This window comes from Nocardioides sp. (assembly GCF_036493135.1).
Lineage (GTDB): Bacteria > Actinomycetota > Actinomycetes > Propionibacteriales > Nocardioidaceae > Nocardioides.
Map to the genome: position 1 here is coordinate 1 of NZ_DASXQG010000011.1, position 114,277 is coordinate 114,277.

At 70.7% G+C, this 114,277-nt stretch carries 107 protein-coding genes and 1 pseudogene (1 of these 108 cut by a window edge); 59 read left to right on the top strand and 49 right to left on the bottom strand.

Annotated features, from left to right (window positions below; translation table 11 throughout):
- Positions 1-14: 14 nt before the first annotated feature.
- Together VGJ24_RS01420 and VGJ24_RS01425 are read left to right on the top strand one after the other, a co-directional pair.
- A complete protein-coding gene (locus VGJ24_RS01420) occupies positions 15-104 on the top strand; it encodes a hypothetical protein (RefSeq protein WP_331498798.1) in 90 nt (29 codons plus the stop codon).
- An 8-nt stretch (positions 105-112) separates the two neighbouring features.
- Positions 113-1,240, top strand: coding sequence for a nucleotide pyrophosphatase/phosphodiesterase family protein (locus VGJ24_RS01425; protein WP_331498669.1), 1,128 nt, complete (start codon positions 113-115; stop codon positions 1,238-1,240).
- 663 nt (positions 1,241-1,903) lie between these two features.
- Here the strand turns inward: VGJ24_RS01425 and VGJ24_RS01430 are convergent.
- Both VGJ24_RS01430 and VGJ24_RS01435 read right to left on the bottom strand, forming a co-directional pair.
- Positions 1,904-3,280 carry an HNH endonuclease signature motif containing protein gene (locus VGJ24_RS01430; protein ID WP_331498670.1) on the bottom strand — a complete coding sequence of 459 codons (1,377 nt, stop codon included), beginning with the start codon at positions 3,278-3,280 and terminating at the stop codon, positions 1,904-1,906.
- Positions 3,281-3,453: 173 nt separating this feature from the next.
- The gene (locus tag VGJ24_RS01435) at positions 3,454-3,954 is read right to left on the bottom strand and encodes a winged helix-turn-helix domain-containing protein (protein WP_331498671.1); all 501 of its coding nucleotides are present in this window, start codon (positions 3,952-3,954) and stop codon (positions 3,454-3,456) included.
- 395 nt (positions 3,955-4,349) lie between these two features.
- On the opposite strand from VGJ24_RS01435, the gene VGJ24_RS01440 reads away from it, so the two are divergent.
- On the top strand, positions 4,350-8,591 hold the full coding sequence (locus tag VGJ24_RS01440; protein ID WP_331498673.1) for a carboxypeptidase regulatory-like domain-containing protein: 4,242 nt from the start codon (positions 4,350-4,352) through the stop codon (positions 8,589-8,591).
- A gap of 68 nt (positions 8,592-8,659) precedes the next feature.
- Here the strand turns inward: VGJ24_RS01440 and VGJ24_RS01445 are convergent, their stop codons facing one another.
- The 7 genes from VGJ24_RS01445 to VGJ24_RS01475 all read right to left on the bottom strand — a co-directional run bounded on the left by VGJ24_RS01445 (position 8,660) and on the right by VGJ24_RS01475 (position 17,472).
- Positions 8,660-9,484 (bottom strand): sulfurtransferase, encoded by an 825-nt coding sequence (locus VGJ24_RS01445; protein WP_331498675.1) that lies wholly within the window; start codon positions 9,482-9,484, stop codon positions 8,660-8,662.
- Between the two features lie 13 nt (positions 9,485-9,497).
- Positions 9,498-10,154 carry a thymidine kinase gene (locus VGJ24_RS01450; protein ID WP_331498676.1) on the bottom strand — a complete coding sequence of 219 codons (657 nt, stop codon included), beginning with the start codon at positions 10,152-10,154 and terminating at the stop codon, positions 9,498-9,500.
- Between the two features lie 308 nt (positions 10,155-10,462).
- Positions 10,463-12,466 carry an SDR family oxidoreductase gene (locus VGJ24_RS01455; RefSeq protein WP_331498677.1) on the bottom strand — a complete coding sequence of 668 codons (2,004 nt, stop codon included), beginning with the start codon at positions 12,464-12,466 and terminating at the stop codon, positions 10,463-10,465.
- 32 nt (positions 12,467-12,498) lie between these two features.
- Positions 12,499-13,581: a septation protein SepH gene (gene sepH / locus VGJ24_RS01460; RefSeq protein ID WP_331498678.1), complete on the bottom strand. Its 1,083-nt coding sequence runs from the start codon at positions 13,579-13,581 to the stop codon at positions 12,499-12,501.
- Between the two features lie 145 nt (positions 13,582-13,726).
- The gene (locus VGJ24_RS01465) at positions 13,727-15,037 is read right to left on the bottom strand and encodes a D-arabinono-1,4-lactone oxidase (protein ID WP_331498680.1); all 1,311 of its coding nucleotides are present in this window, start codon (positions 15,035-15,037) and stop codon (positions 13,727-13,729) included.
- A 9-nt stretch (positions 15,038-15,046) separates the two neighbouring features.
- Entirely contained in the window at positions 15,047-16,231 is a 1,185-nt protein-coding gene (locus tag VGJ24_RS01470; protein ID WP_331498681.1) for an MFS transporter, read from the bottom strand.
- Positions 16,232-16,233: 2 nt separating this feature from the next.
- Positions 16,234-17,472 carry an MFS transporter gene (locus VGJ24_RS01475; RefSeq protein ID WP_331498682.1) on the bottom strand — a complete coding sequence of 413 codons (1,239 nt, stop codon included), beginning with the start codon at positions 17,470-17,472 and terminating at the stop codon, positions 16,234-16,236.
- Positions 17,473-17,502: 30 nt separating this feature from the next.
- On the opposite strand from VGJ24_RS01475, the gene VGJ24_RS01480 reads away from it, so the two are divergent.
- From VGJ24_RS01480 to VGJ24_RS01490, 3 genes are all read left to right on the top strand, one after another.
- On the top strand, positions 17,503-18,570 hold the full coding sequence (locus VGJ24_RS01480) for a ferrochelatase (protein ID WP_331498683.1): 1,068 nt from the start codon (positions 17,503-17,505) through the stop codon (positions 18,568-18,570).
- Positions 18,571-18,580: 10 nt separating this feature from the next.
- Positions 18,581-19,411 (top strand): inositol monophosphatase family protein, encoded by an 831-nt coding sequence (locus tag VGJ24_RS01485; protein WP_331498684.1) that lies wholly within the window; start codon positions 18,581-18,583, stop codon positions 19,409-19,411.
- 131 nt (positions 19,412-19,542) lie between these two features.
- A complete protein-coding gene (locus VGJ24_RS01490; protein WP_331498685.1) occupies positions 19,543-19,836 on the top strand; it encodes a DUF4193 domain-containing protein in 294 nt (97 codons plus the stop codon).
- A 146-nt stretch (positions 19,837-19,982) separates the two neighbouring features.
- Here the strand turns inward: VGJ24_RS01490 and VGJ24_RS01495 are convergent, their stop codons facing one another.
- Both VGJ24_RS01495 and VGJ24_RS01500 read right to left on the bottom strand, forming a co-directional pair.
- Positions 19,983-20,273: a DUF4235 domain-containing protein gene (locus tag VGJ24_RS01495; RefSeq protein WP_331498686.1), complete on the bottom strand. Its 291-nt coding sequence runs from the start codon at positions 20,271-20,273 to the stop codon at positions 19,983-19,985.
- Between the two features lie 9 nt (positions 20,274-20,282).
- Complete coding sequence (locus tag VGJ24_RS01500; protein ID WP_331498687.1) at positions 20,283-20,774, bottom strand: DUF3093 domain-containing protein; 492 nt, start codon at positions 20,772-20,774, stop codon at positions 20,283-20,285.
- A gap of 43 nt (positions 20,775-20,817) precedes the next feature.
- Here VGJ24_RS01500 and dut point away from each other — a divergent pair.
- The 4 genes and pseudogenes from dut to VGJ24_RS01520 all read left to right on the top strand — a co-directional run.
- Positions 20,818-21,132: pseudogene (gene dut, locus VGJ24_RS01505) on the top strand (dUTP diphosphatase); the annotation flags it as partial.
- Positions 21,133-21,154: 22 nt separating this feature from the next.
- Entirely contained in the window at positions 21,155-21,769 is a 615-nt protein-coding gene (locus VGJ24_RS01510; protein ID WP_331498689.1) for a DUF3710 domain-containing protein, read from the top strand.
- Positions 21,770-21,809: 40 nt separating this feature from the next.
- Positions 21,810-22,172, top strand: a complete 363-nt coding sequence (locus VGJ24_RS01515; protein ID WP_331498690.1) for an OB-fold nucleic acid binding domain-containing protein — start codon at positions 21,810-21,812, stop codon at positions 22,170-22,172.
- A gap of 43 nt (positions 22,173-22,215) precedes the next feature.
- A complete protein-coding gene (locus VGJ24_RS01520) occupies positions 22,216-22,938 on the top strand; it encodes a DUF3159 domain-containing protein (RefSeq protein WP_331498691.1) in 723 nt (240 codons plus the stop codon).
- On the opposite strand, the gene VGJ24_RS01525 is transcribed toward VGJ24_RS01520, so the two are convergent.
- Both VGJ24_RS01525 and VGJ24_RS01530 read right to left on the bottom strand, forming a co-directional pair.
- On the bottom strand, positions 22,913-23,584 hold the full coding sequence (locus VGJ24_RS01525) for a TrkA family potassium uptake protein (RefSeq protein WP_331498692.1): 672 nt from the start codon (positions 23,582-23,584) through the stop codon (positions 22,913-22,915). The genes VGJ24_RS01520 and VGJ24_RS01525 overlap by 26 nt on opposite strands.
- 15 nt (positions 23,585-23,599) lie before the next feature.
- Positions 23,600-24,244 carry a potassium channel family protein gene (locus VGJ24_RS01530; RefSeq protein WP_414691030.1) on the bottom strand — a complete coding sequence of 215 codons (645 nt, stop codon included), beginning with the start codon at positions 24,242-24,244 and terminating at the stop codon, positions 23,600-23,602.
- Positions 24,245-24,283: 39 nt separating this feature from the next.
- Between VGJ24_RS01530 and VGJ24_RS01535 the strand changes: the two genes are divergently transcribed.
- The gene (locus VGJ24_RS01535) at positions 24,284-26,338 is read left to right on the top strand and encodes an APC family permease (protein ID WP_331498694.1); all 2,055 of its coding nucleotides are present in this window, start codon (positions 24,284-24,286) and stop codon (positions 26,336-26,338) included.
- Between the two features lie 10 nt (positions 26,339-26,348).
- The gene (locus VGJ24_RS01540; RefSeq protein WP_331498695.1) at positions 26,349-27,458 is read left to right on the top strand and encodes a class I SAM-dependent RNA methyltransferase; all 1,110 of its coding nucleotides are present in this window, start codon (positions 26,349-26,351) and stop codon (positions 27,456-27,458) included.
- Positions 27,459-27,639: 181 nt separating this feature from the next.
- On the opposite strand, the gene VGJ24_RS01545 is transcribed toward VGJ24_RS01540, so the two are convergent.
- The 9 genes from VGJ24_RS01545 to VGJ24_RS01585 form a co-directional block, all read right to left on the bottom strand.
- Positions 27,640-28,425 (bottom strand): hypothetical protein, encoded by a 786-nt coding sequence (locus tag VGJ24_RS01545; RefSeq protein ID WP_331498697.1) that lies wholly within the window; start codon positions 28,423-28,425, stop codon positions 27,640-27,642.
- The gene (locus tag VGJ24_RS01550; protein WP_331498698.1) at positions 28,422-29,312 is read right to left on the bottom strand and encodes an alpha/beta hydrolase; all 891 of its coding nucleotides are present in this window, start codon (positions 29,310-29,312) and stop codon (positions 28,422-28,424) included. Before VGJ24_RS01550 ends, VGJ24_RS01545 begins: the two co-directional genes overlap by 4 nt.
- Before the next feature lie 65 nt (positions 29,313-29,377).
- Positions 29,378-30,115, bottom strand: a complete 738-nt coding sequence (locus VGJ24_RS01555) for an NADP-dependent oxidoreductase (protein ID WP_331498699.1) — start codon at positions 30,113-30,115, stop codon at positions 29,378-29,380.
- Between the two features lie 275 nt (positions 30,116-30,390).
- Positions 30,391-30,828, bottom strand: coding sequence for a lamin tail domain-containing protein (locus VGJ24_RS01560; protein WP_331498701.1), 438 nt, complete (start codon positions 30,826-30,828; stop codon positions 30,391-30,393).
- Positions 30,829-30,837: 9 nt separating this feature from the next.
- Positions 30,838-31,659, bottom strand: coding sequence for a polyphosphate polymerase domain-containing protein (locus tag VGJ24_RS01565; RefSeq protein ID WP_331498702.1), 822 nt, complete (start codon positions 31,657-31,659; stop codon positions 30,838-30,840).
- Positions 31,656-32,291: a DUF4956 domain-containing protein gene (locus VGJ24_RS01570; protein WP_331498703.1), complete on the bottom strand. Its 636-nt coding sequence runs from the start codon at positions 32,289-32,291 to the stop codon at positions 31,656-31,658. Before VGJ24_RS01570 ends, VGJ24_RS01565 begins: the two co-directional genes overlap by 4 nt.
- A gap of 591 nt (positions 32,292-32,882) precedes the next feature.
- A complete protein-coding gene (locus VGJ24_RS01575) occupies positions 32,883-35,057 on the bottom strand; it encodes an MMPL family transporter (protein ID WP_331498704.1) in 2,175 nt (724 codons plus the stop codon).
- A 101-nt stretch (positions 35,058-35,158) separates the two neighbouring features.
- Complete coding sequence (locus VGJ24_RS01580; RefSeq protein WP_331498705.1) at positions 35,159-35,380, bottom strand: hypothetical protein; 222 nt, start codon at positions 35,378-35,380, stop codon at positions 35,159-35,161.
- A gap of 55 nt (positions 35,381-35,435) precedes the next feature.
- A complete protein-coding gene (locus tag VGJ24_RS01585; protein ID WP_331498706.1) occupies positions 35,436-36,371 on the bottom strand; it encodes an NAD(P)/FAD-dependent oxidoreductase in 936 nt (311 codons plus the stop codon).
- Positions 36,372-36,448: 77 nt separating this feature from the next.
- Between VGJ24_RS01585 and VGJ24_RS01590 the strand changes: the two genes are divergently transcribed.
- The 3 genes from VGJ24_RS01590 (at position 36,449) to VGJ24_RS01600 (ending at position 40,048) form a co-directional block, all read left to right on the top strand.
- Positions 36,449-37,042, top strand: coding sequence for an XRE family transcriptional regulator (locus VGJ24_RS01590; protein ID WP_331498707.1), 594 nt, complete (start codon positions 36,449-36,451; stop codon positions 37,040-37,042).
- Positions 37,039-39,747, top strand: a complete 2,709-nt coding sequence (locus VGJ24_RS01595) for a LuxR C-terminal-related transcriptional regulator (protein WP_331498708.1) — start codon at positions 37,039-37,041, stop codon at positions 39,745-39,747. The genes VGJ24_RS01590 and VGJ24_RS01595 overlap by 4 nt, the downstream gene beginning before the upstream one ends.
- 79 nt (positions 39,748-39,826) lie before the next feature.
- Positions 39,827-40,048, top strand: a complete 222-nt coding sequence (locus VGJ24_RS01600; RefSeq protein ID WP_331498709.1) for a hypothetical protein — start codon at positions 39,827-39,829, stop codon at positions 40,046-40,048.
- A 9-nt stretch (positions 40,049-40,057) separates the two neighbouring features.
- On the opposite strand, the gene VGJ24_RS01605 is transcribed toward VGJ24_RS01600, so the two are convergent.
- Complete coding sequence (locus VGJ24_RS01605) at positions 40,058-41,356, bottom strand: MFS transporter (protein WP_331498710.1); 1,299 nt, start codon at positions 41,354-41,356, stop codon at positions 40,058-40,060.
- A gap of 322 nt (positions 41,357-41,678) precedes the next feature.
- A complete protein-coding gene (locus tag VGJ24_RS01610; RefSeq protein ID WP_331498711.1) occupies positions 41,679-42,437 on the bottom strand; it encodes a DUF4118 domain-containing protein in 759 nt (252 codons plus the stop codon).
- Positions 42,438-42,550: 113 nt separating this feature from the next.
- On the opposite strand from VGJ24_RS01610, the gene VGJ24_RS01615 reads away from it, so the two are divergent.
- The 5 genes from VGJ24_RS01615 to acnA all read left to right on the top strand — a co-directional run bounded on the left by VGJ24_RS01615 (position 42,551) and on the right by acnA (position 48,286).
- Positions 42,551-43,306: an aminoglycoside adenylyltransferase domain-containing protein gene (locus tag VGJ24_RS01615; RefSeq protein ID WP_331498713.1), complete on the top strand. Its 756-nt coding sequence runs from the start codon at positions 42,551-42,553 to the stop codon at positions 43,304-43,306.
- Between the two features lie 116 nt (positions 43,307-43,422).
- Positions 43,423-44,106, top strand: coding sequence for a phosphatase PAP2 family protein (locus tag VGJ24_RS01620; protein ID WP_331498714.1), 684 nt, complete (start codon positions 43,423-43,425; stop codon positions 44,104-44,106).
- A gap of 313 nt (positions 44,107-44,419) precedes the next feature.
- Positions 44,420-45,085, top strand: a complete 666-nt coding sequence (locus VGJ24_RS01625) for an SDR family oxidoreductase (RefSeq protein WP_331498715.1) — start codon at positions 44,420-44,422, stop codon at positions 45,083-45,085.
- Between the two features lie 42 nt (positions 45,086-45,127).
- Positions 45,128-45,478, top strand: coding sequence for an MmcQ/YjbR family DNA-binding protein (locus tag VGJ24_RS01630; RefSeq protein WP_331498717.1), 351 nt, complete (start codon positions 45,128-45,130; stop codon positions 45,476-45,478).
- A 114-nt stretch (positions 45,479-45,592) separates the two neighbouring features.
- The gene (gene acnA, locus VGJ24_RS01635; protein WP_331498718.1) at positions 45,593-48,286 is read left to right on the top strand and encodes an aconitate hydratase AcnA; all 2,694 of its coding nucleotides are present in this window, start codon (positions 45,593-45,595) and stop codon (positions 48,284-48,286) included.
- 61 nt (positions 48,287-48,347) lie between these two features.
- Here acnA and VGJ24_RS01640 read toward each other — a convergent pair whose 3' ends face one another.
- The 3 genes from VGJ24_RS01640 to VGJ24_RS01650 all read right to left on the bottom strand — a co-directional run bounded on the left by VGJ24_RS01640 (position 48,348) and on the right by VGJ24_RS01650 (position 50,771).
- On the bottom strand, positions 48,348-48,911 hold the full coding sequence (locus tag VGJ24_RS01640) for a DUF6529 family protein (RefSeq protein ID WP_331498719.1): 564 nt from the start codon (positions 48,909-48,911) through the stop codon (positions 48,348-48,350).
- 151 nt (positions 48,912-49,062) lie between these two features.
- Positions 49,063-49,878 carry an ABC transporter permease subunit gene (locus VGJ24_RS01645; RefSeq protein WP_331498720.1) on the bottom strand — a complete coding sequence of 272 codons (816 nt, stop codon included), beginning with the start codon at positions 49,876-49,878 and terminating at the stop codon, positions 49,063-49,065.
- The gene (locus tag VGJ24_RS01650; protein WP_331498722.1) at positions 49,875-50,771 is read right to left on the bottom strand and encodes an ABC transporter ATP-binding protein; all 897 of its coding nucleotides are present in this window, start codon (positions 50,769-50,771) and stop codon (positions 49,875-49,877) included. The genes VGJ24_RS01645 and VGJ24_RS01650 overlap by 4 nt, the downstream gene beginning before the upstream one ends.
- Before the next feature lie 127 nt (positions 50,772-50,898).
- On the opposite strand from VGJ24_RS01650, the gene VGJ24_RS01655 reads away from it, so the two are divergent.
- The 7 genes from VGJ24_RS01655 (at position 50,899) to VGJ24_RS01685 (ending at position 55,589) form a co-directional block, all read left to right on the top strand.
- A complete protein-coding gene (locus VGJ24_RS01655) occupies positions 50,899-51,219 on the top strand; it encodes a thiamine-binding protein (protein WP_331498723.1) in 321 nt (106 codons plus the stop codon).
- Positions 51,209-51,613 (top strand): secondary thiamine-phosphate synthase enzyme YjbQ, encoded by a 405-nt coding sequence (locus VGJ24_RS01660; protein WP_331498724.1) that lies wholly within the window; start codon positions 51,209-51,211, stop codon positions 51,611-51,613. The genes VGJ24_RS01655 and VGJ24_RS01660 overlap by 11 nt, the downstream gene beginning before the upstream one ends.
- 196 nt (positions 51,614-51,809) lie before the next feature.
- Positions 51,810-52,286 (top strand): XdhC family protein, encoded by a 477-nt coding sequence (locus VGJ24_RS01665; RefSeq protein WP_331498726.1) that lies wholly within the window; start codon positions 51,810-51,812, stop codon positions 52,284-52,286.
- Complete coding sequence (locus tag VGJ24_RS01670; protein WP_331498727.1) at positions 52,283-53,008, top strand: sulfite exporter TauE/SafE family protein; 726 nt, start codon at positions 52,283-52,285, stop codon at positions 53,006-53,008. Before VGJ24_RS01665 ends, VGJ24_RS01670 begins: the two co-directional genes overlap by 4 nt.
- A 68-nt stretch (positions 53,009-53,076) precedes the next feature.
- Positions 53,077-54,462, top strand: a complete 1,386-nt coding sequence (locus VGJ24_RS01675) for a hypothetical protein (RefSeq protein ID WP_331498729.1) — start codon at positions 53,077-53,079, stop codon at positions 54,460-54,462.
- Positions 54,446-54,940: a SigE family RNA polymerase sigma factor gene (locus VGJ24_RS01680; protein ID WP_331498730.1), complete on the top strand. Its 495-nt coding sequence runs from the start codon at positions 54,446-54,448 to the stop codon at positions 54,938-54,940. Before VGJ24_RS01675 ends, VGJ24_RS01680 begins: the two co-directional genes overlap by 17 nt.
- Before the next feature lie 31 nt (positions 54,941-54,971).
- Positions 54,972-55,589: a DUF3105 domain-containing protein gene (locus tag VGJ24_RS01685; protein WP_331498731.1), complete on the top strand. Its 618-nt coding sequence runs from the start codon at positions 54,972-54,974 to the stop codon at positions 55,587-55,589.
- 5 nt (positions 55,590-55,594) lie between these two features.
- Here the strand turns inward: VGJ24_RS01685 and VGJ24_RS01690 are convergent, their stop codons facing one another.
- On the bottom strand, positions 55,595-56,386 hold the full coding sequence (locus tag VGJ24_RS01690) for a GNAT family N-acetyltransferase (RefSeq protein ID WP_331498732.1): 792 nt from the start codon (positions 56,384-56,386) through the stop codon (positions 55,595-55,597).
- A 37-nt stretch (positions 56,387-56,423) separates the two neighbouring features.
- On the opposite strand from VGJ24_RS01690, the gene VGJ24_RS01695 reads away from it, so the two are divergent.
- From VGJ24_RS01695 to VGJ24_RS01705, 3 genes are all read left to right on the top strand, one after another.
- Complete coding sequence (locus VGJ24_RS01695; RefSeq protein WP_331498733.1) at positions 56,424-57,014, top strand: N-acetyltransferase; 591 nt, start codon at positions 56,424-56,426, stop codon at positions 57,012-57,014.
- 43 nt (positions 57,015-57,057) lie between these two features.
- Positions 57,058-57,423: a hypothetical protein gene (locus VGJ24_RS01700; protein ID WP_331498734.1), complete on the top strand. Its 366-nt coding sequence runs from the start codon at positions 57,058-57,060 to the stop codon at positions 57,421-57,423.
- A 90-nt stretch (positions 57,424-57,513) separates the two neighbouring features.
- A complete protein-coding gene (locus VGJ24_RS01705; protein ID WP_331498735.1) occupies positions 57,514-58,410 on the top strand; it encodes an SGNH/GDSL hydrolase family protein in 897 nt (298 codons plus the stop codon).
- A gap of 3 nt (positions 58,411-58,413) precedes the next feature.
- On the opposite strand, the gene VGJ24_RS01710 is transcribed toward VGJ24_RS01705, so the two are convergent.
- From VGJ24_RS01710 to VGJ24_RS01720, 3 genes are read right to left on the bottom strand one after another with little or no spacing between them, the layout of a single operon-like run.
- Positions 58,414-58,938, bottom strand: coding sequence for a DinB family protein (locus tag VGJ24_RS01710; RefSeq protein WP_331498736.1), 525 nt, complete (start codon positions 58,936-58,938; stop codon positions 58,414-58,416).
- Positions 58,935-60,284, bottom strand: a complete 1,350-nt coding sequence (locus VGJ24_RS01715) for a M20/M25/M40 family metallo-hydrolase (RefSeq protein ID WP_331498737.1) — start codon at positions 60,282-60,284, stop codon at positions 58,935-58,937. The genes VGJ24_RS01710 and VGJ24_RS01715 overlap by 4 nt, the downstream gene beginning before the upstream one ends.
- Positions 60,281-62,365, bottom strand: coding sequence for a prolyl oligopeptidase family serine peptidase (locus VGJ24_RS01720; RefSeq protein ID WP_331498738.1), 2,085 nt, complete (start codon positions 62,363-62,365; stop codon positions 60,281-60,283). The genes VGJ24_RS01715 and VGJ24_RS01720 overlap by 4 nt, the downstream gene beginning before the upstream one ends.
- Between VGJ24_RS01720 and VGJ24_RS01725 the strand changes: the two genes are divergently transcribed.
- Genes VGJ24_RS01725 through VGJ24_RS01760 form a run of 8 tightly spaced genes read left to right on the top strand, consistent with a single transcriptional unit; the run spans position 62,318 to position 71,983 of the window.
- Positions 62,318-64,228 (top strand): ABC transporter substrate-binding protein, encoded by a 1,911-nt coding sequence (locus VGJ24_RS01725; RefSeq protein ID WP_331498739.1) that lies wholly within the window; start codon positions 62,318-62,320, stop codon positions 64,226-64,228. The two genes, VGJ24_RS01720 and VGJ24_RS01725, sit on opposite strands and share 48 nt — an antisense overlap.
- Positions 64,225-65,274, top strand: coding sequence for an ABC transporter permease (locus tag VGJ24_RS01730; protein WP_331498740.1), 1,050 nt, complete (start codon positions 64,225-64,227; stop codon positions 65,272-65,274). The genes VGJ24_RS01725 and VGJ24_RS01730 overlap by 4 nt, the downstream gene beginning before the upstream one ends.
- A complete protein-coding gene (locus tag VGJ24_RS01735) occupies positions 65,271-66,188 on the top strand; it encodes an ABC transporter permease (protein ID WP_331498741.1) in 918 nt (305 codons plus the stop codon). The genes VGJ24_RS01730 and VGJ24_RS01735 overlap by 4 nt, the downstream gene beginning before the upstream one ends.
- Entirely contained in the window at positions 66,185-67,180 is a 996-nt protein-coding gene (locus tag VGJ24_RS01740) for an ABC transporter ATP-binding protein (RefSeq protein ID WP_331498742.1), read from the top strand. Before VGJ24_RS01735 ends, VGJ24_RS01740 begins: the two co-directional genes overlap by 4 nt.
- Complete coding sequence (locus VGJ24_RS01745; protein WP_331498743.1) at positions 67,177-68,250, top strand: ABC transporter ATP-binding protein; 1,074 nt, start codon at positions 67,177-67,179, stop codon at positions 68,248-68,250. Before VGJ24_RS01740 ends, VGJ24_RS01745 begins: the two co-directional genes overlap by 4 nt.
- Entirely contained in the window at positions 68,247-69,353 is a 1,107-nt protein-coding gene (locus VGJ24_RS01750) for an aromatic ring-hydroxylating dioxygenase subunit alpha (RefSeq protein WP_331498744.1), read from the top strand. The genes VGJ24_RS01745 and VGJ24_RS01750 overlap by 4 nt, the downstream gene beginning before the upstream one ends.
- Positions 69,346-70,497: an N-methyl-L-tryptophan oxidase gene (gene solA, locus VGJ24_RS01755; protein WP_331498745.1), complete on the top strand. Its 1,152-nt coding sequence runs from the start codon at positions 69,346-69,348 to the stop codon at positions 70,495-70,497. Before VGJ24_RS01750 ends, solA begins: the two co-directional genes overlap by 8 nt.
- Positions 70,498-70,552: 55 nt before the next feature.
- Complete coding sequence (locus VGJ24_RS01760) at positions 70,553-71,983, top strand: threonine/serine exporter family protein (RefSeq protein ID WP_331498746.1); 1,431 nt, start codon at positions 70,553-70,555, stop codon at positions 71,981-71,983.
- Here the strand turns inward: VGJ24_RS01760 and helR are convergent, their stop codons facing one another.
- From helR to VGJ24_RS01780, 4 genes are all read right to left on the bottom strand, one after another.
- The gene (gene helR, locus VGJ24_RS01765) at positions 71,984-74,155 is read right to left on the bottom strand and encodes an RNA polymerase recycling motor ATPase HelR (protein WP_331498747.1); all 2,172 of its coding nucleotides are present in this window, start codon (positions 74,153-74,155) and stop codon (positions 71,984-71,986) included.
- Positions 74,156-74,364: 209 nt separating this feature from the next.
- Positions 74,365-74,514: a hypothetical protein gene (locus VGJ24_RS01770; RefSeq protein WP_331498748.1), complete on the bottom strand. Its 150-nt coding sequence runs from the start codon at positions 74,512-74,514 to the stop codon at positions 74,365-74,367.
- Positions 74,515-74,712: 198 nt separating this feature from the next.
- Positions 74,713-76,632 carry a CocE/NonD family hydrolase gene (locus VGJ24_RS01775; protein WP_331498749.1) on the bottom strand — a complete coding sequence of 640 codons (1,920 nt, stop codon included), beginning with the start codon at positions 76,630-76,632 and terminating at the stop codon, positions 74,713-74,715.
- Positions 76,629-77,693 (bottom strand): P1 family peptidase, encoded by a 1,065-nt coding sequence (locus VGJ24_RS01780; RefSeq protein WP_331498750.1) that lies wholly within the window; start codon positions 77,691-77,693, stop codon positions 76,629-76,631. The genes VGJ24_RS01775 and VGJ24_RS01780 overlap by 4 nt, the downstream gene beginning before the upstream one ends.
- A gap of 56 nt (positions 77,694-77,749) precedes the next feature.
- On the opposite strand from VGJ24_RS01780, the gene VGJ24_RS01785 reads away from it, so the two are divergent.
- The 7 genes from VGJ24_RS01785 to VGJ24_RS01815 all read left to right on the top strand — a co-directional run bounded on the left by VGJ24_RS01785 (position 77,750) and on the right by VGJ24_RS01815 (position 86,720).
- Positions 77,750-78,793: a histone deacetylase family protein gene (locus VGJ24_RS01785; RefSeq protein ID WP_331498751.1), complete on the top strand. Its 1,044-nt coding sequence runs from the start codon at positions 77,750-77,752 to the stop codon at positions 78,791-78,793.
- Between the two features lie 160 nt (positions 78,794-78,953).
- On the top strand, positions 78,954-80,939 hold the full coding sequence (locus VGJ24_RS01790) for an alpha/beta hydrolase (protein WP_331498752.1): 1,986 nt from the start codon (positions 78,954-78,956) through the stop codon (positions 80,937-80,939).
- Positions 80,940-80,949: 10 nt separating this feature from the next.
- A complete protein-coding gene (locus VGJ24_RS01795) occupies positions 80,950-81,810 on the top strand; it encodes an NUDIX hydrolase (protein ID WP_331498753.1) in 861 nt (286 codons plus the stop codon).
- 65 nt (positions 81,811-81,875) lie between these two features.
- Positions 81,876-83,783, top strand: coding sequence for a 1-deoxy-D-xylulose-5-phosphate synthase (dxs, locus tag VGJ24_RS01800; protein ID WP_331498754.1), 1,908 nt, complete (start codon positions 81,876-81,878; stop codon positions 83,781-83,783).
- A gap of 52 nt (positions 83,784-83,835) precedes the next feature.
- On the top strand, positions 83,836-84,867 hold the full coding sequence (locus VGJ24_RS01805; RefSeq protein WP_331498755.1) for a methyltransferase: 1,032 nt from the start codon (positions 83,836-83,838) through the stop codon (positions 84,865-84,867).
- 48 nt (positions 84,868-84,915) lie between these two features.
- Positions 84,916-85,842, top strand: a complete 927-nt coding sequence (locus VGJ24_RS01810) for a PAC2 family protein (protein ID WP_331498756.1) — start codon at positions 84,916-84,918, stop codon at positions 85,840-85,842.
- Positions 85,842-86,720, top strand: coding sequence for an acyl-CoA thioesterase II (locus VGJ24_RS01815; RefSeq protein WP_331498757.1), 879 nt, complete (start codon positions 85,842-85,844; stop codon positions 86,718-86,720). The genes VGJ24_RS01810 and VGJ24_RS01815 overlap by 1 nt, the downstream gene beginning before the upstream one ends.
- A gap of 63 nt (positions 86,721-86,783) precedes the next feature.
- Here the strand turns inward: VGJ24_RS01815 and VGJ24_RS01820 are convergent, their stop codons facing one another.
- From VGJ24_RS01820 to VGJ24_RS01830, 3 genes are read right to left on the bottom strand one after another with little or no spacing between them, the layout of a single operon-like run.
- On the bottom strand, positions 86,784-87,287 hold the full coding sequence (locus VGJ24_RS01820) for a GNAT family N-acetyltransferase (protein ID WP_331498758.1): 504 nt from the start codon (positions 87,285-87,287) through the stop codon (positions 86,784-86,786).
- A 47-nt stretch (positions 87,288-87,334) separates the two neighbouring features.
- Complete coding sequence (locus VGJ24_RS01825) at positions 87,335-88,177, bottom strand: MaoC/PaaZ C-terminal domain-containing protein (RefSeq protein ID WP_331498759.1); 843 nt, start codon at positions 88,175-88,177, stop codon at positions 87,335-87,337.
- Between the two features lies 1 nt (position 88,178).
- Positions 88,179-89,510 (bottom strand): 3-oxoacyl-ACP reductase, encoded by a 1,332-nt coding sequence (locus tag VGJ24_RS01830; protein WP_331498760.1) that lies wholly within the window; start codon positions 89,508-89,510, stop codon positions 88,179-88,181.
- Positions 89,511-89,636: 126 nt separating this feature from the next.
- On the opposite strand from VGJ24_RS01830, the gene VGJ24_RS01835 reads away from it, so the two are divergent.
- Positions 89,637-90,917 (top strand): acetyl-CoA C-acetyltransferase, encoded by a 1,281-nt coding sequence (locus VGJ24_RS01835; protein ID WP_331498762.1) that lies wholly within the window; start codon positions 89,637-89,639, stop codon positions 90,915-90,917.
- 88 nt (positions 90,918-91,005) lie between these two features.
- Here the strand turns inward: VGJ24_RS01835 and VGJ24_RS01840 are convergent, their stop codons facing one another.
- Positions 91,006-91,695 (bottom strand): TetR/AcrR family transcriptional regulator, encoded by a 690-nt coding sequence (locus VGJ24_RS01840; protein WP_331498763.1) that lies wholly within the window; start codon positions 91,693-91,695, stop codon positions 91,006-91,008.
- 74 nt (positions 91,696-91,769) lie between these two features.
- Between VGJ24_RS01840 and VGJ24_RS01845 the strand changes: the two genes are divergently transcribed.
- Positions 91,770-92,183, top strand: a complete 414-nt coding sequence (locus VGJ24_RS01845; protein ID WP_331498764.1) for a hypothetical protein — start codon at positions 91,770-91,772, stop codon at positions 92,181-92,183.
- Positions 92,184-92,185: 2 nt separating this feature from the next.
- Here VGJ24_RS01845 and VGJ24_RS01850 read toward each other — a convergent pair whose 3' ends face one another.
- The 3 genes from VGJ24_RS01850 to kynA are packed head-to-tail and all read right to left on the bottom strand — an operon-like array spanning position 92,186 to position 95,190.
- Positions 92,186-92,755 carry a TerD family protein gene (locus VGJ24_RS01850; RefSeq protein WP_331498765.1) on the bottom strand — a complete coding sequence of 190 codons (570 nt, stop codon included), beginning with the start codon at positions 92,753-92,755 and terminating at the stop codon, positions 92,186-92,188.
- A gap of 10 nt (positions 92,756-92,765) precedes the next feature.
- Positions 92,766-94,304 carry an ATP-dependent DNA ligase gene (locus tag VGJ24_RS01855; RefSeq protein ID WP_331498766.1) on the bottom strand — a complete coding sequence of 513 codons (1,539 nt, stop codon included), beginning with the start codon at positions 94,302-94,304 and terminating at the stop codon, positions 92,766-92,768.
- A gap of 31 nt (positions 94,305-94,335) precedes the next feature.
- Positions 94,336-95,190: a tryptophan 2,3-dioxygenase gene (kynA, locus tag VGJ24_RS01860; protein WP_331498767.1), complete on the bottom strand. Its 855-nt coding sequence runs from the start codon at positions 95,188-95,190 to the stop codon at positions 94,336-94,338.
- A 43-nt stretch (positions 95,191-95,233) separates the two neighbouring features.
- Between kynA and VGJ24_RS01865 the strand changes: the two genes are divergently transcribed.
- Complete coding sequence (locus VGJ24_RS01865) at positions 95,234-96,913, top strand: FAD-binding dehydrogenase (RefSeq protein WP_331498768.1); 1,680 nt, start codon at positions 95,234-95,236, stop codon at positions 96,911-96,913.
- Positions 96,914-96,949: 36 nt separating this feature from the next.
- Positions 96,950-97,924 (top strand): DNA-3-methyladenine glycosylase 2 family protein, encoded by a 975-nt coding sequence (locus VGJ24_RS01870; RefSeq protein WP_331498769.1) that lies wholly within the window; start codon positions 96,950-96,952, stop codon positions 97,922-97,924.
- On the opposite strand, the gene VGJ24_RS01875 is transcribed toward VGJ24_RS01870, so the two are convergent.
- Positions 97,884-99,062, bottom strand: a complete 1,179-nt coding sequence (locus VGJ24_RS01875; RefSeq protein WP_414691031.1) for a phospholipase D-like domain-containing protein — start codon at positions 99,060-99,062, stop codon at positions 97,884-97,886. The genes VGJ24_RS01870 and VGJ24_RS01875 overlap by 41 nt on opposite strands.
- Positions 99,063-99,221: 159 nt before the next feature.
- Here VGJ24_RS01875 and VGJ24_RS01880 point away from each other — a divergent pair, with 159 nt between their 5' ends.
- Positions 99,222-100,163: an ATP-grasp fold amidoligase family protein gene (locus tag VGJ24_RS01880; protein WP_331498771.1), complete on the top strand. Its 942-nt coding sequence runs from the start codon at positions 99,222-99,224 to the stop codon at positions 100,161-100,163.
- Between the two features lie 18 nt (positions 100,164-100,181).
- The gene (locus tag VGJ24_RS01885) at positions 100,182-100,961 is read left to right on the top strand and encodes an MBL fold metallo-hydrolase (protein WP_331498772.1); all 780 of its coding nucleotides are present in this window, start codon (positions 100,182-100,184) and stop codon (positions 100,959-100,961) included.
- Here the strand turns inward: VGJ24_RS01885 and VGJ24_RS01890 are convergent.
- Together VGJ24_RS01890 and VGJ24_RS01895 are read right to left on the bottom strand one after the other, a co-directional pair.
- Complete coding sequence (locus VGJ24_RS01890) at positions 100,939-102,093, bottom strand: NAD(P)/FAD-dependent oxidoreductase (RefSeq protein WP_331498773.1); 1,155 nt, start codon at positions 102,091-102,093, stop codon at positions 100,939-100,941. The genes VGJ24_RS01885 and VGJ24_RS01890 overlap by 23 nt on opposite strands.
- A gap of 112 nt (positions 102,094-102,205) precedes the next feature.
- On the bottom strand, positions 102,206-103,807 hold the full coding sequence (locus VGJ24_RS01895; protein ID WP_331498774.1) for a helix-turn-helix transcriptional regulator: 1,602 nt from the start codon (positions 103,805-103,807) through the stop codon (positions 102,206-102,208).
- A 227-nt stretch (positions 103,808-104,034) separates the two neighbouring features.
- Here VGJ24_RS01895 and uvrB point away from each other — a divergent pair, with 227 nt between their 5' ends.
- Both uvrB and VGJ24_RS01905 read left to right on the top strand, forming a co-directional pair.
- Positions 104,035-106,161 (top strand): excinuclease ABC subunit UvrB, encoded by a 2,127-nt coding sequence (gene uvrB / locus VGJ24_RS01900; protein ID WP_331498775.1) that lies wholly within the window; start codon positions 104,035-104,037, stop codon positions 106,159-106,161.
- A 4-nt stretch (positions 106,162-106,165) separates the two neighbouring features.
- On the top strand, positions 106,166-106,531 hold the full coding sequence (locus tag VGJ24_RS01905) for an MmcQ/YjbR family DNA-binding protein (protein ID WP_331498776.1): 366 nt from the start codon (positions 106,166-106,168) through the stop codon (positions 106,529-106,531).
- A 40-nt stretch (positions 106,532-106,571) separates the two neighbouring features.
- Here the strand turns inward: VGJ24_RS01905 and VGJ24_RS01910 are convergent, their stop codons facing one another.
- From VGJ24_RS01910 to VGJ24_RS01920, 3 genes are read right to left on the bottom strand one after another with little or no spacing between them, the layout of a single operon-like run.
- Positions 106,572-107,177, bottom strand: coding sequence for a DUF1707 domain-containing protein (locus VGJ24_RS01910; protein WP_331498777.1), 606 nt, complete (start codon positions 107,175-107,177; stop codon positions 106,572-106,574).
- Positions 107,174-107,830 (bottom strand): C40 family peptidase, encoded by a 657-nt coding sequence (locus tag VGJ24_RS01915; protein WP_331498778.1) that lies wholly within the window; start codon positions 107,828-107,830, stop codon positions 107,174-107,176. Before VGJ24_RS01915 ends, VGJ24_RS01910 begins: the two co-directional genes overlap by 4 nt.
- A complete protein-coding gene (locus VGJ24_RS01920; RefSeq protein WP_331498779.1) occupies positions 107,827-108,666 on the bottom strand; it encodes a serine hydrolase in 840 nt (279 codons plus the stop codon). The genes VGJ24_RS01915 and VGJ24_RS01920 overlap by 4 nt, the downstream gene beginning before the upstream one ends.
- A 105-nt stretch (positions 108,667-108,771) precedes the next feature.
- On the opposite strand from VGJ24_RS01920, the gene VGJ24_RS01925 reads away from it, so the two are divergent.
- The 6 genes from VGJ24_RS01925 (at position 108,772) to VGJ24_RS01950 (ending at position 113,939) form a co-directional block, all read left to right on the top strand.
- Positions 108,772-109,278 carry a hypothetical protein gene (locus VGJ24_RS01925; RefSeq protein WP_331498780.1) on the top strand — a complete coding sequence of 169 codons (507 nt, stop codon included), beginning with the start codon at positions 108,772-108,774 and terminating at the stop codon, positions 109,276-109,278.
- Positions 109,275-109,778 (top strand): hypothetical protein, encoded by a 504-nt coding sequence (locus tag VGJ24_RS01930; RefSeq protein ID WP_331498781.1) that lies wholly within the window; start codon positions 109,275-109,277, stop codon positions 109,776-109,778. The genes VGJ24_RS01925 and VGJ24_RS01930 overlap by 4 nt, the downstream gene beginning before the upstream one ends.
- A gap of 71 nt (positions 109,779-109,849) precedes the next feature.
- Positions 109,850-110,824, top strand: a complete 975-nt coding sequence (locus VGJ24_RS01935) for an NAD(P)/FAD-dependent oxidoreductase (RefSeq protein ID WP_331498782.1) — start codon at positions 109,850-109,852, stop codon at positions 110,822-110,824.
- A 62-nt stretch (positions 110,825-110,886) separates the two neighbouring features.
- The gene (locus VGJ24_RS01940; RefSeq protein WP_331498783.1) at positions 110,887-112,140 is read left to right on the top strand and encodes a glycosyltransferase family 4 protein; all 1,254 of its coding nucleotides are present in this window, start codon (positions 110,887-110,889) and stop codon (positions 112,138-112,140) included.
- Positions 112,127-112,867: a class I SAM-dependent methyltransferase gene (locus VGJ24_RS01945; protein ID WP_331498784.1), complete on the top strand. Its 741-nt coding sequence runs from the start codon at positions 112,127-112,129 to the stop codon at positions 112,865-112,867. The genes VGJ24_RS01940 and VGJ24_RS01945 overlap by 14 nt, the downstream gene beginning before the upstream one ends.
- Positions 112,857-113,939 carry a prenyltransferase gene (locus VGJ24_RS01950; RefSeq protein WP_331498785.1) on the top strand — a complete coding sequence of 361 codons (1,083 nt, stop codon included), beginning with the start codon at positions 112,857-112,859 and terminating at the stop codon, positions 113,937-113,939. The genes VGJ24_RS01945 and VGJ24_RS01950 overlap by 11 nt, the downstream gene beginning before the upstream one ends.
- On the opposite strand, the gene VGJ24_RS01955 is transcribed toward VGJ24_RS01950, so the two are convergent.
- A protein-coding gene (locus VGJ24_RS01955; RefSeq protein WP_331498786.1) for a class I SAM-dependent methyltransferase crosses the window boundary here: on the bottom strand, positions 113,910-114,277 show its 3' portion. The gene runs 289 nt beyond the window's last position; 368 of the gene's 657 nt are visible here — the last part of the coding sequence; the start codon falls outside the window, past its right edge; the stop codon is at positions 113,910-113,912. The genes VGJ24_RS01950 and VGJ24_RS01955 overlap by 30 nt on opposite strands.

Consider the following 114,277-nt stretch of genomic DNA (forward strand, 5'->3'; position numbering starts at 1 on the left):
CCGACGACTTCTCGATCCGTGTCTCGGCCGCGGCCGACGGCCCCGACGCGGTGCCCTCCCTGCTCGCGTTCGCAGAGTCGCTCTCGGCCCGGACCCACCTCTGAGAGCCGGGGTGGAGACGGGGTTCCTCGAGCCGGCGTATGGCGCCAGGTCATTGGCCGACGTCCTGCCGTCGGTGAGCCATGCGCTCGGAGCAGGGGTCCAGGGGTGGTGCGACGTGCCGGCGCTCGCCCTGCCCGAGGCGCCGTCGTACGTCGTGTTCCTCGTCGACGGGCTCGGCGCCGACCTGCTCGCGGCCCACGCGCACGCCGCGCCGTACCTGTCCTCGCTGCTGACTCCGGAGGCGATCGGGACGTCCGGAGTGCCGTCGACCACGGCGACCAGCCTGACCTCCCTCGGCACCGGGCTGGTGCCGGGAGCTCACGGCGTCGTCGGCTTCACCTCGCGGGTGCCGGGTTCCGACCGGTTGCTGAACGCGCTGTTCTGGGACAAGGACATCGACCCGCTCCAGTGGCAGCCGCACGCCACCGGCTTCCAGCGGCTCGCGGAGGCCGGGGTGCACGTGACGACCGTGAACAAGCGGGAGTTCCGCGCCTCGGGGCTCACCCTCGCTGCCCAGCGTGGCGGCGAGTGGGTGGACGCCGATCGGGTCGGTGAGCGGGTCGCCGGAGCCGTGACGGCCGCGGCCGCGCGCCCGTCACTCACCTACCTCTACGACGGCGACCTGGACTGGACCGGTCATCGGTACGGCGTCGCCTCGTCGCAGTGGCTCCAACAGCTGGCGATCATCGACGCCGAGGCCGAACAGCTCCGTGACGCGCTCCCGTCACACGCCCGGCTCATGGTCGTGGCCGACCACGGGATGGTCGACGCCGCGCCCGAGCGCCGGCTCGACCTCGACGACAACCCGGCGTACCGCGACGGCGTGGTGCTGCTGGGTGGGGAGGCGAGGTTCCGGCACGTCTACTGCGCGGCGGGTGCGGTGCACGACGTCCGGGCGCGGTGGCGCGAGCTGCTCGGAGAGGCCGCCCTCGTGGTCAGCCGCGACGAGGCGCTCGCCTGCGGCTGGTTCGGCGGGGTGACCGCACCCGTGCTGCCGCGGATCGGCGACGTGGTGGCGGCCGCACGCGGCGACTGGGGACTCTTCTCCTCGGTCGACTTCCCCTATGAGACGCGGCTCGTCGGGCTCCACGGATCGCTGACCCCGGCGGAGATGCGCATCCCCCTGCTCGTCGACTGACTCTGGGGTCGGGCCCTGGCTCTATGGACGCACGCGATCTCCTGGGAGGATGCTCGACGGCGGAGGGAACGTGCGATGGCCATGCACTGGCGCTGCCTGATCGGGGTGCACCAGTGGCGCCTGGTCCAGACGGGCCGTCGGGACGCGTACTCAGAGTGCGTCCGCTGTGGGAAGCACGACTGGGTCCGCCACCTCAACCGTCACGTGGGTGGTCGCAGCTCCGGGAATCTGCCACCGGGTGGCTGACCACGACCCGGTGGACACGCGGTGCCCTCTCCACCAGGGACCCTGACACCTGCTGACCGCTCCGGGACCAGCGTGCCACGCGACGGAGTAGGATCGCGGCAGCGAGAAGGCCTCGCGGCACATCCCAGGAGGCACCATGTCGCGCCTTGTCCGGGCCTCTTCCGCAAGTCTTTCCGCGAAGGCTCGCAGGGTGTTGCTGGCTCTGCGCAGCGCCCGCTGCACCAAGGCGTGCGCGGTCGACCGTGAACTGATGACGCTACGCACCGACCTCACCCGGCACTCAGGTTGGAGCGCTGCCGGGATTCAGTAGAGGCCGTCCTGGCAGTCGACGGCTTGGTGAGGTCGGCTGGACTGACTCGGGTCGGTGGTCGTCTTGGGTGGAAGGTTGCTCATCGAGGAGCTGCGATCACCGGCAGGTCAGCCGGGGCCGGACAGCGCTGAGGTGTCGGCGCGTCCCGGGAGTGCCTGGCTGCCGAGGGGCGTGACGAGGTAGCAGGCTCGGTGGGGGCCCTGCCAGGTGTAGGTGCCGTCGGGATGTCGTTGGTATTGCCATCGTCCGGTGGTCTTGGCGTTGTGATGCCGTCGACACCGCGGCGCCAGCTTGGTGGCGGCGGTCTGGCCGGGTGGACCGCCGTCGTCGATGGGGACGTAGGGCGTGATGTGGTCCAGGTCGCAGCCGCGGGCGTCGACCCGGCACCACGGGAAGACGCAGTGCCGGTCCCGCAGGATCACCGTCTCCCGCATCCACTCAGGTGGGTCGTGCTCGTCGACGGAGTAGGCACGGTCCAGGTTCAGCACCGGGACGACGGTCGCTCGTGAGGATCCGAGCCACTCCTTGATCCGCCTCGAGGTGGCGGGCCCGAGCTTCTCCACCTCGCCCACGCCGATCGGGACCATCGGGTCGATCAGGTCCGACGGCGTGAGGTGGAGGTAGAGGCGGGTCCTGCTCAGCGACGGTCGTCGCACCGGGGGCGACTCACCGGGTGCCTGGCCGAACAGGTCGAGCTGGGACTGGGCGTCGGCGATCACACCCAGCGCCTTGGCCTTCCTCGCGCCGAGGGGATCCAGGTCGCCGAGCTCGGCAAGGTGGTGGGCGTGGTCGCAGACCAGGTCGTAGAGCTTGGTGAAGGCCAGCGTGTCGCCGGTGGCCTCCAGATGGGAGGTGCCGGCAAACGATCCGTCGGCCCGGTGGGTCAGGTGCACGTTCCACGACAGCTTGGCCTCTTGTTCGTCCAGCTCGACCGGGTCGGGGTCGAACCGGGCGGCGGCCTGGGTCACGATGCGGTCGATCAGCGCGCTCCCACACGTGTCGATCCGGTCTGCGAGCTGCTCGTCGACATAGGTGGCGGCCTGCTGGGAGAGGTGGTGGGTGGCCTGCGCCAGCCGCCGGGCCTTCCACGGCGCCACTGTCAGGTTGCGGACCTTCGCCCAGGTGTTCGGCAATCGGTGGGTCAGGTCGAGGGCGTCGGCCAGGGTCTGCATCCCGGTGAACGTGCTCACTCCGAGCGCGGCCGCGAACGGCTCCGGCGCGAACGCCGCGACCTGCGGACACCCCTCCCCACCCAGGTGCTCGTCCGAGCCGTCCAGGCCAGGGAGTCCGGCGTCGCCCCAGACCGCGGTCCCGGTGTCCGGGCTGGCCGGATGCAGCACACACCACTGCAACGCCAGCTCGAGCTTGGCCAACCCCGCCCTCCGCTCGGCGGTCTCGGCCTCGCTCACCCGCGCCAGCACCCCGGACGGGTCGAGGTCGTCGACCACGGTCCGGTCGTGCTGCTCGGCGGCGGTGATACCCATACCAGTATTGGACCAGAGGGCGCCGACACTCAGACCCCCGAAGCCGGGGTCCTCCACAGAAGCTCGCAAGGTTCTTTGTCGAGTCTTCTCGGCGCCGTTCGCGGCCATCCACGAGCGGGGCACCCGAGGCACCGCCGCGTGGTCTCGACAAGCTCGACCGACGCGGGCATGACTCAGCCGGCTTCGGGCCTGGCGGTTTCGAACTCCGTCGTGTCGAGCGTCCGGGCCACAGGTTGCGGCACGAGCTGGAAGCCGACGCCGCGTACCGCCATCAGGTCGAGCTCGACACCCGCCTCGGCGAGCTTGCGCCGGAGTCTCTTCACCAGTGAGTAGACGCTGTCGCGGTCGCCGATGTACCGCGTGCCCCACGCGGCTTCGTGGAGCCGCTCGTAGGACCAGACGGCACCGGGCGAGGCCGCCAGGCAACCGAGCACCTCGCGCTCGAGGTGCGACACGTCGAGGGACGTACCGTCCCAGCGCACGGTCGCCCGGCGGTGGTCGACCTCGAGCCGGCCGAGTCGGACCACCTCGTCGAGGTCGTCGGGGAACCGGGCCTGAGCGGCCGCCTTGGCCAGCAGGTCGACGGCCATCTGGGCGTCCGGCACCAGGACCAGCAGGCCCTCGCCGTCCAGCGCGGCGGCCACCCGGCCGCGCTCCTCCGGGTTGGCGCTCACGCACACGGTGAACGACTGTGGCAGCGATGTTCCGTCTCTGGAACTCGGCGCGGTGATGGTCATGCAATTCCTCCCGAGAACGCATGCTCCGAGCCCACCCGGAAGGGTGTCCCGGCACGCAGTACGAACCTAGTGACACACGTGACCCGAGTAAAGGATGTTGTACCAGTCAACGACCGGGGCGACCGGCGGCTGCCCGTCACGCGCCCGGTACGTCGTCCGGGTCGCGACCGGGTGCCGTCCCGGAGGCGCCCGGCAATGACCACCGCCCGACCTTGAGCCCCGGGTCGCGCGCTTCCTAGCGTCAGGCAGGCGGACCTGTGTCCGCTACGGCCGCCCCCCGGCGGCACCACTCGGGAAATCCAAGGGAGCCACACATGCCACGAAGAGGGCATTTGCGCACCATCGTCACCGTCCTCGCCGCGATGCTCGCGGTCCTGGGCCTCACCCTGTCCATGGCGGGGCCGGCCCAGGCCACCGGCAACGGACCAGCCGCCCGATCGGCGTCCGGCCACGCGGCCCACCAGAAGGCCGCCGAGCCCGACGGCAAGGTCGACCAGACCCAGAAGTCGGAGCAGGCGCACTACACCAACGCCGCGTGCAACCGGGCGCAGAAGGACTATCTGGCCAAGCACCTGGCCCGCTGCTTCAGCGTGGTCCGCACGGCGCTGGACCACCAGATCACGCCGGCCGCCGACCCGCCGCCCACGGCTCTGGGTCCGGCCGACATCCAGGACGCCTACAACCTGCCCGACTCCGGTGCGGGCGAGACCGTCGGGATAGTGGACGCGTTCGGCGACTCGCATGCCGAGGCCGACCTCGCGCAGTTCCGCTCCTACTACGGCCTCCCCGCATGCACGGTCGCGAGCGGATGCCTGACCATCGTCAACCAGGACGGCGACACGACCCCGTTGCCTCCGGACGACCCGGGCTGGGGCCTGGAGACATCGCTCGACCTCGACGCGGTCTCCTCCGCGTGCCCGAACTGCAAGATCCTCCTGGTGCAGGGCACCGACAACAGCCTCGACAACCTCGGCATCGCGGTCGACACCGCGGTGTCGCTGGGCGCCAAGTTCGTCTCGAACTCCTACGGCGTCCCGGGTGAGGCCCCCGACGAGCTCGGCTTCGATCACTACTACGACCACCAGGGCGTGGCCGTGACCGCCAGCACCGGCGACCAGGGCAACGTCACCAACTGGCCGGCGACCAACCCCAACGTCGTGGCGGTCGGCGGCACCTCGCTGACGTCCGACAGCTCTCCGCGCGGATGGAGCGAGTCCGCCTGGGCCGATGGCGGCAGCGGCTGCTCGCCGTACGAGCCGAAGCCCGACTTCCAGCAGGGCCTGTCGACCAGCTGTGACACCCGCGCCATCGCCGACATCTCGGCCGACGCCGACCCGAACACGGGTCTCGCGGTCTTCGACACGCTCGGCGAGGGTGGCTGGCTCCAGGTCGGAGGCACCAGCCTCAGCTCGCCCCTGGTGGCCGCCATGTACGCCCTGGCAGGCGACCCGGTCTCCGGCACCTACCCGAACTCCTACCCCTACGCCGACTCCGGTGACCTCTACGACGTCACCACCGGCTCCGACGGCGGCTGCGGCAACGTCTTGTGCAACGCCGGTCCCGGGTGGGACGGGCCGACCGGTCTGGGCACCCCGAACGGCGTCTCCGCGCTGACCACCGGTCCGCACGGGGTCGTCGCCGGTGCCGTGACCGACGCGTCGACCGGCGATCCGATCGCCGGCGCGACGGTCTCGACCCCCGACGGACACTCCGCGACCACGGACGCCTCCGGCCAGTACAGCCTCTCGCTGCCGGTCGGGACGTACGACCTGACCGCGTCGGCGTTCGGCTACGGCTCGAAGACCGTGACCGGGGTCGTGGTGGACCAGGGGCAGACGGTGAGCGAGCCGTTCGCGCTCAGCGCCGTCCCGAGTCACACCATCCACGGCACCATCACCGACGGCTCCGGTGCGGACTGGCCGATCTACGCCAAGATCACCGTCCAGGGCACCTCGGCCGCGACGTACAGCGACCCCTACACCGGTCACTACAGCCTCTCCTTGCCGGAGGGCGCGACGTACACGGTGCATGCTGAGAGCAGGTACCCGGGCTACCTGCCCATCGACCAGGACGTCACGGTCGGGAGCTCCGACCAGACGGTGAACCTGCAGGCGATGGTCGACCCGAGCACGTGCTCGGCCAAGGGCTACGTCTACAGCTACGACGGGACCTCGGAAGACTTCACCGGCTGGACGGGGTCCTCTCCTCAGGACGGCTGGACCGTCTCCGACGGGGCGGGCAACGGGCAGACGTGGAGCTTCGACAACCCCGGCAACCGGACGGCGCCCCCGGGCTCGGACGGTGACTTCGCGGTCGTCGACTCCGACCACTACGGGCCGGGCAACTCGCAGGACACCACGCTGACCTCGCCGGTGGCCGACCTGTCGGCCCAGACCGACCCGGAGATCGGGTTCGACACCGACTACAACGGGATCAGCAACCAGGTCGGCGACGTCGACCTCAGCACCGACGGCGGCGCGACCTGGACCAACGTCTGGGAGCAGACGACCAGCGATGCCAACGGTCACGTGGACCTGCCGATCCCGGCAGCCGCGGGTCAGTCGCAGGTGCAGGTGCGGTTCCACTTCACGGCGACATGGGGCTGGTGGTGGATCGTCGACAACGTCTTCGTCGGCACCCGCTCCTGCGTCGCACAGGGTGGCGGACTCGTGGCGGGCACCGTCCGCGACGACAACACCAACCAGCCGGTCAACGGCGCCAAGGTGGCCAGCGACCCCCACCCGGACGAGTTCGGGGTCTCGGCGGCGACGCCGGACGACCCGGCAGTACCGGACGGGTTCTACTGGCTGTACTCGTCGCAGACCGGCACGACCACGTTCCACGCCACCGACGGGAAGTACACCGCGGCGACGGCGAACGTGAACGTGGCGGCCAGCTTCACGACCCGGAAGAACTGGACGCTCAAGGCGGGGCACCTCACGGTCTCCCCGACCAGCCTGAGCGCCACGCTTCGGCTGGGCAGGTCCGCCACCCGGACGGTGACCTTCGGCAACGACGGCACCAGCCCGGTCCACGTGGACCTCGGCGAGCAGAACGGCGCGTTCACGCCGATGGTGAAGGGCCAGAAGGGCGCCCCCGTGGTGCACCTGCAGGGCACGTTCTCCACGAAGGCGATGGTGACCCAGAACAAGTCCGCGAAGCCGGGCTCGAAGGGCTACCAGACACCGTCCCGGTCGACGACGCCCGCGGCCCCGCCGTGGACGGGCATCGCCAACTTCCCGACCAAGACGATGGACAACGCGGTCGCCTACGGTGACGGCAAGGTCTACTCGATCGCCGGGTACAACGGCCTCGCGAACGTCGCCGACGGCTACGTCTACGACCCGTCCACGCAGGCGTGGACGGCCATCGCAGACGCCCCGGCTCCGCTCGAGTCGCCCGCGGGTGCCTACGTGGACGGTCACGTCTACCTGATCGGCGGTTGGGACGAGCTCGGCAACGCCTCCAGCGGTGTCTACGCCTACGATCCGTCATCGGATTCGTGGTCGCAGAAGGCCGACCTGCCGGAGACCGTCAGTGCCACCAGCACCGCCGTGCTCAACGGTCAGCTCTACGTCATCGGTGGGTGTACGACGGGCAACTGTGCACCGACCAGCGCCAAGGTGTTCAGCTACGACCCGGGCAGTGACAGCTGGACCCAGCACGCCGACTACCCGCACCCGAGCGCCTTCACCGCCTGTGGTGGCGTCGGGAACGAGATCGTGTGTGCCGGTGGCGACAACGCCGACACCGACACGACCACCAAGTCGGCGTACGCCTACGACCCAGGTGCTGACGCCTGGACGCAGGTGGCCGACATGCCGGCCGACGACTGGGCCGGGATCACCAGCACGGCCGACGGCAAGCTCCAGGTCTCCAGTGGCGTCATCAACAACAGCGTCGCGGTGACCAACGAGGGCTGGGAGTACGACCCGGCCGGCGACAGCTGGAGCGACCTGCCGGCGGCGAACAATGCCGAGTACCGCGGCGGTGGCAGCTGTGGGATGTACAAGATCGGCGGTTCGACCGGCGGGTTCAGCCCGACGCAGTTCGCCGAGGTCCTGCCCGGTTACGACCAGTGCGGTGGGGGCGCGGACGTCCCCTGGCTGTCCGAGGACCCGGCGTCACTCGACGTCGCGCCCGGGCAGACCGTGACGGTCACCGTCGGGATGGACTCCTCGCAGGTCGACCAGCCCGGCACGTACGACGCCAAGCTGGCCGTCGGGACCGACTCGCCGTACTCGATCACTCCGGTCGGGGTGGAGATGACGGTCACGCCTCCGAGGTCGTGGGGCAAGGTCCGGGGCACGGTGACGAACGCGGCCACCGGTGCACCGATCCCGGGTGCCACCGTCGACCTCTGCACGATGTACGACGGGCAGACGGGTAACTGCGGTCCGGTCGAGTTCACGTTGAAGACCGACGCGAACGGCTACTACCAGCTGTGGTTGGCGAAGGGCTACAACCCGCTGCAGGTCATCGCGGCCAAGGACGGCTACACGCCGAAGACGAAGGTCGTCCGGATCACCGCAGGCGGCACCGTGACCGCCGACTTCGCACTGAAGAAGAGCTAGGAGGTCCCTCCCAGGAGGGTGCCGGGGAACACGGGGTCCCCGGCACCCGCACGTCTGCCCGTCCGCGGTCACCGACCCGTCGCGACCGGACGCGTGGGGTCGGCGATCCAGCCGCTCCAGCTGCCGGGGTAGAGCGCCGCGTCGTAGAAGCCGGCGAGCCGGAGCGCCAAGAGGGTCTGGGTCGCGGTGACGCCCGAGCCGCAGTACGCCGCGGTGGCCACGCCGTCGGCGACCCGCAACACCTCGAAGCGTCGCCGCAGCTCGTCGTCGGGCAGGAAGCGGCCCAGCTGGTCGGTGTTCCCACTGAGCGGGGCGTTGATCGCGCCCGGGATGTGTCCCGCGACCGGGTCGATCGGCTCGTGCTCGCCGCGGAACCGCTCGGCGGCGCGGACGTCCAGCAGGACACCGTCGCGCGCCACGGCCCGCGCCTGCCCGGCGTCGACGACCGGCAGCCGACCGGGCGTGCCGTCCCAGTCACCCGGCTCGGGGACGACGGGCTCGGTCGAGACGGGCCGGCCGGCGGCGGTCCAGGCGGCGAGCCCGCCGTCCAGGACCAGGACGTCGTCGTGACCGGAGTCCCGGAGCAACCACCAGAGCCGGGCCGCCGCGGTCCCCGGACCGTCGTCGTACACGACCACGCGCGAACCCCGCCAGATGCCCGCACGGCGTACGGCGGCCACGAACGCTGCCGTGTCGGGGAGCGGGTGTCGCCCGCCGAGACCCGGGGGAGCGGCCAGATCGTCGTCGACGTCGAGGTACGCCGCGCCGGGCACATGGCCGGCGTCGTACCGCTCGCGTCCCGTCGCCCCGGTCAGCGCCAGCCGGGTGTCCACGACAACGGCCTCGAGGCCGTCCAGGTCGTCGACTCCGAGCAGCAGGCCGGGCCGGATCACGTCGAACGTCCGATCAGGACCCGAACGGCAGCGGCTCGGGCGACAGGGCTACGGCGCGCGCCCGGGCGGCGGTGAGCCGGCGCCGGTGGTGTTGCCGGCAGAGCACCTCGTAGGCGACCTCGGCAGGTGGTCCGTCCGTCGAGTCGACGTCGCCGACGACGATGACCTCTCCCTCGATGACCATGACGCCGTCCTCGGTGCGGGCGTTGTGGGTGGCGCGCTTGCCGCACCAGCAGAGCGCCTCGACCTGGAGGACGTTCATCCGGTCGGCGAGCTCGACCAGGCGTGCGCTGCCGGGGAAGAGCCGGGTACGGAAGTCGCTGAGGATGCCGAACGCGAAGACGTCGATCTGGAGCTCGTCGACGACCTTGGCCAGCTGGTCGATCTGGACGGTGGTGTAGAACTGCGCCTCGTCGCAGATCAGGTAGTCGACCCGGGCTCCCGCCGTGAGCGAGTCGACGACGTACCGCCAGAAGTCGAAGGCGTCGGAGACCTCGATCGCGTCGTGGGTCAGCCCGAGCCGGCTGGAGAGGATCGACTCACCCGCCCTGTCGTGGGTGGTGAAGATCCGCCCGACGCGGCCGCGCTGCGCGTGGTTGTGGTTGGTCTGCAGGGCCAGCGTGCTCTTGCCCGAGTCCATGGTGCCGGTGAAGAAGTGGAGTTCAGCCATCGCGCGGCGATTCTGTCACGACGAGCGGCGACCTCGGCCAGGACGCGACGAAGCCCGGCAGCTCCCTGGCTGCCGGGCTTCATCCACCGCTCGAGGGAGGGCCGAGTCGGTTTGAGTCCGAGGAGCTCGGCCTCCCCGTGTCGGTCGAGCCCCTCGGCGTTCGCGCGTGTCTCCGGGCACCCCTCGGCCCAGAGCCAGGTCTCGAAGGTAGGACGATCCGCACCCGCCGCAGGGCGGTTCGCGGCAGAAGCGACCGTTCGGTCGAAGCCGACTAGTCGGTGTGGGTCAGGTAAATGAACCGCCGGGTTTTACCAGTGCACGCCCTTGAAGACCTTGGCGAGCATGATCTGCTCCGATTCTCGGGCCCCTTGCGAGCCCTCGCCCTTGGCGGCCGCCGAGTCGGGGAACACGTGGTAGGCGAGGTTGAGCACCCGGAACGCGAGCTTGGGTGCGACCGTGTGGGCGACCGCGCCGGCGTTGCCCAGCAGGGTGTTGATCTCGTGCGGCCGCTGGACCATCGCCTTGATCACGAGGTCGGCCGCCTGCGCAGGGGAGATCGTGGGGAACTTGTCGTAGATCCTGGTCGGGGCGATCATCGGCGTCCGCACCAGGGGCATGTGGATGCTGGTGAACGTGATCCCGTCGCCGACCAGTTCCGAGGCGACGACGTTGCTCCAGGCATCGAGCGCGGCCTTGGACGCGACGTACGCCGAGAAGCGTGGCGGGTTGGTCTGGACGCCGATCGAGGAGACGTTCACGACGTGGCCGTGGTGTCCCTCGCGCATCGTCGGGATCAGACCCATCATCAGCCGGATCGCTCCGAAGTAGTTCAGCTGCATGGTGCGCTCGAAGTCGTGGAAGCGGTCCTGTGAGAGCCGCAGCGAGCGGCGGATGGAGCGGCCCGCGTTGTTGACGACGAAGTCGATGGACGGCAGGTCGGTGCTCAGCTGCGCGCAGAGCGCATCGATCGCCTCGAGGTCGGAGAGGTCGCACGGATACACGTGGGCGGTGCCGCCGCGGTTCTCGATGGTGGCGCGCGTGGCCTCGAGCTTGTCCTTGCCCCGCGCGACCAGGACCGGGATGCCGCCGGCCTGGGCGACCTTGAGCGCCGTCACCTGGCCGATGCCCGAGGAGGCGCCGGTGATCACGACGTACTTGCCGGTGAGAGCCTCGCGCGCCCCGGCGTCGTTCGCGGTGGAACGGTCGAGGTGGTCCTCCCAGTAGCTCCACAGGGTGCCGGCGTACGACTCGAGATCGGGCACCCCGATGCCCGAGCCGGCCAGCGCCTTCTCGGTACGCCGCGAGTCGAAGACCGGGCGGAACGACGAGTGCGCGAGCACCTCGGGCGGGATGCCGACCCGGCCGACGGTCTGGTCGAGGACCGCCCGGACCGGTGCCGTGCGGATCAGGGTGCCGGCCAGGCGGAACGGCCTGAGCGGGCCGGGGAGGATGCCGAGCAGTCCGCCCGCCGTGCTCCGGTCGACGGGTGTGGCGAATCGAGGCGCGCCGGCCGCCGCGCAGAACGCGTTGACCAGGTCGGCGACCGGCTGAGGCTCGGGGTTGACCAGGTGGAACGCCTCGCCGTCGTGACCGTCGAGGTGCGCGAGGTGGTCGATCGCCGTGGCGACGTAGTCGACCGGGACGACGTTGGTGTCACCCAGATCGGCACCGACCAGCGGTAACCACGCCGGCAGCCGATCGCGCAGCATCTTGATGGCGGGGAAGAAGTAGTAGGGGCCGTCGACCTTGTCCATGGCGCCGGTCTCGCTGTGACCGACCACGATCGCCGGGCGGTAGACGCGCCACGGCCCGGTGGACTCCTCGCGGACGATCCGCTCCGACTCGAACTTGGTGCGGTGGTAGGGCGAGGTCAGGGCCTGGCTCTCGTCGAACATCGACTCGTCGAACGGACCGTCGTACTCACCGGCAATGGCGACGGAGCTGACCTGGTGGAAGCGGCCGACCTCGAGCGCCTCGGCCAGCTCGATCGCGTGGCGGGTGCCGTCCACGTTCATGGCCTGGTTGGCCTCGTCGTCGGCCGTCATGTCGTAGATCGCCCCGAGATGGAAGAGGTGGTCGATCTGGCCGCGATGCTCCTCGACCCACACCTCGTCCACGCCGAGCCGGTCGGCGCCGAGGTCACCCACGACCGGGACCACCCGGTCGGTACCCCAGACCTCGATCATCTTCTCGAGCCGCGCCCGCGACCCCTCGCGGACCAGCGCGAACACCGTGCCCTCGCGGTGGTCGAGCAGCGCCTCGACCAGATGTCGCCCGATGAACCCGGTCGCGCCGGTGACGAAGTACGACATGCCGGGAGACTACTCGGAGGTAACCGCTGGGATCAGGCGCGGCTTTCGTCGTTCGGACCGCCGAACATGATCTCGTCCCAGCTGGGGACCGAGGCGCGGCCGCGGGTCTTCTTGACCGGTTTGCGTGACGGCGGCTCGTGGCGGCGGGAGTCGTCCGAGTCGTCGCCCGAGTCGTCGCCCGAGTCGTCGCCCGTCTCGTCGCCCGCCCCGTCGTCCACCCCGTCGTCCGCCGTGTCCTCCGCCTCCGGCTGAACCTCGGCCGGGGACTCGGGCGAGTCGAGATAGGCCTCGACCGGAGCCTCCGCCCCGAGGGCGGCGGTCTCGTCGGGCCGGTCATGGGCGACCTCGGGCTCGGGATCCTCGCTGACCAGCTCGATGGCGTCCTCACCGAGCGGCAGCTCGTCGGGAGGTACGGCGGAGAGCCGGCGCCGGCGGGCGTCGGACAGGTCGTCGCGGGTGGTCTCCGACTGCTCCGCGGGCGGGTCGGACACCTCGCCGATCAGCCAGTGCGCGTCGTCGTCGTCCGCGACGACGTAGTTCCCCGGCGCGTCGAAGGAGAAGTGCGCGGCGCCGACGTGGCCGGTGGTCGTGTACGAGCCGGTCAAAGTCCAGCGGCCGTCCTCCCGTCGCCAGGCGTCCCAGGCCACGGTGTCGGGGTCCACGTTGCGTGAGCGCAGGTGACTGCCGACGGCTTCGCCGAGGGTTCGCGCGGACGCCGCCGCGCCGCCCTCGACGGGGCGGCGGCGGATCGAGGCCCGCTGGGCGCGTTGGGCGACGTGGGCGCGCTCGGCCAGGACCGGTGCGGCGTACGGCATCACCTTGTCGACGGACGTGCCGGCGACCTGGGCGACGGACTCGGGCGTCTCCCCGGCCCGGATCCGCGCCTGGATGTCGCGTGGGCGGAGGGTGGATTCCATCTGTCTCTCCAACTGGCCGGTCCGTGCCTGCTCGCCGCCCGGTCCCGAGCCGTGGTCGGATGCCTGCTCCGACGTCTGGCCCGACAGTGCGGCCCGTAGCCGGTCGTCGACGTCGACGGTGAACTCCACCCTCGCGTCGCTCACGAGCAGCAGCGTCTGGCCGTCCTCACTCACCCCGGTGAATCTGAGGTGCACCATGGCCGTTGTCGCTCCCGCCTCGCTCCCGCTCGTACCTGCTCCGGTGCGGCCGAGCCTACGCCAGCGCACGCCGCCCGCCCGGTTGGTCGTACGGCGCGCCACCCGGGTCTCCGGACCGGCGTGACCTGCCGCTTCGATGGACCGGTCAGTGGCCGAGCACCCGCTTCAGGTAGTCGTTGGCGAACAGCCGGTCGGGGTCGAGCCGCTCGCGGAGGGCCAGGAAGTCGTCGAACCGCGGGTACGCCGGCGCCAGGTCGCTCGCCGTACGGGTGTGGAGCTTGCCCCAGTGCGGTCGTCCCTCGTGGTCGCGCAGGATCGCCTCCATCGCCTCGAGGTACGCCGCGTGCGTGCGCCAGTCGGAGCGGTGGTGGGTGTGGAAGGCCAGGTAGAAGGAGTCGCGGTCGTAGGCCGTGGACAGCGCCACATCGTCCGCCGGCGCGACGCGGATCTCCACCGGGAAGCTGATCCGCCAGTCCGACCTCTCGATGGTCCTCCGCGCCTCGCGCAGCGCGTCCAGCCCGGCGGCGCGCGGTACGGCGTACTCCATCTCGCGGAAGACGACCCGCCGCGGCGAGGTGAAGACCCGGTGGGCGACGTCGCTGTAGGTGCGTGCCGAGAGGGCACGCGCCGAGACCTGGTTCATCCGCGGGATCGCGCCGGGAGCCCGGTTGGCCGCCGCGGTCAGGGCGCCGAACACCGAGTTGGAGAGCAGCTCGTAGTCGACCCAGCCACGGAGTCGCCCGACGGGCGACGCCTCGGAAACGTCGGCGTCGAGCCGGGTGTTGCGCTTGGTCAGCATCCGGTCGGTGTGGGGGAACCAGTACATGTCGCAGTGGTGGCTCTCCTCGACCATCGTGTCGAACGTGCCGAGCGCCTCGTCCCACGACATCGGCTGCTCGTGCGCCTCGAGCAGGAAGAGCGGCTCCACGGCGAAGGTCACCGTGGTCAGGATGCCCAGGGCGCCGAGCCCGACCCGGCCGAGCTCGAACACCTCGGGGTTGGCGGACGCCGAGACGTCGAGCAGCTCGCCCGTCCCGGTCACCAGCTGGAAGCCCGCGAGCTGCGCGGCCAGCCCGGCCGCGACGCCGCCGGTGCCGTGCGTCCCGGTGGACACCGCGCCGGCCAGGGTCTGCTCGGCGATGTCACCCATGTTGTGGAGCGAGAGGCCGAGCCGCTCGAGCTCGTCGTTGAGCACCTTCAGTTGGGTGCCGGCGTACGCCGTGACCGTCATCGCGTCGCGGTCCACGGCGATGATCCCGGCCAGCCGGTCGGGCCGCAGCATCATGTCGCCGGGCGTGGCGATGCCGGTGAAGGAGTGGCCCGTGCCGACCATCTTGACCGTCGACCGCGCCTCGCGGGCCGCGACCACGGCCTCCACCACGGCGGCGGGCGAGGCCGGCGAGCTCACGCTCCGGGGCTCGGCCGACTCCAGGCCGGACCAGTTCTGCCACTGCACGGAGCGAGCCTAAATCCTCGTCGTCGCGCTCTCGCGTGAGGTGAGCGCCGCGCAGGCGGCGCCCAGCCCCGCGACCAGGGAGACGAGGTACGCCGCCGAGGCGCCGTGGCTGTCGATGACCTGGCCCGCGATGGCGGCGCCGGGAGCGACCCCAGCGACCGCCGCGGTCTCCACGAGCGTCATGCCCTCGGTCAGCCGCGACCGCGGGATGTTCTTCTCGACCAGGGAGAGGCCGGCAATCCCGGTGGGGGCGATGGCGAACCCGGCGACGAACAGCCAGACCGCCATCACCGGCAACGACCCGATCACGCTCAGCGGGATCATCGCGACGAACATCCCGACTGCACCCCACCGCAGTCGCGTGGACGGGCTGACCCGCCACTGCACCATGCCGGTGATCACGCCCGCGATCAGGCTCCCGGCCGCCCAGATGGCCAGCAGGAACCCGGCGTACCCCCGGTGTCCATGTTCCGTGGCGAACGCGACGGTGGTCACCTCCGCCGCTCCGAACAGCGTGCCCAGAGCCAGCCAGACCAGGCACACGGGGCCGACCACCGCCAGGCGGAGCCGCTGCACACCGGCCCCCCGGACGCGAGGCGCCGCCACCGGAGCGGTCGACCGCTGGGCGGCGAAGAACAAGGTGCCGGACGTGCCCGCGACGATCGCGATGCCCAGCGCGGCGACGGGGCTCCAAGCCGTGGCGATGACCGTGATCAGGATCGGGCCGGTGATGAAGACGACCTCGTCGACCGAGGACTCGAGCGCGAACGCCGTGTCGATCTCGGGGCGCTCGTCGAGCACGTGCGACCAGCGTGCCCGGACACACGCGCCGATCTGAGGAAACGCGCCTCCCGCGACCAGGACACCGGCGAACGCCGCCCACTCCGGGCCGCCCGACTGCACCACGACCACGAACGACGACATCGCCACCGCGAACACCACGGCAGCCACCGTCAGCACCCGACCCTGGCCGAGGCGATCCACCAGGCGTGCCTGCGGGATCGCCAGAGCCGCGGCCGCGAGGAGGTACGCCGCCGACATGGCACCCGCCAGTCCGTAGGACCGGCCGACGCCGGTCACCAGCAGCACGATCCCGATCGTGTCCATGGCGATCGGCAGGCGGGCGACCAGCGCGGAGCCGCTGAACCGCAGGGCTCCCGGCACGCTCAGGATGCGGCGGTACTTGTCGAACATTCCTAGAAGACCGACAGCTCGCCGGCCCCGCCGGGCTCGTCGGCGGCCTGGCGGTCCTCCGGGTCGAAGGACCGCGGCAGGGCCAACGAGGCCAGCGCGGCGACGACTCCACTGCCGAGCGCCACGAGGTACGACGGAGAGGCGCCATGGGCGTCGATCACCAGGCCGGCCAGCGCCGCGCCGGGGGCCAGGCCGGCGGCCAGGCCGGTGTGGCTGATCGCGATGCCCTCGGTCAGCCGGGCCGCAGGCACCCCGTGCTCGATCGCCGAGAACAACGCGATCAGGGTCGGCGCGATCGCGAAACCGGCAACGAAGAGCGCCACGCCCATGGCGAGCATGGAGCCCACGAACGACATCGGCACCATCACCAACGCCAACAGCGCGGTGCCGACGCGTACGCGCGGGATGGGGGCGAGACGCCAGGCGAGCGTGCCGGTGATCAGGCCGGCCACCATGCTCCCGGCCGACCAGGAGGCGAGCAGGACACCGGCGTACGGCTTCGCGTGCTGCTCGGCGGAGAAGGCGACGGTGCTGACCTCGGCGGCGGCGAACATGGAGCCGAGTGCGCAGGAGACAGCCGCCAGGATCACGACCGGCGTCCAGGGCATCGCCGGGCGGGCCGACGACAGCCGCGAGACGCGCTGGGGGACCGGTTGCGAGCCGCGCTGCGCGGCCAGCGCGAGCGTGCCCGGCACGCCCGTGACAAGTGCCAGGCCGAGCCCCGCCCACGGATGCCACTGCGTGGCCAGGACGGTGGCGACGGTGGGCCCGATGACGAAGATGACCTCGTCGATCACCGACTCCAGGGCGTACGCCGTCTGCACCTCCGCCGGGCGGCCGGCGAGCACGTGGGACCACCGGGCCCGGACGGCCGAGCCGATCGGCGGGTACGCCGCCCCGGCCACGAAGGCTGCGGCGAACGCGAGGGGCTCGGGCCACCCCGCCTCGAGGGCGGTGACGAGCCCGACCACCCCGACGGCGTACACCGCGGCCACGACGGGGAGCACGACCGACTGGCCGAGCCGGTCGAGCAGGCGCCCCTGGACCACCGACGACAACCCGTTCGCGATCGTGTACGACGCCGAGAGCGCGCCGGCCAGGCCGTAGGACCGACCCAGCCCGGTGACCAGCAGGACGATGCCGAGCGTCGAGATGGAGATGGGCAGCCGGGCGACCAGCGCGGTCAGGCTGAATCGCCACGCTCCGGAGCGCGCGAGCACGGTGCGGTAGCGGGTGAACATGCTGTTCGGAGCGTAGGGCACGATGACGACATGCCGCCGCTCGACGTCTCGCCGTACGACGCACTGCTGCTGGTGTCGTTCGGCGGCCCGGACCGGCCGGAAGACGTCGTTCCGTTCCTCGACAACGTCACCCGTGGCCGCGGGGTCCCGCGCGATCGGCTCGAGGAGGTCGCTGAGCACTACTTCCTCCTCGGCGGGAAGAGCCCCATCAACGACCTCAACCGCACGCTGCTCGAGGCGATCCGCGCCGACCTCGCCGCCCACGACCTCGACCTCCCGGTGTACTGGGGCAACCGCAACTGGGACCCCTACCTGACCGACACCGTGTGCCGGATGAGGAAGGACGGCGTCGCCCGGGCCGCGTGCTTCGTCACCAGTGCCTACTCGTCGTACTCCTCGTGCCGGCAGTACCGCGAGGACCTCGCCGCGGCGGCGGGCCACGGCGCACCTCGGCTCGACCGGCTGCGCTCCTACTACAACCACCCCGGCTTCCTCGAGCCGACCGTCGACGCGGTGACCGCCGCGGTCGCGGACCGGCCGGCTGCTCGACCGGTCTTCGTGACCCACTCGATCCCGACCTCGATGAACGACGGCAGCGGCCCCCGGGGCAGCGCCTATCTGGCCCAGCACAAGAACGCCGCCGCGTACGTCGCCGAGCGGGTCGCGACGGTCACCGGACGCGACCCGGGCCACGACCTGGTCTTCTGCTCGCGGTCGGGGCCACCGCAGATGCCCTGGCTCGAGCCGGACGTCAACGACCACCTCGAGCGGCTGGCCGGCGACGGGGTCGAGTCGGTCGTGCTGGTCCCGATCGGTTTCGTGTCCGATCACATGGAGGTCGTCTACGACCTGGACACCGAGGCCCTGGCCACGGCCGCCCGGCTCGGGCTCGACGCCGTACGGGTCCCCACGTCGGGTACCGACGCGCGTTTCGTGGCCATGGTCCGCGAGCTGGTCGTCGAACGCGCTGCCGTCGAACGGGGCGACCGGGTCGACCGAGTCTCAGTCGGCGGTGAGCCGCCGTGCTGGGACCTCTGCGCCGCGGGCTGCTGCCCCAATCCGCGTGGTGAGAAGCCGGCCCTGGGCGGAGCGGCATGAGCAGCCTCTCGTGACCGAGCACGACAGCCACGCCCTGCGCGATCTGGCCCTGAGGACCGCACGCGAGGCCGGCGACCTGATCCTACGGCTCCGCGACGAGGGGGTCGTGGTGGCCGGCACCAAGTCCAGCGAGATCGACATCGTCACCCGCGCCGACCAGGCCGCCGAGGCCCTGGTCAGGGAGCGGCTGCTCGACGCCCGACCGGACGACGGGATGGTCGGCGAGGAGGGAGACCACCTCGGTGGCACCTCGGGCGTCGTGTGGATCGTGGACCCGATCGACGGCACCGTGAACTATCTCTACGGTCTTCCTCACTTCGCCGTCAGCATCGCCGCCGAGGTGGACGGGGAGGTCGTCGCTGGGGTGGTGGTGGCACCCGCTCTCGCCCTTGAGTACGTCGCGACCCTCGGCGGCGGCGCGACCTGCAACGGCCGTCCGATCCAGCCACGACCGACCGTGCCGCTGGGCGAGCGCCTGGTCGGTACCGGCTTCAGCTACGAGCAGCCGGCGCGGGCCCGCGAGGCGACGTACATCTCCCGGCTCCTGCCGCGCGTCCGCGACCTGAGGAGGCTCGGCTCCTGTGCCCTCGACCTGTGCGCCGTCGCCTCCGGAACGCTCGATGCGTACGTCGAGGAGGGCCCGCACATCTGGGACCACGCTGCCGCCGGGTTGGTCGTCTTGGAGGCCGGTGGCATCCTTCAGGTCGCCCGCTCACCGGGTGACAAGCGGCTGTTGATCTGCGCCCCCGAGGACGGGTTCGCGGAGTTCCGAGCGGCCGTCGTCGACGCCGGTTTCGTGGGTGGCGAAGGGCCCGACGGTCCCCGCGAGTCCCGGGAATAGCCGCCGCTCACCTTCTGTTCATGAGACACGACGCGATCCGAAGGTGCGGTCCGGACAGTCTTCGGGCACAATCGGCGCGCCGACGAGGGCGCCGGGGCACCGGCGCAAGATGGGGAGAAAGACACACACGCATGGCCACCGACTACGACGCACCTCGCAAGAACGAGGAAGACCAGTCCGAAGAGAGCATTGAAGAGCTCAAAGCGCGTCGGCACGACAAGAACTCCGGCAAGGTCGACGAGGACGAGGCCGAGGCCGCCGAGTCGTTCGAGCTTCCGGGCGCCGACCTCTCGCACGAAGAGCTGGCGGTCGAGGTGATGCCGCGCCAGGAGGACGAGTTCACGTGCCGGAGCTGCTTCCTGGTCCATCACCGCAGCCAGCTGGCGGACGAGAAGCGGTTGATCTGTCGCGACTGCGCTGCTTGAGCGCACCCACGACCGGGACCGACCCGGCCCGACACAGCAGGTATCGACGAGCCCGCCCGGGATGACCGGGCGGGCTTTGTCGTCCCTCGAGGCGGCGCAAAAGGGCAGCGATCACGCCGAGTCGTCATCTGACGACTCGGCGTTCTTCAGTCCTTCTGCAGCTGCGGCGGCAGGTGTCCGGCTGATCGCCGGTAGTAGTTCGCGGCTCGACGTTGCGCGAACATCCGGACGAGCGCGACGAAGGTGCCGCTGACCACAGCCCAGGCCACCGCCTCGCCCATCCGTACGTCGGGATCCGCCGGGTTCTCCGGCGGGTGCTTCCCGGTCGCGGCCCTCCAGCCGGTGTTGATGGCCTTCTTGGCCAGCGCCGCCGCGCCGAGGGTGGCCACGAGGGAGAAGGCGGTCCACAACTTGCTGCCGCCGGCGGAATCAGCCATGCACGCAGGCTATCGCGCCGTCCCGGAGCCGCTGATCACCCGGATGGCCGCCACGAGGTGCTCGGGGTCGCGGGTGCTGAGCAGCCAGTACGGCGCCGGGTCGCGTTCGTCGCGCACGACCACCTTGACGCTGCGCTTGAGGTAGGGCCGCAGGAGCAGGTAGGCGCGGGCGTCCGCACCCGGGCCGGCGACCCGCCGCGTCTCGGCCGCGTCCAGCGGCTCCGCGTCACCGAGGAACTCGCCGCCGATACGCGCGCGCCCCGCCCGCAGCCAACCGTCCTCGACGTCGACGCGCGGCGCGCCGTAGCCCGCGAGCAGCCCGACCATGACCAGCAGGAGGAAGGCCGTCGCCGACCAGGCGACGATGCCCGGGGTGGAGACCACGAACGCCAGCCAGAACGTCGCCACCAGCATGGTCCCCTGCACCCACCAGCGCAGGGGCACGCTCAGCCGCTCGTGGTGCCCGGCCGCAGCCGGGTCGGGGGTGTCGGGCACAGGCACAGCCAACCATCCTGGCCGGGGCGCACGGAGACAAGGTCCCGCCCGTGACCGACCGCGAGCCCGAGTCGTGCCCGAGTCCGGCCCGGCCGCCCGCCACGGGATCTCCATCGTGAACACGCCCGGCACCATCGACGCCGGCTACCGAGGCGAGATCAAGGTGCTCCTGGTCAACCACGACCCGCGCGAGCCGGTGGAGCTGCACCGCGGCGACCGGGTCGCCCAGCTGGTCATCCAGAGGTTCGAGCAGGCGGTGCTCACCGAGGTCGACGCCCTGCCGGAGTCGGTGAGGGGGAGCGGGGGATACGGTTCAACCGGAGGTTCGGGCGCACTCGGTGAGCCCACCCCCGACCACCCGTGACACTTCGCTGGGAGACGCACTGATGTTCCGCCGCAAGGCAAGCTCGGAGCCGGACGAGGCCGTCGAGGTCGAGGGTGGGGTCCCGGACGACGTCGACGGTCCCTGGGACTCCGACGAGACCCCCGACGACGGGCTCGAGCGGGTCGACCTCGGCTCGTTGCGGGTGCCGCCGCGGGACGGCACCGAGCTCCGGCTCCAGGTCGACGAGAACACCGGCGAGGTGCAGTCGGCGATGCTCGCCGCCGAGGAGGGTGCCCTCGAGCTGCGCGCGTTCGCGGCGCCGCGCAACGGCGATCTGTGGACCGAGGTGCGGCCCCAGATCGCCGCCGACATCTCACGGCACGGTGGCACCGCGACGGAGCGCCAGGGACGCTGGGGCACCGAGCTGGTGTGCCAGATGCAGGTGGTGCTGCCCGACGGCAACCAGGCCATGCAGCCGTCCCGGATCATCGGCGTGAACGGCGCTCGCTGGCTGCTGCGCGCGACGTTCCTGGGCCAGCCGGCGACCGAGCCCGACGGCGCCCAGGACTGGGAGAACGCCCTGGCCGCCGTCGTCGTCCATCGGGGGACGCACGCGATGCCGGTCGGCGACGCACTGCCGCTCACTCTCCCCGACGACGCCCAGCGACTCAGCTGACCGGGCCCCGGTTCCTGGTCCGAGCGCCTAGGCTGGAGGCATGGGCGAGAAGAGCAAGCTGCGGCGTTCGATCAGCAGCTGGGCCAACGCCGACGACCAGCACGCCCGTGAGCTGCGGGAGACGACCAAGGCCGGGCGTTGCGACCTGATCGCGGACTGCTCCGACCGGACGCCGGTCCGGCTCCGCGGCACCCTGAAGACGGTGACTCTGCGCCCCCGCGGCGGCGTACCGGCGCTGGAAGCGGAGCTGTTCGACGGATCCGACTCGCTGGTCCTGGTCTGGCTCGGCCGGCGCGAGATCGCGGCCATCTCACCCGGTCGGTCGCTGGAGGTGGAGGGCCGGATCGGCCGGCACGGAGGCGACCGGATCATCTACAACCCCCGCTACACGCTGCTGCCCTGACCGCCCGAGCGGCGCCGACCGCCACCCGACGTACGGACACCCGATGACTCCAGCACCTCCGACGACCGACACCGTCGAGGCCCTGGTCCGGCGACAGCTCAGCCAGGCGCTCGGCGGCCGCCGCGGGATGATCGAGGCGGCCGTGCCGACCCTGACCTTCACCGTGGTCTGGCTGATCACCCGACACCTCGAGCTCGCCCTCGGTGCCAGTGTCACGGTCGCCGTGCTCGAGCTGATCGCGCGGATCGTCCAGCGCCAGACCGTGAAGTTCTGCGTCAACGCGCTGGTCGGCATCGCGATCGGCTGGTTCTTCGTGCACCTGGCCGCCAGCCGTGGTGGCAGCGCGGACGACCAGGCGCTGGCGTACTTCGTCCCCGGCCTGCTCTACAACGCCGGGTACGCCGTGCTGATGGGCCTGACCTGCATCACCGGCTGGCCGCTGGTCGGCTTCATGATCGGCAGCGTGACCGGCGACCCGACAGCGTGGCACGCCGACCGGCAGGTCGTCCGGCTGTGCACGCGGCTCACCTGGCTGCTCCTCCTGCCGTGCGCCATCCGGGCCCTGGTCCAGGGTCCGGTGTGGTTGGCCGGCCACTCGGGGAGCCTTTCCCCCGACACCGCCGTGGCGGCGCTCGGCGTGCTCAAGATCGCGATGGGCTGGCCGTTGCAGCTCGCCGCGCTGGGCGCCATGTCCTGGCTGCTGGGGCGCAACCACACGCCCCTCCAGGCGGTGGAGCGGGTCACACCTGCGAGTGGCCAGGGTTGAGCAACGTCTCCAGCTCGTTCTCGACGTCGGCCGACACCACGAAGAGCAGCTCGTCGCCGGCCTCGACCGGCTGGTCGCCGTCGGGCGGATAGACCTGGCCGTCGCGCAGGATGGTGACCAGTGCGACGTTCTCCGGGAAGGGGATCAGGCCGGACGGCTTCCCGACGTACGGCGAGTCCTCCGGCAGCGTGAGCTCGACGAGGTTCGCGTTGCTCTGGCGGAAGGTGAACAGCCGCACGAGGTCGCCAACGGTGACCGCCTCCTCGACGAGCGCGGACATGATGCGCGGGGTGGAGACGTTGACGTCGACGCCCCAGGCCTCGTTGAACAGCCACTCGTTGTTGGGGTGGTTGACCCGGCCGACCGTGCGTGGGACCGCGAACTCGGTCTTGGCCAGGAGCGACGTCACCAGGTTGGCCTTGTCGTCACCGGTCGCCGCGATCACGACATCGCACTGGTCGAGGTGGGCCTCCTCCAACGACGAGAGCTCGCACGAGTCGGCCAAGAGCCACTCGGCATCGGGGACGCGCTCGGGCTTGATCGCTCGCGGGTCCTTGTCGATGAGGAGCACCTGGTGGCCGTTGGTGATCAGCTCGCGGGCGATCGAGCGGCCGACGGCCCCGGCTCCGGCGATGGCGACTCTCATGTCAGACCTTCACGTTCACTCGTCTGGGCCTTCGTGGATGACCTGATAGGCGCCGGCCGCGTTCTCCTCGCGCATCACCAGGTGGAGGAGGTCGTGCTCCTGGATCACGCTGTCGATCGTGGGCAGCATGCCCTCGCCGAGCCGGTCGATCCAGGCGATCCGTGACTTCGAGGCCGCCTGGAACTCGACGGTGCGGTGGCCGACCCACGCCGTCGGCGCGGGGACCTGGTCGACCCGGATCGTGCCGGACGGGTCGCGGAAGTCGGGCTCCGCACCGACCGGCAGCAGTCGGCGCAGCACCTGATCGGCGGTCCACTTCACGGTGGCGACGGTGGTGATGCCGAGCCGCTGGTAAACCTCGGCCCGGCCCGGGTCGTAGATGCGGGCCACGACCTGGTCGATCCCGAAGGTCTCGCGAGCGACACGCGCGGCGATGATGTTGGAGTTGTCGCCGCTGGAGACGGCCGCGAACGCGTCGGCGCGTCGGATACCGGCCTTCTCCAGGACCTCCTGGTCGAAGCCGTAACCGGTGATCTTGTCGCCGTTGAACCCCGGGCCCAGGCGACGGAAGCTGTCGGGCTCGCTGTCGATCACGGCGACGGTGTGGTTGCGCTCCTCCAGATCGCGCGCGAGGGTCGACCCGACCCGGCCACATCCCATGATCACCACGTGCACGGAGAAACCGTATCCTGTCCCCTCGTGGGTGTCGGAGACGTCTCCAAGCGAATCCTCCTGGGTCGCAAGCTGCGGAGCAGTCAGCTCGGCGAGACGCTTCTCCCGAAGCGGATCGCCCTTCCGGTGTTCGCCAGCGACGCCCTCTCCTCGGTCGCCTACGCGCCCGACGAGGTCTTCATCATGCTCGGGCTCGCCGGGGCGTCGACCTACATCTGGTCGTGGAAGATCGGCCTCGCCGTCGCCGTGGTGATGCTGACCGTGGTGGCGTCGTACCGCCAGAACGTGCACGCCTATCCGAGCGGTGGTGGCGACTACGAGGTGGCGACGGTCAACCTCGGGCAGACCGCAGGCGTGACGGTCGCGTCCGCGCTGCTCGTCGACTACGTCCTGACCGTGGCGGTGTCGGTCTCGTCGGGTGTCCAGAACGCGGCGGCAGCCGTCCCGTGGATCTCACATCACGAAGTGGTGGTGGCGGTCGTGCTGGTCCTGGCACTGGCGGCGACGAATCTGAGGGGCGTTCGCGAGTCGGGCGCCTTCTTCGCGGTCCCGACGTACTGCTTCATGGCGGGCGTGCTCGGCATGGCGCTCGTCGGTGCCCTCCGGGCCTCCGACGGGCACCTCCCCGACGTCGAGAGTGCGAACTTCCAGATCATCCCGGCGCCCGGGTACGACGGCGGAAACCTGACCGGACTCGCTCTGATCTTCCTGCTCGCGCGCGCGTTCTCGTCGGGCTGCGCCGCGCTGACCGGGGTCGAGGCGATCTCGAACGGCGTACCGGCCTTCCGCAAGCCGAAGAGCCGCAACGCCGCGACCACGCTGCTGCTGCTGGGCACCATCGCGGTCACGATGCTGATGAGCATCATCGTGTTGGCGCACCACATGCAGATCAAGTACGTCGACGACGTCTCGCGCCTGCGCGACGAGCAGGGCAACCCCATGCCGTCGGGCTACGACCAGCCGACGGTGATGGCGCAGATCTCCAAGGCGGTGTTCGACAACTTCACGCCGGGCTTCTACTTCGTGCTGGCAGCGACCGGGATCATCCTCATCCTCGCGGCCAACACCGCGTTCAACGGCTTCCCGGTGCTCGGCTCGATCCTGGCCCGCGACGGGTTCATGCCCCGCGCTTTGGGTTCGCGCGGTGACCGGCTGGCGTACAGCAACGGGATCCTGGTGCTGGCCTTCTTCGCGTGCATCCTGATCGTCGCGTTCGACGCGCAGACGACTCGCTTGATCCAGCTCTACATCGTCGGCGTCTTCGTGTCGTTCAACCTCAGCCAGCTCGGCATGATCCGGCACTGGACGCGTCACCTGAAGGCCGAGACCGACCCGGCCGCACGTCGCCGGATGCATCGCTCGCGGATGATCAACACCTTCGGCCTCGGCATGACACTCACCGTGTTCATCATCATCCTGCTCACCAAGTTCCTGGCCGGCGCCTGGATCAGCATCCTGGCGATGTGCGCGTTCTACGCGCTCATGCGCGGCATCCGGCGCCACTACGACAAGGTCAATCTGGAGCTGGCTGCCGACGAGGAAGACCGCTTCATGCCCACCAAGGTGCACGCGGTCGTGCTGGTCTCCAAGCTGCACAAGCCGACCCTGCGGGCACTGGCCTACGCCAAGGCGACCCGGCCGAACGTGCTCGAGGCGGTCTACGTCTCCGCCGACGACGCCACCACGAAGGCGCTGGTGCAGGAGTGGGACGACCGCAACCTCGGCGTACCCCTCAAGGTCCTCTACTCGCCGTACCGCGAGATCGTGCGGCCGATCGTCGAGTACGCGATCCAGATCCGGAAGGCGAGCCCGCGCGGCGTCGTGGCGGTCTACATCCCGGAGTACGTCGTCGGCAGGTGGTGGGAGCAGCTGCTGCACAACCAGACCGCGCTGCGTCTGAAGGGGAAGCTGTTGTTCACCCCGGGCGTCATGGTGACCTCGGTGCCGTACCAGCTGGAGTCCTCGCAGATCGCCCGAGACCGGGCCCGCCGTGACAGCGAGCGGGTCAAGGCCGGCGACCTGCGTCGCGGGACGGTCCGCAGCGGTGGGCGGGTGCCGCCGGGCAAGCAGGTCCATCGATGATCGGCGGCCGGTGAGCCGTCGCCGGACACGCGAGCGGCTGTCGCGGGGCGTCTCGCACGTCGGCGAGCGGTTCGAGGCGGAGGTCGGGCCGATCGCGCACGGCGGCCACTGCGTCGTACGCCACGACGAGCGGGTGGTCTTCGTCCGCCATGCGTTGCCCGGTGAGCGGGTCGTGGTGTCGGTGACCGAGGGCTCCGACGGCGACCGGTTCTGGCGTGGTGACGCCGTGTCCGTGGTGTCGGCCTCCGCCGACCGGGTCCCTCCGCCCTGTCCGTACGCCGGGCCGGAGCTCTGCGGCGGCTGCGACTTCCAGCACGTCTCCGCCGCCGCGCAGCGGACCCTCAAGTCGGACGTGGTCCGCGAGCAGCTCTCCCGACTGGCCGGTCTCGACCTGGACATCACCGTGGAGGAGGTGCCGCCCTTGCTGCGCTGGCGCACGCGGATGCGGTACGTCGCGCTGCCCGGCGGCGCCCGCGGGCTGCACGTCCACCGCTCCGACGAGGTGGTGGCGATCGACGACTGCCTGATCGACGCCGCGGGCGCGTCGCGCGAGGTCGAGACCGTGGCGACGTCGTACGGCACCCATGACTTCCGGGTCGACCCCGACGGCTTCTGGCAGTCACACGTGGACGCACCGCGGGTACTGGTCGAGACGGTACTGGGAATGGTCGCGCCGCGGCCGGGGGAGAAGGCGCTCGATCTGTACGCCGGTGTCGGCCTCTTCGCCGCCTTCCTGGCCGACGCGGTCGGGCCGTCCGGCCGGGTGGTGGCCGTCGAGGGGTCGCGGGTGGCGTGCCGTGACGCGCGGAACAACCTCCCCGCCACGGTGCAGATCGAGCAGGGATCGGTCGACCGGGTGCTGGCCGCGGCGTACGACGAGCCGTTCGACGTCGTGGTGCTCGACCCGCCCCGCGAGGGCGCTCGCCGGAAGGTGGTGGGCCAGATCGTCGATCGTGCCCCGCGTGCGGTCGCCTACGTCGCCTGCGACCCCGCCGCCCTCGCCCGGGACCTGGCGACGTTCGCCGAGCGGGGCTACCCGCTGCGAGAACTCCGCGCCTTCGACCTGTTCCCGATGACCGCGCACGTAGAATGCGTCGCGCTGTTGGAAAGTAGCCGCTGACCTGCGGAAACACGCCGTCTGAGCGATCCTCATCAGTCATCGAGTGCGAACTAATAGCGCACTTTGCAGTACTCAGCCGGTGGGCATCGCCCACCAGCCGCAGCAAGGATGCGCTCGAGCTTGGCCTGCTTACTCCGTTCGCGCCGTCCCATAGCTGTTGATTCAGTCATGCATCGTTCCTCTATCTCTCATGCGGCGGCGCGAGCACCTCACCGTGCTTGACGAAGGTCAGCGTCGTCTCCACGTCGTAGGCGTGGACGGCAGAGACCTTCGGCCTCAGGATCTCGTTCAGCTCCGCCGACTTCGTGAAGAACGCCGATCGCGCTGCCTCGTCGGCGAACGCCAGCATGATCGAGGCGTGGAAGTGCTGGTCGTGCGGGTTGTCGTGCGCCACGTCAGGCGTGTCCCACATCTTTTCACTCCACGGCAAGAAGGTCTGAATGCGGAGTCCGACGAGGCCGTCGCTGTCTGCGAGCGCCGGAACCAGCGTCCGGTTCACGAACTTGCGGAAGCCCTTGGCGCCCTCTCGGCGGCGGAGGTAAAGCACGACAGCGCTTTCGGTGGCGTGGGTGTCGTCGCCGACGTCATACCAGCGTGAGGTCCCGGGCGCGCCCGCGTAGAGCAAGGTGCGGCGGAAGACGTTCACCTCGTCCTTGTAGGCCAGCTGTGTCTGCGCCCGCCCCATCAACGGCGCAAGCGCTGACTGGAAGGTGACCTCGGCGATGCCGTCGATCTTGCGGTCGACCGGGATCTCAGTCTCGATGTCCGGTGACGGCGCCCATCGGCCCGGGTTGTCGGCAGCCAGGTGCACCTGCCGGTACTCGTACAGGCCAGGAGTCGCGGCGATGATGCCGGAGTGTGGTGCCCGCCAGTAGGCCATGCCAGTTACGCGCGGCTGGTCCTGGCGCACCCACAGCAGGATCGACGAGGTGAAGTGCTTGGCGAAGCCGGGAGCGGACGTACTCATGCCTGTACCTCGTCCTGGCTGGTCGAACCGCTGCCCAGGAAGTCGACGGCGACCGGCGCGAACTCGTCGTGGTACTGGAAGATGCCGCCGTGCCCGGAGTTGGGGTAGATGATCAGCTCTGAGCCCTTGATGCGTCGGTGGAGGTCCTCGGACAGCACCGAGGGCACCATGCGGTCGTGGTCACCGTTCGCGATCAGCGTCGGCTGAGTCACGATCGAGAGATCCGAGGGCGCTGAGCGGCCGTACTTCTTGATGGCGGAGAGTTGGGTCTGGAAGCCGCGCAGGCTCATGTTCTTGTCGCGGTCGACGGTGCGCTCCTGCAGACGCTTCACGAAGGCCTTACCGGCGCTCTTGCCGACCGCGTCGCGGTTGAAGAAGAGGAACTCCTTGGGGTCAGAGCGGGTCAGCGTGGCGCGCAGGATGTCGTAGTAGGTGACGCGGTCGACCTTGTCCATGTCTTTGCCGCCACGGGGACCGGTGCCTGTGAGAACGAGCTTGCGCACCAGCTGGGGATGCTTGACCACGAGGTCCTGGGCGATCATGCCGCCCATGGAGAACGAGAAGACGTCGACCTCGGAGTAGCCCAGGGTGGTAAGGAAGTCGTAGGCATCCTCGGCTGCCTGCTCGATGGTGGGGCGGACCTTGCCACCCGAGGCGCCAACGCCCTGCTGGTCGAAGGTGATGACGTGCCGGTTCGCAGCGATGGGGTCGATGATGCGCGGGTCCCAGTTGTCGAGGGTCGCGGCGAGGTGGACGAAGAAGACGACGGGGATGCCGCCGCGGGGGCCTAGCTCGCGGTAGGCGATCGAGGTGCCCTTGACGTTGAGCGTCTTGGCTGGTGCCTGTGCGTAGGACGTGATGACTGGGCCAGTCGAGTCGTCGTTCATGATGATTCTCCCTTTCATGTGTAGTTCGTTGATGGGCGGTCACTGGGACCCGGGCTAGGGGACGGTCATGACCGTCTTGCCGCGCACGCCGTCGGAGCCGACTCGACCCAGTGCCTGCGGCAGGTCGGTGGACGCGATGGTCTTACCGAGCACGGCACGGATGACGCCGTCGTCGACCAGCGTCGCATCTGCTGGAGCTGGTCTCCACTGGCGTGCATGAAGAGGAACTCGTAGGTCACCCCGAGGGTCTTCGCTTTGCGCCGCACCTTGCTGCTGAGCGCGGTGATCGCGGTCCGGACAAGCGGGTTGGCGCCTGCCGCGCTGGCGTAGCTGGGGGTGGGAGGTCCGGCGAGCCCGATCACGGCGCCGCCGGGCTTGAGCACGGTCAGTGACCGCAGCACGCTCTCTTGGCCGAGGTTGTCGATGACCAGGTCGTAGCCGCGTACCTTGTCCTCGAACCGCTCGGCGGCGTAGTCGATGACGAGGTCCGCCCCGAGCAAGGTCAGGAAGTCCGCGTTGCGAGCGCTCGCGGTGGTGGCGACATAGGCGCCGAGGTGCCTGGCCAGCTGAATGGCGATCGTCCCGACCCCGCCGCTACCGGCGTGGATGAGCACCTTGTGCCCCGGGCGGACCTGGCCGCGTTCGACGAGTGCCTGCCAGGCGGTGAGCGCGACGAGAGGCAGGGATGCGGCTTCGGTCACGGTGATGTTCGCGGGCCGCAACGCGACGTCTGACTGATCGACCGAGATCTGCTCGGCGAAGGTCCCGATGCGTCCGTCGCGCGGACGGCGTGCGCCGAACACCTCATTCGTCTCCGTGCTCGTGCCCGCTGGTGTAGAAGGGCGGCTATCCCGCGAGGCAGCGTCCTCTGACGGTGATGCCGTGGGTCTCGCCGATGCGGAGGAATCTCACCCGAACCGCTTCCGGGCCACCGGCCAGGATCGGTAGCGATATCTGGTGCTGGGGTAGGCCGACACCAGCCGAGAGTCGGTGGCGCGGCACTCGGCTTCCAAGTGTTCCGCAGCGCCAGATGCGCCAGAGGTAGAGCATGCGCGAGCGATACTCAGAATTCGAGCGTTCAGCAGAATGCCGTGGTGCCGCCGCCGGCGTATCGGCAGGTGTCGACCACTTTGCCGGGCGCGTTCTTGAGCACGGCCTTGTCCCCGTCGTTGTTCCATTTCGGTGTGGTTGAGTTCCAGTACAGCTTGCTGGATGTGTTGGTGCCTTTGCCGGTGTAGAGGGTGACGGACTTTCCGGCGCCGAGGGAGAACTTCGGGAACACATAGAACTGGTGGTCGGTGCTGGGCGCGGAGACGATCCTCCAGCCCTTGAGCTTGACCGTCGAGCTCGACTTGTTCTTGAAGACGATGTACTCGGTGTCGAGGTTGGTCCCCGTCTGGCCGTAGTGGATCTTGGTGATCTTGACCGAGCCTGAGGCGAGGGCCGGCGAGGCCTGGACGAAGGGCGCGACCACACCGAGGACTACGGCGACGAGCGCGAGACGCTTGGAATGCATGGAGGCTCCTCAGGTTGGGGGGTTGTCGAAATAGCGGCTGATGGTGCGCCCCCACGGATTGTGGGGCACGTCGAGTCCGAGCGAGGCGACCCCGACGCAGTACTTGCTGATCGGAGCCGGACGTTCCCCGAGGCTGCGAAGCATCCGGTCGACCGTTGAGGCGTGGTCTTCGACCTTGGTTTCCAGCACCACGTGGCCCGACCGCAGAGTCAGGATCCGCTCTCCCCACCCGCAGGTGAGATCGGTGTCGATGGTCAGGCGTGAGCGACTGGTCAGGGAGGCGAGGGTGGCGCGACGATTGGTGATCACGACGACGGGTCGCAGTGCTGAGGTGGGCTGGGCGATGTAAGCGCCGAGGGTGTCGGTCACGAATCTCTGTGCATCGTCGCCCAGCTCGGCCTGCTGCCACGCGGGGTGGGGCTGACGTTCCTTGACGGTCACCCCCCGGAGGCCCTTGCGCTTGATCTCGAGCATGCACTGCTCGGACTCGGTGTAGCGACGGACCCGCACCTTGTAGCGCTTGCGTCGGCGCTGTAGGTGGGCTCGGTAAGTGACCAGATCGTCGGTGTCGAAGTACGTCGAGGTGTAGCCGAACAGTCGCCGCCCGTCGATGTCCAAGGCACGCCACTCTTCGCCCAAGCCCTGGACCAGCCGCTCCAACGTCGCCAGCGTGACGATGTACTTGCGGTCCACGCGGGTCAACAGGCCAGCAGCCGACTCCAGGGTGGCCAGGTCGACCGCGGGCAGTGTCTGGACCATGGTCGTGACCGCGGCGGCGGTCGGTGATGACCACGCGAGCGTGTCGGCGGTCGGCTCGCGGGCCACGCTCACGCAATCACCTCGTGCAGGTCGCGCTGGTCCTCCCCGCCGTGGGTTCCACCACGCTTGAGCAACGGCCTGGTCCGCACCTTGGTCACCGGCACGTAGCGGACGTCGACGACAGTCGTGTCCCGCACGTAGTCGGTCTCCTTGACGAACATCCGCTTCACCTTGCCGCCCAATCGGGCCTCGAGATCGGCGCGGAGGGCTCCCTCGTGCGGGTGCACAACGTCGAGGGTCACCACCTGACGCCGGCCACGCGGCGCAACGACTGGGTTGTCGAGCAGCAGCATCACCATCACGATGGCGAAGGACAGCAACCGGGCAAGATCGGCGTTGTGGAACACCATCCCGTTGACGAGCCCGAGCACCAGGGCGACGAAGTAGTACGCGCCCTCCTCCGGCGAGATGGGCTCGGAGCGGAGCCGGATGATCGACAAGATCGCGAACAGCCCGAATCCGAACGCAACTCCGATCCTCATCTGGCTGACGATCAGGACCGCGACCGAGAACAGGCTCACATTCAAGGCGATGTAGGCGATCACCAGGTCGGCTCGACGGTAGCGCCGGTAGTACACAGCGAACGCGACGATCCCGATGCAGACCAGGTCGAGGAGCAGGGCATGGCCGACATGGCGGGTCAACGGCGTCATCATGACTGGAACTGCGTACATCTCGGGGTACACCTCTCGGTCGGAACGAGTTCGCGGCATACCCCCTGGGGAGGCCACTTGGGCACTCCTGTCGCCGGCATCGACAATCGTGGCACGCCGTCCAGCCCAAGGTGGCGAATCCACACAATTGCCGGACGGATGCGTGGTGCCGAGCACCCGGTCCGAGACCGCTCACCGTGGCCAAGAGGACGTCGACCAGAAGCGTGCCGTGCGGCCGGCGTCCGGCGCGTTCTCCGCCCGCCACTGGTGAGTGGCAACCACTCAGATCGCGGCGGCGTGCTCCGTGGCGATCTGGGCTCCTAGCACGGCGCACTTTGAATTCGCGGAGGGCCGCAGAGAGGTACTGGATCCTGCAGCTCCTTCAGACGGCAAAGCAGCAGGGCAGCGGCTGGTTTCCGCTGGGGTGCACAGCTTTTGACCAAGGATCGCGCCCATGCTCAGACCCTCGGCGTCTTCACCCTGAACCCCGCCCGTGCCAGTGGGGTCCCGGAGATCGACCACGCATCTCGAATGGCCCTCGGCACCTGCGTGCCGAGGGCCATTCTTCGTAGCGGGAGATGCTCAGGGCTCGGACACCTCCGCGAACTCGCCGTCCTCTGCGCGGTGATCAGACACCTCGCCCCCGGCAGGAGCTTCGACTGTCAGCCTGGGCAGGATCCGGTCGAGCCACGCGGGGAGCCACCAGTTGGCCTTGCCGAGCAGGGCCATGGTCGCCGGCACGAGCACCATGCGGACGAGGGTGGCGTCGACGAGGATCGCGGTGGCGAGTCCGAGCCCCAGCATCTTCAGGGACGGTACCGGGCTGGCCACGAAGGCGAGGAACACCGCGATCATGATCAGGGCGCCGGAGGTGATGACCCGGCCGGTGCCGGCCATACCGCGAGCGACGGCCTCGGTGTTGTCGCCGGCCCGCTCGTACTCTTCGCGGATCCTCGAGATGAGGAACACCTCGTAGTCCATGGAGAGGCCGAAGAGGATCGGGAACATGATCACGATGATCAGCGAGGTGATCGGTGTGGGCCCCTCGAGACCGATCAGGCTGCTGCCCCAGCCCCACTGGAAGACGGCCACCAGCACGCCGTACGCAGCACCGATCGAGAGCATGTTCATGACCACTGCCTTGAGCGGGACGACGACGGACCGGAACACCAGCATCAGGAGCAGGAAGGACGCGACCAGCACAGCTCCCATGAAGATCGCCAACGTGTGGGCGAGCTGGCCGTTGAGGTCGGTGGTCATGGCGGTGAGCCCGGTGACGTAGACGTTGGGGGGCAGCACGTCGCGGACCTCGGAGAGCGTGGTCGAGGTCTCCCGATCGGCCGGACCTGTCGTCGGCATGGCCGAGAAGATCACGGTGCTGCCGTCCGCGGAGGTCTGTGGCTCGCTCACCGACGTGATGTGACCGCTGGTGCGGATGTCCTCGGCCAGCCCGGACACGTCAGCAGCGCTGACCCCAGGGACCTCGAGGTCGACGACGACCAGGAAAGGCCCGTTCATCCCGGGACCGAAACCCTCGTCCAGCAGGTCGTAGGCCTGGCGATAGGTCGTCTCGCTGGGGGCGTCACCCGCGGCAGGCCACGCGGTCTGCATCCAGAAAGCCGGGGCGGCTAAGGCGAGGAGGGCGAAGACGGCACCCACCAGGTACGGCCAGGGGCGTCCGGAGACGCGGTGGGCGAAGCGCCACCAGGCGGTCTCCTCGGCGCGCTTGGCGGGGCGGTGACGACGCGCCAGCCTGCCCCTGTCGATGCGGTCACCGAGCAGCGCCAGCAACGCAGGCAACAGGGTGGTGGCCGCCGTGACCGCGCTGAGCACGACGATGGCGGTCGCCAGGCCGATCGAGGTCAGGACGCCCAGTCCGGTGAAGGCGAGGGACGCCATCGCGATGACCACGGTGCCGCCGGCGAACGCGACCGCAGCCCCGGACGAGGACATCGCGCCGGCCAGGGCGGTCGTGTTGTCCCGGCCGGCCTCGCGGTTCTCGCGGTAGCGGGCGACGATGAACAACGCGTAGTCGATACCGACTCCCAGTCCCACGATTCCGGCGATCGGGATCGCTGAGGGCGAGACGTCCATGATGCTGGCGAGCACGAAGATTCCGCCGATGCCCGCGCCCACGGCCACGAGGGCGAGGCCGATCGGCACCAGCGCGGCCACGACGGTCCCGAACGCGACCAGCAGCACGAGCAGTGCGATCAGGATGCCGACACCCTCGAACGGCGACGACTCGTCGGGAGCGTCGAGGAAGACCGCGTCACCACCGAGCTCGACTCGGAGGTCGGCGGTGTTCGACGCGTCGACCAGCTCCGTCAGGGGTACGAATCCCCCCTTGCCCAGGTCGGCCGGCGTTTCGTCGAGGGTGATCGCCGCGTAGCCGATGCGGCCGTCGTCCGAGATGCTGCCGGACGCGAACGGGTCCGCGACGTCCACGACGTGGTCGGCCGCCGCCACGTCGGCCAGGACTGCCTCGACGGCCTGCCGCTGGCTCTCCAGCGTCTCGCCGTCGTCGACCGCGAAGACGACCAGGGCTTGGGCCTGGGTCGCCTCGGGGAACTTGTCCTCGAGGAGCTGCATGGCGCGTTCGCTCTGGCTGCCCTTGGCGCTGAAGGCGTCGATGAAATGGCCACCGCCGCTCCCGGCGAGGGCGAACACGGCGCCGAGGACGACGACCCAGCTCGCGATGGTGCGCCAGGGATGCCTCGCACTCACCATGGCGATGCTGCGGGTGAACCTGTTCATGATGGTGCCTTTCGCAGATCCGGCTACTTCCTGATGGATCGCGAAGCTAGGCAGTGATGTGGTGAGCGTGGATCACCACACGTGGTGAGCGACCGGGTGAATCAGTAGCTGCCGAGGAGTCGGCCGCGCAGGCGGTGCAGGTGTGGCATCAGGCCGTAGATCACGATCGGCACCGCAACGGTGGCGAGGATGAACGTGCGAGGTACCACAGCCAGGTCGCCGAGGAGTCGGCCGAGGGTCAGGTTGAGCACCACGAGGGTGGGGAAGACGGCCAGCCAGATCATCAGGGCCAGCTGGTGCTTCGAAGGGGGCGGGACGTTCATGGGGATCTCCTTGTGATGGTGAGGTCGAGGTGGGTGAGGTGGGATCAAAGGGGGATCAGGTGCTCCGTCGGTACTCGCGAACCGCGGCCGCGATGTCCTCGTCGACGAGGTCGGCGTTGAGCGCGATCGCCGCGGCGGAGCCTTCGCCCGCGGCGGTGATGACCTGGGCGCGGGGGTTGGCGACGTTTCCGGCGACCCAGACACCCGGGACGCTGGTGCGGCCGGTGGGGTCGGCGACGACCCAGCCCTGGTCGTCGAAGGCGCAGCCGAGGTCGGCCAGCACGTCGTTGTCGGGCACCATGCGTGGCCGCACGAAGACGGCGGTCCGGGGTACGAAGCGGCCGTCGGTGAGCTCGACCCCGGCGAGCGCGTCGTCCTCGACGACGAGGCGGGCGACTGGTCCCTCGACCACGCCGATGGCGCGGGCGAGGAGTGCCTCGCGGTCGTCCTCGGCCAGGCCGTCGGTGTGGGTGAAGAGAACCACGTCGGGCGACCACTGTCTGACCAGGTGGGCGTGCGCGACAGCTTCGCGGGTGGCGCCGATGACGCCGAGAGGCTGGGCGCGGACCTCGTGCCCGTGGCAGTAGGGGCAGTGCAAGAAGTCGCGGCCCCACCGCTCGCGTACTCCCGGGATGTCGGGCAGTACGTCGCGTAGTCCGGTGGCGACCAGGACGCGACGCCCGTGCAGCGTGTCGCCGTCCGCCAGGCGGACCTCGAAGCGCGGGGCTGCGTCGGCGGTCCGGTGTACGCCGGAAACTCGCCCCGCGATGACGTCGGCGCCGTAGCCGGTGACCTCCTGGCGTCCGAGCCGGAGGAGCTGTGCGGGCGAGAGCCCCTCGCGTGACAGGAAGCCCTGCATGTGCGCCGCCGGGGCGTTGCGGGGCTCGCCTGCGTCGATGACGGCGACGCGTCGCTGTGCTCGGGCCAGGACCAGGGCTGCTGACAAGCCTGCGGCTCCGCCGCCGATGACCAGGACGTCGTACTCGTTCATGGCCCCAGGGTGTCCGGTGTCGGTCACTCTCGACAACAAAGGTTGCCATTCCTGGGAATCCCCCGTGAAATGGCGCCATGTCCGACTCCGGTGCGATCACGACGGCCCTGGACCTGGTGGCGCCCCGGCTGCGACGGGTCCGTAAGGAACGGGGCGTCACGCTGACGGAGCTGGCGGAGCGGACGGGCATCTCCAAGAGCACGCTCTCGAGGCTGGAGAACGGCCAGCGCAGGCCGAGCCTGGACCTGTTGCTGCCGCTGGCGCAGGCTTACCGCGTGCCGCTGGACGACCTGGTGGGAGCCCCGGAGGTCGGCGACCCACGGATCAGGCTCAAGCCCCGGAAGGTCAACGGTCGCACGGTCCTCCCGCTCACCCGCCAGCCCGAGGGGGTCCAGGCCTGGAAGATCGTGATCCCCGCGCGGCAGTCCACGCCGCAGCCTCGCACGCACGACGGCTATGAGTGGTTGTACGTGCTGTCGGGGCGGATGCGCCTGGTCCTCGGCGACCGCGACCTGGTGCTCGAAGCCGGGGAGGCCGCGGAGTTCGACACCCAGCTGCCGCACTGGTTCGGCAGCACCGGCGACGGCCCGGCCGAGGTGCTGAGCATCTTCGGGCGTCCCGGCGAGCGCATGCACGTGCGGGCTCGTACCCAGGGACAGGCGACGCGGTGACGGCCGCCCGACCCCTCCTCCAGACCAAGCTCTTCCCACCGCGGACGACCCGCAGCCTGGTCGACCGTGACCGGCTCCGTCAGCGCATCGACACGCGGGACCTGCCGGAGGTGCTGGTGGTGTCGGCACCGGCCGGCTTCGGGAAGTCGACGCTGCTCGCGCAGTCCCTGCTCGGCGGCGTCTCCCGGGCGGGGCCTGCCGTGGCGTGGCTGTCCCTGGACTCCGGTGACAGCGACCCGCCGACGTTCTGGGCCTACGTGCTCGCGGCGCTCCGGACGGCGGCGCCGGACGTCGGGGGGTCGGCACAGGTGCTCCTGGACTCGCCCGGCGGGGCCCCGGTCACCACCGTGGTGACCAGCCTCCTCAACGACTTCGCCGAGTCGGAGAAGGAGGTCGTGCTCGTCCTCGACGACTATCACGCCCTGCATGCTCCGGACATCCACGAGGCGATGGCCTTCCTGGTCGAGCACCTGCCACCGCAGCTGCACCTCGTGATCGCGACGCGCTCCGACCCCCCGCTGCCGCTGGCGCGGCTGCGTGCCCGCGGACAGCTGGCCGAGGTGCGCGCGGCTGACCTCCGGTTCACCGGGCAGGAGACAGCGGCGTACTTCGACCGCATGGGACTCCAGCTGTCCGCCCGCGAGGTGGCCACCCTGGAAGGGCGCACCGAAGGATGGGTCGCCGCGCTGCAGCTCGCGGCGCTGTCCCTGCAGGGTCGCGACGACGCCGCCGGCTTCATCGATGGTTTTGCGGGCGACGACCGTCACGTCGTCGACTACCTCGTGGAGGAGGTCGTCCATCGGCAGCCCGAGGAGGTCCGGGACTTCCTGCTGCGGACCTCCCTGCTCACCAGGCTGTCCGGCCCGCTGACCGATGCCGTCACCGGACGGACGGACGGCCGGGAGATGCTGGCGAGGCTCGACCGCGACAACCTGTTCCTGGTGCCGCTCGATGACCAGCGACGGTGGTACCGCTATCACCACCTGTTCGCCGACATGCTGCATGCCCGCCTCCTCGACGAGCGTCCCGGTGAGGCGCCAGACCTGCATCGCCGCGCCAGCCAATGGCTCGAGCGGGACGGCGACACGACGGGGGCCATCGAGCACGCCCTGGCTGCCGGCGATGCGGACAGGGCGGCTGACCTGGTGGAGCTCCAGATCCGGGAGATGGGCAAGAACCGTCGCGAGGTCCAGCTGAGGCGATGGATGGAGGCTCTTCCCGAGGAGGTCTTCGCCAACCGACCGGTTCTGGCCATCGGCCACGTCGGCGCGCTGATGTCCACCGGCGAGACGCGGGGCGTCGAAGCCAGGCTGCAGATCGCCGAGCGCTGGGACCACGCGATCAAGGCCCGGGGCGCCGGCCACCCAGCACCCCCAGGCCTCCTCGTCGCCGACCCGACGGAGCTGGGCAAGCTGCCGGGGCTGATCGCTGTCTACCGGGCCGGGCTTGCCCTGATGGTGGGGGACGTCGAGGCCACCATGACGTACGGCCACGAGGCGGTCGGGGTGCTCGACGCCGCCGACCACCTCGGCCACGGCGCCGCCACGGCACTCATGGGGATCGCCTCCTGGCGCGGGGGAGACCTCGCCACCGCGGAGGCGGCCTACATCGAGACGATGAGGCGGCTCGAGCTCGAGGGCTACGTCGCCGATGTCCTGGGCTGCGCGATCACCCTCGCCGACCTGCAGACGACACAGGGTCGGCTCCGCGACGCGGAGCGCACCTACCGCGACGCCCTCGACCTCGCTGCTCGCCAGGGGGACGGCCCGCTACGGGGGACACCGGACATGCACGTGGGACTGAGCGCACTCAGCTCCGAGCGTGGCGATCTGTCGGCCGCCGAGGAGCACCTCAGGACCGCTCACGAGCTCGGCGACCACCTCGGCATGCCGAGGTACCCGCACCGCTGGCGGATCGCCGAAGCGCGTGTCCGTGAGGCCCGCGGCGACCTCGACGGAGCGGTCACGCTCCTGGACGAAGCCGAGCAGGTGTACGACGGGGACTTCTCGCCCGACGTACAACCCGTCGCCGCGATGCGTGCCAGGGTCTGGCTCAGGCAGCAGCGGACCGACCTGGCACTCGGCTGGTCGGCGGATCGCCGTCTGTCGGTGACGGACGACCTCGACTACCTGCGCGAGTACGAGCACGTCACCCTGGCCCGCGTCCTGTTGGCGCGCGGGGACGTCGCGGTGGGTGGGTTCCTCGATCGCTTGCTGGCCGCGGCCGAGGCCGGCGGCCGCGTCGGCAGCGTGCTGGAGATCCTCGTCGTGCGCGCTCTTGCCGCGCAGCAGGCCGGTGACACCGAACGGGCAGAGAGCGACACCGTCCGGGCGTTGGAGCTGGCCGAGCCCGAGGGCTACCGGCGCATCTTCACCGACGAGGGGCCGGTGCTGGCCACCCTGCTGCGCAGGTCCGCCGCACGGGGCGTCGCAGCCTCGTACGTCTCACGGATGCTGGGGTCGGAGGACTCGCCACCGGGCGGTGCGCGCGCAACGGGCGGCCTGGTCGACCCGCTCAGCGAACGCGAGCTCGACGTGCTCCGCCTGCTGGCCAGCGAGCTGAGCGGCCCGGAGATCGCCCGGCACCTGGTGGTGTCCCTCAACACCGTGCGCACCCACACCAAGAACGTCTACGCCAAGCTCGGTGTGGGCAGCCGACGGGCAGCGGTACGCCGGGCCGACGAGCTCGGGCTCCTGCGTCGCTAGCAAGGCTCACCGAGACCACCACGTCGTTCACCACATGTGGTGATCCGCGCTCCCCACGTCGGTTCCTACTTTCCGGGGCATGAGCGAGACCCAGAGGTACGAGATCCGCATCCAGGGTCGTCTGGACGCCCGTTGGTCCGCCTGGTTCGACGGCATGGAGCTCGTCGACGACGACGGCAGCACCGTGATCCGTGGCCAGGTCGCCGACCAGGCGGCCCTGCACGGGCTGATCCAGAAGGTGCGTGACCTCGGGCTGCCCCTGCTCTCCGTCACTCCAACTCAGACAGGACCGACCCCATGATCACCTGGGTCACCGGACCTTTCTCACCGGCAGGATGGCGGCCGCCCCGATGAGTGCACAGACCCCGGCGACGACGTACAGCACCTGGTAGCTGCCCGAGCCGACCGTCAAGACCAACGGCGCCATCGCAGGGGCCAGGGAGAATGGAAACGCGCCGGCGATGTTCAGCACCCCCAGGTCCTTCGCGACACTGTCCGCGTCGGGCAACACGTCGGCGACGAGCGCGAGGTCGACTGCCAGGTACAGGCCGAAACCCAGCCCACCCACCGCCATCCCCACAAGAAACGCGTCGAAGTCGCCGGCCATCGCGATGATGAAGAGTGCCACGCCGTACACGACCGCGGCGGCAGCGACGAAGAGCTTGCGTCGGCCCGTGCGGTCCGAGAGCCGACCACCGGCCACGGAAGCCAGCACGACGACAACGGCCTGGGTGAGCGTGCCCAGAAAGATCTGCTGCGGGACCTCGTCCTCGGTGCTCCCCAGGTGATCCAGGAGGTAGTACGCCTCGTAGGTCACCAGGAACGCGTAGGCCAGGATGAACATGAAGCGGCTCGCGAACGCCCACGCGAAGTCCGGATGCCTGCGCGGAGAGACGTAGTAGGAGCCCAGCAGCTGTCTCAGCGACCATCGCGGCTTGTCCGCCGCGGCGAGCCGACGATCGTCGAGGATCAGCGCGAACAGGACGATGAAGAACCCGCCGATGGCGCACGGGGCCAGGAACATCGCCAGCTCGTGGCCGGTGAACACCTTCACCACGTAGGTGCCGCCGACCGATGCGATCGGGAGACAGACCCCGAGGATGCCCGCAACCGTGCCCCGTTGCTCGATCGGGACCTGGTCGGGTAGCACCGCCACCATCGCGGACAGCATCGCGTTGAAGAACAGCTGCGCCAGACACCAGCCGATGAGCACCACCCAGACCGTCGGAGCCAGCGCGACGACCAGGATGCCGAAGGACCCTCCCGCCAGACCGACCAGTATCCACGGGCGCCGCATACCCCACCGCGACGTGGTCCGGTCGCTCAGCCGCCCGAACAGGGGGTTGGCCACCAGCGCGACCAGCGATCCGGTCGCCGCGACGAGGGACAGGCTGGAGGCTGCCCGGTCCGTGCCCACCAGTGAGTTGATCTTGAGAGCCAGGGTCACCAGGAGTGGAGCGATGAAGAGCAGGCTGGTGGCGAGATAGGCCGCGGCGTACGAGGCGATGAACGCCCCTCCGACCACCTTCGAGGGCTCGGACCGCGAACCACCCGACGAGATCATCTCATCGTGCGTGGCCCCCACCTCCATGTCCGTCCCCCAACCCATCTGTCACCCCACGATCGAGACTCCCATGTCTGAGAGGTAACGGACGCCCCTGATTGCGTCCGGAGGATTCGGGTTCTCCTCCGTTGCTCCGACTGAGATCGGCTCGGCACCACAAGCGCATCCCCCGAGCCGGCGTCAGCGATGGTGCTCTCGTGGGGTCGCACCTTGCAGTCGTTTGTGAACCTCAGAACCCGACTTGTTCGAGGGGCGCGCTTCGGGCGCGCTTTGAATCGCGGTGGGTCGCAGGGAAGTACCGACGCAACGAACGTCGAATGCGTCGCGCTGCTCGCACCGGCGACGTGATCCGTGCGGTCGTGTCGTGTCAGCGCAGGACGTCGACGGCGGCCACCTGATCGGCGAGGAGCACGGCCACGCGGCGTTGCTCGCGCGTGGGGTAGGTGACGTGTGAGGCCGCAGTCAGCAGGAAGTGTCCGACCTGGTGCTGCCCGAGCCGCACCGGCACGGCCGTGTACTCGTCGGACGGGAGACCGACTCGGTCGACATCGATCTGGTGCCCGTCACGGGTGAGGACACCGTCGTGGTCGAGGACGGCGATCCGGCCGTCGAGAACCGGTCCCTTGACGAAGAGGACGGCGTCCGCGTCGAGGACGTCGGTGATCTGGGCGGCCACGAGGTCGGTGACGGTCGAGGTCGGGGCGTCTCCCTCGGCCACGGTACGCGCGGCGTTCAGCACACCCTCGAGGTATCCGGATCGGCGTGAGGCCCGTGCCTGCTGTCGGTGGCCCCAGAGGGCGACCTCGGTGACCGCGACGCTGATGATGACGAGGAGCACCGTGGCCTCGACGTCGTCGCGGTTGTCGATCGTGAACGTGTGGTGGGGCGGGACGAGGAAGAAGTCGAACCAGACGCCGGCGGAGAGGGCCGCGAGCAGCCCCGCGAGGCGGTCACCGGTGGTCGCCGCTGCGACCACGATGAGCACGAGGACCAGAACGCTGGTGGCCGCGGTGACGTCGCGTCGGAAGGCGGAGATGAGGGCGCACGCGAGGACGGGCAGCACGACCGCCGCGACGCGGACCGGCGGTCGCCATCCGGTGGGGGTGTTGCTGAGCCTTTCGCGCATCTGTGCTCCCGACACCAAGGTTCCGACTCTCGTCATTGTGGTGCGAACCCGTGGGAACGAGCGGAGCCCTGACGCAATCCTTACGGCCTCGCGTCTTCCGGTAGAAACGGGTCATGACCGGCGATGACGAGCAGAAGGCCGTCGCCGCGGTGGGACACCTGGCCCGATCGTGTGTCGCCGCGCTCGACGTACCGGTGGTCTCGGCGATCCTGCATGGATCTCTGACCCTGGACGACTTCCGGGCCGGCCGGAGTGACCTGGATCTGCTACTGGTCGTCGAGGGAAACCTGACCACGAGCGAAAGCGAGGCTCTGGTGGCCGTGGTGCGCGCCGCCGACCCACGCCCGGCGGGCGGCATCGACCTGACGGTCGTCACGCGCGAGTCCGCTGCTGCCCCCGCCGAGCGTCCCAGCCTGGAGCTCCATGTCGGCCGGTACGGGCCGTCAGCCGATCTCGAGGTGGAGAGCCGAGACGAACACGTGCCCGACCTCTGGCCGGAGCTGTCGATGGCGAAAGCCGACGGCCGGGCGCTCGACGGTGCCGACCCGCGCGAGATCATCGGCGACGTACCGCCTGACCTGGTCCGAGACCGCGGCGTGCACTGGCTGACCGTGTGGCTCGATCTCACCGACGATGACAAGAACGCCTCTCTCATGGTGCTGACGGCGTGCCGGATCTGGCGGTTCGCCGCGGAGGGCGAGCACGCGTCCAAGTCCTCAGCAGCACGCTGGGCGCTGGACCGGGACGCCTCGCTCGTTGCCGTGGAACAGGCCCTGGCGCAGCGCAGCGGGGGACGCGTCGCGACGATCGGCGCGGACGACATCAGAAGAGTGCTCGAGACCGTGCTCTGGAAGGTCCACGAGCTCTGACGCACGACGTTCGGCCATCGGCGGGCGAGCACGTCACTCGCAGTGAGCCGATGAATTTGCTGTGAAGGTGCTGAGGGCCGAGAGCGACCGGGCCGAGGAGGGATACGGTCGCCGCCGTGGAGTCTCACGCAGTCGGCACCCGAGAAGACGCGGTCGTCAGCGACCATCCTCTCGCCGGGCTGTCGCTGCGGCGGCCTGGGGGCAGGTCGCTGGCACTGCTCGGACTCTTCGTGCTGATCACGGTGTCGGTGGAGCTCGGCTGGTGGAGCCGCCTCGACCAGTCCCTGAGCGACTGGGCTGTCTCGCGGCGAGGGACGACGCTCTGGAACGCGGCCAAGGTGGTCTTCGACGTCGCGACCCCCGAGAGCGCGCTGCCGATCACACTGGCACTGGGCGCGCTGGTGGCGTGGCGGCGACACTCCTGGGGGATCATCGGCGAGGCGGCGATCCGGGTGGGACTGGTCGTGGCGTCGGTGCTGTTGCTCAAGCCGCTGCTCGCCGTACCCGGTCCTACGCGGAACGCGCTCGGCGACCACGGCGGCTCCTTTCCGTCCGGTCACACGACGTCGACGGTGGTCTGCATGGCGCTGCTCCTGGTTTGGGTCGGCTGGCCGCGGTCGGTGACCGGGCGGGTCGCGGTGAACGCCGCTGTCGTCGCCATCGTGGGGGCGTCCGTGGTCTACATCCACTACCACTACTTCAGCGACGTCGTCGGCGGCGTCGTCCTGGGCCTGCTCATCGCCACCTTGCCGCTGCCAGTCTTCCGGCCGGCCTCCCGGCGTCGGGCCGACGTGGAGTGATCCGACCGCTGCGCGCATGACAACGCCCGCGGACTCTCCAAAGTCCAGCGGGCGTCATGTCCGGCTCTCAAACCAGACGTCACCGCCTGCAGGAGCATGGGGTCACCGGCAGACGATCAGCCTCGGTGAGGAATGAGGCGGACCGACCCTAGCCGCGAGAGCTGTTCGTGCCATCGTCCGTTTGGCCAGATCTCGATCTCGACGTCTGCGCGCCAGCAACCCGGGACGACGCCCGAGCGATCGGCTTCCACTTCACGCCACCACCAGGGTGCACATGACCGGCGGGCCGCGACCCGCACTAGGGTCTCGCGACATGCCTCTCGCCCTGGTCACCGGAGGAGCCCGCGCCAACAGCATCGCCGCCGCGATCGCGCCGCGTCTCTCGGCCGACGGCTGGGACGTCGCCACCAGCGACCTGGCTGACGCGGAGTACCCGTGTGATCTGGCGACCTCCGACGGCCCGCAGGCGCTCGTCGATGCCGTGACCCGGGAGCGCGGCGTGATCAGTGCCCTGGTGCTGAGTCACGCTCACGACGAGCTGTCCGGGATCCTGGACACGACGGCGGAGAGCTTCGACCGACACGTGACGGTCAACGCTCGTGCGAGCCTGCTGCTGATTGCGGCGTTCGCCCGCCAGATCCCACCGGACGGCGGCGCCATCGTGGCGCTCACCAGCGATGCCACGACCGGGAACCTGCCCTACGGAGCATCCAAGGGCGCCCTCGACCGGATCGTGATCTCGGCGGCACGTGAGCTGGGCCCCCTCGGGATCTCGGCCAACGCCGTCAACCCCGGGCCCGTCGACACGGGCTGGATGAGCGACGAGACGCGACGGGCGCTGATCCCGGACCAGCCGCGGGGCCGTCTGGGGACGCCGACCGACATCGCCGACGTCGTCGCGTTCCTGGTCTCCGAGCCCGGTCGATGGGTCTCCGGGCAGCTGCTCCACATCGATGGTGGTTTCTCCGCACGCTTCTAGCGCAGTGTCCGGGGCGTCGGTGGGCTGTGCCAGAGTCGTCACATGCCCTGCGACACCGGCGACGCGCGTGACCTGGCCGGCCAGCTCGACCGGACGTCGATGATCGAGCTCGACCACTACACCAAGCTCGAGGTCGAGGGACGCACGTTCGGCTACATCTGGGAGCCGACCGTCACGATCGGGCTGCGGCAGACCATCGCCGAGCAGCAGGCGCTCGTCGCCGAGCGGCCGGACGTGTTCGAGGTGCAGTTCACGGCGTACGGCTACGGCTGGGTCGTGACCCATCTCGACGGCGTCGAGCGCGACGAGCTGGCAGAGCTCGTCTTCGAGGCCTGGCGGCTCACGGCACCGGCGGACCTGGTCGAGGCCCGCGGCGAGAAGCTGCCGGTTTGAGCGACCCGCTCGACCACATGTATCTTGATGTCAAGAGATCTACCCGGCTTCCCGACGCCCCTGGGGCGGCGGCAAGATGGGTGAGGACGTCGAGTGCGCGAGGAGATGTGGCGAATGGCCAGTCAGGACAGCTTCGGGGCGAAGGGCACGCTCGAGGTCGGTGACCAGAGCTACCAGATCTACCGGCTCTCGGCCGTCACCGGCGACGGACTCGACGTGGACTCGTTGCCCTACTCCCTCAAGGTCCTGCTGGAGAACCTCCTCCGCACCGAGGACGGCGCGAACATCACCGCCGACGACATCTCGGCGCTGGCGGGGTGGGACCCGGACGCGGAGCCCGACAAGGAGATCCAGTTCACTCCGGCGCGCGTGATCATGCAGGACTTCACCGGCGTGCCCTGCATCGTCGACCTCGCGACCATGCGCGAGGCGATGGCCGACCTGGGCGGCGACGCCACCAAGATCAACCCGCTGGCCCCGGCCGAGCTGGTCATCGACCACTCCGTGATCGCCGACGTCTTCGGCACGCCCGAGGCGTTCGGGCGCAACGTCGAGATCGAGTACCAGCGCAATCGGGAGCGCTACCAGTTCCTGCGCTGGGGTCAGGGCGCCTTCGCCGACTTCAAGGTCGTGCCTCCCGGCACGGGCATCGTCCACCAGGTCAACATCGAGCACCTCGCCCGCGTGACCTTCACCCGCGAGATCGACGGCGAGCTCACGGCGTACCCCGACACCTGCGTCGGCACCGACTCTCACACCACGATGGTCAACGGCATCGGCGTGGTCGGCTGGGGCGTCGGCGGCATCGAGGCCGAGGCCGCGATGCTCGGCCAGCCGGTCAGCATGCTGATCCCGCGCGTGGTCGGCTTCAAGCTCTCCGGCGAGCTGCCCGAGGGCTCGACCGCCACCGACCTGGTGCTCACGATCACCGAGATGCTGCGCCAGCACGGCGTGGTCGGCAAGTTCGTCGAGTTCTACGGCGAGGGTGTGACGGCACTCCCGGTCGCGGACCGCGCGACGATCGGCAACATGAGCCCGGAGTTCGGGTCGACCATCGCGGTCTTCCCGATCGACCAGCAGACCATCGAGTACCTCACGCTGACCGGACGTACCGACGACCAGCTCGCCCTGGTCGAGGGCTACGCCAAGGAGCAGGGACTCTGGCACGACCCGGCCGCCGAGCCCCGCTACAGCGAGCGGCTCGAGCTCGACCTGTCCACCGTCGTCCCCTCGCTGGCCGGGCCGAAGCGGCCGCAGGACCGGGTCGAGGTGACCAAGGCGGTCGAGGGATTCGAGAAGGCGCTGAAGGACTACACCGACGACGACGACGCCACCGCCGAGATCAGCCTCGACGGTGAGACCTTCGAGATCGGGCACGGCGCCGTGAGCATCGCGGCGATCACGTCCTGCACCAACACCTCCAACCCCAGCGTGATGATCGCGGCCGCGCTGGTCGCCAAGAACGCCGTGGAGAAGGGGCTGCGCAGCAAGCCCTGGGTGAAGACGACCCTGGCGCCCGGGTCGAAGGTGGTCAGCGACTACTACGAGCGCGCGGGCCTCACGCCGTACCTCGACAAGCTGGGCTTCAACCTCGTCGGCTACGGCTGTACGACGTGCATCGGCAACTCCGGCCCGCTCATCCCCGAGGTCAGCGCCGCGGTGAACGAGAAGGACCTGGCGGTGGTCAGCGTGCTCTCCGGCAACCGCAACTTCGAGGGCCGGATCAACCCCGACGTGAAGATGAACTACCTCGCATCGCCGCCGTTGGTCGTCGCCTACGCGCTGGCGGGCTCCATGGAGGTCGACCTCTTCGAGGACCCGCTCGGGCAGGACTCCGACGGCAACGACGTCTTCCTCAAGGACCTCTGGCCCGCGCCTACCGAGGTCGAGCGGGTGATCGGCGAGGCGATCACCGCCGAGATGTTCACCGACGACTACGCCGACGTCTTCGCCGGTGACGAGCAGTGGACCTCGCTGCCGACGCCCGAGGGTGACACCTTCGCCTGGGACGACGACTCGACGTACGTGCGCAAGCCTCCGTACTTCGACGGAATGCCGCAGGAGCCTGAGCAGGTCGCCGACATCGAGGGCGCGAGGGTGCTGCTCAAGCTCGGCGACTCGGTCACCACCGACCACATCAGCCCCGCGGGCGCGATCAAGAAGGACAGCCCCGCCGGGAAGTACCTCGCCGAGCACGGCGTGGAGCAGCGCGACTTCAATTCCTACGGGTCCCGGCGCGGCAACCACGAGGTGATGATCCGCGGCACGTTCGCCAACATCCGGCTCCGCAACCAGCTCGCACCTGGCACCGAGGGCGGCTACACCCGCGACTTCACTCAGGCCGCCGAGAACGGGCAGAGCGTGACGTCGGTCTTCGAGGCCTCGGAGAGCTACCAGCGTGAGGGCATCCCGCTGATCGTGCTGGCGGGCAAGGAGTACGGCTCGGGCTCGTCGCGTGACTGGGCCGCCAAGGGGACGGCGCTGCTCGGTGTGAAGGCCGTGATCGCCGAGTCGTACGAACGGATCCACCGGTCGAACCTGATCGGGATGGGTGTGCTGCCACTGCAGTTCCCGGCCGGCAAGACCGCCGACGACATGGGGCTGAGCGGCGAGGAGACGATCTCGATCTCGGGGATCACCGCGCTGAACGAGGGCATCACGCCTCGCACGGTCACGGTCTCGATCGAGAAGGAGGGGCGCACCGACGAGTTCGAGGCGACGGTCCGGATCGACACTCCGGGAGAGGCGAGCTACTACCGCAACGGCGGGATCATGCCCTACGTCCTGCGGAGCCTGCTCCGCGCCTGACACTCCGGGACGTCATACGAACTGGTCGTTCTAGCGACCAGAACGTATGACGTTGCATGCGTCAGTACTGGTTGCCGGTGGGGAAGCCGTACTGCGCGCTGTACCAGACAGCCGAGGTGAGCACGACGGCCATGAACACGGCGAACACCACGCCGCCCGCCACCGGGAGGAACCAGCTCGGCGCAGAGCGGTTGCGGACCGCGAACACCTTGACCACGAGGGCGCCGTACAACGTGCAGCCGAGGAGGGCGTGGGCCAGCACCCGCGGCTCGTAGGTCTGGACGCCGAACGCGAGCAGGCAGTTGTAGGCAACCGGAAGACTGACGACCACGGCGACGACGCCTGTCACGCGGTGGACGGGCCCGACCCACGAGGGCGCGGACGATCTCCCGAGCTTGCCGTACATCCAGAGGGCGAGCACCAGCTGGACGAGCAGCAGCACGCCGATGCCGAAGGAGAGCACGGTCTTCATCTCGATCACCGAGTCGAAGCCGAGCTTGACCGGCTCCGCGCCGCCGGGGTGCCGCCGGTCGTTGACGCCGAGGAGTACGGCGACGGCCGCCCCGAGCGCGAGCGCCACCAGCGGGATCCTGTTGGATCGCGCGGACGTGTAGGTCTGCGCCATGGAGCGATCATGGACCTGTCTGCGCGGGAGCGGAAGCGCCGCCAGGACCTCGGGGACGTCTCGGCGCGGGCATGACTGCGGGACGTCATACGTTTCGGTCGTTCTAGCGACCAGTTCGTATGACGTCCCGACCCCCGTCAGTCGTGAAGCCCTACTTGACCTCGGCCCGCATCACGCGCCAGAGACCGAACGCCAGCGGTAGCAGCAGCCAGAAGGTGCCGGTGATCGCAAGCTGCGCCCAGTCCTGCCCGCTGAAGCCGCCGTCGTACAGCCGGCCCTGGTCGTAGTTGAAGTCGACCCACGGCTGGGCCTTCTCGAACCACGACTGGTTGGTCGCCAGCACCATCGACAGCGTCGGGATGACGAACCAGTAGCTGAAGTAGGTCACGATCGCGCCGGCCGAGTTGCGGGTCACGATGCCGAGCATGAAGCCCACCATCATCCCGATCAGGTCGGCACCGACGATGTAGAGGATCGACGTGAACGACAGGTCCCAGGTCGTGTCGACGCCCTTGAGCCCGGTGCCGACGATGTTGCCGAGCGCGCCGACGGACAGGGCCAGGGCCATCGAGGCGAGGCCGATCGCGATGGTGACCACCAGCTTGGCCCGGATCACCCGGCCGCGGTGCGGCACCAGGGTGAAGGTCGTCAGACCGGCGCGCTGGCTCCACTCGCCGGTCACGGCGAGGATCGCCACCACCGGCAGCAGGATCGTCATCGGTACGCCGATCGCCGCGGCGAAGTTGTCGTAGGTCAGGTCGCTGTCCGAGGCGAAGGCCAGGACCGCGCCGGTGGCCAGCACGCCTGCTGCTGCGATGGCGGCCATCAACCAGAACCCGGAGCGGGTGTCGAAGGCCTTGCGGAGCTCGACCCCGACGATGGTGCGGAACGGGATCGGGGCGTGCCGGGACTCGGCCCGCGACCTCTCGACGGTCTCGTGCTGCTCGACTGCAGTTGCGGTGGTCATGCCGCGACTTCCTCTCGTGCGTTGTCCTTGGTGAGCTCGAGGAACATCTCCTCGAGGCCGGCCCCGTCGGCGGGGCGCAGCTCGGTCAGGGGTACGCCGGCGGCCAGGGCCACACGCCCGACCTGGGCGGTGTCGGCGTCCGTTCGGACGCCGCCCAGCGACTGCTCGGCGGTGTGGCCGGCGCCGGTGAGGGCACTCGCCAGGGCCGCGAGGTCGATGGCGCTGGCGAACGTGCCGGCCGCGGCGAGCAGGTCGCTCTTGGTGCCCGCGGCGACGATCCGGCCGTTACCGATCACGACCAGGTCGTCGGCGATGACCTCGATCTCGTGCAGGAGGTGCGACGAGAGGAGGACGGTGCCGCCCTGGTTCGCGAAGCCACGGAGCAGGTCGCGCATCCACCGGATGCCCGCCGGGTCGAGGCCGTTCGCGGGCTCGTCGAGGACGAGCACCTCGGGGTCCCCGATCAGCGCGGTCGCGATGCCGAGGCGCTGGCGCATGCCGAGCGAGTAGTCGCGGACGCGGCGCGCGGACTCCTCGTCGCTGAGGCTGACCAGGTCGAGCATCTCGTCGACGCGCGAACCGGGCACCCGCATCGTGCGCTGGGCGAGGGTCAGGATCTCCCGACCCGTGCGGCCGGCGTGCTGCGCCGACGCGTCGAGCAGCACCCCGATCTCCCTGCCTGGGTTCGGGAGGTCGGCGTACCGACGTCCGAGCACCGTGCTGGTGCCCGACGACGCCGGGGTGAGGCCGACCAGGATCCGCATGGTGGTCGACTTCCCGGCGCCGTTCGGGCCGAGGAAGCCGGTCACGCGGCCGGGCTCGGCCCGGAAGGTCACGTGGTCGACGGCGGTGAAGCCGCCGTACTTCTTGGTCAGTGAGTCGACGATGATCATGGCCAGGACTCTCGCCTCCCGAGGGGCTCGGCCACATCGGGGAGCGTGCTGATCCGGTCCCTGCCCGCGATCCGGGAACCCCTAGGGGCATCGGCGTCGACCCTCAGGGTCCGACTAGCGTGGAGGCATGCTCGTGGCGATCAGCATCAGTCCATCCGGCAGCCCCCGTGACGACAGTGAGACGGGTGGCGTCAGCGCGTCCGTGTCGGACGCCGTCCGGGTGATCCGGGAGTCGGGGCTCCCGTGCGAGACCAACGCGATGTTCACCAACATCGAGGGGGAGTGGGACGAAGTGATGGACGTCGTGAAGCGCGCGGTGTTCACCGTCGCGGAGACCTCGCCACGGGTGGGGTTGGTGCTCAAGGCCGACCTCCGCGCCGGGCACGACACCGGCCAGATGACTGCGAAGGTCGAGCGGATCGAGGAGCGGCTCGCCGATGGACAGTGAGGTCGTCCGGGTCCACACCGGGTCGAGCGACGTCGTCCACGACCTGACCGACGTGTGCCGGGCGTTCGTCTCGTCGTACGACGACGGGTTGCTGCACGTGTTCGTCCCGCACGCGACCGCGGGCATCGCGATCATCGAGACCGGTGCCGGTTCCGACGACGACCTCCTGGCGGCCCTGTCCGACCTGCTGCCGGCCGACGACCGGTGGCGGCACCAGCACGGCTCGCCAGGGCATGGCCGCTCCCACGTGATGCCGGCTCTCGTCCCGCCGTACGCCACCGTGCCGGTGCTCCATGGCCGGCTCGCGCTCGGCACGTGGCAGAGCGTCTGCCTGGTCGACCTGAACGTCGACAACCCCGACCGCGAGGTCCGGTTGTCCTTCCTCCACGGCTGAGACGCCGCCGGGCGACGGCTGCCCTCCCCACCGGGAGAGATGACGGGAAGGGCAGCCGCGCACTCCCTGGTGGACCGCTCCACCCGAGTGCCACCATCAGACACCTGTACGCCGGGCCCGTCTGTCATCCGGCTGACACACCACCGACGCGGGCCCGTCGGCCGTCGGCGGGCACCTGGCCTGGCAAAGTGGTCCCGTGACGACCACGCACCGGGAGCAGCCCTGGTCCGACGGGCAGCCCGAGCACGGACGCATCCTCGTGCTCAGCACCAACCCGATCTCGGACGCCATCTTCACGATCGCGACCGCGGTCGGGCGGCTCGTGGTCGTGCTCGCCGACGACGAGGGCGGCCCCGGACTGGCCTCGCTGGTCCCGGCCGAGGGTGACGCGGTCGTGCTGTGCGACCACGACGCGCCGGACGCCCCGCAGTTCCTGCGCGACGCCCTGGCTTCCCCCGCGGCGTACGTCGCGATGATGGCCAGCCGTCGCCGGGCCGAGCGTGTGCTCGCCGACCTCGCGGCCGATGGTGTGCCCCATCTCGAGAAGCTCCACGTCCCCGCGGGCCACAACCTGGGCGGCAAGGCGCCGGGCGAGATCGCCCTGTCCGTCGTGGCCGAGATCGTGGCGGAGTCCTACCAACGTCTCGGCGGCCCGATGCGCGGTCCTCGTTGACCGATCTCTCCTGGCAGGTCGTCCTCGTGATCGGCCTGGTCGTGACGCTGGGTGCCTACGTCCAGGCGGTGGTCGGTCTCGGGCTGGGTCTGCTGAGCGCACCCGTGGTCGCTCTGGTCGAGCCCTCGATGGTGCCGGTGCTGACGTTGTGGCTCGCCCTGCTGATCTCGGGGCTGAACCTCGTCGACGAGCACGAGCACGTCGACTGGCGCTCGACCGCCTGGTCACTCCCCGCCCGGGTCCCCGGCACCGTGCTCGGCGCCTGGCTGGTGGCGTCGTTCACCGAGGAGCAGATCGGGGTGGCGCTGGCGGTGATGGTGCTGGTGGCTGTCGCGCTGACGGTCCACACCGTCGACGTCCCGCTCAACCCGGCCACCCTCGCGACGGCCGGCTTCGTCGCCGGCGCGACGGGCACCGCGACCTCGGTCGGTGGCCCACCCATCGCCCTGCTGTACCAGCGCGGCAACCCGAAGGTGGTCCGGGCGACGCTCTCGGTGTTCTTCTTCGTCGGCGTGATCCTGAGCCTGAGTGGCCTCGCGATCGCGGGCTCGCTCGACCGGGAGCCCTCCGTGCTGGCGCTCGCGATGTCGCCCGTGGTGGTGATCGGGTACGTCGTGGGGCGCCGCACGCGCGGACTGGTCGACGGCGACGCCTTCCGCTGGGGCGTACTCGTCGTCTGCACGGTCGCGTCCCTGCTCCTGCTGGTGCGCTCGGTCGTCTGACCGACCCCTCCGAAGTCCCTCCTCGTGGCGTAGGAGTGGGTGAGGATGTCGCCCGACGAGGAGGACCGATGAGCAGCGACCTGCGGGACCGACTGGAGGACCTGGCTGCGAGCACCTCCGCCGCCGGGCCGCCGCCCACCGACCTCTGGGACCGCGGCGTACGCCGGCGCCGGGTCGAGCGTGCCGCCTCCGGCCTGCTCGTCCTGGCCGTCGTGCTCCTGCTCGGGCTGGGTGGCTGGGGCATCCACCTGAGCCGAGACGTCCAGCCGGCAGACCGCCACGGAACGCCGCATCTCCCGGACCGGTTCTTCTACGACGTCAGTGCCTGGACGCACCCGTTCGACGGGCCGCCTGGACCTCTGGTGACGGTGTTCCCCCATGAGCGGAAGGCGCTGCTCCACACCACGAGCGGGATCGTCGGTGTCACGGCGTCCACAGGCACCTATGGCTTCCTCGAGCTGCCCGATGACGCGGTCTCGTCGGATGTGACGTCGAACCTGCTGGCGCTGTCGCCGGACGGGCGGCACCTTGCCTTCTGGGTCTCGGGCACGCCGTCCGGCAGTCCGAACACCACGATGATCCAAGGCGAGACGGTCACGGGCGTCGCGGTGTACGACGCCGTCGACGGCCGGGTGCGCGAGAGCCGACCCGCGACCGTCCACGGGCTGGAGCCCCGCGCACTCCTGTGGGCGGATGACTCGACGCTGCTCTTCAGCTACGGCCAGATCCAGGGTCGTGACGGCACGCAGCGCGCCTCGAGCAGCAGCTTCGGTGCCTCGGCGGTCTGGACGACAACCTCACCGCGTCCCCAGATCTTGCCCGAGAACAACTTCTCGACGTCCCTCGACAACCTGACCACGCGCGCAACCGAGGGCGAGGTCGTGACCCGGCGTACGAGTCCGTGGCTCGTGGCCGACGCGAGCGACCCGACCCAGGTGCGGTCCTTCCGCACCGACCGCGCCCCGGACCTCTTGGTGCTGAGCCCGGACCACCACCGCGCCGTCGGCGTTCTGACACACAACAGCAATGACGGGCCGCTCGTCCTCACCCGGGTGCCTCGTGGTGACGACACGACGGCGACGCTGCGCCGCCTGACGCTCGGGGACCACTGGACCAGGCCCTTGGCCTGGCTCGACAACCACCGGGTCGCAGTGTTCCGTCAGGTGCTCGTCCGCGACCCCGTCAACGGTCCGCACGTCGGCGGGCGGCTCGAATCCGTGGACCTCACCACCGGAGGCGTGCGACGCCTGGTCGCGAACGTGGGCTCGCACGGCACCAACGACTCGGATCCCTGGATCGCCACGGGGCTGCTCGGATCTCCATCGGTCCACGCCGAACCGCCACCCGCTCCGCCCGACCTCCGGGCATGGACGATCGGACTCGGTGTGGCCGCGGCTCTCACCTTGTTCTTCGGCCTGCTCGTCCTCCGGGGGACCCGTGTCCGCCGTGCGTGAGGACTTCGAGGCGTTCGTCGCCGCACGGTACGCCGCGCTGCTGCGCACGGCGTACCTCCTCACCGGCGATCACCACGACGCGGAGGATCTGCTGCAGCAGACCCTGGTGAAGGCGGTCGGGGCATGGCGGAGGATCGAGGGCGACCCCGAGCCGTACGTGCGGAAGATCCTGGTCCGGCAGAACGTGTCACGTTGGCGCGCACGGCGCTGGCGTGAGCTGCCGACGGATGCGCCGCCCGAGACCGCGGTCGCAGACGAGGCATCCGACGACCGGGTGGCTCTGCATCGGGCGCTCGGCGTCCTCGCGCCTCGGCAGCGAGCGGTGATCGTGCTGCGCTACTACGAGGACCTGACCGAGGTGCAGACGGCCGAGGCGCTCGGCATCACCGTCGGCACGGTCAAGTCGCAGACCCGCGACGCCCTCCGCCGGCTTCGCGACGCGCTCCCGGAACTCGCCGACGTACTCGTTTCCCCATGACGGTGACCCTCGCCCCGCTACCCTTCCCGGCGTGTCCAGCACCACCACGAAGCCCCGAGCGGGCAGTCCGAAGATCAAGCGCGCGATCATCCTGGTCGGGCTGCTGGTGCTGGTCGGGCTGCTGGGCTTCCAGCTCTACAAGGCGACCCGTCCGCCGCGGGGCGGGGATCCGCACAACGACATCCCGGCGCTGAAGGCGACGCAGTACTTCGACTACGTCGGCGGGCAGCACACGAAGGACCCGGTGGAGTACCAGCAGGTGCCTCCCGCCGGTGGTCCGCACGATCCCACCTGGGACGACTGCGGCGTGTACGACGCCCCGCCGCGCAACGAGAACGCCGTACACGATCTCGAGCACGGCACCGTCTGGATCACCTACCGACCCGGTCTGTCGACGGCCGACGTCCAGAAGCTCGCGGCCGCCCTCGACACGGTCAAGAGCCAGAAGATCATGCTCTCGCCGTACCCCGGACTCCCCGCACCGGTCGTGGTCACCGTGTGGAACGCCCAGCTCGGCCTGACGGGGGCCGACGACCCGCGGCTGCCGGTCTTCCTGACGTTCTACGGCGACGGGCACACGGCCCCCGAGGCGGCGTTCGCCACGTGCAAGGGCGGGGCGCACGTCATGGCGTCGCCCGACAACCCTTGAGTCAGTCAGCTCCCCGGCTTGCGCTCGGCCCGGAGCTGGCGCTCGGTGTCGGCGAAGCCCACGCCGCGGTAGATGCGGATCGCGAGGTACTCCGGGTCGGCCACCATCACCAGGGTGCGTGCGCCGAGGTCGTCGAAGCCGAACCGGCTGACCCGGTGCACCAGGGTCCCGGCCAGACCGCGGCCGCGGGCATCGGGGTGGGTCTTCACGTTCTGGAAGCGGGCCAACCCAGGGGACGCCGTGAACAACCCCATCGAGGCGAGGAGTCGGCCGTCCTCGAAAGCGCCCCACCAGGCGCCGTACCCGGCGTCGACGAGGCGGCGCTCCGCCGCGGCACGGGCGGAGACGAACGCGAGGGTGTGGGTGCCCGGTTCTTCGCCGGCCATGTCCAGCTCGACCTGCTGGGCCCAGTCCTCGTCCGTCGCCAGCGTCCGGTACGTCGCCGTCGTGTTGGGCCGCGGGGGCGGATGTACCGACGTGGCCGTCATCACCGACGACTCGTCGACGTCCAGCCCGAGCCCGGCCAGGGGCGCCAGGTCGTCGGCGCTGCCGTCTCGGCCGTCGACGCCGAACGCGCGGTGCGCCGTCCCCGGGAACTCCTCCTCGAACACGGTGAGCCACCGCCGTGCGTCGTCGGCGTCGGCCGGGGGAGCCGGCAGCAGCAGGAAGTTCCCCCACCAGTACGTCGGGTTGTCCGGCGTGCGGACCACGAGGTGGGTGCCGTGGTCCTCGACCAGACTGCCGGAGTGCTCCAGCATCGCGAGATCGGTCCGGAAGGCGAGCGACGCGATATCCATGTGCGGCACCGTACGAGGCCGTGCGAGGTTGGGTCGCATGGTTTCCGCTCCGAGCTATGAGATCCGGCCCGAGCAGCCGGTCGACCGCGACGACGTGCTCCGCGTGATCGCCGCGGCGTTCGAAGACCGCGGTGAGCTGGTGGCCGACATCTGGGCCGGCCTCGGCCGCCATCGGCGAGTGGGGCTCGTCGTCGAGCAGGGCGGGCACGTCCTCGGCCACGTCGGTCTCAGCCGGGCCTGGGTGGATGCGCGCCAGGCGCTGGTCGAGGTGTGGGTGCTGAGTCCGGTGTCGGTCGAGCCCGAGCGGCAGCGACAGGGGATCGGGACCGCGTTGGTGGCGGCCGCGATCGAGACGGCCCGGGGGAGCGCCGTACCCGTGCTGTTCCTGGAGGGGAGCCCGTCCTACTACGGCGCGCGGGGCTTCGACCGCGCCGACCGGCACGGCTTCGTGCCGGCTGCGCTCGAGCGGACGCCGAGGGCGGCGTTCCAGTGCGTGGTGTTCGAGAGTCGCGAGGACTGGATGACCGGACAGCTGATCTATCCCGACGTCTGGTGGGAGCACGACGCGTCGGGCCTGCGCGACCCGGCCCTGGCCGAGCTCGAGGAGAGGTTCGCCTCGCTGGACTGACCCTTGGATTGACTCGAACAGATGTTCGATCCATGATGAGCGCATGCTGGTCTCACCGCCGGGTTGGCCCCGCGAGGTCCGCCCGCCCGATGCCCCCGACTGGGAGCGCACCGCGTGCAACTGGCTGCTCGACCAGTGCCCACCCGACTACCGCGCGTACCCGGCGCTGCGTCGACACCCGGTCGTGCTGGCGCGCTTCGCGCTGCTCCACATCGAGGCCAACCAGGCGGCCTGCCGGCGGGGTCTGAGCGAAGCACGCTCGGGGCTGCGCGAGGTCGCTGACCTCGACATCGTCGAGGCCGCGATCACCACGTGGCAGGCCGAGGAGGCGCGACTGCTCGGCGTACGCCGCGAGGCGGGGCTGGTGGAGGAGGCACTGCGCGGGCGTCGCTACGTCGCGCGGCTGTGACGGTGAGGCTGCGTAGCTCGCCGGTCACCGTTCGTGACCCACGCCGGGTATCGGTCGTTGACGGGTCATCGCCGACCGGAAGGGCCGTCCATGCACCGTCGTAGGTTCGCCTCGTTCACGGCTGCCGCCACCGCGCTCACCGTGCTCACCGTGCTCACCGTGCTCACCGCGCTCACTGCCGTCGTCGCGGTCACCGCGCCGACCGAGGCAGCGAAGGGACCACTGCGCTACGTCGGGCTCGGTGACTCCTACAGCGCGTCGTCGGGTGTGCTGCCGCTCGACCCGACCAGTCCCTTCTGTGTGCGGTCGACGGCGAACTATCCGCACCTGATCGCCGCGAAGACCGGTGCCCGCCTGACCGACGTCACGTGCGGTGGCGCGGAGACCAAGGACTTCAAGCAGGGCCAGTACCCCGGCGTCCCGCCCCAGCTCGACGCCCTCCGCAGGGGGACGCAGCTGGTGACGATGACGATCGGCGGCAACGACAACAACACGTTCATCGGCGCCATCGTCGAGTGCGGCGCCGCCGGGCTCTCGACGCTCGGGCAGGGGAGCCCGTGCCGGGACAGGTACGGCAACCGGTTCCGCCACGACATCCGGCACACGACATATCCGGCGCTGGTCAAGGCGCTCAGGGCCGTGCACCAGAGGGCACCGCACGCGCGGGTCGCGATCCTGGGCTACCCGTGGATCCTGCCCAGGACCGACGGCTGCTTCGACAAGATGCCGGTCGCGAAGGGCGACGTGCCGTACCTGCGCCGCGTCCAGGCGACCCTGAACAACGCGGTACGCCGTGCGGCCAGGGCCACAGGCTCGACGTACGTCAGCTTCGCGAAGGTCTCCGAGGGCCACGACGCCTGCCAGCCGGCCGGCGTGCGCTGGATCGAGCCGGTCCTCCAGGGCACCAACCCGGTCGTCGTCCACCCGAACGCCCTGGGCGAGAAGCACCTGGCGAGGCGGACGATGAGGGTCCTGCACCTCGGGTGAGACTCACCCATCCTCGCCGGTGTGCCCGTCGATCAGCTCGCGGGCGATGTCGAGGTGACCGAGATGACGGGCGTACTCCTGCACGACGTGCAACAGGATCCATTGCAGCTGCGGCGCCGACGCCTCGTCGCGGAAGCGCCCGGTGAGCGCCGAGACGTCGGTCAGCCGGTGCGCCTCGACGATCGAGCGGGTGCGCGTGGCGGCATCGTCGAGCATCGTGTCCAGCTCGGCGACCGAGAGCTCCAGGGTGACCCAGCCACCGTCGTCGGACGCATCGCGCCAGGGCTCCTCGATCCGCTCGCCGAGGAAGCCCCACTCCAGCCAACGGCGCTCGACGTTCACGAGGTGGTGCACCAGCCCCAACGGGGTCCACCCCGATGGCAGGACCGAACCGACCAGGTCGTCGGCGGCCAGGCCGTCCAGCTTCGTGGCGACCACGCCGCGGTAGAAGTCGAGGTAGTCCAGCAGCACTCCGCGGAGGTCGTCGGTCTGCGCAGGGTCCGGGTAGGGCGTTCGGGCAGGCGTCACCCCAGCACCCGGTGGGCGAGGTCGATGTGGAAGCGGGTCGACAGCAGCAGGTCGTCGACGTGGACCCGTTCGTTCGCGTTGTGGTATCCGGCCTCGAGCACGTCGTACGGCGTGGCGACGAACGGGCTGAACCCATAGGCATGGGTGCCGCCGGCCGCCCGCAGGAAGTTGCTGTCGGTGAAGCCCGTGCACAGTGTCGGCATCAGCGTCCCGGGATCACCTTCCGACTCGAGGAACGCCGCGATCGCGGCCGGGACGACACCGTCCACCGGGGAGCTCGAGGCCGGGACCATCGCCTCGGGCCACTCGAGCTCGTAGGCGATGTCGTCGCCGAGCGCGGTTCGCACCCGGGCCTCGACGTCGGCGCGCGTGGTGCCGGGGAGGATCCGGACGTCCACCTCGGCGGTGGCCCGGGCGGGCATCACGTTGCGCTTGTTCGAGCCCCACAGCATGGTCGGCGCCATCGTCGAGCCCATCAGGGCCTGGATCGAGTCGCCGAACCCGTCGTACAGCCGGTCGGCCTCCGTCAGCGCCTCCAAGAGGTCGGGCTCGTCGCGTCCGAGGAGCGCGCGCAGCATCGCGATCGCCTCGGGAGCCGGCGACGGCTCGGGCAGTCCGTCGCCGAGGCGGGGCAGCAGGCGGGCGAGGAGGGGTACGGCGTTCCGTCCCAGCGTGGGCACGGACGCGTGGCCGGCCTCGCCCACTGCGGTGACCTGCACGGGGAGGGTGCCCTTCTCTCCGACGGAGTAGCCGATCATCTGGCGGCCGTCGGACAGTGGCACCCGCTCGCCGCCTCCCTCGTTCACGCTGTGGGTGGGTCGGATGTCCGGGCGCTCCTCGAGAAGCCAACGCATCCCGACGTCCGCGAACCCGTCCTCCTCGTCGGCCACCGCGATGAACCACAGGTCGCCGCGCGGCCGGAAGCCACTCCGCGCCAGCTCGGCCATCGCGACCGCCCGGGCCGCGACCTCGTTCTTCATGTCGACGGCGCCGCGACCCCAGAGCCACCCGTCGTCGTCGACCACACCCTCGAACGGCGGGTGCGTCCAGTCGCGCGGGTCGCACGGCACCACGTCGGTGTGCCCGACGAAGGCGAGGCTCTCGGCGGACCCATCGGTGGTCGAGCCTGTCGAGACCCCCGGGATCCGCGCCACGATGTTCGCCCGGTGGGATTCTCGGGCGACCAGCTCGGCCCGGATGCCGTTCCGGTTCAGGTAGTCCTGGAGGTACTCGGCGCACCGCGTCTCGTTTCCCAGCCCCGGCTCGCGGGCATTCGTGGTGTCGAGGCGGATCAGGTCGCGGGCCACCTCGATCACCTCGTCGTGCAGCCGGGAGATGTCGGTCATGCCGTGACCCCCAGGCGGTCGAGGATCCAGGCGTAGACCTCGGCCTCGTAGGCGAGGTGGCCGATCCGACCGGACGGGCCCACGTGCGCGCCGGCGGCGGTCTCGCACCGGAACAGCAGCCGCGGTGACCACTCCGGGTCGGATTCGCGGAGCGCGGCCACCCACTTGGCCGGCTCGCGCACCATCACCCGCGGGTCGTGCACGGCTCCGGTGACGAGCAGGTCGGGACGGGCGCCGGCCGCGGGCAGGTTGTCGTACGGCGAGTAGGCGAGCAGCCAGTCGAACTGCTCGCGGATGCGCGGGTCGCCCCACTCCTCCCACTCGGTGATCGTGAGTGGGATCGACGCGTCGAACATCGTCGTCACCACGTCGACGAACGGCACCTCGGCGACGACCGCCCGCCAGCGCTCGGGTCGCTGGCTGAAGGCCGCGCCCTGGAGCAGCCCACCGGCGCTCAGACCGCGGGTCGCGATCCGGTCACCGTCGACGAGTCCCTCGCCGGCAAGTCCGTCCGCGACCGCGGCCAGGTCGTCGAAGCTGTGCTGCTTGGTCTGCATGCTGCCGTCGAGCCACCACCGGCGCCCGCCCTCGCCACCGCCGCGGATCAGCGCATGCACCCACACGACGCCGTGGTCGAGCAGGCTGGGGAGCCCCGGGTCCCACTCGGGCTCGTCGACGGCCTCGTACGCGCCGTAGGCGTAGACGAGCGCGGGGGCGGAGCCGTCCAGCGGGGTGTCGCGATGACGGAGCAGCACCGCCGGCACCGGGGTGCCGTCGGGCGCGGGGAAGGCACGTCGTTCCACGACGTAGGCGTCCGGGTCGAACCCGGGCGCCTCACCCCGATGGACCTCGGTCGTCGCGCCGGTCTTCAGATCGACCGACGACCAGATCGGCGGCCTCAGGTAGGTCTCGTCGGACACGGTGACCGCCGCTGCGTCGTACAGCTTGTTGCGGCTGAGGCCGAGGCATCCCACTCCCTCGCGGCTCCGGACGACGATCCCGTCGCCGGTGAGGTCGTCTGGCGGGAGGATCCGCAGCCGGTGCTGCCCGTCGGCGCGGTAGGAGAGCACCACGGCGTCCGCGAACCCGTCGACCCGCAGCAGGCGCTCGTCGGGGCTCTCCGGCCGCGCTTCGGTCCAGGTGGTGTGGTCCTGGTCGGCGACGGGGACCGGCGCGTGCACCAGCCGGAACTCGACCGCTCCGTCGTTGGTGACCAGCAGCAGCCCGTCGCCGGCGTGCTCGACGTCGTAGAGGATGCCGTGCCGGCGCCCGCCGACCGACAGCGCCGCCGACTCCGGCGTGTGCGCGTCGACGACCCGGACCTCGCTGGTCGACCGGCTCTCGCTGGTGATCACGACCAGGTCGCCGCTGCGTGTGGCTCTGAGTTGGAGCTCGAAGCGCTCGTCCGGCTCCTCCAGCACGTGTACGTCGTCCGCCGGGTCGGTACCGATCCGATGGCGCCAGACGTGGTCGGGCCGGTACGTCTGGTCGTGCACGGTGTAGAAGAACCACTGCGAGTCCGCGCTCCAGGCGCCGCTGTAGTAGCTGCGCGGGATGCGGTCGGCGAGGTCCTCGCCGGTTCGCAGATCCCGGAAGCGCAGCTCGAAGACCTCGTCACCTGCGGTGTCGACGCTGTAGGCGAGCAGGTTCTCGTCCGGGCTGACGATCGTCAGGCCGAGGTCGAGGTAGCCGGTCCCGCGATCCTCGGCCGCGATGTCGAAAATCAGCGATGACGATTCGGATTCAGTCGTTGACCCTGCGTCTGAATCGTGATTCAGTCGCCGCAGTTCGGCGTAGTCGCTGTTCACGGGGTGGCGGGTCCAGTAGGTGAATCTCCTGCGGGACCAGCGAGCGGACTCGTCGTCGGTCGGTAACCGGGACAACATCTCCGCCTTCAGGGCGGATCCGAGGGAATCCAGATGAGCAACGGACGCGTCGTAGAAAGCTCGCTCGGCCACGAGGTGGTCGAGCACGGCAGGGTCGTCCCCGCCGAGCCAGTGATAGGGATCCGGCCGGTCGATGCCGTGCTCGGAGTGGGTGAAGGGACGGCGCGCCGCGGTCGGCGGGGTCGGGTTCGGCACGGCGGTCACCGTACCGCCGGAGCGTTCCTCGTCGCTCTCGGGCTCCTGCTGGGCTCGCTGCTGCCCGGGCTCGCGATCGGCTCGCCCGCCCAGGGCAAGGACAAGGTCGTCTTCCACGTCGCGATGCTCGGCGAGGGCGTCGACTCGCTCAACCCGTTCCTCGGCTTCCAGGCTCCGTCGTACGAGATGTGGGGCCTGACCTACGACTACCTGACCGGCTACTCGATGAAGGACATGTCACCGGAGCCGGGCCTGGCCACGAAGTGGACCACGTCGCCCGACGGGAAGACGTGGACCTTCACGGTGCGCAGCGGGGTGAAGTTCTCCGACGGTGTGCCGCTGACCGCGGCCGACGTCGCCTACACCTTCAACCGCGTGCTCCACGGCACGGCCGAGAGCACCAACTGGATCTCCTACCTCAAGGGCGTCACCTCGGTGACCGCGCCGAACGCGACCACGCTGGTGATGAAGCTGAAGAAGCCGAGCGCCACGCTCCCGCTGCTGCCGATCCCGATCGTGCCCGAGCACGTGTGGAAGAACGTCAGCGAGAAGGACATCAAGAGCTACGGCGCCGAGCCCCAGGGCGGCAAGCCGGTCGTGGGCTCCGGCCCGTTCCGCCTGGTGCAGGGCACAGGGGACGGCCAGATCTTCAAGTTCGAGGCCAACCCCGGCTACTGGGGTGGAGCGCCGCACATCGACGAGGTGATCTTCCAGTTCTACAAGAACGACGACTCGGCCGTGCAGGCGCTGCTCAAGGGTGAGGCCGACTTCGTCGAGGGCATCACCGCGCTCGAGGTGAAGAGCCTCAAGGGCAAGCCCGGCATCACCGCCCACAACGGCAATTCGCCGGGCTTCGACGAGATCGCCTTCAACTCCGGGTCGGTCGACAGCAAGGGGAAGCCCATCGGCAACCCGAACCCGGCGGTGCTCGACCCGAAGTTCCGGCACGCCCTCGGCTACGCCCTCAACCTGCCCCAGCTGGTCCAGAAGGTGTACCAGGGCGCCGGCCTGCCCGGTACGACGATCGTCCCGCCCAACTACACCGGGTACCACTGGGAGCCGCCGGCCGACCAGAAGTACACCTTCGATCTCACCAAGGCAGGGCAGCTCCTCGACGCGGCCGGCTACAAGATGGGGTCCAACGGCAAGCGCACCCTGCCCAACGGCAAGCCGATCGGCAGCTTGCGGCTCGCGGCCAGGTCCGACTCGCCCACCTCGCTGCACACGATGGACTACTTCAAGCAGTGGCTGAGCGACCTGGGCATCGACTCCGAGGTGTCGACGTACAGCTCGAGCCAGCTCACCGATGAGATCTACAAGGGCAACTTCGACGCATTCCAGTGGGGTTGGTACGTCGAGCCCGACCCCGACTCGATGCTGAGCTACATGACCTGTGCGCAGCGGCAGCACTCGTCGGACTCGTTCTACTGCAACAAGGAGTACGACAAGCTCTACAACGAGCAACACGTGTCGACCGACCACGCGCAGCGCGTGCAGCAGATCAAGAAGATGCAGGAGATCGTGTACCGCGACGCGCCCTACCTGGTGACGGCGTACTCCTCGATCGGGGAGGCGGTCCGTAGCGACCGCTTCGCCTGCCTGGTCACGCAGCCGAACCCGGGCGGTATCTGGCTGGAGCAGTACGGCGTCTACAACTACATCCACATGAAGCCGGCGTCGGAGGCGAGCACCTGTGACCCGGCACCCGGACTCACCGGCGCCGTCAAGGTCTCGTCGAGCAGCGAGAGCTCGTCCTCGACCGGGCCGTTCCTGATCGTGGTCGGGGCTCTGGTCGTGGTGGCCCTGGTCGGCGGCGGTGTGGTGATGATGCGGCGCCGGACCACGGTCGGAGACCGCGAGTGACCCATCTCGTCGCAGAGCCGGGGCTGGTCGCGGAGGCCGAACAGACCGAGGCCCAGCCCCGGGGACGCGGCTACGCGTCGTACGTCACGCTGAAGGTGCTCGGCGCTATCGGCAGCCTCTTCTTCATGCTGGTCGTGAACTTCCTTCTGTTCCGGGTGCTCCCGGGCGACCCGGCGAGGACGCTCGGGCGCGGGCGGCTCACCAGCCAGGCGCAGGTGGATGCGTTCAACAAGACCTACGGACTGAACGAGCCGCTGCCCCAGCAGTTCCTGACCTTCCTGAAGAACATCGTGCACGGCGACCTCGGGATCTCGCTGCAGTACCGGCTGCCGGTCTCGCAGTTGATCATGGACCGGATGTGGCCGACGATCCTCCTCGTCGGGACGTCGACGATCCTGTCCACGGTGATCGGCGTCTACCTCGGCATCAAGGGAGCCTGGAACCGCGGCGGGATGTTCGACAAGATCTCGACGAGCTCGTCGCTGACGCTGTACTCCATGCCGGAGTGGTGGCTCGGACTGTTGCTGATCGCGGGGCTGGGCGTCGGCTTCTGGTTCGTGCCCGGCATCTTCCCGACCGGGGGGCTGCACTCGCCCGACGTCGACCCGAACTCGCTGCACGGCGTGCTCGACACGATGTGGCACCTGGTGCTCCCGGTGACGACCCTGACCTTGGCCTACCTCGCGGAGTACTCGCTGATCATGCGCAGCTCGCTCCTCGACGAGCTGGGCGAGGACTATCTCCAGACCGCCCGCGCCAAGGGTCTGCGCGACGTGCGCGTGCGCAACCACCACGCCGTCCGCAACGCCCTCCTGCCGACGACCACGCTGATCGCCATCAACATCGGGTTCGTCGTCTCCGGCGCGATCACCGTCGAGACGGTCTTCTCGATCCCCGGCCTGGGGCTGCTCTCCACCGACGCGATCGGCGTCCCCGACTTCTGGGTGCTGCAAGGCACGTTCCTGGTCGCCAGCGCGGGTGTGATCCTGGCCAACCTGGTCGCCAACCTGATCTACGGATGGCTCGATCCGAGGGTGCGGACATGACCGCCGAGGCCACCGCACCACGGCTCTCCCCGCGCCAGCTCGCGCGGCGCCGGCGGGTCGCCTCGTGGAAGCGCGGCTGGGCACGGTTCCGCACGCACCGCAGCGGCATGGTCGGGCTCGCGGTCCTGGTCGTCTTCGTCTGCATCGCGCTGGCGGCACCGCTGCTCGCCGACTCCAGCGGGCTCGACGTGACCCAGGCCAACGGGCCGATCCTCGCGCCGCCGTCGGCCGACTACCTGCTCGGCACCGACGAGAACGGACGCTCGGTGCTGACCCTGCTCATGTGGGGCTCACGCATCTCCCTGCTGGTCGGGCTGATGGCGACCCTGATCTCGATGGTGATCGGAACCCTGATCGGACTCGTGTCGGGGTTCTTCGGGGGTTGGGTCGGCCGGATCTTCTTCCGGCTCACCGAGTGGTTCCTGGTGATCCCGTACCTGCCGCTGGCGATCGCCCTGGCCACCGTGCTGGGCCGGTCGCTGGTCAACATCATCATCGTGATCGGCGTGACCTCGTGGCCGGGGACCGCGCTGCTGATCCGCAGCCAGGTCCTCTCGATCCGGGAGCGGGCGTACGTCGAGCGTGCCCAGGCGATCGGAGCCGGGCGCTGGCACCAGATGGGCAGGCACGTGCTGCCGAACGTGATGCCGATGATCTTCGCGAACACCACGCTCACGGTGGCAGGGGCCATCCTGGCCGAGACCACCTTGAGCTTCCTCGGACTCGGCGACCCCACCCGGACCTCGTGGGGCTCGATGCTCGAGAGCGCCTTCGACGTCGGCGCGATCACCACGGGGTGCTGGTGGTACATCGTGCCGCCCGGCGTCTGCGTCGTCCTGGTCGTGCTGGCGTTCACCCTGATCGGCCAGGCCCTCGAAGAGGTGTTCAACCCGCGGTTGAGGACTCACTCGTGAGCGACCCCCTGCTCGCGATCCGCGACCTGCACGTCACTTACGCCACGGGCGAAGGGGCGTTGCCCGCCGTGCGCGGCGTCGACCTCACCGTGGCGCGCGGCCAGATCGTCGGCGTGGCCGGAGAGTCCGGCTGCGGGAAGTCCACGCTGGCCAGCACGGTGCTGCGTCTCCAGCCCACGAACGCGACGGTGACCGGCGAGGTGCTCTTCGACGGCCGCGACGTCCTGACCATGCGCTGGGGCGACCTGCGCGCGGTGCGCTGGTCCGGGGCGTCGATCGTGTTCCAGGGCGCCCTGCACTCCCTCAACCCGGTGCACCGGATCGGGGCACAGATCGCCGAGCCGATCCTGGTGCACACCGAGGGGCTCGGCGACGAGAGGATCCGGTCCCGCGTCGGTGAGCTGCTCGACCAGGTCGGCCTCGACCCGGCACGCGCGCGGGCCTACCCCCACCAGCTCTCGGGCGGTCAGAAGCAACGGGTGATGATCGCGATGGCGCTGGCGTGCGATCCCGAGCTGGTCGTCGCGGATGAGCCGACGACGGCACTCGACGTCATGGTGCAGGCCCAGGTCCTGAACGTGCTCTCCGACCTGGTGCGTGAGCGTGAGGTCGGGATGATGATGATCAGCCACGACCTGTCGGTGCTGGCCGACCTGTGCGACCGGATCACCGTGATGTACGCCGGTCGCGTGGTCGAGGAGGGTCCGGCCAAGCAGATCTTCTCCGAGCCGCTGCACCCGTACTCCGGCGCCCTGTCCGCAGCGTTCCCGCGGGTCGGCGATCCGGCTGCTCGCTTCGCTCCCGCCGGGCTCCCCGGGGACCCCCCGGACGCGCGCAACCTGCCCGGCGGTTGCTCGTTCGCGCCGAGGTGTCCTCGTGCGGCCGAGGTGTGCCTCCCCGCCGAGCCCGAGCTGATGGCGTACGACGACCGCGCGGCGGCGTGCGTGCGGATCGGCGACCCCGTCGAGGAGCCCCAGGAGGCGGCGTCGTGACCGCATCCACGACCCCGAACACGACCCCGAGCACGACCCCGAGCACGACCCCGAACACGACCGCTGAGCTGTCGACCTCGGGGCTGCGGGTCGAGTTCACGACCCGCTCCGGCCGGGTGGCTCGCGCCCTCGACGGCGCCGACCTGGTCGTGCGCGCCGGAGAGGTCGTGGCGTTGGTGGGGGAGTCGGGCTCCGGCAAGACGACGTTGGCCCGCAGCCTGGTCGGCCTGACCAAGCCCGCCGCCGGCGAGATCAGGTGGGAGGGCCAGGCGCTGGACCGCTCCGCCCGCGGTCTCAAACGGCTCCGGCGTCACGTCCAGCTCGTGCTCCAGGACCCGCTCGGGGCGCTGAACCCCCGGCAGACGGTCTACGAGTCCGTGGCCGAGGGCCTCCGGGTCCACAAGCTCGTCGCCCGTTCCGGGAAGCCCGAGGCCGAGCTGGTGGCGTCGGCGCTCTCCTCGGCCGGCCTGCGGCCGCCGGAGGCGCTGTTCCTGCGGTACGCCCACGAGCTCTCGGGCGGGCAGCGGCAGCGCGTGCTGATCGCCGGGGCGCTGGCCGTCCAGCCGCAGCTGCTGATCGCGGACGAGCCGGTCTCCAGCCTGGACGCGTCGATCCGCGGCGAGATCCTGGCGCTGCTGCTGCGGCTGCGAGAGGAGCTCGGCCTCGGCGTACTCGTGGTGACCCACGACCTCGGGCTCGCCTGGAACATCGCCGACCGGATCGCGGTGATGTACCTGGGCCGGGTCGTCGAGTCCGGACCGACCGAGGACGTGCTCACGTCGCCGCAGCATCCCTATACCCAGGCCCTGCTGTCCGTCGTGCCCGAGATGGAGGGTCTGGAGCCGGTCGTGCTCCGCGGCGAGATCCCGGACCCGACCCGCATCCCGAGCGGCTGCCGCTTCCACCCGCGCTGCCCGGCCCTGGCCTCGGGCGAGGCCGACGAGGTCGCCGACGCCTGCCGAGGTACGTCGCTGCCGATCCTCTCCGGAGAACCCCAGGGCCACCGCTGTGCGTGCCATCTGGTGGCGTCCAGGGCTCCGACCGGCTCAGCGAACGAGGTGAACGCATGACCCTGCAGGCCGCCCTGCCCCGCGAGCTGTACGTCGACCCCGGGGCCTGGGATCGCGAGCGCGAGCAGGTGCTGCTGCACGAGTGGACCTGCGTCGGCCGGGTCGCCGACCTCGGGCTGCACGAGCCGGAGCGGGTCGCCGTCGTCGAGGCGCTGGGCGAGTCACTGGTGGTGACGTCGGACGCCGGCGGCGCTCTGCACGCGGCGTACAACGTCTGCCGGCACCGCGGCTCCCAGCTGTTCCCGACCGAGCCGGGCTCCGAGCCGCAGCTGTGCGCGGCGAAGTCGATCCGGTGTCCCTACCACTCGTGGACCTACGCCCTCGACGGCTCGCTGCTGCGTGCTCCCCACACCGAGGAGGGCGAGATCGAGCCTCCGGAGTTCCGCCTCCACACGGTCGGGGTCGAGGCCTGGGGCGGGTTCGTGTTCGTGCATCCGACTCCGAACGGCGTCTCGCCTCTGGCCGGCAACGTCGACAGGGCGACGCAGACGCTCGCGCACTACGACCTCGCCTCGCTGGTCACCGGACTCACCCTGACCTACGACGTCGCGGCCAACTGGAAGGTGATCGCGGAGAACTACAACGAGTGCTACCACTGCGGCCCGGTGCACCCGGAGCTGTCGCGGCTGGTGCCGTCGTTCGCAGGCGGCGGGCGCGGCCTGGACTGGGACGCCGGGATCCCGCACCGCGAGGGCGCCTGGACGTTCACGATGACCGGGACCACCGACCGCTCCCCGCTGCCCGGCCTCGACGAGGACGAGAGGCTCCGGCACAAGGGCGAGCTGGTCTACCCCAACCTGATGCTCTCCTGCTCCGCGGACCATGTCGCGGCGTTCACGCTGCGCACGTTGGCGGTGGACCGGACGGCGATCGACTGCCGGCTGCTGTTCCATCCGTCGGAGGTGTCGAAGCCGTCGTTCGACCCGTCGGACGCGGGTGACTTCTGGGACATGGTGAACCGTCAGGACTGGGCGATCTGCGAGTCGGTGCAGCGCGGCATGTCCTCGCGGGCGTACACGCACGGCTGGTTCGCCCCGATGGAGGACGACTCCGCCGACATCCGCCGCTGGCTGCTGCCCAGGCTCGGGGACGCGGGTGACTGAGGTCGACTACGTCGTCGTCGGGCTCGGTGCGCTCGGGTCCGGTGCCGCCTGGCAGCTGGCGACCCGCGGGTACTCGGTGGTCGGGCTGGAGCAGTTCGACCTCGGACACGGCCGCGGCGCCTCCCACGACACGTCGCGGATCCTGCGGCACAGCTACCACACCACCACCTACGTCCGGCTCACCGAGGAGGCGTACGACGACTGGGCGCGGCTCGAGGCGGAGTCCGGCGAGGGGCTGGTCACGGTCGTCGGCGGGCTCGACCTGTTCCCGCCCGACTGTGCGATCAGCCCGGTCGACTACGTCGACTCGCTCCGTGCGGTCGAGATCACCTTCGAGGAGCTCGACGCCACCGAGATCCGGCGCCGATGGCCGGTGTTCCACCCGCCGCCCGGGACGCTGGGGCTCTACCAGGAGCGAGGCGCGATCGTGCCGGCCGCTCGGGGGACCGCGGCCATGCAGCGGCTCGCGACCGCAGCCGGAGCGACCCTGCTGGGGTCCACGCCGGTCACCGGGGTGAGCGACCACGGCTCGCACCTGGTGGTGGAGGCCGGGGGAACGTCGTACACCTGCCGAGGAGTGGTCGTGGCGGCCGATGCCTGGACGAACCAGGTGCTCGCCGGGCTCGGTCTGGAGATCCCGTTGACGGTGACCCTGGAGCAGCCGACGTACTTCGCCCCGCCGGACCCCACGCCGTACCGGGACATCCCGCTGTGGATCTGGATGGACGAGCCGTCGTACTACGGCTTCCCCTGCTACGGCGAGCCCACGGTGAAGGCGGCGCAGGACTGTGGTGGCCCGACCGTCGACCCCGACCAACGCACGTCCGAGCCGGACGCAGAGATGCGTGACCGGCTCGCGGCGTTCATGGGATCGCTGCTGCCGGGGACCGGACCGGTCGTGCGGTCGCTGCGCTGCCAGTACACGCTGACCCCTGATCGTGACTTCGTGATGGCGCCCGTGCCCGGGCATCCGTCGGTCGTCGTCGGGCTCGGCTCGGCGCACGGCTTCAAGTTCGCGCCGACGTTCGGCCGGATCCTGGCGGACCTGGTGACGACGGGGGAGACCACCTCCGACGTCTCCGGGTTCGGCTTCGACCGGCCCGGTCTGACCGACCCGGCGTACCAGGCGAACTGGATGGTCTGACACCCCCTGGCCGGTTGGCGACGGTGTGAGCCGGACCGGCAGACTGGTCGCCGCCATGTCCCCCGATCCCGAGCCCGTCGGCAGCCCCGCCCCCGGCGACCGCGACATCCGCGAGATCACCGCGATCATGAGCCTGTCGCTGCGGATCGGCGAGCTGCTGCTCTCCTCCGGTGCGGGAGCGAGCGACGTGAGCGCCGCCATGCGGAACGTCGCCTGGGCCTGCGGGCTGCGGGGGTTCACCGCAGACGTGATGTTCACCCAGCTCACCATGAGCCAGCAGTCCTCACCCGAGGAGCCGGCCCTGGTGCAGTTCCGGCAGGTGCGCTACCGCGAGGTCGACTACGGCGACCTGACGGACGTCGACCATCTGATCCGCGCCCTGCTGGCGGGCACGATCGATCGGGTCGAGGCCACCCACCTGCTGAACAGGATCAGCTCCACCGGCCACCCACGGCCGCGCTGGTCGGTCACGGTGGCCCTCGGCGTCATGGGCGGTGGCGTCGGCATGGTTCTCGGCGGCAACTGGCTCGTGGTCGCCGTGGCTGCCGCCGCCGCGATGCTCGTGGACGCCCTGCAGCGGCAGATGGGTCGTCGCCGGCTGCCGACCTTCTACCAGCAGGTCGCCGGCGGGCTGCTCGCGACGCTGATCGCGGTCGGGGTGGCGGCCACCCCTGCCGACGTGTCGCCGAGCCTCGTGGTCTCGACGAGCATCGTGATGCTGCTGGCGGGCGTGAACTTCCTCGGTGCGGTGCAGGACGCCCTGACCGGGTTCCCGGTGACGGCGGGCGCCCGGATCCTCGAGGCGTTCCTGGCGACCGCCGGGATCGCGGCCGGGGTCAGCGGCGGGCTCAAGGCCGCCGACCTGCTCGGCGTAGACCTGGGTCCGCTCCATCCTGGCGCGTATTCGACCACCCACCTGCCGGTCATGGTGCTGGGTGGTGCGATCGCGGCGGCGGCGTACTCCTTCTCGGCGTACGCGCCGTCGCGGTCCCTGGTGCCGATCGCGGCCGTGGCGGCGGTCGCGGTCGCGGTGTACGTCGGGGCGCTCAACCGCGACTTCGGTGTCGCCTGGTCCTCGGCGCTGGCGGCCCTGCTGCTCGGGCTGATCAGCTATCCGGTCGCCGCCCGCTGGCGGATCCCGACGCTGGTCGTGGTGGCCGCCGGCATCACCCCGTTCCTGCCCGGACTCTCGATCTACCGCGGGCTCAGCCTGTTGGCGACCGACGCCAGCGCGGCCCTGCTCGCCATGGTCACGGCCGCGGCGATCGCGATCGCGCTGAGCTCCGGCGCCATCCTCGGTGAGTACGTCGCGCAGCCCATCCGCCGCGAGGCACGCCGACTGGAGAGCAAGCTCGCCGGCCCGCGCCTGGTCGGACCGCACACCGTGCGCGGGGTCCGCGGCCTGCGGCGTCGGCGAGCGACGAAGCGGGTCGCCGACCCCGCCCCGGATCGCGGTCGGGGGAGTGAGCCGCCACCGTCCCCGTGATCAGGCGCTGGTGAGGATCACCAGCTGCTGGGTCGCCCGGGTCATCGCGACGTAGTGGTCGACCGCTCCTTCGATGCCGTGCCCGAAGGTCTTCGGGTCGATGAGCACGACCAGGTCGAACTCGAGGCCCTTCGACAGCTCCGGTGTCAGCGATCGGACCCGTGAGGTCGCGCGGAAGGTCGGATCGCCGATGACGCAGGCGATCCCCTCGTGGTTCTCGGCCAGCCACGTCTCCAGGATCGCGTCCAGGTCCGATCTGGATCCGTGGACGACGGGGATGCCGCTGCCGCGGATGGACGTCGGAACGTTGGCGTCCGGGAGCACGGCCCGGATCACCGGCTCGGCCTCCACCATGACCTCCTCCGGCGTGCGGTAGTTGATGGTCAGCGTGGCCAGGTTGATCCGGTCCAGCCCGATCCGTCGGAGGCGTTCCTGCCAGGACTCCACGAACCCGTGCCGCGCCTGGGCCCGATCCCCGACGATGGTGAAGCTGCGGGACGGGCATCGGAGCAGGAGCATCTGCCACTCGGCGTCGGTCAGCTCCTGGGCCTCGTCGACCACGATGTGCGCGAACGGGCCCGCGAGCAGGTCCGGGTCGAGGCCGCCGGCTGCGTCCTCGTCGACCAGGGCGTTCTGCAGGTCGTGCACCCGCAGCATCGACATCACCTGCATGTCGGAGTCGTCGCTCGCGATCAGGTGGTCGACGACGCGGGACATCTCCTCGCGTTCGGCGGCCGCGGCGGCACGTTGCCGACGTCGGCGGCGCGATGCGTCCGGGTCGCCGAGTCGCTGCCGGGCCGCGTCCAGGAGCGGGAGGTCGGAGCTCGTCCAGGCCCGCGGCTCCCGGCGCTGAAGCAACCGCACCTGATCGGGATCGAGCCAGGGAGCACATCGGCGCAGGTACGCCGGCACCGACCACAGGTCGCCGACCAGGTCCGTCGGGTCGATCAACGGCCAGGCGCGGCCGAAGGCGTCGACCAGCTCGTCGTTCTGGGCGAGCGCGCGACGGATCAGGTCCTCCGAGACGTCGGGGTCGTCGGGGTCGTCGGGGTTGCTCCCGTGCTTGTCCACGAGGATCGCGAGCAGCTCCTCCCAGACCTGGTCGCGGCCCTCGTTGTGCGAGGTCCCGGGCTCGAGCGACTCGAACGCCTCGGTCCAGTCGTGCGGTTCCAGCCAGACGTCGGCCCACGGGGTCGCGACCTCCATGCCCTCGGCCGGCGGCTCCTCGTAGAGCCGGACCGCCGGCTCGATCGCCGTCACCATCGCTGCGGTCGACTTGAGCCGGGCCACCTCCGGGTCGGCTTCCTCCGGCGCCGCGGCCCCTTCGGGCAGGAAGTCACGCAGTGTGCAGGTCTGCACCCCCTCCTCGCCGAGGCTGGGCAGTACGTCGGCGACGTACGCCAGGTAGGGCTGGTGCGGTCCCACGAAGAGCACTCCTCCGCGACCCTCGCCGAGGCGCGGGTCCGCGTAGAGGAGGTACGCCGCACGGTGCAGCGCGACCACGGTCTTGCCGGTGCCCGGACCGCCGTCGACGACCAGGGTGCTGCGCGATCCCGCGCGGATGATGGCGTCCTGATCGGCCTGGATGGTGCCGAGCACGTCGCGCATCCGGCCCGACCTGCTGCCTCCCAGGCTGGCGATGAAGGCGGACTGGTCGTCGAGCGCGGCGTGGCCGACGAGCCCCTCCGGGGTGAACACCTCGTCCCAGTAGTCGGTGATCCGGCCGCGGGTCCAGCGGTACCTGCGGCGGCTCGCCAGCCCCATCGGGTTCGCGTGGGTCGCCCCGAAGAACGGCTCCGCCGCAGGAGACCTCCAGTCGACGAGCAGCCGGCGCCCGGACCTGTCGGTGAGGCCGAGCCGTCCGATGTAGACGGTCTCGCCGCCGTCATCGCCGACGACGCGACCGAGGCACAGGTCCAGGCCGTAGCGCCGCAGGGTCCGGAGGCGGGCGGTCAGGCGGTGGATCTCCAGGTCCCGGTCCATCGCCTCCTGCCCGGCACCCCCGGGTGCCCTGCGCTCGGCGTCGAGGCGGTCCGACAGGTCGCCGACCGACTGCTCCAGGCTCTCCGCGATGTCCGCGAAGTGCCGCTCGTCGCCGTCGACCAGAGCCGGGTCGGCCTTGGCGGTGAGGTGGTCGGGAAGACAGAACGCGCTACCCGTCAGCGAGGTCAACTGATCAGCTCCAGTTCGCAGTGGTTGGCCCGGGGTCGGCGATTCTGCGACACGACGGGGGGCTTGCCGCAAGACCCCCGGTGCGCTATACGTTGATAGTGGCGAGGGGTCGAGCCCCTCGCCTTCTCGATGCCCTGACCGCTGGGAGTCTCTGCGAACTGGCGAGGTCGTCCGGCCGCCCGCTGACGGGGCCGTCGACGACCGGCTGCTCAGCCGGAGTGGCGGCTGAGGTTGGTACGCAGTGCCATGAGCTGGCGGTCGGTGTACCGGGCCTCGGTCCAGCTCTTGCGGACCGCGGTGGTGAGGCGCGCGACCTTCGAGGTCGAGCGGTGCGAGGTGTCTGACGTGGCGTGCGACATGGGCTTTCCTTCAACTGATCAGCGAGGACTTCTCGCTGACTCCAGGATGACAGGACGACCACCTCTGACGAAAACGTAGCGACCGCTTCGGCGAGTGATTCTCGTCTCCATTCGTCGTTCGAGGTCGGGGTCGTCCTGCCGGACGTGCTCGTGTCGGTCCGGATGACGGCGGTGCTCGGTGCCGGGCCCGCATGAGCACTAGCGCGGGATGGACTCCTGCCAGGTGCGTTCGCTGATCGACTCGCTGTCGAGGACGGCCTGGGTCCAGATCGACACCTCGTACGACGTCGGGGTCACGTCGAGCGTCATCGTCGAGCGGACGGTGATCTCGATGCCGGGCCAGGTCAGGTCGAAGACGGTGTTGGCGCTGGCTCGTTGGGCGAACGTGCGGGTGTCCACGGACACCTCGCCGAGGTACAGCTCGTGCGCGGTGCCGTCGTACGGCGTGGAGTAGCGCGAGTCGGACCGCGTCGTGGCCGACGTCGTCCGGTTCAGGACGTCGTGGTGGATCGACCAGCCGATCCCCTCGGTCGTCTCCGACGAGTGCGCCGCACCCGGGCCGAAGACCGGCTCGGGGAACTCGCCGTCCAGGAACGGCAGCGTCAGCGATGCGGTCCGCAACGTCATCGACACCGGAGCCGGGGGAGCGACTGTGTTCGGCCAGTCGGCACCGGCGACGGACACGCGCAGGGTGTTGCCGGGCGTCCACTCGTAGGCGCACGCGTCGAGCACCACCTCCACCTCGACCTCGTGGCCGGGCACCAGCGGCGACGCCGGGCCGTGCACGCTCTCGCGGAAGGCGAGGTCGAGCGACCCACGCGAGACCAGGGCCGAGGTCCCGTCGGGGAACACGTCGCAGAGCTTCACCGAGATCGACGCCGCCGGCTCGGTCGCCCAGAGCCGGGCCCGGAACACCGGGTGGCCGACGACGGGTGACGGCGGCGGCTCGACCTCCCAGGTCAGCGAGCGCTCGTCGTCCAGACGCTGGTCTCCGGAGAGCCCCCACGGCAGGTGGCCGGCGCAGTCGATCCACGCCGCGGTCCCGACGTCCGGCGCGACCGTGAGGGTCACCGGCGCGGCGAGGTCGAGCGCCGCCTCGGTGACCGGTGGCACCGACGGCAGCGTCACCCATCGCCCCTCGTGCAGGTCGAGGTCGATCTCGGGACGGGTCGACGCGCGCACGAACACGTCGAGCCGGTCCTCGTGCTCGCCCGTGCCGCGCAGCCAGTGGTCGAACCACGCGGCCAGCTCGGCGTCGAAGTCGATGCGCGGCCCGGGCATCGCGGTCGCCGGGTCGGCGTGCGCCCACGGTCCGGCCAGCAGCCGGTGCGGTACGCCGTGCCGGGCGAGCTCGGCGACGGTGCGGAACGAGTTGTTCCGGTAGCCGTCGGCCCATCCCGCCACGATCATCACCGGGCAGCCGATCCGCTCGTAGCCCGACGTCGTCCCGCCCAGCCGTACCGACCCGTGGTCCCAGTAGGGGCCGTGCCGGTTCTCGCGGAGCCAGGTCAGGACCCACGGCTCGTTGGTCTCGAGCCGCCGCTGCCACTCCTCACGCCAGTCCGCACCGTCGACGGCGCCCCACACCGCCGGCACGGGCGGCAGGACGCACATCGGCGTCATGTAGTGGTCGTAGTCGACCAGGTCGACCAGCCGCAGCGCGCCGCCGCGCCAGTGCACGTCGTCGGTCCACCGGTCGTCGGTGGCGAAGATCGCGCAGATCGCCTTCAGCTCCGGTGGTCGCTCCGCCGCGATCTGGAGCGAGTTGAAGCCGGAGTACGACGTGCCCCACATCCCGATCTGCCCGTCGCACCAGTCCTGCGCGGCCAGCCAGGTGAACGCGTCCGGCAGGTCCTGCTGCTCGGCCTCCTGGTACTCGTCGAGTGCGTCGCCCGGCGACGACCCGGTGCCGCGCACGTCGATGCGCGCCACGGCGTACCCGTACTTCTCGCACAGGCTGCGGTAGCCCTTCGCGTAGGACGAGGTCAGGTCGTCCTTGCGGTACGGCAGCGCTTCCACCAGGCACGGCTGCGGTCCCGCGTCGTCGTCCGGGATGTAGACGGTCGCCGCCAGCCACGACCCGTCGCGGACCGGGATGCGGACCTCCTGCTCCCTCATCGGAGCAGGTCCAGCACGGCCGGGGTGTGCGCGGTCTCGCTGGTGTTCCCGTCGCGTCCGGACACGGTGGGGGCGGTGAACATCGAGTTCAGCACGGCCTCCTCCGACGCCTCGACGACGGCCGCGAACAACGGATCCAGCGCTCGCCCCGTCGTCACCGGCGTCCCGTCCGGCTTGCCGTCTCGGTCCATCCGCATCCCGGTGCCGAACGCCATGAAGATCTCGCCACTGCCGTGGTGGGCCACCGAACCGGCGCGGGCCAGGCCGAGCCCGACCCGTCGGGCCAGCCGCGCGCACGAAGCACCGTCCACGGGCGCGTCGGTGACCACGATCCCGATGCACGACCCGGCGGGCTTGGTCGGTTCGGCCGTGGGCGCCGGCCCGAGCGCGCGCCCGACGGGCACGCCGTCCACGATCAGCTCCTCGCGGGCACCGAAGTTTGTCATCAGCAGGACCGCGACCGTGTGGTCGCCCACGAGCCGCGACGACGTCCCGATGCCGCCCTTGAACCCGAGGCACGACATCCCCGTGCCCGATCCGACCGCGCCCTCGTCCGGCGGCGTGGCGGAACCGCGCGAGGCCGTGGCCGCGTCGTACGCCGTCACCACGTCCTCGTGCTCGACCTGCATCCGCCGCGCGTCGTTGAGGTACGAGTCGTCGCACTCGGCGACCACCGGGATGATGAAGTCGACCGCGCTCGACGGGTTCGCCTCGAGCTCGATCCGGCACGCCGAGTCGTAGACCCGGCCGAGCTGGAGCGTCGAGGTCAGGTAGACCGGGGTCTCCGCCGAACCCCACTCGGCCGCGGTGATGAAGCCGGTGCACTCGCCGGCGCCGTTGAGCACGGCTCCGCCGGCCGGGACCATCCGGGTGAAGGCGTCCTCGGCCAGCACCAGACAGGTGACGCCGGTGCGCGCCAGGCCACGGCCCTCGGGAGGCGCCGGCTCGTCGCGGATCACGGTGGCGTGGCCCAGCCCCACACCGGGGACGTCGAGCACGGAGTTGGTCGGACCGGTCGGAAGCGACCCGATCACGATCCCCAGGTCACGGGCGCGCGGCATGGACCCATCCAAGCAGGGCTGAACGGCCGTACAGAAATCTCTGCCATGCTGAACTCATGCCGATCCCCGTCGTGTGGTCGCCGGAGACCCGCCGCCACGAGCCGATGCGCGAGGTCTGGGTCGGCGTCCCGACTAATGGCACCGAGCTGCCCGAGCGGGTCGACCGCATCCTGGATGCGTTGTCCGACCACGAGCGGGTGGCTGCGACGCCGCACGACGACGAGGTGCTGCGCCGCATCCACGCCCCGGCCTTCGTCGACCACCTCCGGACCGTCCACGCCGAGTGGCTGACCGGTCCGTACGTCGAGCTGGTCGGCCAGGACCGGGTCGTGCCCTATGTCTTCCCGACGGCCGCGATGACCCAGGGCATGCCGCCGACCAGGGCCGCCGCGACGCACGGCCGGGCCGGCCAGTTCGGCTACGACACGATGACCCTGGTCGGCCCGGGCACCTGGGAGGCCGCCCGTGCGGCGGTCGACTGCGCCCTGACCGCGGTGGACCTCGTCTCCGCCGGCGCCCCCGCGGCGTACGCGCTCTGCCGGCCGCCGGGTCACCATGCGACCCGCGACGGGTACGGCGGGTCCTGCTACCTCAACAACGCCGCGGTCGCCGCCGAGGCGTTGCGCGACGCCGGGCACGACACCGTCGCCGTGGTCGACCTCGACGCCCACCACGGCAACGGCACCCAGGCGATCTTCTGGGAACGCGGGGACGTCCGCTACGGCTCGCTTCATGTCGATCCCGGCGCCGGCTGGTTCCCCCACTACTTCGGCCACGCCTACGAGACCGGCTCCGGCGCCGGTGCCGGGGCCACCCGCAACCTCCCGCTGGCCGAGGGCACCGGCGACGCGGAGTGGCTCGAGGCCGTGCAGCAGCTGACCGAGTACGCCGGCAGGGCCGACGCGCTGGTCGTCTCGCTCGGCGTCGACGCGGCCGCCGACGACCCCGAGAGCCCGCTGCAGGTCACCGCCGAGGGGTACGCCGCGGCCGGCCGGCTGGTCGGCTCGCTCGGACTGCCCGCGGTGCTGGTGCAGGAGGGCGGCTACCACCTCGACACGATCGGCGGCCTGGTCTCGGCGTACCTCGACGGGCACGACTGACCGGAACCGACGGGTCAGACGAGAGCCGGTCGGGCTCGAGGGCGTCAGCGCGTCGGCTGTTCGCGCCGGCCCGACGCGCGGACCGGAGTGGGCTCGAGCACCCGTGGCACGTGACGACACCGTGCTGTTCCAGCCGCCAGGCGTACGGGATGCTGACCGAATGCGCCTACGGCTCCTCGTCCCGCTGACCGTCGGGGCGTTGGCCCTCGGCCTGGCCCCGAACGCGACCGCAGACCCGGGCGGGCCGACGCCGTACACACACCGGCTCAGCCAGGCGCCGACGGCGAAGGCCGGCCACCGGATCACCGTCGGCTCGCTCACGCTGCATCCCTGTGGAGTCGTGGCGCGGGCACACTGCGGCCACATCGAGCGGAGCTGGGAGCCGGGCAACCCGTCCGCCGGGAAGGTCCGCGTCGGCTTCGCCTTCGTGCCGGCGCGCGACCACAGCCGGCCCGCGCTCGGCACGTTCGTCCCGCACGAGGGGGGGCCCGGATACTCGACCACCGGCACCGGCTCGTCGTACGCCGAGATGTACGGGCCGCTGCTCCAGCGACACAACCTCCTGCTGGTCGACCAGCGCGGCACCGGACGGTCCGCTGCCCTCGACTGCCCCGACCTGCAGAACCTCGAGATCGTCTACTCGGTCGCCGCCGGCCGCTGCGGCCGCAGCCTCGGAGACCGCAGTGACGACTATTCCAGCGCCCGATCCGCCGACGACCTCGCGGCCGTGATCCGGCGGCTCGACCTCGGCAAGGTCGACCTGTACGGCGACTCCTACGGCACGTTCTTCGCCCAGGTGTTCGCCGGCCGCCACGGCGACCTGCTGCGCAGCATCGTGCTCGACAGCGCCTACCCGACGTACGGCGAGACCGGGTGGTATCCGACCCAGGGGCCGGCCATGCGCTCGTCGTTCGTCAAGGCGTGCCGGCGCTCCTCGGCCTGCCACGGCCACGGTGCTGGCTTCGCGCTCGCGATGCGTCGTGTCCTCCACGACGTACGCCGGCACGCCTGGCACGGCGTCTCGCACGACGGCGACGGCCGGCGCATGGAGGTGACGGTGAACGCCCCCACGCTCGCGACCACGGCGTACGGCGCGACGTACGGCCCCTACGCCTACCGTGAGCTCACCGCCGCGCTCCGGTCGGCGCTACGGGGGGACCGCGCGGCGCTGCTCCGTCTGGTCGCCGAGGCCAAGGGTGGCGGCACGAACGCCGGGGCGGTCCGGGCCTACAGCGAGGGCCTCGACGCGGCCGTCCCCTGCCACGACTACCCGCAGGTCTACGACATGGCCGCACGGCCGAAGACCCGGTTGCGCCAGTACGCCGCGGCGCTGAGCCGGCGGACCGCCACGCACCCGCACACGTACGGGCCCTTCACGGTCCGCGAGTACGCCCGCTCCGACTGGCAGTACCTCGACTGGTGCACCCGGTGGCCGACGGCGGCCGCGGACAACCCGGCCCGGCCGCCACGCCCGCGGGGCGGGCACTACACCCGCGTGCCGACCCTGGTGCTCAGCGGAGAGCTCGACTCGATCACGACTCCGGCCGAGGGAGCGATGGTCGCCCGTCAGTTCCCGCGGTCGAAGCAGATCCACGTCGCCAACAGCTTCCATGTGACCGCCGTCGGTGACACCGACGACTGCGCCGTCCGGATCCTGCGCCGCTTCGTGCGTACGCCGTCCCATTGGCCGCGCCACGGCTGCGCGCCCAGGGTGCCGCCGGTGCGCACCATGGGCATCTTCCCGCGCACCCTCCGGGGCGTTCCGGCCGGCTCGGGGCACGGGTCGCTGCTGGCTCGTCGGGTCGCGCCGGCGGCCGCGGCGACGGTCGCCGACCTCGTCGACCGCTGGTGGAACAACTACTCCGGGCACTCGGTCGGTCTGCGCGGTGGCACGTGGACCTACACCGGCGACCGCACCACGGTCTTCCACCTGCACGGCGTACGCCTCACGCGTGACCTGGCGGTCAGCGGCACCGCGACCTGGACCCGGTTCGCGAACCGGATGAGCGTCGACCTGACCGTCGCCGGGCACGGTCACCGCGGCCGGCTCCACGGGCACTGGGCGACGCGGCGTGAAGGAGCGCGGGCGACCCTGCTCGGCACCTTCGCGGGGCACCGGGTATCAGTCTCCTTCCGCGCTCCGTGAGGATGGCGGCGTGAGCCGTCGTATCGCCGCCGTCGTCCTGGTCGACGAACGCGGCTGGCTGCTGCTCCAGGAGCGCGACGAGAACGCGCCGGTGAACCCCGACCAGTGGTCGCTGGTCGGCGGCGGGATCGAGGACGGCGAGACCGACGTGGATGCGGCGCTCCGAGAGCTGGCCGAGGAGACCGAGGTGACCGGCGTCGGCCTCACCCCGGTGACCGCCTTCCGCTACTGGTGCGACGACTGCCGCGACGACCACGACGTCTCGTTGTTCCTGGCGCTCACCGACCTCACCGACCGCGACGTGGTCTGCCACGAAGGTCGGCAGATCGTGTTCGTCGACCCGCGCACGATCCACACGCTGAGGTGGGGCCGCAACCTCGTCCATGGCCTCCCGCATGTGATCGGCCACCCGGCGTACGTCGAGCGCTTCGGCCGCCCCGACCCGCACGCGTTCGGGTGTGTGATGCTCGTCGACGGCGCGGGCCGGGTACTGCTCCAGGAGCGCGACGAGCACGCCCCGATCGACCCGGACCGGTGGGGTCTGTCCGGCGGGCACCTCGAACCGGGAGAGGACCCGGAGACCGGGGCCTACCGCGAGCTCGAGGAGGAGACCGGCGTCCAGCTCCGCCCGGGCACCCTCGAACCCTTCGACGTCCTCGACGTCTTCCACCCGAACTACGGCTCGGTCGACCGCGTCCACGTGTACGTCGCGCGCGTCGACCTCACCGACGGCGACATCGAGTGCCATGAGGGACGGCAGATCGTCTTCGTCGAGCCCGACCGCGCCCGCCACCTCGACCTGACCATGACCGGGGTACTGGCCGTGCCGGCCTTCCTCGACTCCGACGTCTACCGGAGGATGACCTCGTGAACCTCGGAGGCGAGCCGCGCCCGTCTACACTCGACGGGATCGGTCAGCCGGAGGAAAGGGCACGGATGGGACTGCTGGAGCAGGTCACCTCGCCTGCCGACCTCCGCGACCTCACCGACGCCCAGCTGGACGCGCTGGCCAGCGAGATCCGTGACGAGCTGGTCCGCACCTGTGCCCCCCGCGGCGGGCATCTCGGTCCCAACCTCGGCGTCGTCGAGCTGACCCTCGCGATCCACCGCACCTTCGACTCCCCGAGCGACCGCGTCGTGTGGGACACCGGGCACCAGGCCTACGTCCACAAGATGCTCACCGGGCGCTCGACCCAGTTCGACACCCTGCGCACCGAGGGCGGGCTCTCCGGCTACCCGAACCAGACCGAGTCCGAGCACGACATCGTCGAGAACTCCCACGCCTCCACGTCGCTGTCCTACGCCGACGGCCTGGCCAAGGCCTACGCGCTGCGCGGCGAGGACCGCTACGTCGTAGCCGTGATCGGCGATGGCGCCCTCACCGGTGGCATGGCCTGGGAGGCCCTGAACAACATCGCGATGGGCGGCGACCGCAAGCTGGTCATGGTCGTCAACGACAACGGCCGGTCCTACCAGCCGACCGTCGGCGGCCTCGCCACCCACCTGGCCACGCTGCGCACCAACCCGCGCTACGAGGAGATGCTCGACCTCGTCAAGAAGCGCCTGAAGAAGGTCAAGGGCGTCGGCCCCGCCGTGTACGACGCGCTGCACGCCATGAAGAAGGGCATGAAGGACGCCCTCGCCCCGCAGGGCATGTTCGAGGACCTCGGCCTGAAGTACGTCGGCCCCATCGACGGCCACGACCGGCTGGCCGTCGAGCAGGCGTTGACCCAGGCCAAGCGCTTCGGCCGTCCGGTGATCGTGCACGTGATCACCCACAAGGGCTTCGGCTACAACCCCGCCGAGCGCAACGAGACCGACCAGTTCCACCAGGTCGGGGCGTTCGACGTCGAGACCGGAGAGGCTCGCCCCGCGGGCCGCATCTGGACCGACTACTTCACCGAGGAGATGGTCGCGCTCGGCCAGGAGCGCCAGGACATCGTCGGCATCACCGCCGCGATGCTCTACCCGGTCGGGCTCGCGCCCTTCGCCGCGGCGTACCCCGAGCGGACCTACGACGTCGGCATCGCCGAGCAGCACGCGGTGACCAGCGCGGCCGGCCTGGCGATGGGCGGCCTCCATCCCGTCGTCGCGATCTACGCGACGTTCCTGAACCGCGCCTTCGACCAGGTACTGATGGATGTCGCGCTGCACAAGTGCGGGGTCACGTTCGTGCTCGATCGCGCCGGCGTGACCGGCACCGACGGGGCCAGCCACAACGGCATGTGGGACATGTCGATCCTCCAGGTCGTCCCCGGGCTCCGGTTCGCCGCGCCACGCGACGGCGCACGCGTGCGCGAGCTGCTGCGCGAGGCCGTCGACGTGAACGACGCGCCCACCGTCGTGCGACTGCCGAAGGGCTCGCCGCCCGACGACATCCCCGCGGTCGACCGGGCGGGCACCTGCGACGTGCTGGTACGCCGCGGCGCCAGGGACGTGCTCGTGGTCGGCGTCGGCGCGATGGCCTCCGTCGCGGTCGAGGTCGCGGAGCGGCTCGAGGCGCAGGGCATCGGCGTCACCGTGGTCGACCCACGCTGGGTCAAGCCCCTCGACGCCGCCCTGGTCGGCCTGGCGCGTGACCACCGGCTGGTGGTCAGCATCGAGGACAACGGCCGCGTCGGCGGCGTCGGTGCGACCCTCCTGCAGCGGCTGAGCGACGAGGGCGTCGCCACGCCGTTCTCGCTGCACGGCATCCCCCAGGAGTTCCTCCGGCACGCCGAGCGGCGGTCCATTCTGGACCGGGTCGGCCTGAACGCCCAGACCATCGCCCGAGGCGTGGTCGAGCGGCTCGCGGCCGACGGCCACGAGACACTCTCGATCGCCGAGCGAGCCACGCGCGACTGACACCCGGCACCCGTCTGCGGCAGGCTGTCCCCCTGAGTGGGGGAGAAGCCCGATGAGCGAAGACCCGGTCCGGTCCGTCCTCTGGATGGTGCGCGGTTCGTGGATCACCATGGCGCTGCGCGCAGCCTGCGTCCTCGGGATCTTCGACGTTCTCGACGGGCCACTCGTCGAGGACGAGGTGGCAGCTCGTACGGATACCGACCCACCCACACTGTCGCGGCTGCTCCGGAGCCTGTCCGACCTCGGGCTCGTCGAACGCGTGGCGCCCGACGCCTACCGCAACACCGCACTCGGGGCCACCCTGCGTGAGGATCACCCGAGCCGGCTCCGCGACCTGGTGCTGATGCAGGCCACCCTGCCCAACCTGGCCGCCTGGCATGCGCTCGACGAGGCCGTGCGCAGCGGGTCGGGGGTGTACGAGAGCGTGAACGGGCTGCCGTCCTGGGAGCACCTGGCCCGCGACCCCGAGGCTCAGCGGATGTTCAACGCCGCCATGGCCCGCCGCGGCTCGGGGCAGGTGGCGGCACTGCTCACCGCCACGGACCTGTCCGGCGCCTCGACCATCGTCGACGTCGGCGGCGGGCGCGGGGCCATGCTGACCGGACTGCTCGAGGCGCTGCCCTCACTGCACGGCGTCCTCGCCGACCAGCCGGCCATGGCCGCCGAGGCCGAGGCCGTCTTCGCTGCCGCGGGTCTCGGAGACCGCACGACGTGCGTGCCGTCCGACTTCTTCAGGTCGCTGCCCGGGGGAGGGGACGTCTACACGATCGCCAACGTGCTGCACGACTGGGACGACGCCGACGCCGTCAGGATCCTCCGCACCGTCCGGGCGGCGGTGCCCGACCATGCCCGGCTCCTCGTCGTCGAGCACGTCCTCGATGCGCCCGGGAGGTCCTTCGAGGAACTACGCGAGGTGCACCTCGTCGACCTGCACATGCTGGTGATGTTCGGCGCCCGCGAGCGCACCCAGGCGGAGTACGACGAGCTGCTGGTCGATGCGGGCTTCACCGCGTCCACACGCGGGGCCACCGGCACCGACTGGAACGTGCTGGAGGCCCGGCCGGCCGCTGAGACCGCGGAATAGGGTGGAGCCCTGGGACGCTGAACCGTGTCCCCGACCCGAGAGGTACCCGTGCCCGAACCCGACCGGCTGGTCCACATCGTCGACGACGTCTCAGAGCTCGGCGGAGCCACCGAGCTCGCGATGGTGCTCGTCCTCGACGGGTTCCTCGACGCCGGGAACGCCGCTGCCATCGCCGCACGCCATCTGGTCAACGAGGCCGGCGGCGGGCGCGTGGTGGCGACGTTCGAGGTCGACGAGTTCCACGACTACCGCGCCCGGCGACCGGCGATGTCGTTCGTCCGCGACCACTACGAGCAGTACGACGCGCCCCGCCTGGTCGTCCGCGTGCTCGGCGACGACGCCGGCACGCCGTACCTGCTCATGCACGGGCCGGAGCCGGACAACAAGTGGGAGGCCTTCGCCGGCACCGTGCGTCACGTCGTCGAGCGGCTCGGCGTGAGCCGCGTGATCGGCCTGGGTGCGGTGCCGATGGCGGTGCCCCACACCCGGCCGATCGCGATCACCCACCACGCGAACAATCCCGACCTCCTGGCGGCCGACAGTCCGTGGCGTGGTGAGCTGCGCATCCCTTCCAGCGCCCAGGCGCTGCTCGAGGTGCGGCTCGGCGAGGCCGGTCACGACGCGATGGGCTTCGTGGCCCACATCCCGCACTACCTCGCCCAGCTCGACTTCCCCGAGGCGTCGGTGTCGCTGCTCGAGCACGTCGAGCGCGCCGCCGGCGTCGCCGTCGACCTCACCGACCTGCGTGAGGCCGCACGCGAGCGCGACGAGGAGATCGCGACGTACCTCGCGTCGAACACCGAGGTGCTCGAGGTCGTGCAGGCGCTCGAGCACCAGTACGACGCGTTCGCGCGCGCCGAGCAGGAGGGCAACAGCCTGCTCGCCGAGAACGAGCCCATCCCGACGGGGGAGGAGATCGGCCGGCAGTTCGAGCAGTTCCTGGCCGGCCTGGACGGACCCGAGAGCGACACCTGATGCCGTCGTCCGCCGCGGAGCTCGTGGAGCTCCTCGACATCGAGACCCTGGACACCGATCTCTTCCGGGGCAGCAGCCCGGACACCGACCGGCAGCGGGTGTTCGGCGGCCAGGTCGCCGCCCAGGCGCTGATCGCGGGCATCCGCACGGTCGACGAGGGGCTCGAGGTGCACTCGATGCACGCGTACTTCCTGCGTCCCGGCGACACCACGATCCCGATCATCTACGACGCCGAGCGGATCCGGGACGGGCGCTCGTTCGAGACCCGGCGCGTCGTCGCGCGGCAGCACGGGCACCCGATCTTCTACCTGACCGCGAACTTCCAGCGTCCCGAGGAAGGGTTCGACCACCAGGACGTGATGCCCGTGGTGCCCGGCCCGGACCACGGGCTCACCTTCGAGCAGCTCGCGGAGCTCAGCTCGGGCGACACGCGGTCGGCGACGGAGTTCGCCAAGGAGTGGGCAGCACTCGACACCCGTTACCTCGGCAACTCGGCGCACCCGGGTCATACCCATTTGGCCGAGGACACCAGCCGCCCGGCCCGAGCACAGGTGTGGGTACGCATCAACGGCGAGCTCGACGACGATCCGGTGCTGCACACCGCGGCGTTCACCTACGCCAGCGACCTGACGCTGCTCGGTGCGACCGTGGTGCCGCACGGCGTCACGATCGGGTCGCCGGAGCTGATGCCGGCGTCCCTCGACCACACGATCTGGTTCCACCGGCCGTTCCGTGCCGACCGCTGGTGGCTCTACGACCAGTGGTCGCCGTCGGCCAGCGGCGGGCGCGGGCTCTCCCTTGCCCGGGTGTTCACCGAGGCCGGCACCCTGGTGGCGACGGTGGCCCAGGAGGGCCTGATCCGTCAGCGCACCCGCTGACCCGCCGTAACGTCATACGTTCTGGTCGCTAGAACGACCAGAACGTATGACGTTGCGGGTGGATCAGAGGTCGAGGCGGAAGAACGTCAGCCAGCCCCGCATCTCCTCGGGTACGTCGTAGTACGGCTCGACCTCGGTGAAGCCCAGGTCGCGGTAGAGCGTGATCGCCTCCGTCTGCCGGACGCTGGTGTCGAGGTACATCGCGCGATACCCGACGGTCTTGGCGCGCGTCAGCAGCTCGTCCGCGAGGGCGCGGCCGGCACCGCGGCCGCGGGCCGTGGTCGGCACGAACATCCGCTTCATCCCGCACGACTCGGCATCGAGCCGCTGGTAGGCCACGCAGCCGAGGGCCAGCTCCTTCTCCCAGCAGGCGAGGAGGCAGCCGTCCGGGGGTGCGTAGGCACCGGGAAGCCCGTCGATCTCACGGTCGTACGCCGCGTCGTCGAAGTAGGCGTCGATCAGCTCGAGGTCGCTGACGTGGCGCTGCCGGTGCCAGGAGAGGAAGGCCCGGAAGAGGCGACGTACCTCGTCGAGATCCGCCTCGGACTCGGCGGGCCGCACGTGCATGGGTCATGGTCCACCCGCGGCGGACCGCGCGGCCAGACCCGTTCGGACTAGGAGACCGGCCGGCTGCGGCCGACGACGTGAGGGGCGGCGCTCGTGGGCGAGGTGAGGGCGAACGCGATGCCGTCCTCGGCCGGGTCCTGTCCGAACGCGACGGTGCCGGGCAGGAAGATCGGCTTCTTGAAGGCCGCGTCGACGGTCACCGCGTCGGGCAGCCGGTTCTCCAGGGCGGCGACGCAGCGGGCCAGGCTCCACATCCCGTGCGCGATCTGGCGCGGGAAGCCCAGTGCCTTGGCGGTCAGCGGGTAGAGGTGGATCGGGTTGTGGTCGCCGGAGACCGCGGCGTACCGACGCCCGACGTCGCCGCCGAGCCGCCAGGTGACCCGGCCGGGCACGACGTGGTCGGGGCGGTTCGGGACCTCGGCGTCGGGGTTGTCGCGCCCGCGACGGAGGTACGTCGACGTGCTCTCCCACACCGTCTCCTCGCCGACCATCGCCGTCGCCAGGAAGTCGATCGTGCGGCCCTTCGGGTGCGCCCGCACGGCCGAGGTGTGCACCTCGAGCAGCAGGGTCTCGCCGACCGCAACGGGCCGGTGCTGGGTGATGGTGTTGGCCAGATGGACAGTGCCGATCGCCGGGAACGGGAACTCCGGCGAGGTCAGCACGGCCATGTGCAACGGGAACGCCAGCACGTGGGGGAAGGTCAGCGGGGCAACGTCCTTGACCGGGAACCCGCACACCGCGGCGTACGACGTCACGTGGTCGCGGGCGACCGTCGCGGACCGCACCTCGTGGAGCGACGAGGGGTCGCCACCGGTCTTGCGGACACCCGGGAGCTGGTTGACCACGGGGATCGAGGGGAGAGCCGCTCTCAGCAGGGTGGTGGCCGCCATGTCATGCCCCCAGCATCATCTGGCCGCAGACCCGTACGACGTTGCCGTTGACCGCGGTCGAGGCCGGGTCGGCGAACCAAGCGATCGTCTCGGCCACGTCGACCGGCAGGCCGCCCTGGCTCATCGAGTTGAGGCGGCGCCCGACCTCGCGGGTCGCGAACGGGACGGCGGCGGTCATCTTGGTCTCGATGAAGCCGGGCGCAACGGCGTTGACCGTGATGCCGTTCTTCAGGCTGGCCTTCAAGGAGTCGACGAGCCCGATCACGCCGGCCTTGGAGGTGGCGTAGTTGGTCTGGCCGAGGTTGCCGGCGATGCCGGCGATCGACGCGACCCCGATGATCCGGCCGTTGTCGTGGATGAGCTTCTGGGCCAGCAGCTCGTCGGAGATCCGTTCCGGGGCGACCAGGTTGACGCCGAGGACCGAGCTCCAGCGGTCGGCGTCCATGTTCGCCAGCCGCTTGTCACGGGTGATGCCGGCGTTGTGGACGACGACGTCGACGCCGCCGTGGGCCCGGGTGAGGTGCTGGGCGATCCGCTTCGGGGCGTCCTTGGCGGTGATGTCGAGGGTCAGGTAGTCGCCGTCCAGCTCCTTGGTGAGCCGGATCAGGTCGTCGGCCGCCTGCGGGACGTCGACGCCGACGACCGTGGCGCCGTCGCGCGCGAGCACCCGGGCGATCTGCTCGCCGATGCCCCGCGCGGCGCCGGTGACCAGCGCGACCTTGCCGTCCAGGGGTCGCTGCCAGTCGGGGCTCTCGGCCGGCTCCTTCACGGAGCTGCCGATGCGGATGACCTGACCGGAGACGTACGCCGACTTCGGCGACAGCAGGAAGCCCAGGGTCGAGCCCACCGCGCCCTCGGCGCCGTCAGCGACGTACACCAGCTGCGAGGTGCCGCCGCGACCGACCTCCTTGCCGAGACTCCGGGTGAAGCCTTCGAGGGCGCGCTGGGCGATCCGTTCGGCGCCCTCGAGGCTCTCCGGCGGCGTGCCGATGACGACGAGGCGGGCGCACTTCTCCAGGCTGCGCATCAGCGGCGCGAAGAAGTCGCGGAGCGCCACGAGCTGCGTCGGGTCGGTGAGGCTGGTCGCGTCGAAGACGAGACCACGGTGGCGGGTGCCGGCGTCGGTGGTCGTGGTCGTGACGATGCCGAGGACGTCGAGGATGCCGGGCAGATGCTCGACGAGCCGGCCGGCGCCCCCGACAACGACGGTGCCGTCGACCAGCGGCGAGCCCGCGACGTACCGGTCGAGCGGCACGGGATTGGGCAGTCCGAGGTTCTTCACCAGCAGCTGGCCCAGGGACGAGGACACGAAGTCCTGGTAGCGGTCCGTCATGGCGTGCCTTCCCTGGTCGATCTTGCCGAGACCCTGATGTAACAGCACGTGTAACTCGGCGTCCAGATATCGTGACCTGGCGCTCACTCCATTGGGTCCGGCGGCCTCTGCGGCCAGGATAGGAGGATGAACCGCGAGACTCGTCGGGTCGCCGTCCTCGGCGGCAACCGCATTCCCTTCGCCCGCTCCAACTCGGCGTACGCCGACGCCTCCAACCAGGAGATGTTCATCGCGGCGCTGGACGGGCTGGTGACTCGCTTCGGCCTGGAGGGCGAACGGCTCGGGGAGGTCGTCGCCGGCGCGGTGCTCAAGCACTCTCGTGACTTCAACCTGGTGCGCGAGTCGGTGCTGGGCTCGAAGCTCGCGGCCGAGACCCCGGCGACCGACATCCAGCAGGCCTGCGGCACCGGTCTCCAGGCGGCCGCGATCGTCGCCGACAAGATCGCCCTCGGCATCATCGAGGCCGGCGTCGCCGGCGGGAGCGACACGACGTCGGACGCCCCCGTGGCGATCAGCGAGAAGCTCCGCAAGAAGCTGATGAAGGTGAACGCCGCCCGCGACATCCGCTCCCGTCTGACCGCGTTGGGGCAGATCCGGCCGACCGACATCGGGCTGTCGATCCCGCAGAACGGCGAGCCGCGCACGAGGCTGTCGATGGGGGAGCACGCCGCGCTCACCGCGCTGGAGTGGCGGATCGGGCGTGAGGAGCAGGACGAGCTCGCCGCGCTCTCGCACCAGCACCTCGCCGCGGCGTACGACGCGGGCTTCATGGACGACCAGATCACGCCGTTCCGTGGGCTCGAGCGCGACTCCAACCTGCGTCCCGACTCGTCGGCCGAGAAGCTCGCGAAGCTCGAGCCCGTCTTCGGCAAGGGTGAGGGCGCCACGATGACCGCCGGCAACTCGACGCCGCTGACCGACGGGGCCTCCGCGGTCCTGCTCGGCTCCGAAGCGTGGGCCGCCGAGCGCGGCCTCGAGCCGCTGGCCTTCCTGGTCGATCACGAGACCGCCGCGGTCGACTTCGTGCACGGGAACGAGGGTCTGCTGATGGCGCCGGCGTACGCCGTACCGCGGCTGCTCGCTCGCAATGGGCTGACCCTGCAGGACTTCGACTACTACGAGATCCACGAGGCGTTCGCCTCGCAGGTGCTGGCGACCCTGAAGGCGTGGGACGACCCGGTGTTCTGCAAGGAGCGCCTCGGCCTCGACTCCGTGCTCGGTGAGATCGACCGTTCGAAGCTCAACGTGAACGGCTCCTCGCTGGCCGCCGGGCATCCGTTCGCCGCCACCGGCGGACGGATCCTGAACGTCGCCGCCAAGCTGCTCGCGCAGAAGGGCTCCGGCCGCGCGCTGATCTCGATCTGCGCCGCCGGCGGTCAGGGCGTGACCGCGATCCTCGAGCGATGATGCCTCCCCGATAGTGCGTATCAATCGGCCGGTGACCTCGCCGCGGGAGGTGCCTGCCGATTGATACGTACTATCGAGAAATTCGCCCTCAGCCGTGGGCCATCGCGAGGGCGGAGGTGAGCAGCAGCGCCTTCACCTGCTCGGCGCCGATCCTGCTGATGTGGGGTACGCCGGGGGCCGCCTCGTCGATCACCAGGCCGACCCGCGCGAGCTGGAGACCGCCGAGACCGGTGGCGTAGAGGGTGTTCGCCAGCAGGGGCGGGTCGGGGACGGTGAAGTCCCCGCTCTCGACGCCGGCATCGAGGGTGCGGCGTAGCACCGCCAGGCACGAGGCGATGGCGCGCCCGAGTCGCAGCATCGCGCCCTCGGAGATCTCGTCGAAGAGCTCGGTCCCGGTGCGGCGCATCAGGCTGTGCGCGCAGTCGACGAACGCCGGGTGGGCGACGCCGTAGTCGACGAACGCCGAGACGATCGCGGCCAGCTGGTCACGCGGCTTCGTCTCCGACTCCGCGGCCTCGACGAGTGCCGCGCGGAGCTCGTCGAGATAGCCGACGAGCGCGAGCGCGAAGAGCTCCTCCTTGCCGGTGAAGTGCCGGTAGACGATCGCCCGGTTGATCCCGACGGCCTGCGCGATGTCCTCGATCTGGGCCTCGGCGAAGCCGCGCTCGTCGAACAGGGTCCGTGTGGCGGTGAGGATCGCCGACTCGCGGGCACGACGGCGTACGGCGGTCGAGCTTCGCCGTGCCTCCGGCTTGTCCTCGCGCGACGGGCTGGGCATGCCCGCATCGTACGACCGCTGCAACTCGGAGTTGCACACCCGTGACGCGTCGACGACGAACCGATGGAGACGCCGTGAGCAACGACACCGACCGGATGGCGAAGCAGGTCCGCGACTCCGGGGGTCGGACCCGGTTGACTGGCGGCATGAGGATCCTGCAGTACGTCGTGGGCGCCGTCCTCGTGGTGGCGCTGGCCGTGACGAGCATCGGCTGGTACCTCAGCGCCCACCCGGGCGGCACCCGCTTCGAGTCGTGCCACTGGGAGGGAAGCGACCTCGTGCTCGGCTTCACCTACGGCACCGGCGACACGGTCCGCACGCAGGTGAACCCCCAGGGCGAGGACGTGGTCGCGCAGCTGCGCGTCGACGAGGGCGGGGGCAACCACACCACCCAGCTGCTGACGGGGGAGTCGCGGTTCCAGATCTCCGGCGGGCCGCACCCGGTGCGCTACCCGAACGGCGCCGAGCTGAACTGCCCCGTCCGCTGAGGTCAGAGGAAGCGGGCCAGGACGTCCAAGGACTCGGTCGGAACCGTGACCGCGACACCCTGGCCGATCGCCTTGAGCCGCCATTGGTCACCGTCGCGGAACATCTTGGCCATCATGAAGCCGGTGCGCGGCACGCCCTCGGTCAGCGTGAACCGGGCGACCTCCTCGTCGTCCTCGTCGACGAGGCGGCAGTACGCGTTGTGCACGAACTCCAGGCTGTGCCCCTGGTAGCTGCTGACCAGGAACAGCATCGTGTCGACGCGTGGGAAGACCTTCGCGAGGTCGATGGTGATCTGCTCGTCATCGCCCTCGCCGCGGCCGCTGATGTTGTCGCCGAGGTGCGTGACGGATCCGTCGCGGGTCTCGAGGTGGTTGAAGAAGGCCAGGTCGAAGAGCTGGTCGCCGGCGTACTGGACCGCCGACGCGTCGAGGTCGACGTCCGGCCGGTTGGCCCCGGACAGCGCGCCGGCCCCGGCCTTCTTGTCCCAGCCGAGACCCATCGTCAGCTTGCCAAGGGGGGCTCCGTCGTCGCGCGTCAGCGCCATCTCGTCGCCGCGTTTGAGCTCGATCACGTCTGCGAACCTACCCGCGGGCCAAGGCGCGCACGGTCTCGATCGTGTCCGCCTCGTCGACCGGCTTGTCGTCGCGGTAGCGGACGACGCGGGCGAAGCGCAGGGCCAGGCCGCCGGGGTAGCGGGTGGAGCGTTGCAGACCGTCGAAGGCGATCTCGACGACCTGCTCGGGCCGCAGCGGTACGACGTAGGAGTCGCGGATCGTCTCGGGCTCGACCGCGAGCTCGGTGAACCGCTCGGTCTGCCAGGCGAGCATCTCGTCGGTCATCCCCTTGAACGTCTTGCCCAGCATCACGAAGCCGCCCCCGTCGCCCCCCGAGGGGTCGCGGGCGCCCAGGTGGATGTTGGACAGCCAGCCCTCGCGGCGGCCGTTGCCCCACTCGACCGCGAGGACGACGAGGTCGAGGGTGTGCACCGGCTTCACCTTGACCCACCCGGAGCCGCGACGACCGGCGGCGTACCCGATCGAGAGGCTCTTGACGACCACGCCTTCGTGACCGTGCGCGAGCGCGTCCTGGGCGAACGCCTCCGCGGCAGCGGGGTCGTCGGTGACGAGCCGCGGCACGCGGTGCTCCTCGGGGACGATCGTGTCGAGGACCTCGAGTCGCTCGGTGCCGGTCGCATCGAGGAGGTCGCGGCCGTCGGCGTGGAGCACGTCGAAGAAGTACGGCGTGACCGCGACGCCGGCACTCGTCGCGGTCCGGGACGCGGTCTCCTGGAACGGGCGCGGCCGGCCGTCGTCGGCCATCGCGATCGCCTCGCCGTCGAGGACCAGGTCGCCGCCCGGCAGGGACCGCACGACCTCGACCACCTCGGGCAGCCGCTCGGTGATGTCGTCCAGGCTGCGGGTGGCGATCGCGATCTCGTCGCCGCGGCGATGCGCCTGGATCCGGATGCCGTCGAGCTTGGTGTCGACCGCGACCGGGGTGCCCGGGCGGTGACCCGCCTTCGCCATCGCCGCCGCGACGTCCGGCGCGGTCGAGGCCAGCATCGGCAGCACCGGCCGACCCACCTCCAGGCCGATCTCGGCCAGTGCCTCCTCGCCGCCGGTCATCGCCGCGACCACGATGGGCACGGTGCCTCCCGCAAGCATCGCGGCACGTCGTACGACGGTGAGCTTGACGCCGGAGGCGGCGGCGATCGCCTCCTGGACCAGCGCGTCGAGGGCGCCCTGCCGGACGTTGCCCGTCATCACCCCGCGCAGCCAGCCCTGCTCGTCGGCGGTCAGCCGGACGAAGAGGTCGCGGACCCCCGCGGCCCGCGACTCCTGCGACCCCGCACCCGACATCGCGGCGAGCCGGCCGAGGGTCTCGTGCACCTCGAGGGCGGTGACCGACGGCTCCTCCGCGGGATCGGGGAGCGAGCTCAGGCCGCGCCAGCCGACGCCGGTGCGGCGTTGCAGGATCGTGCCGCCGAGGTACGCCGTGACCACCGGCAGCTCGTCGACCTGGGCCTGGCTCAAGCGCTCGGCGATCGCCGCGACCTTGGCCTTGCGCGACCGGGTCGCGGCGACGACTCCCGACGTCTCGACGAGGTCGCGCAGCAGCATGCGGCCATCCTGCCCGAGCCCGCCGACGGGCTCACTCCCCGATCAGGGTGCGCACCTCGTAGAGCTCGGGGAAGAAGGTCAGGTCCAGGGCGCGGCGCAGGAAGTCGACGCCGGAGGAGCCACCGGTCCCGGTCTTGTGGCCGATCGTGCGCTGCACCACCTGGAGGTGGCGGAAGCGCCACTGCTGGAAGTTGTCCTCGACGTCGACGAGCTCCTCGCAGGTCTCGTAGACACCCCAGTGCTGCTCGGGTGCGGCATAGACGTCTGCGAACATCCGGACCAGCTCGGGGTCGGGGCGGTACGGCTGCGACCAGTCGCGGTCGAGGCAGGCGGCCGGTACGGCGTACCCCTGACGAGCGAGGTGGGCCAGGAACTCGTCGTACAACGACCGTTCGTGGAGCAGCGTGGCCAGCTCGCCCTGCGCGACCGGGTCGTGGGCGAACACCTTGACCATGTCGGCGTTCTTGTTCCCCAGCAGGAACTCCACCTCGCGGTACTGCGCGGACTGGAATCCCGACGAGGTGGCCAGGAAGGGCCGGATCTCGGCGTACTCCGACGGGGTGAGGGTGGCGAGCACCGACCATTGGTCGGTGATCGTGTGCTGGATGTGCTTCACCCGCGCCATCCGCTTCAACGCGGGCGCGAGGTCGTCGGTGGCGAGGAGGGCGCGGGCCGAGCGGAGCTCGTGGACGAGGAGCTTCAGCCAGAGCTCGGTGGTCTGGTGCTGGATGATGAACAGCAGCTCGTCGTGCTGCGGCGGGTCGCTCAACGGGCGCTGGGCCGAGAGCAGCGTGTCCAGCTGGAGGTAGTCGCCGTACGACATCTGGCGACTGAAGTCGCGCTCGATCCCCTCTTCGAGGGGCCGCTGGTTCGTGGCATCGCTCACGACGCCGACCCTAGTGCGGGCCCGCGTCGCTAGGGTCGCCGACATGGACGCCGACGTGATCGTGGTGGGCCACGGGCTCGCGGGTCTGGCCGCCGCCGCCGAAGCGGCCGACGCGGGGCGGCGGGTGGTCCTGGTCGACCAGGAGCCCGGGCAGTCGCTCGGAGGCCAGGCCTTCTGGAGCCTCGGCGGCCTCTTCCTGGTCGACACCCCCGAGCAGCGCCGGATGGGCGTGCACGACAGCCACGAGCTCGCACTGTCGGACTGGATGGGCAGCGCGCAGTTCGACCGCGACGAGGACCTCTGGCCGCGGCGCTGGGCCGAGGCGTACGTCGACTTCGCTGCGGGTGAGAAGCGGTCATGGCTCCGGTCGATGGGACACCGGGTCTTCCCGGTGGTCGGGTGGGCCGAGCGCGGGGACGGCCGCGCGGACGGGCACGGGAACTCGGTGCCGCGCTTCCACATCACGTGGGGGACCGGGCCGGGGCTGGTCGAGCCCTTCGAGCGCCGGGTGCGCGAGCACGTGGCCGTGGGGCGGGTGCGCCTCGCCTTCCGGCATCGTGTCGACGAGCTGGTCTCGAGCGGGTCTGCCGGCGGCTCGCGCGCGGTGACCGGCGTCCGCGGAAAGGTGCTGGCCCCGGACGCCATGGGACGGGGCAAGGCGTCCAACCGCACCGAGATCGCCGACTTCGAGCTCACCGCCCAGGCCGTGATCGTCTCCAGTGGAGGCATCGGTGGCGACCACGACCTGGTCCGCGCGGCGTGGCCGGAACGGCTCGGCACGCCACCGGCGTTCATGGTGAGCGGCGTCCCCGCCCATGTCGACGGCCGGATGATCGGGATCAGCAGGTCGGCCGGGGCGGACGTCGTCAACGAGGACCGGATGTGGCACTACGTCGAGGGCCTGCGGAACTGGGACCCGATCTGGGACAACCACGGCATCCGGATCCTGCCCGGGCCCTCGTCGATGTGGTTCGACGCCGCCGGGCGGCGGCTGCCCGCGCCGTACCTCCCGGGCTTCGACACCCTCGGCACCCTGCGTCACCTGCGGCAGACCGGCTACGACTACTCGTGGTTCGTGCTCACCCAGAAGATCATCGAGAAGGAGTTCGCGCTGTCCGGGTCTGAGCAGAACCCCGACCTGACCGGCAAGGACCTGAAGCTGCTCCTCGGTCGCGTGGTCGGCGACGGGGCGCCGGGGCCGGTCGAGGCGTTCAAGGAGCATGGCGCGGACTTCGTCGTCGCCGACGACCTCAGCGATCTCGTGCGCGGCATGAACCAGGTCGGCGGGCCGGAGCAGGGTGGTGCGGTGATCGAGGAGGACCTGCTGCGACGCCAGATCGAGGCGCGCGACCTGCAGATCGACAACCGCTACTCCAAGGACACCCAGGTCGCGTTCATCCGTCAGCACCGTGCCTACCGCGGCGACAAGCTGGTGCGGGTCGCGTCGCCGCACAAGATCCTCGACCCGAGGAACGGACCGTTGATCGCCGTACGCCTCAACATCCTGACCCGGAAGACCCTCGGCGGCCTGGTCACCGACCTGTCCGCACGCTGCCTGAGCTCGAACGGCGAGCCGCTGCCCGGCCTGTACGCCGCGGGCGAGGCCGCCGGCTTCGGTGGCGGCGGGATGATGGGCTACAACGCACTGGAGGGAACCTTCCTCGGCGGCTGCCTGTTCTCCGGGCGTACGGCGGGCCGGGCTGCCGCCGCCGCTACCAGCTGAGCGCCGTCGTCGGAGAGCCCGGCTACCGTGACGCCCATGGCGAGCGGGCAGGCGCGGGTGTGGCGACCCGACTGGCCGTGTCCCGCCCTCGGCATCCTCGGCCAGCAACGGCACGGTCCGGGAGACCCGACGTTCCGCGTGCACGGTGAGGAGGTGTGGCGCGGCATCCGTGCGCCCGACGGGCCGGCCACTCTGCGCGTCGCGCCCCGACCCCGGGACGGCGACGTCCTCGCCGAGGCCTGGGGCGACGGCGCGGAGTGGGCGCTCGACCACGTTCCAGCGATGCTCGGCGCCGACGACGACCTCTCCGGATTCGAGCCGCGCCATCCGCTGGTGGCCGAGGGCGGGCGACGGAGGCCGCATCTCCGGTTCGGCGCCGGCCACCGCGTCTTCGAGACCCTGGTCGCCGCGATCATCGAGCAGAAGGTCACCGGCCAGGAGGCGTTCGCGGGGTTCCGGCGGCTGGTCCACAGGTACGGCGAGCGGGCACCCGGTCCGGGCCGGGAGCTGCGGCTCTGGGTCCAGCCCGGCGCCGACACCATCCGGCGGATCCCGTCCTGGGAGTGGCTGAAGCTCCACATCGACCCCGCCCGCTCCCGAACCATCGTCCGAGCCGCCACCGTGGCCGACACCCTGGACCGGCTGACCGCCGACGACGCGGACGCCAAGCTCCGCACGCTTCCCGGGATCGGGGAGTGGACGGCCGCCGAGGTCAGGTCGCGCGCGTTCGGCGATCCCGACGCGGTCAGCTTCGGCGACTACCACATCGCCCAGGACATCGGCTGGGCCGTGACGGGCACGCCGTACGACGACGAGCAGCTGCGGGCGTTCCTCGAGCCGTGGCGACCCCAGCGCAACCGGGCCGTCGTCCTGATCCACGGCCTCGCCGGCGGCCGGCCCAGGCGCGGCGCCCGGATGGCTCCGCGCACCCACCTGCCCGTGCGTCAGACCGTCGACCCGAGTAGCGGGATCAGAGGAGCGGGCGCAGGGGGTTCAGCAGGAACTCCGTGAAGCGGCGGTAGATGTCGCGTGCCGCCCACTCGTCCTCGGTGAGCTCCAGGCTGTTCGACTCGTCGACCCGGAAGATCTGCTCCAGCGAGCCGGCGAGCCCCGGGTCGATGATCTCGACGTTGATCTCGTAGTTGCCGGTCAGGCTCAGCCGGTCGATGTTGGCCGTGCCGACGGTCGACCAGGTGCCGTCGATGGTGGCGGTCTTCGCGTGCACCATCGCGTCGCGGTACCGGAGCACCTTCACCCCGGCACTGAGCAGCTGGGAGAAGTAGCCGCGCGAGATCCAGTCGGAGACGACGTGGTTGGACTTCGCCGGTATCAGCAGCCGTACGTCGACGCCTCGCCGCGCCGCGGAGGTCAGGGCCTCGGCGAAGTCGGGGTCGGGCAGGAAGTACGCCGTGGTCAGCCAGACGTTCTTGCTGGCCCGGGTGATCGCCTCGATGTACATCGCGCGGATCGGGAACATCCACAGCCGCGGCACGTTCCGGTGGAAGCGGATGGTCGGCTCCCAGGTCGAGGCGGTCTCGAGGAGCAGCGGGCGCTCGCTGGAGCGGAAGCGCCGGCGCCGGTTGAGGTTCCAGAAGTCCGCGAACGCCCGCTTGAGGTCCCAGACTCCGGGCCCGGTGATCCGCACGTGGGTGTCGCGCCACTCCGTCGCGTAGGCCTCGCCGATGTTGTAGCCGCCGACGAACCCGATCGCCTCGTCGACCACGAGGATCTTGCGGTGGTCGCGGCCGTACCGCCGCAGGTCGAACGGCCGCCACCCGGCCGTGTACACGGGGTAGCGGAGCACCTTGATCGAGCGCGGGAAGCGCTGGAACCGTGGCGAGACCACGAGGTTCGCGAACGCGTCGTAGATCAGATAGACCTCGACGCCGCGGGCGGCCGCGGCCCCCAGCGCGGTCTTGAAGCGCTGACCGACCTCGTCGGCCTTCCAGATGTAGGTCTCGAAGAGGATCTGGTGCTGCGCCCCGTCGATGGCGGCGATCATGGCGTCGTACAGGTCCGTCCCGAACATGTACGTCGTGACCTCGCCGTCGCCGACCGGCACGGAGCTCGGCGGCGCGGTCGGGAACGACACCGCGCGATGCTTGCCGCGACGTCGGTAGGAGTCGACCAGGGTCATCCCGATCGCCATCAGGAACGGTGCGGCGACGATCCCGAGTACGACCCGGCGCACGAGCGGGAGCCAGCGTTCGGCTCCTGACGTCGGAGATCGGGTGCGCACGCCGCCAAACTACCCATCGCGCGGGGTTGCTCCCGGCCAGGACGCACGAACCTGGCAGTATCAGGGGCCGTGAGGGCCACCATGGGGTTCGGGCGTCTGGACGGCGCCCGGTGGTGGTGGCGCACCCTCCGCGAGAACCGTCGCCGGTACCGGCGCCTCTTCGGCCGGCGCATGCATCTGCTCTTCCCGCGCACGCACAGCGAGTGGATCCACCACTACAAGTTCCTGCGCCGCGACTCGTGGCTGCCGGAGCTGACGGACAAGATCGGGGCGAAACGGTTCATCGCCGAGCGGGTCGGCGAGGAGTTCGTGATCCCGACGTACTGGCACGGCCGCCGACTGCCGAGCATGCGCAAGCGCCGCCGCTGGCCGCGCCCGTACTTCATCAAGGCCGCGCACGGCTGTCACCAGGACCTCGAGGTGCCCGCCGTCGGCCGAGTGCCGTGGCGGAAGGTCGAGCGCCAGACCGAGCGGTGGCTGCGCAGCGCCTATGGCCGGATCGGGGGCGAGTGGCAGTACGCGCGCATCCGGCCGCGCCTGATCGTCGAGCAGCGGATCGGCGATCCCGGCGTCCTCCCCGACGACTACAAGTTCTGGGTCTTCCACGGGCGGGTGCACTACATGCACTGGTTCACCGACCGCGGCCTCCCGACGTACGGCGGCCGGATCGTCGACCGTGACTGGAACGAGCCGTTCCGCTCGGTCTCTCAGCGCACCCACGAGCGCTACCCACCGCGTCCGGAGTCGCTGGACCTGATGATGTGGATCGCCGAGACGCTGGGCGAGGGGTTCCGGTTCGTGCGGGTCGATCTGTACGAGGTCGACGGTCATCCGTACGTCGGGGAGCTGACCTTCACTCCTTCCGCCGGCTTCCACACCCTCGACCCGGACCAGGTCGACTTCGACCTCGGGAAGCTGTGGCGCAAGCCGCGCCGGGAGCGGTTCCCGGCCGCGCCGTTCCCCGAGCGCCGGGTCCGGCCGAGTCAGTCCGCCAGCGCCAGCAGGTCCTGAACGGGTGTGCGGCGACCCGTGAGCGGAGAGGACCTGCCGGTCGCGGACGTGTGGTTCGGGGTCGAGGACGTCGGCGAGGGCGTGACCCGGCTGACCGAGCCGCACGTCGACGGCCTCGTCTCGGCGAACCTCTGGTGGATCCGTGGCCAGAAGCACGACGTGGTCGTCGACACCGGACTGGGCGTCGCCTCGCTCCGGCAGCACCTGCCCGAGGTCCTGGCGCACGACACCCTGGCGGTGGTCAGCCACAGCCACCTCGACCACGCCGGCGGCGCGCACGAGTTCGACAGGGTGGCGGTGCACGCGCTCGAGGAGGACGCCGTCGCCTCGCCATCTCAGGCAAGCCTGCACGCGCGTACCGAGGTGGATCTGCTCGGACTCGCCCTCCCCGACGACGCGGACCTGCCGGAGTCGCTGCTCCGGGCGCTGCCCGCGCCCGGCTACGACGTCGCGTCGTACGCCGTACGTCCCGCGACGGTGAATCGGGCACTGGTCGACGGCGACGTGATCGACCTCGGTGACCGGCGGCTGCGGATCCTGCACCTACCGGGCCACACGCCGGGCAGCATCGTCGTACTGGACGAGGACCTCGCGTGGCTCTACACCGGAGACGTCATGTACGACGGGGCCCTGTTCGACGAGATGTTCGGCGCCGACATCCCGTCGTACGTCGCCTCGATGCGGCGGCTGCTCGACCTGGATGTCACGCTCGTGCATCCCGGCCACGACGAGTCGTTCGGCGCCGACCGGATGCACGCGATCGGCGAGGCGTACCTCACGCTGCGGTCCGGGTCGTGACCCGCGACCGGGACGCGATGTGTCCGGCCACGTGTCGCGCGTCGCGACCGGCGCCGCCGACCAACATGGAGTAGAAGCCGCGCTGGAACAACAGGCCCATGAAGTACAGGCCCGGCAGGTCGGGCATCACGCCGCCGCGGTCCCGCGGCCATCCGTCCTCGCCGACCGGCGACGGGTGGATGAACGAGAAGTCCTGCCGGTAGCCCGTGCACCACACGACGTTGGCGACGTCCAGCACGGTTCCGTCGTCCAGCGCCGGCTTGCCGTAGACGACGGCGGTGGTCCGCGCGTCGGTACGTCGTACGCCGGCGGCGTCGAGGTGTCGCCGCTTGACCCGCAGGAGGGGAGCGTTGAGCTTGCCCGAGCGGATGCCGGCCTTGGCCTTCCGCCCCATCGGCGTTCGCTCCGTAAGCACGTGGTTCCAGATGAACCAGAGGACCTTGAACCCGATCCGGCCCGGCACGCTGCCGATCTCGACCGGGACCTCGCTGCGGACCTTGCCGGACACCCACACCTCGCGGCCGGCCTCGGCCAGCTCCAGGGCGATGTCGGCCCCCGACTGACCGAGCCCGACGACCAGGACCGCGCCGGGCAGGAGCTGGTCGGGATTGCGATAGTCGCTCGCGTGCAGCTGGCGGATCGCGGGGTCGATCTGGTCGTGCAGCTCGGGCACCTTCGGATGGGTCTCGCCGCCGGTCGCCACGACCACGTTGTCCGTGTCGTACGTGCCGTGGTCGGTGATCACGCTCCAGCCGCCCCCGGGGCGGCTCTCGACCGACGAGACCGCGACACCGCGGTCGACCCGGATGTCGAACCGGCCGGCGTAGTCCTCGTGGTACTCCGCGAGCTGTGCCGCGGTGGGGAAGGCGGACGGTGGGCCCGGGAACGGGAGCCCGGGCAGTCCGCTGCGCCGGGCCGGGGTGTTGAGGAGCAGCGAGTCGTACCGGCGACGCCACTGGTCGCCCACGCGCCCGTGGCGCTCGAGGACGACGCAGCGGTGGCCCTCGATCCCCAGGCAGTACGCCGTCGAGAGGCCGGCCTGGCCCGCACCGATGATCACGGTGGGGACGTGCTGCCGTGGCGCCGGCTCGACGATCTCGGGGATGCCGGCAGTGGTGGTCGACTCGGTCATGGTGCCTCCTTGGGTCGTGGTGACGACCGTAGGAAGGACCGGTGGCCTGCCGCGTCGGGCGAGCTACCCATCCCGTGCCCGAGGGCATGGGTGGTTCTGTGCAGGGCTCGCGTCAGACCAGACGGTGGTCGTAGGCGTACGCCGTGGCGGCGGCCCGCGACCCGATCCCGAGCTTGGTGTAGATGTTCGACAGGTGCCGGGCGACCGTCTTCTCGCTGAGCACGAGCACCTGGGCGATCTCGCGGTTGGTGCTCCCGGCCGCCACCAGCCGGAGCACCTCGACCTCGCGTCCCGTCAGTCCCCCGGCCGGTGGGTCGGCGGCACGGTCGAGACGTTCCAGGTCGGGCCGGGCGCCGAGCCGGTGGAACGCCTCCCGCGCCGCGTCGTACTCCAGGGCGGCGGAGCTGTCGTCGCCGAGCAGCCGGCACGCGTCGCCCATCCGGACGCGTACCCGCGCCTCGTCGTACGGCATGCCGAGGGCGTGCCACGCCTTCCAGGCGGGGCGGAGGCAGGCGAGCCCGCCCGCACCGTCGTCGCGGGCGAGGAGCACCGCCGCCCGCGCCTCGGCGGCCCGAGCCCGGTACATCAACGGCAGGTGTTCCGACCCGGACTCGAGCTCGTCGACGGCAGCCTCTGCCGCGTCGACCTCCCCGGTCGCGAGCATCGTCTCGACGTAGCCGGACAGAACGTCGGCCCGGTCGAGTCGGTCGGGCTCGGCATGCAGCCGCCGGAACGTGGTCAGAGCCTCGTCGACGCGACCCTGGGCCAGTCGCATCAGGGCCAGCCCCGGCTCGGGCTGCCGCCCGAGGGAGTTGGCCTGTCGATACGCGTCCTCGGCCTCGGCGTACGCCCCGTGCATCCGGTGGATCTCGCCGAGCTGGTACCAGGCGTCGCCCGCGGCGGCGCCGGGTACGTCGCACGCTCGCCGCGCCTCCTCGAGCGCACCTGCCCAGTCGCCCCGCATCGTCTTGATCTGGCTGCGATGGACCAGGCAGCTGCCCCGGTAGGGGACGAGCCCGGTCTGCGCGTCGCACCAGTCGGACAGCACGCTGGTCCACTCCTGTGCGCGTGGGACGTCCAGCAGACCCATGCAGATCCCGATCACCGCGCAGTACGCGAGCCCGGCGACGGTGGGGTAGAGGTCGCCGGTCGAGACCGTGAGCATCACCTCGTCGAGACACCCCAGTGCCTCCTCGCGCCGCCCCTCCTGCAGCAGGACCTGCCCGACGGTGAGCCTGCCGAGCACCTCCAGGTTCGCGTCGCCGTGGGTCCTGCCGATGTCGGCCGCTGCCGCCGCGAGGGCGAGCGCTTCCTCGTCGCGCCCGGCCTCCAGGAGCCCGCGTGCCTCGACCGTGCTCGGGAAGGCGGCCACCGTCCCGTCGAGGGAGTGCTCGGCGACGAGCTCGCGGCAGCGAGCCAGCCATCCACCAGCACGTGCAGGTTCACCGATCCCGAACAGCATGAACGCGTACCAGAAGGCGGTCTCCGCCGCGTCGCGCCAGCGTCGTGCGTCGAGCGCGGCACGGTGGCAGCGCTCGAGGGCGTCCGCGCTGCCGTGGTCGTCGCCGACCAGGTAGAGCGCCAGCGAGAGGAGCTTGAGATCCTCCGCGTCCAGAGGGTCGGTGGCGTCGACCGCCCTCAGCGCGGTGACGCACGCATCCCAGCGACGCTCGGCGTACGCCGCCCGGCCACGCTGGAGATCCGACAGGGTCACGGCGAGACGGTACCCCGCGCAGTCCTCCCCGGAGACCGCCTGCCGCAGCCGCGCGAGCTCGGGCGGAGGGAAGAGTGCGGCGGGCCGGCAGTACCACGCTCGGGACCGCCGCAGGCGGAGCAGCACCCAGGGACTCCAGGGCCGCACCCGGCGGCAGTCGGCGTGCCCTCGTGCGCCGGAGTCCGACGTACGGTGCGCTGTCGGCGGCCGCGTCTAGGCTGGATGGCATGCGACCCGTGACCGACCTGGAGCGCCGGGTGGCGCCGTTCGAGGTGGTCTCCGACTACCAGCCGAGCGGTGACCAGCCGGCCGCGATCGAGGAGATCGTGCGCCGCGTCAAGGGCGGGGTGAACGACGTCGTCCTGCTCGGCGCCACCGGCACCGGCAAGACCGCGACGGTGGCGTGGGTCGCCGAGCAGATCCAGCGCCCGATCCTCGTGCTCCAGCCGAACAAGACCCTCGCGGCCCAGTTCGCCAACGAGCTGCGCCAGCTGTTCCCGCACAACGCCGTCGAGTACTTCGTCTCCTACTACGACTACTACCAGCCCGAGGCCTACGTCCCGCAGACCGACACCTACATCGAGAAGGACTCCTCGATCAACGAGGAGGTCGAGCGGCTGCGCCACTCCGCGACCAACTCCCTGCTCACCCGGCGCGACGTGATCGTGGTGTCGACGGTGTCGTGCATCTACGGCCTCGGCACACCGCAGGAGTACGTCGACCGGATGCTGAAGCTCAAGGTCGGCGACGAGCGCGACCGCGACTCGATCCTGCGGCGCCTGGTCGAGATCCAGTACACCCGCAACGACATGACCTTCACCCGCGGCACGTTCCGGGTGCGCGGCGACACCCTCGAGATCTTCCCGGTCTACGAGGAGCACGCCGTGCGTGTGGAGTTCTTCGGCGACGAGGTCGAGCGGCTGATGACGCTCCACCCGGTCACCGGGGAGGTGATCAGCGAGGATGACGAGCTCTATGTCTTCCCGGCGACGCACTACGTCGCGGGGCCGGAGCGCATGGAGCGGGCGGTCAACGGCATCGAGTCCGAGCTCGAGGAGCGGCTGGCGACGTTCGAGCGCCAGGGCAAGCTGCTCGAGGCGCAGCGCCTGCGGATGCGCACGACGTACGACGTGGAGATGATGCGGCAGGTCGGGTCCTGTGCGGGCATCGAGAACTACTCGATGCACATCGACGGCCGCGACCACGGCACCCCGCCGAACTGTCTGCTCGACTACTTCCCGGAGGACTTCGTCCTCGTCATCGACGAGTCCCACGTCGCGGTCCCGCAGGTCGGCGGGATGTACGAGGGCGACATGTCGCGCAAGCGCAACCTCGTCGACCACGGCTTCAGGCTCCCGAGCGCCATGGACAACCGCCCGTTGAGGTGGGAGGAGTTCCTGGAGCGGATCGGCCAGACCATCTACCTCTCGGCCACCCCGGGCAACTACGAGCTGGACAAGGTGGGCGGCGACGTCGTCGAGCAGATCATCCGCCCGACCGGCCTGATCGACCCCGAGGTGGTGGTGAAGCCGACCAAGGGCCAGATCGACGACCTGATCCACGAGATCAGCACCCGCACCGAGAAGAACGAACGCATCCTGGTCACCACGTTGACCAAGAAGATGTCGGAGGACCTCACCGACTACCTCCTCGACGCGGGTATCCGCACCCGCTACCTCCACTCCGAGGTCGACACCCTCAAGCGCATCGAGCTGCTGCGCGACCTGCGGCTCGGCGACTACGACGTCCTGGTCGGCATCAACCTCCTGCGCGAGGGGCTCGACCTGCCCGAGGTGTCGCTGGTGTCGATCCTCGACGCCGACAAGGAGGGCTTCCTGCGGTCGGACAAGTCGCTGATCCAGACCATCGGCCGTGCCGCACGCAACGTGTCCGGCCAGGTGCACATGTACGCCGACAAGATCACGCCGTCGATGGAGTCAGCGATCGACGAGACCAACCGTCGCCGCGCCAAGCAGGTCGCCTACAACACCGAGCGCGGCGTCGACCCGCAGCCGCTGCGGAAGAAGATCGCCGACATCACCGAGATGCTCGCCCGCGAGGGCGAGGACACCCAGGCGCTGCTCGCGACCTGGGCCGGCACCGAGGCCAAGGGCCGGGCCGGTGGCGTCAAGGTCCGGCAGCCGGTGCCGGCGCTCGGTCAGCTCAACGCGGCCGGGCACGCGCAGGGCGTGGCCGGCCTGCCGAGCGCGGAGCTGGCCTCGCTGATCCAGGAGCTCACCGACCAGATGAAGACCGCGGCCGCCGAGCTGCAGTTCGAGCTCGCCGCCCGTCTCCGCGACGAGGTCAACGACCTGAAGAAGGAGCTCCGCCAGATGATGGAAGCGACGAAGTAGGGCGATGGACGTCGAGCAGATGCACGCGCACTGCTCCGCCAAGCCTGGGGCCTGGCCCGACTTCCCGTGGGAGGAGCACGGCCATCCGGTGTTCAAGGTCGGGCCGGGGGAGCGGGGCAAGATCTTCGCGTTCCTCGGCGGGTCTGGCGTCGGCCTCAAGGCCGGGCGGAGCCGCGAGGTGGCCGACGAGTGGCTCCACCGCTACCCCGACAGCGCGTCGGTGATGGCCTACATCGGCCGCTCCGGGTGGAACGACCTGGGGTTCGCCGGCATCCCCGACGAGGAGATTCTCGAGGCCGTGGACGAGTCCTACCGGCTGGTCGTCGAAGGGCTCCCGAAGAAGCTGCGCCCGGAGGGCTGGGACGCCTGAGCCGGCTCCCGGCTGACCCGGCTGACCCGGCTGATCGGCGTCAGGCCTGCTCGGGCTTGTCCTGGTTCTCCCTGAGGATTCTCCCGTCGTCGTGCTTCTCGCCCGACTTCGACGGCTTCGGCGGCTTCGGCGGCTCGAGGGCCTTGGCCTGCTTGCGCTCCAGCTTCTCGATCCGGCCGTCGATGATCGACTGCTTGCTCGAGAGCACGCGCACGAGGTTCCCGGCCGTCGGGATCAGCACGAAGACCGGCCACGGGAAGCCGTGCCCGGCGAACAACCAGATGGCCCAGACGATCAGGTTCGGGATCAGGAAGCCCATGATCGCCTCGCCGCGCTTCTCCTGGTAATAGCCCTGGGCCTGACGCTGGAGGTCGGGCCGCGAGGAGAGGCTGACCGCGGGCAATCCGGCGTCGGCGGCCAGGTCGAGCAACGGCGGCAGCAGTGCGCCATAGGTCTTCGCCGCGTCCACCGCGGCCGTCCGCTCGTCGAGCTCCTCGCGGTCGAGCCGACCCTCGGCGTACGCCGAGGAGAGGGCGTCGTGGACCACGGCGCGGTCGCGATCGGACGCCCGCACCCCGGCGTACGCCGGATCGCGCGGGTCGTGCTCGAAACGGCCCCAGAGACTGCCGTTGTTCCCCGTGGTCACCCGGTCATCGTAGGGCGGGGCTCCACCCGAGTCGCACCCACGAGGTCCTCGGACCGACCGGTCGACGCCAGCGGCGCCTCGACGACCCCGCCGTCCTCGTCGGAGGCGTGCAGCATGACGCCGGGCTCGACCACGAGGCCGACATGGTGGACGGGCCGCCCCGGCCGGGCGAAGAAGTAGAGGTCGCCGCGGCGTACGTCCCCGACGGACATCTCCGGCAGTGCCGCCGCCTGGTCCCGGGCGTCGCGCGGCACCATCGTGCCCAAGGCCCGGTGCACGATGTGGACCAGGCCCGAGCAGTCGATGCCTCGTCCGCTCAGCCCTCCCCAGACGTACGGCGTGCCCAGCAACGTGCGGGCCAGCTCGACCGCATCGTCCGCACCTTCCGGGAACGCGCCGTCGGGCACGTGCGGTGTCGGTGCCGATGGCACCGAGCGGCCCAGGTCTACCGCGTCGACCCAGCCGGGATACCCACGCGGGTCGAGGGCCGACGGCTGCCACGGCAGGACTACCTCGACGCGGCCGTCCCGCTCCGGGCCGGTCGCGATCACCGGCTCACCCGACAGCCCCTCCGTCACCCGGTCATCTCGGGCGGATCCGGTGGGGGCGCGCCAGACCGGTGCGACCTCGGCCGACACGAGGCGAAGCGTCATCCGACGACCTCGGCCCAGGCCGCGGCGGCGACCCTGGCGATCCCGGCCTCGCGCTCCTCCTCGGTGCCCGGCGCGGAGACCAGCACGGCGAGTCCGACCGGAGGCATCCCCGGCGCCCGTACCAGAGCCACATCGTGGTTGACGCTGGAGATCCAGCCGGTCTTGTTGCCGATCACCAGCCCGTCCGGGAGCCCGGCCGGGATGCCGTTGCGGTACTCCTGTGCCTGGAGCGTGCGCTCGCACTCCGCGGTCGCCTCCGGCCCGGCCAGGCGTCCGTCGGCCAGGGCCACCACCAGGCGAGCCATGTCGTCGGCCGTGATCAGGTTGTCGATGCCGGCGTCCCGGGCCGGATAGTCCTCGATGCCACGCACGATCGCGGTCCGCTCCGAGCAGCCCGCGTCGGCCAGGACCGCCGCGACCTCGTCCGTGCCGACCTCATCGAGGACGACGTTCGTGGCGAGGTTCCCCGACATGGTCACCATCCGGTGCACCAGGTCGCCGAGCGGTACGTCGCTGCCGAGGGCCGCCCACGTCGCCGGGTCGGAGTCCTCCTCCTGGTCCATCGTGAAGCGGTGCCCCGGACTCCGGGACTCGAAGTCGTCGTGCACCCGCACCGGCCGGTCGAGGTCGAGCACGCCGCGCTCGGCGAGGCGCCGTGCCGCCACCAGGATCGGCAGCTTCATGACGCTCGCGGAGTAGTGCCGCGCATCGGGGTCGACCGACACCCGCGGCCGGTCCTCGCCGGACACCCGGGCCACGACGGAGACGATCCCGTCGCCCCGGCGGAGGGCGCCGACGGCGGCTGACAGCGAGTGATCGGCGTGAGAGGCGTCCATCGCTGCATCGTAGAAGTGCCCCGAGTCGCACCGCCCGGCGACCGGTCACGCGGGCTTACGATGCGGACGGCGTGACACCGGCCGAGCCTGGGAGGGGGCGGCGTCGTGAGCACCGCGAACCGCTGGCTGACGACGCTCGTCGTCGTCCTGGCCCTCGCGGCCGGACTCGGGGCCGCGCTCAGCTGGCGCACCCACGGCGACCGGGCCGACGCCGCTACCCGACAGGGGTGGTACGGCGCCGCGCTCACCGCCGCTGACCGCGAGGTGACGGCGTTCGTGAACATGCGCTACGACCGCGCCTCGGAGTCGGTCGATGCGGTGGCGAAGGGTGCGACCGGCGACTTCCGCCACCACTACGTCCGGTCGGCGGCCCGCGTGATCCGCGTCCTCCAGCGCCACCGGTCGCTGATGTCCGGGCGTGTCGTCTGGTCCGGGGTCTCCGCGATCAGCGGCGACCGCGCGACCGTGATCGTCGCGACGACGGGCACGGTCTCCAACACCCGCACCCACGGATCCGACGAGCCACGCGACTTCCGCTTCCGGGTCGCCCTGGTTCATGAAGGTGGCCGCTGGCTGACCTCGGACATCGAGTTCGTCGGGGACTCCCCGTGAGCCGGCGGACCGGCGTGGTGCTCGGATCCTGCGCGCTCGTCCTCGCCGCCGCCGTCGGTGCCGAGGCGTGGTACCTCTGGGGCACGTCCTCGCCCACGCCCAGCGCTGCACGGCCGGTGGTGATCGGCGACATCTCCGCCCAGTCCGCGGTCGACACGGCCGCGACCGACGCAGCGGTCATCTTCACGACGCCCTGGCGCCGGTACGACGCCCACCTGACCAAGGCGACCTCGTTGATGACCGGGGACATGGCGAACCGCTACCGCACCTCCGCCGCCACGGTCCGCGGCAGCGTCGTCGCCAGCCGCACCAGCACCACGACCCGGGTCGCCGCCTCGGGCGTCGTGCAAGCGACATCGGACGAGGTGCAGGCGCTGCTCTTCCTCGACCAGCGGACGACCAGTGGCGGCGGCCCGCCGTCGTACCAGGCCCGCCGGGCGCTGGTGACGATGGTGCACACCGACCGTGGCTGGCTGGTCGCCAACGTGCAGACCCGGTGACGGCCGCCCGATGGTAGACCGCCGCCCGGACCGCCTGTCCGGAGCGACCACCGGTGCGGCAGGGTAGTCACGTGCCACATCACGACACCGACATCGCCATCATCGGAGCCGGGCCCGCCGGACTGTTCGCGGCCTACTACGCCGGGTTCCGCGGCCTCCGCGTCGCCGTCGTCGACTCCCTGCCCGAGCTCGGCGGCCAGGTCACCGCGATGTATCCGGAGAAGCAGATCCTCGACGTCGCGGGCTTCCCGTCGATCAAGGGGCGCGACCTGGTCGAGGGGCTGGTCGAGCAGGCCAACACCGCCGAGCCGGAGTACCTCCTCGACAAGACCGCCACCGGGCTGACCACCAGCGACGACGACGTCACGATCACCCTCGACGACGACACCACCGTCACCGCGAAGGCGCTCCTGATCACCGCCGGCATCGGCAAGTTCAGCCCGCGACCGCTGCCGGCGGGCGACGGCTGGCTCGGGCGTGGCATGGAGTTCTTCGTGCCGAGCTTCGCGCCGTACGCCGGGAAGGACGTCGTGATCGTGGGCGGAGGTGACTCGGCGTTCGACTGGGCGGTCCACCTCGAGCCGATGGCCAACTCGATCGCGCTGGTCCACCGCCGCGACGCGTTCCGCGCCCACGAGCGGACCGTCCAGGCGGTGCGTGACTCGAGGGTCGAGATCATCACCAAGGCGCAGGTCACCGGGCTGTTCGGCGAGCCGACCGTCTCCGAGGTCGAGATCACCGTCGACGGCCTGGAGCCGGTACGACGCCCGGCACAGGCCGTGGTCGCGGCGCTGGGGTTCCTGGCCGATCTCGGCCCCCTCCAGCAGTGGGGGATCGAGGTCGTGAAGCGGCACGTGGTCGTCGACGCCTCGATGCGGACCAACCTGCCGCGGGTCTTCGCGGCGGGCGACATCACGGAGTACCCGGGGAAGGTGCGGCTGATCGCGGTCGGCTTCGGTGAGGCGGCCACGGCCGTCAACAACGCCGCGGTCGTGATCGACCCCTCCGCGCACGTCTTCCCCGGGCACTCGAGCGAAGGCACCTGACCGATAGGCTCGGACCTACTGGCCGGTAGCAAGGGCGGCGGCCACGTCGGAAGGTGGTCTGCGTGCGCGTCGCTCTGCTGTCCTACCGCAGCAAACCGCACTGCGGCGGCCAGGGCGTCTACGTGCGCCACCTCAGCCGGGAGCTGGTCCGCCTCGGGCACGAGGTGGAGGTGTTCTCGGGTCAGCCGTACCCACAGCTCGACGACGGCGTCCGGCTGACGAAGGTGCCGAGCCTCGACCTGTACCGGGAGCCCGATCCCTTCCGCACCCCGCGCCGGCACGAGTACCGCGACCTCGTCGACGTCCAGGAGGTCGCGACGATGTGGACGGCCGGCTTCCCGGAACCCCGTACGTTCAGCCGCCGGGTGCTCCGGGTGCTGCGCGAACGGGCCGGTGACTTCGATGTCGTCCACGACAACCAGAGCCTCGGCACGGCACTGCGCGAGGTCGAGGCCGCGACCGGGCTCCCGCTGGTCGCCTCGATCCACCATCCGATCTCGATCGACCGCCGGATCGACCTCGCCCAGGCGCCGACCTGGCACAAGCGGCTCTCGGTGCGCCGCTGGTACGCCTTCGTGCGGATGCAGGCCCGCGTGGCCCGGGGCGTGCGGACGGTCCTCGTCCCGTCCGAGTCCTCCAAGCGGGACGTCGTGCGCGAGTTCGGCGTCGATCCCGGGCGGGTGCGGGTCGTCCTGCTCGGCGTCGACGACGGCTTCGTCCCACCGACGACGCCCCGGGTCACCGGCCGGATCCTGGCGATGGCGAGCGCGGACGCACCGCTCAAGGGCGTGGCCTCTCTGCTGGAGGCGTTCGCGAAGCTCCGTACCGAGCGCCCCGACCTCGAGCTGCTGCTGGTCGCCGAGCCGGCGCCCGGCGGCCGCACGGAGCAGCTGCTCGACTCGCTCGCCATCCGCGACCGCGTCCGCTTCGTGCACGGCGTCAGCGATGCCGAGCTGGTGGAGCTGATGGGCTCCGCCGAGGTCGCCTGCGTGCCGAGCCTCTACGAGGGCTTCTCGCTCCCGACCGCCGAGCTGATGGCCACGGCCACCCCGCTGGTCGTCTCCCGGGCCGGCGCCATCCCGGAGGTGGTCGGGCCGGACGGGCTCTGCGCCGACCTCGTGACGCCCGGTGACGTCGGTGAGCTCGCCACCGCGCTGGGCGCGTTACTGGACGACCCCGACCGCCAGGCCCGGTACGGCGCGGCGGGCCGCCGGCGGGTCCAGGAGCTGTTCAGCTGGCGGGCCGCCGCGGCCGCGACCGCAGCGGCGTACGACGACTCCGTGGAGGAGTTCAGGAGCACACGTGCTCACCGTTGACTTCGACCGCCTCGGCCTCCGGCCGGGGGAGCGGGTGCTCGACCTCGGCTGCGGCGCCGGACGGCACGCGTTCGAGGCGTACCGCCGCGGCGCAGACGTGATCGCCTTCGACCAGGACGCGGATGAGCTGGCGAAGGTCCGCGATCTCTTCGCGGCCATGAGGGCGGCCGGCGAGGTGCCCGACGGTGCCGAGGCCGACGTGAAGGAGGGCGACGCGCTCTCCCTGCCGTTCGCCGACGGCGAGTTCGACCGGATCGTGGCCGCCGAGATCCTCGAGCACCTCCCCGCGGACCTCCAGGCGCTGTCCGAGCTGGTCCGCGTGCTCCGGCCCGGCGGCACCATCGCGCTCACCGTGCCGCGCTGGTTCCCGGAGGTCGTCTGCTGGAGGCTCTCCCGGGAGTACCACGACATCCCCGGTGGCCACATCCGCATCTACACCGACGCCGAGCTCGTGACCAAGGCAGAGAACGCCGGCCTGGTGTACGACGGGCGCCACTACGCCCACGCCCTGCACTCGCCGTACTGGTGGATCAGGTGCGCGGTCGGCGTGGGCAACGACGACCACCCGCTCGCGAAGACGTACCACCGCCTCCTGGTCTGGGACATCATGAAGAAGCCGCGGGTGACCCGGTGGGCCGAGCGGGCGCTGAACCCGGCGCTGGGCAAGAGCCTCGTGGTCTACCTGCACAAGCCCGCCGGCGAGCACGAGGACGCCGATGGGTCCTGAGCTGCTCACCCCGACCGAGGCGGCCGCGTCCGGTGCGGCGATCGCCGCGGTGCAGGAGCCCGACGGCGCGATTCCGTGCACGGTCGGCGGTCACACCGACGTCTGGAACCACGTCGAGGCCGCGATGGCACTGCTCGTCGCCGGCCGGCTCGACGAGGTCGACCGTGCCTGGTCGTGGCTGCGGCACACCCAGCGCGCCGACGGGTCCTGGCCGATGAAGGTCGTCGGTGGCGTCGTCGAGGACGCGAGTGGCGAGTCGAACATGGCGGCGTACGTCGCGGTCGGGGTCTGGCACCACTGGCTGGTACGCCGTGAGCTCGGGTTCGTGGCGACCCACTGGCCCGTCGTACGTCGCGCCCTCGACCTGGTCTGCACCTTCCAGCTGCCGTTCGGCGGGATCGCCTGGTCGCAGGAGTGGCACCACGACGAGCCGGCCACGGTCAACGCCGACGCTCTGCTCGCCGGCTCGTCGAGCATCCACCACGCGCTACGGGCCGGGCTCACCCTGGCCGACCTGCTCGACGACCCACAACCCGAGTGGGAGCTGACCGCGGGTCGACTCGGCCACGCCCTGCGCGAGCACCGCGACCGGTTCCTGGACAAGTCGACGTTCTCGATGGACTGGTACTACCCGGTCCTGGGCGGCGCCGTCCGCGGAGACGCCGGCCGCGCGCTGCTCGCGTCCCGATGGAACGACTTCGTCGTCCCCGGCCTCGGGGTGCGCTGCGTCGACACCAACCCCTGGGTCACCGGGGCGGAGACCTGCGAACTGGTGCTGACGCTCGACGCACTCGGCGACCGGACGCGGGCGGTGACGTTGTTCGCGGACGCGCAGCACCTGCGGCAGCCCGACGGGTCCTACTGGACCGGCTATGTCTACGCGGACCAGGTCAGCTGGCCGGCCGAGCACACCACCTTCACGACCGCGGCCGCGCTGCTGGCGCACGACGCCCTCGCCGAGGTGAGCGGCGGCAGCGGCGTGATCCGCGGCACCGGGCTCGTGCCCGGGCCCGAGCCGCTCGGGCTCGAGTGCGGCTGCACCTCAGCCGACGCGCTCGCCGGGCGAGCCTGACCTTCGCGCGAGCACCCGGAGCGACCCGACCGCCTCGCGCTCCTCGAACGAGCCGGATGCCAGAGCCCGCAGGTAGACGTCGTACGGCGGGCGTCCACCGTCGGCGGGATCGGGGAACACGTCGTGGATCGCGAGCAATCCGCCGGCCATCACCCACCGGGCCCAGCCGTCGTAGTCGGCGTGCGCGGGCTCCTCGCCGTGCCCTCCGTCGATGAACAACAGCGACAGCGGTGTGCGCCAGTTCGCGGCGACCGTCGCAGACTCGCCGACGACGGCCACCACGACGTTCTCGAGCCCCGCCTCCTCGATCGTGCGGCGGAAGAACGGCAACGTGTCCA

Bases quoted from the DNA above. Each gene is read 5' to 3' on its own strand.
- VGJ24_RS01430 (WP_331498670.1), bottom strand. From the start codon at position 3,280: ATGGGTATCACCGCCGCCGAGCAGCACGACCGGACCGTGGTCGACGAC.
- VGJ24_RS01450 (WP_331498676.1), bottom strand. From the start codon at position 10,154: ATGGCTGAACTCCACTTCTTCACCGGCACCATGGACTCGGGCAAGAGC.
- VGJ24_RS01455 (WP_331498677.1), bottom strand. From the start codon at position 12,466: ATGTCGTACTTCGTCACCGGCGCGACCGGGTTCATCGGGCGACATCTG.
- sepH (WP_331498678.1), bottom strand. From the start codon at position 13,581: ATGGTGCACCTCAGATTCACCGGGGTGAGTGAGGACGGCCAGACGCTG.
- VGJ24_RS01470 (WP_331498681.1), bottom strand. From the start codon at position 16,231: ATGTTCGACAAGTACCGCCGCATCCTGAGCGTGCCGGGAGCCCTGCGG.
- VGJ24_RS01475 (WP_331498682.1), bottom strand. From the start codon at position 17,472: ATGTTCACCCGCTACCGCACCGTGCTCGCGCGCTCCGGAGCGTGGCGA.
- VGJ24_RS01480 (WP_331498683.1), top strand. From the start codon at position 17,503: ATGCCGCCGCTCGACGTCTCGCCGTACGACGCACTGCTGCTGGTGTCG.
- VGJ24_RS01490 (WP_331498685.1), top strand. From the start codon at position 19,543: ATGGCCACCGACTACGACGCACCTCGCAAGAACGAGGAAGACCAGTCC.
- VGJ24_RS01495 (WP_331498686.1), bottom strand. From the start codon at position 20,273: ATGGCTGATTCCGCCGGCGGCAGCAAGTTGTGGACCGCCTTCTCCCTC.
- VGJ24_RS01510 (WP_331498689.1), top strand. From the start codon at position 21,155: ATGTTCCGCCGCAAGGCAAGCTCGGAGCCGGACGAGGCCGTCGAGGTC.
- VGJ24_RS01515 (WP_331498690.1), top strand. From the start codon at position 21,810: ATGGGCGAGAAGAGCAAGCTGCGGCGTTCGATCAGCAGCTGGGCCAAC.
- VGJ24_RS01520 (WP_331498691.1), top strand. From the start codon at position 22,216: ATGACTCCAGCACCTCCGACGACCGACACCGTCGAGGCCCTGGTCCGG.
- VGJ24_RS01525 (WP_331498692.1), bottom strand. From the start codon at position 23,584: ATGAGAGTCGCCATCGCCGGAGCCGGGGCCGTCGGCCGCTCGATCGCC.
- VGJ24_RS01530 (WP_414691030.1), bottom strand. From the start codon at position 24,244: ATGGGATGTGGCCGGGTCGGGTCGACCCTCGCGCGCGATCTGGAGGAG.
- VGJ24_RS01545 (WP_331498697.1), bottom strand. From the start codon at position 28,425: ATGAGTACGTCCGCTCCCGGCTTCGCCAAGCACTTCACCTCGTCGATC.
- VGJ24_RS01550 (WP_331498698.1), bottom strand. From the start codon at position 29,312: ATGAACGACGACTCGACTGGCCCAGTCATCACGTCCTACGCACAGGCA.
- VGJ24_RS01560 (WP_331498701.1), bottom strand. From the start codon at position 30,828: ATGCATTCCAAGCGTCTCGCGCTCGTCGCCGTAGTCCTCGGTGTGGTC.
- VGJ24_RS01575 (WP_331498704.1), bottom strand. From the start codon at position 35,057: ATGAACAGGTTCACCCGCAGCATCGCCATGGTGAGTGCGAGGCATCCC.
- VGJ24_RS01580 (WP_331498705.1), bottom strand. From the start codon at position 35,380: ATGAACGTCCCGCCCCCTTCGAAGCACCAGCTGGCCCTGATGATCTGG.
- VGJ24_RS01585 (WP_331498706.1), bottom strand. From the start codon at position 36,371: ATGAACGAGTACGACGTCCTGGTCATCGGCGGCGGAGCCGCAGGCTTG.
- VGJ24_RS01590 (WP_331498707.1), top strand. From the start codon at position 36,449: ATGTCCGACTCCGGTGCGATCACGACGGCCCTGGACCTGGTGGCGCCC.
- VGJ24_RS01600 (WP_331498709.1), top strand. From the start codon at position 39,827: ATGAGCGAGACCCAGAGGTACGAGATCCGCATCCAGGGTCGTCTGGAC.
- VGJ24_RS01605 (WP_331498710.1), bottom strand. From the start codon at position 41,356: ATGGGTTGGGGGACGGACATGGAGGTGGGGGCCACGCACGATGAGATG.
- VGJ24_RS01610 (WP_331498711.1), bottom strand. From the start codon at position 42,437: ATGCGCGAAAGGCTCAGCAACACCCCCACCGGATGGCGACCGCCGGTC.
- VGJ24_RS01615 (WP_331498713.1), top strand. From the start codon at position 42,551: ATGACCGGCGATGACGAGCAGAAGGCCGTCGCCGCGGTGGGACACCTG.
- VGJ24_RS01625 (WP_331498715.1), top strand. From the start codon at position 44,420: ATGCCTCTCGCCCTGGTCACCGGAGGAGCCCGCGCCAACAGCATCGCC.
- VGJ24_RS01630 (WP_331498717.1), top strand. From the start codon at position 45,128: ATGCCCTGCGACACCGGCGACGCGCGTGACCTGGCCGGCCAGCTCGAC.
- acnA (WP_331498718.1), top strand. From the start codon at position 45,593: ATGGCCAGTCAGGACAGCTTCGGGGCGAAGGGCACGCTCGAGGTCGGT.
- VGJ24_RS01640 (WP_331498719.1), bottom strand. From the start codon at position 48,911: ATGGCGCAGACCTACACGTCCGCGCGATCCAACAGGATCCCGCTGGTG.
- VGJ24_RS01645 (WP_331498720.1), bottom strand. From the start codon at position 49,878: ATGACCACCGCAACTGCAGTCGAGCAGCACGAGACCGTCGAGAGGTCG.
- VGJ24_RS01650 (WP_331498722.1), bottom strand. From the start codon at position 50,771: ATGATCATCGTCGACTCACTGACCAAGAAGTACGGCGGCTTCACCGCC.
- VGJ24_RS01655 (WP_331498723.1), top strand. From the start codon at position 50,899: ATGCTCGTGGCGATCAGCATCAGTCCATCCGGCAGCCCCCGTGACGAC.
- VGJ24_RS01660 (WP_331498724.1), top strand. From the start codon at position 51,209: ATGGACAGTGAGGTCGTCCGGGTCCACACCGGGTCGAGCGACGTCGTC.
- VGJ24_RS01675 (WP_331498729.1), top strand. From the start codon at position 53,077: ATGAGCAGCGACCTGCGGGACCGACTGGAGGACCTGGCTGCGAGCACC.
- VGJ24_RS01690 (WP_331498732.1), bottom strand. From the start codon at position 56,386: ATGGATATCGCGTCGCTCGCCTTCCGGACCGATCTCGCGATGCTGGAG.
- VGJ24_RS01695 (WP_331498733.1), top strand. From the start codon at position 56,424: ATGGTTTCCGCTCCGAGCTATGAGATCCGGCCCGAGCAGCCGGTCGAC.
- VGJ24_RS01700 (WP_331498734.1), top strand. From the start codon at position 57,058: ATGCTGGTCTCACCGCCGGGTTGGCCCCGCGAGGTCCGCCCGCCCGAT.
- VGJ24_RS01705 (WP_331498735.1), top strand. From the start codon at position 57,514: ATGCACCGTCGTAGGTTCGCCTCGTTCACGGCTGCCGCCACCGCGCTC.
- VGJ24_RS01715 (WP_331498737.1), bottom strand. From the start codon at position 60,284: ATGACCGACATCTCCCGGCTGCACGACGAGGTGATCGAGGTGGCCCGC.
- VGJ24_RS01735 (WP_331498741.1), top strand. From the start codon at position 65,271: ATGACCGCCGAGGCCACCGCACCACGGCTCTCCCCGCGCCAGCTCGCG.
- VGJ24_RS01750 (WP_331498744.1), top strand. From the start codon at position 68,247: ATGACCCTGCAGGCCGCCCTGCCCCGCGAGCTGTACGTCGACCCCGGG.
- VGJ24_RS01760 (WP_331498746.1), top strand. From the start codon at position 70,553: ATGTCCCCCGATCCCGAGCCCGTCGGCAGCCCCGCCCCCGGCGACCGC.
- VGJ24_RS01770 (WP_331498748.1), bottom strand. From the start codon at position 74,514: ATGTCGCACGCCACGTCAGACACCTCGCACCGCTCGACCTCGAAGGTC.
- VGJ24_RS01775 (WP_331498749.1), bottom strand. From the start codon at position 76,632: ATGAGGGAGCAGGAGGTCCGCATCCCGGTCCGCGACGGGTCGTGGCTG.
- VGJ24_RS01780 (WP_331498750.1), bottom strand. From the start codon at position 77,693: ATGCCGCGCGCCCGTGACCTGGGGATCGTGATCGGGTCGCTTCCGACC.
- VGJ24_RS01785 (WP_331498751.1), top strand. From the start codon at position 77,750: ATGCCGATCCCCGTCGTGTGGTCGCCGGAGACCCGCCGCCACGAGCCG.
- VGJ24_RS01790 (WP_331498752.1), top strand. From the start codon at position 78,954: ATGCGCCTACGGCTCCTCGTCCCGCTGACCGTCGGGGCGTTGGCCCTC.
- dxs (WP_331498754.1), top strand. From the start codon at position 81,876: ATGGGACTGCTGGAGCAGGTCACCTCGCCTGCCGACCTCCGCGACCTC.
- VGJ24_RS01805 (WP_331498755.1), top strand. From the start codon at position 83,836: ATGAGCGAAGACCCGGTCCGGTCCGTCCTCTGGATGGTGCGCGGTTCG.
- VGJ24_RS01815 (WP_331498757.1), top strand. From the start codon at position 85,842: ATGCCGTCGTCCGCCGCGGAGCTCGTGGAGCTCCTCGACATCGAGACC.
- VGJ24_RS01820 (WP_331498758.1), bottom strand. From the start codon at position 87,287: ATGCACGTGCGGCCCGCCGAGTCCGAGGCGGATCTCGACGAGGTACGT.
- VGJ24_RS01825 (WP_331498759.1), bottom strand. From the start codon at position 88,177: ATGGCGGCCACCACCCTGCTGAGAGCGGCTCTCCCCTCGATCCCCGTG.
- VGJ24_RS01830 (WP_331498760.1), bottom strand. From the start codon at position 89,510: ATGACGGACCGCTACCAGGACTTCGTGTCCTCGTCCCTGGGCCAGCTG.
- VGJ24_RS01835 (WP_331498762.1), top strand. From the start codon at position 89,637: ATGAACCGCGAGACTCGTCGGGTCGCCGTCCTCGGCGGCAACCGCATT.
- VGJ24_RS01840 (WP_331498763.1), bottom strand. From the start codon at position 91,695: ATGCCCAGCCCGTCGCGCGAGGACAAGCCGGAGGCACGGCGAAGCTCG.
- VGJ24_RS01855 (WP_331498766.1), bottom strand. From the start codon at position 94,304: ATGCTGCTGCGCGACCTCGTCGAGACGTCGGGAGTCGTCGCCGCGACC.
- VGJ24_RS01865 (WP_331498768.1), top strand. From the start codon at position 95,234: ATGGACGCCGACGTGATCGTGGTGGGCCACGGGCTCGCGGGTCTGGCC.
- VGJ24_RS01870 (WP_331498769.1), top strand. From the start codon at position 96,950: ATGGCGAGCGGGCAGGCGCGGGTGTGGCGACCCGACTGGCCGTGTCCC.
- VGJ24_RS01875 (WP_414691031.1), bottom strand. From the start codon at position 99,062: ATGGCGATCGGGATGACCCTGGTCGACTCCTACCGACGTCGCGGCAAG.
- VGJ24_RS01890 (WP_331498773.1), bottom strand. From the start codon at position 102,093: ATGACCGAGTCGACCACCACTGCCGGCATCCCCGAGATCGTCGAGCCG.
- uvrB (WP_331498775.1), top strand. From the start codon at position 104,035: ATGCGACCCGTGACCGACCTGGAGCGCCGGGTGGCGCCGTTCGAGGTG.
- VGJ24_RS01905 (WP_331498776.1), top strand. From the start codon at position 106,166: ATGGACGTCGAGCAGATGCACGCGCACTGCTCCGCCAAGCCTGGGGCC.
- VGJ24_RS01915 (WP_331498778.1), bottom strand. From the start codon at position 107,830: ATGACGCTTCGCCTCGTGTCGGCCGAGGTCGCACCGGTCTGGCGCGCC.
- VGJ24_RS01920 (WP_331498779.1), bottom strand. From the start codon at position 108,666: ATGGACGCCTCTCACGCCGATCACTCGCTGTCAGCCGCCGTCGGCGCC.
- VGJ24_RS01950 (WP_331498785.1), top strand. From the start codon at position 112,857: ATGGGTCCTGAGCTGCTCACCCCGACCGAGGCGGCCGCGTCCGGTGCG.